Consider the following 115,343-nt stretch of genomic DNA (forward strand, 5'->3'; position numbering starts at 1 on the left):
TAAGACTCGCCCAAGTATTCCACGCCGAAGAGGTCACGAAGCGGATTGTCAGAATTTTGCCCTGCTTTTAAGGGATTAAGACTTCCTAAATTGTATAATAAATCGTCATCCTGTATTTTTCACGTCAGAATTTTGCCCTGCTTTTAAGGGATTAAGACACTTTTCGGTGCGCATGTCCGGCGCTATATTGTGTACGGGTCAGAATTTTGCCCTGCTTTTAAGGGATTAAGACAAATCTGCTTCCTTCATTCCGAACTCTTTTGCGAATTTGTCAGAATTTTGCCCTGCTTTTAAGGGATTAAACGGTTGCTGGGATGCTGTTTGTGTCCTAGCAATTTGCGTCTGGAAGCAACCGTTCGCGGCACGCACGTTGTGCGTACCTTTCCGTGGTGGAGAGGTTGGATTTGCGTTTGCGAGTGTGTGGAGGAAATTGCTGTTGACCTGCTTTTAAGGGATTAAGACTTCACCGTCGGAACAGGCTCTGGTGTCAACTTAGACAAGTCAGAATATTGCCCTGCTTTTAAGGGATTAAGACGAACTAAGAGTCTTTGCCATAGTCCTATCTCCTTGACAGTAAGGTCAGAATGTTGCCCTGCTTTTAAGGGATTAAGACCATGTAATCCGTGAAAATATGTCGGTGACCACAGGCAGATGTCAGAATGTTGCCCTGCTTTTAAGGGATTAAGACCATGTAATCCGTGAAAATATGTCGGTGACCACAGGCAGATGTCAGAATGTTGCCCTGCTTTTAAGGGATTGACGGTTGCTGGGATGCTTTTTGTGTCCTAGCAATTTGCTTTTTGGAAGCAACCGGTCACGGCACGCGCGAGGCGCGTACCTTTCCTGTTTTGGGAATGGGGTTTGCGTTTGCGAATGTGTGGATGCGTTGCGGATTGCCCTGCTTTTATTGTGAAAATGTTTTTTGAAACTGCTTGAAAATTTTTTCAGGCAGTTTTTTTACAGTTTGTCAATTTTTCATATGTGAATGGCTCAGCTATAAATGTAAGCGGCAAGAAAATAGAGTCGCAAAAATGAAACAAACCAAAGAACGCCGTAAATCGGCAAGGAGACAAAAAATGAGCAACATCACAATCGTCACGTCAGGTCCTGTCATCGTCGTGCCTTCTCCAAACTCACGCCCGCTTCCGCGTCCGAGACCCGCGCCGAGAATCTCGCGCGGCGGCAGGCGTTAGCGGCTTGGGCGCAGAGTGAAGGTCAAGAACGTCGGTTGGGCGAGGGGCTGCCCTGGATGAAAAACGCCCCAATTTTACAAGAAAAATGATTAAGCGGAAAATTGTGGCTAAAAAATAATAGCTATATGCAAGTTAGGAGGCAAATATGGCTAAAAAATCGAATTTCGCAAAGGGCGTCAAGAAAGCTCTAAAGGAACAGGGCGTAAGTCAGAAAGATTTCGCAAAGAAAATAAAAAAGACGCCGGTTACGGTGTCCAAATGGTTGAATGATGTAACAGAGCCGTCGTTGTCAGATGCAGCGGAAGTTGCAAAAACATTGAAGATAAAGCTAGATGATTTAACATAAAAATAGCTTCTAAATGTCAAAATGTTGCCCTGCTTTTTATTGTGGGAATGATTTTTTGGAACTGCTTGAAAATTTTTCAGGCAGTTTTTTTGCAATTTGTCAATTTTTTATATGCGAATCTCTCATATATAAATGCAAACGATAAGAAAATTGAGTTGCAAAATAGAAACAGTTCAAAAACGTCAATTTCTTTCGAGTACGGGCGTCTTTTGAATCTGCAAGATGAACGGAGGTAGATTATGGATGCAAAAAAGATTTGTGAATTTAGTGGAAAAATTTGCTATTCAAGGCGAAATTCCGGGGAAATCATCAATTCCCAAAAACGGCATCGCTATGGGGATCATCTTGGGCACAACAAGAAAATCATAAAACGTTGCTATTACTGTACGTTTTGCGGTTGCTATCATTTGACGCACGTTCCGTTTTTCAAAAAAGGCGATTTCAAGCGAATGATGAAATTCTACGAGGCTGATTTTTGAAAAGTTCCGAGGAGCCTTAATCGAAATCTTCAAAGAAAATTTGAAAAAAAAACTTTTTTTAGTCAATTTTTCTTTGAATTGTTAATCCTTTTTAATTGGTAAATAAAAAAACGGGCGCAAAGCCCAAGGAGACAAACTATGACAGAGACTCAGACAGAAAAATGCCACGCAATCATCCACTCTCATGCAGCCATTTGCTGTGGCGGAAATCTCGTTCCCATTCCTGGGGTTGGAATTGCGGCTGACTTGGTGACGATGACGACCATGGCGTGTGCCCTTGCCGGAGTGTTTGGCGGCAGCATCACTGAATCCGCCGGAAAAGCCATTGCCATCGCCGCAATCAAGCGCACCGTCCTCAAGCAGCCACTGAAAACCCTGACAAAAGAAGTCGCAAAGATTGTTCCGATTTTTGGGTGGATTGTGTCTGCTACCGTGAGCGCGTCGATGATTGAGGCTGCCGGTTGGGCGATGGCGAATGAGCTTGACGCTCGCTTCGGCGAAAAACGGATTGGCATCGCTTGACCCCTGATGGTCGTTCGCAGCCCATGCGGAATGGCATCCTGTGAGTCCAGTTTCGCATGAGGCTGACTAGTTGGAGCCACTGGGTCTCTGCGCCCTGTGGCGGTGGCAAAAAATGTTGCATTATGAATAAAGTGCAATAAAATAGAAGAATCTGAAAAAGAGGTTAATTATTATGAAGAAAATAGTATTCGCGACAATCCCAATGCAGAAAATAACTCCGCAGCATTATGTGTCGGAAGAAAACAAATCGATTGAATATGAGGGAAAAGTTCGCTTCCCTATAAACGCTGTGTTGGCGAAAACGCTCGCGAAGGATGACGAGGTAAAGGTCGTCAGAATCGTAACAAAATCAGAATTTGCCCAGGAAAATGTTGATTTTCAGAAAGAGGAACTTGACGGCATAAACGCGGCGATAGGCGCACACATCACATACGACGAGGTTCAGAACGAATTCAAGGAAACAAGCGACGTTGTGGAGTCCAGGTTCCGCCAGATTGTCGCGACCTTTGAGGAAGGCTGCCAGATATTCGCTGACATGACCTATGGTCCCAAGACTTTGGTGCCTGTGCTCTTCTTTGCTCTTGGTTTTGCAGAGCGTTTCTTCGATGCCGACATTTCTAATATCGTGTACGGTGCGATTGTCCATGACGAAAACAAGCAAGCTAAGGCGAATACCGCAGCTTTGTACGATGTGACGCCTCTCTTCTACCTCAACTCTCTTACTTCTGTCATGGAAGCCCCCGACGGAAAAACCGCAATCGAGCGGCTCAACAAGTTCTTCGAACTGTAGTTGGAGGCTGGCATGGCAGAAAATGTTGAAAAAAATGGAGACAACATCAATTCTCTCTGCAAGAAATACTTCACGCCAGAATTGCGTGCTGGTTTGAGCAGGAAAGATGAGCGTACGTTGCAGCTGAAATTAATAAGGCAGATGGAAGCTTTCGCAAACGACCTGTGGAAAAAAAGCAATTACAAGAAACTTAATCTTCCAAAAAATGAGAAAAATGATGTTGTGACAAAGGTTGAGGCAAAAGATAGCGCAATAGCTCTTTGTTTTTCTTCTTGGAAAAAGAATCCTCTGCAAAATACGAATGGATATGCGAAATTCTTTGAGACGACCTTTATCAATGAGCTTCACAAGTTTGTTGATGAAGACCTGAAGAATTTTACGTATGTACCAGAAAAAGTAACAGAGAATGATAGACTCTTGTGTGATAAATGCAAGAGCCGTGGTATAGCAAATGATGACTTGTCGGGACAAAAGAAGATTGCGCATGAAATTGGACTTTCTGACGATGAGTATGAGGCTGTACGAAAATGGCGTCTCTCAAAAAATCCTGGCTCTCTCGAAATTCCTATTGGAGAGAATGAAAAAGGGGAATTAAAAGACAATCTCGAAGACGAAAAGACACAATCTCCTGATAATAAATATATAGAAATAGAAACAGGAAAACGGATAGTCGAATTTATCAACAAAATATTCCGTATGAAAAAACGTGACGATTGGTGGAAATCTCTTGTAACAGGTATTTTCTACGATTTGCTGCATAGATACTTTGCTTTGTCAAACGATTCTCTGGATCGATATGTTTTTGTTGATAAATCTATCTATGATTTGTCGAGCAAACCGAGTCAAAAAGGAATTGCAAATATTCTTGGGAAGGATGAAGGGCAATTATCAAAAGCTACTGACAAGTTTTTGGCATTATGCATGGAGAATATGTCAGATTTCCAAGCATTCAAAGATGATTACGAATTGCAAGAATCGCTGAAAAAGTATTTGAAAGATATACAGGATAAGGGAAAGCACAAAAAGCGGGGTGAACAGTGATGCCGCTCTCCTACCTCCCCGTGCATTTCCATCTTCGTTTCGCCTCTCCTGCAATTGCTGACAATCCGCCGCTCTTCGTGCTCAGGAGCCTGATGGGAATGCATCTTCGCTCAATGAGTTGCGTGTCGCCCAATATGAAATGCCCGGACTGTATGTACAAAAGCACGTGTGCCTATGCATTCTTGTTCGAGACGATTCTGCAGTCTGAAAACGATGTGCTTCCGGGGCGGAATAGGGCGTCTCATCCGTTCTCGTTCACACAAGGCGATTTGTCTGTGGGCGCGAATATAAGCGAATATGACTTTACAATGACGCTTTTCGGCAAGGCGGTTGATTATCTTCCGTATATATACGCGGCATTCGTTCGGGCTGGCGAGTCGGGGATTTTCAAGAATCGGACACGTTTTTCTGTGGTGGACATGTCCGTCGGTGGAAAAAGCATCCTGATTGACGAGAACCATATAGAACCGAATGTCGAAGCAGAAGAGTTTTCGTTCAAAGCTGATGGAAGCGGAGACAGCCGGGGCGAGGTTCTTGTCGAACTGAAAAGTCCGCTCCGCTTCAAGGTGGGAGGAAAATATTCTCAGGATTTTTCGGCAACCGATTTTTTCTCGGCTTTGTACCGGCGGGCGACGACTCTCTTAAAAATGTATGGAGCGGCCGATGCTGAATTGGAGCGTCTGCCAAAATCGCTCTTGGCGATTGACGCACGCAATCTCCGCTGGAAAAAATTGGACCACTATTCGGCCCGTCAGAAGAAACTCGTCATTCTCTCTGGCGCGGTCGGCACCTTCTCCCTTTCGGGGGAATTCTCTTGCATGGAGAAAAAACTTTTGGAATTTGGCCGAATCGCGAACGCCGGCAAGAACACGAACTTCGGACTTGGCCAAATGGATTATTGGACAAAATGGGAGTAGAGAATAGAAGATATGAAATACTTTTCGTTGTTTTTTGAGGCACGAGGCATACAATCTTACATTTTTGAAAGCGGCAAAATGAAAGAGATGGTTGGTGCCAGCGAACTTGTAAAGGAATTGTGTGAGCGTGATTTGAATGTCGTCATTAAGCATCTCGAATTGAAAGAAATAATACCGAATTCCAAAGAAGATTCTAAAAAACTTGAATCCATGAGTGAAGAACAAGTATTCTTTTCAAGGCGGAGCGGTGGTGGTTTTACGGCATTGTTTGCTGACAAAGAAGTGCGTGACCGATTCCTTGCAGTATGGAGCATGCTCGTTTCTTCATTGGCTCCAGGTCTTGAGACTGTTCATGCGGTCTCTGAATCAGAAAATTTGCAGGAACTTATAAAAGAGACATACGACATTCTTGGCCACAATAGAAATTGTCCTCCTCCATTCTTGCCGGAAGCAACGCCTGAGCATGTGCTCGCCCCTAGAACGGGGAAGCCGGCTGTAGAGAACCGTTTCGATTCTGATGGAAAAAGGATTTGGACTGATGAAGCTAGCGTGAAAAAACTTGCCGCAGACAAGCAAGGTTTACATGCGTTGGCGGATGCATTTCTTCCATCGAAGCAAACAGAATTCAAATTTCCGAAAAATCTTGAATTTGAAGAAAATGGAAGTTGTGAATTTCCGTTCAAAAAAGATTCTCGTTATATTGGATTGATTCATGCTGACGGCAACGGACTCGGACAATCATTGATAGAAATTCGAGAAAGTTTTTCAGATGGAGCTGAATATGCCGTGATGTTAAGGTTATTTTCCGACCGGCTAGAAAAATCTACAAAAGAAGCTGCTCAGAAAGCAACTCTCAAACTCATAGAAAAATATGGTGCAGAATCAGGAATGCTCCCACTTCGCCCGCTCGTTCTCGGCGGCGATGACTTGACGGTTATTGTTCGGGCTGACTATGCAATGCAGTTCACAGAAGATTATTGTAAGTATTTTGAAGAAACAACAGAAAGCAATTTTAAATATTTGCATGAAGCCTCTGGTGGTAAAATCCCTAACAAACTTACGGCCTGTGCAGGAATTGCCTATATAAAAAATAATCAGCCGTTTATGGATTCTTTTGAACTGGCAGAATCTTTGTGTTCTGCTTCTAAGAAAGTTTCAAAAGATGTCAAGAAAAAAGAATCCAGAGAATATATTCCTGCAACAGTGACAAGCCTTGTTGTCACGAATTCATTTATTGAAAGTTATGAGGAATACAAGAAAAACGAACTTATTATAAAAAAAGGTGATAAAACGTATGTTGCGACATTAGATGCTTATGCCTTCGACGAAAATGAAAAATCAATTCCTACTTTAAGAGCTTTGAGAAATCTTTGTGAAGCTTTAAGAAAAGAAGGGGTCACTTCATCTTCTGCTAGACAATATGCAACGATGATATTCGGTGACGAAAACATTTCCCGTGAAAAATGGCGGCGGTGGATAGAAAACCTTCAAAAACGAAACTTATTTGAAGATTTTTCAAAATGCATGAAACTTTTCGGTGTGGAAAATGCAAAAGAATCACCTTGGACAAAAGACGGAAGAACACCTCTTTTTGATGCGCTTCAGTTTATGAGCATGGAAAACTAGGAGAAGGAATGATGCTTAGAACTACAATGGTTTTGAAAATGCAAGGATATTGGGCAGTTGGAAGCGGAAAAGGTGGCGGTAATGAAGTAGACAACCGTATTGACAGGGATGCTGACGGATTGCCTTATGTGCCTGGGAAAATGCTCAAAGGCCTTGTGAAAGACGCATGTCTGCGACTCAAAAATGCAGGAAACAAAAACTACTGTTTTGTTGATGAAATATTCGGCGCTGTTGATTTGAATGGAAACATGAACAGAACCATGAGCAAAGCCGGAAAAATTTATTTTTCCGATGCCCGTCTTCCTCCTCAATTGAGGTCTGTATTGTCGAAGAGCGAAACACAATCCGAAAGGGACAATCTGACACGGAACATATATTCCACGGCCATTGATGATGAAACAGGAACGGCCGATGACAGAAGTCTTCGGGGGTATGAAGTCGCGGTGCCAATGGATTTGTACGCAAGGATGGAATGCGATTGTGATAAAACAACATTCGATTGTATAAAAAAGGCTGCTGGAAAGCTTGTCCGTGCTGTCGGCTCCCATAAATCCCGGGGATTGGGAGAGGTTGTGATTGAATTCAAGGATGAGGCATAAAATGGGTGAATTATATTTCAAGGCTGAATTATTGGATGATGTCGTTCTAAGTCAAAAGACAGCTACGGTCGGAGACCATAAATCTTTGGATTATATTCCGGGTTCTGTGTTCTTAGGTATTGCGGCATCTCGTTTTTATTCTTCTATTGGTAAAGAGAACGCTTGGACTGTTTTTCATACTTCAAAAGTCCGTTTCTGCAATGCTTATCCGCTTGTTGATGGAAAGCGGTCTCTGCCAATGCCACTGTCTCTTCATTCGGAAAAGGTTCCTCGCACGGGAAAAGAGAATACTGTTTTGAATTTCGCTAATTGTGCTTCGGATATAAAGGAGGAAGGAATCCAATATAGGCAAAACAGAAGCGGTTATGTTTGCATTTCTGACGGTGCGAAAATCCGCATAAAAAATCCCTCAAAGACAAGTAGGATGCGCACTGCCATTAATGCGAAGACTGGTACGGCGGCAAAAACTCAGCTCTATGGTTATGAAAGCCTTGATGCTGGTCAAATTTTCATCGGAAAAATTGAATGGGATGATTCCGTAACAGATGTGATTCCTCAGATTGTCTCTTTATTTGAGACTGGCGAAATTGTCCATGCCGGCCGCTCAAAGACAGCTTCTTATGGGTGTGTGAAAATTTCAAAATACAATGCGTCATTCGAAAAAACGGAAGTTAGTTTGCCTGTCACAACTTCTTTTTCGATACTTGCGGTTTCTGATATCTGTATGAGGAATCCTGCCACAGGAACTCCGGATCTGAATGTCTCGCCAAGTTCTCTGGGGCTTAGCGATGAATGGGAATTGGACAGAAGCAAGAGCTTTGCCCGTCCTTCGTATCTATGTCAATACAACGCACATCGCCGTGAAATAGAGATGCAGAAGACGCTTATTTCGAAAGGCAGTGTTTTTACGTTCAAATCTAAATCAAATCGGAATCTGAATACGGAAGAAAAAGAATGCATAAAATCCGCAGTCACGCAGGGAATAGGAGAATCTAAAGGACAAGGTTTCGGAGAAATCGCTTTGTTTGAAATTGGCAAGGAATTCACAAAGGAAGATTTTGTTGAAGGAGTTCCAGATGTTAAGCCGGAGCTGACTTCTGATGAGAAAGCGTGGCTTGACTGGCTCAAACCTGTGTTTGTCAGTGGGAATGTTGAGAAAAAAGTAAAAGCTGCTCTTAAAGAATTTGTCGAACTTTGCAGAAAGATAAAAATATTCCACTCTTTTGGTGACGACGATGTTTTCTGGCCAGGAAACGCCCAGTGGGGAAGGATCCTTGAGGTTGCAAAGGAATGCAGGACGAAAGATGATTTGAATAATCGACTTAGTACTGTAATAAAACCTTTAACAGAATCGAAAACCGAGCGGAATGGTGATACGAAGGTTTCAAATCCAGATGAGGAATGGAATTATGAGTCTTATTCAAAAGGCAAGACCTTGCGCGATTGGCTTTTCGACTTTATCAAAGATACATCTTTGAATGACAAAGATGTAAAAATTGCCTTGCAAGAGCTTGTAAAACGATGCAAGGACAAAATCGCCGAAAAGAACTGGCTTAATGGAGATGAAAAATGAGCAGGCTTGATAAAAAATTTTATTATTGCGCAAAAATCACGATAGAAGCTCTTTCGCCATTGGTTCTGTCTTCCGGAAAAGGAGGAAACTTTTTTGATGTGGAACTTGTCCGTGATGCGAATGGACTTCCTGCAATTCCTGGAACAACTATTGCGGGGATTCTTCGCCATGCTGTCCAGAAAGAAAGGGGACTTGACTTTGTAAATGAGCTTTTTGGTTGTCAAAAAAGGGATGCCGGAAATTCATCGCTACTTGAAGTTTCTTGGGCGTATGTTCACGATTCAAAAAACACCGTCCATAAATCATTTTATCCGAAAGAAGCTATAGAAGCCGACGCAATACTGAAGGAGCTGTACATCACTGATAATCCCGATTTCAAAAGAGACCATGTTCGCCTTTCTGAAAGAGGAACAGCTTACGAGGCTGGAAAATTTGACAGGTATTTTGTTCCGACTGGCAGCCGTTTTACTTTTTCCATTGGAATGTGGTCGGATAGCGAGAGAGATGATGAAAAATGGAACTCTATTTTGAAGGTACTGTTTTCTCCGTTGTTCAGAATAGGTGCGGCAGGCAGGGACGGATACGGGAAAATAAAAATAAACGAAATAAAAGTTCCGTCAAAAAAATGCTTTGATTTGTCGAACGAAGAAGATTTGGAAGCCTTCAAAAACTGCCCAGCAACACTGGACCTTTCGTCATTCGATGACAAATTTGACAAGCTTGACCTAACATTGAGTTTTCCTTTCGGTTTTAGAATCGGAGGTGGCTCAAAATCGTTCCTGAAAAATGCTCATCCGGCTGATATGCTTCCATACAGCGAGCGGTGCATAAAATGGCTCGGAAATAAAGGCTCTTTTGAATCCGTGCCTAAAATAGCGATTCCAGGCTCTGCCTTGAAGGGAGCGTTGCGCCACAGGACAGCGTTTCATCTTGCGAGAATCACAAAGAATTGGAACATAGGCAAAAAAAATGAGGACGATGGGCTTTCGATGCTTTTTGGATTTGCATCAAACAATGGCGATTCAGAATCAAAGGGAATGTCTGGAAAACTCTGGTTTACCGATTTGTATCTTGAAGATGCCAAAACATATCAGCTTTCAAGAAACAGCATAGACCGTTTTACTGGCGGAACTCTTCCGGGCGCATTGTTCCAAGAAGAGAATGTCCGAGCAGAACAGACATTTGAAACGAGCATATATCTTGATAAATCGATTGATAAATCCAGCAATGAATACAAGGCATTCTCATGGGCTTTGGAAGATTTGAAATCCGGTCGTCTTGCATTAGGCGGCGGTTCAGGGCATGGACTCGGCTTCAATCATGCAGAGGAGAAAAACTGATTATGAATAAAGAAGATTTGGATTTTTTGAATTCCGAAAGCGGAGACAACTATTCAGAAACAAAAATTTGCATCCACTCAAAATCTCTGGATTCAAATTCTGATGCTGTAAGAGAGATAAAAAATTTTTCTCCTGCCGACGGCTGGATTTCATATCAGTCCACAACTGCAAAAAGAGTACGAGGCGCAGATTTCGAAGTCGAAGGAGAGCATATTCTTTCCGGGGAGTTTTACAACGTAAACGGAACGTCATTAGCCGTGCGTTTTGACGGAGAAAAGTGGAATTTTTTCACTTGTTCAGAATCTGATGATGGCGATTCTGTCTTGAAGAAAAATGTGAAGCAGCTTTCAAAAGAAGGAAACAATATTTACTTGAATTACGATGTCTACTATCGGTTTGATGAGAATTTTGGCTACAGGCCTTATTGCTCTGCATTTACAGGATTTTCGGAGGAAAAATAATGATAAAAGCTCCTTACAATTTTGTTCCGCTCGCACAGAAAGTCGTATTTCCAGAATGGGGTTCCCAGATTTCGATTGACAGCCCTTTTGAAGATGGGATTTCTGGAACAATAAGCGTCAGATATACTGCACAAACTCCTGTTTTTGTTGGAAACGGGAAAAACGATAATGGCAATATTGATAATTACAAAGCAGCAAACGGAAAATTCGCAATTCCTGGCTCAAGCCTCAGGGGAATGTTTCGCAATGTGATTGAGATTGCCTCGTTCGGAAAATTCAACCGAGTTTCGGACGCTGCTTTGAGCGTTAGGGATTTGACAAATGCTGCAAAAAAACTATATAGGAGTCATTTTACCAATAAAAGCATAAAAGGCGGCTGGCTTATTTTTGAAAATTCTGGATGGGTAGTCTATCCTGTCGAATACAAAAGAATTGAAGATTCTGATATTGAGAAATATTATGAATTGGAGTCTGGTGCCCTTACAAAACGAGAAGATTCTAAGGATAGAATAAATAAACTTCACAATGATGTAGCAGTTTTTTTCTCGGCAGGAGAAACAAAAGTTTCTAGAATTAAGAAAACGGAATATACGGGTTCCGTAAGTGGCTTTATTGTTCTGACAGGTAATCCAGGTGGAAAAAAACATCTAGATTTTGTTTTTGAAGACAAAGGAAAGCAAAAAATCATTGTTGATTATGCAACCATTCTCCAATTCAAGCAGACAAATGCGCCAAAAGCGGCCGATCAGAAAAAGGGGCTTGACTTGGCGAAAAAGCTAAACGACTGCAAGAATATCGGATATCCTGGAATCCCAGTCTTTTATCTGCCGGATTCAAACGGAAATCCTGAATCGCTTGGTCTTTCCATGATGTACCGACTTCCATATAAAAATTCCTTGCATGACGCTGTTAGGAATTCCTCTGAAGATAACTTCTCGGACAAGCTGGATTTTGCAGAATGTATGTTCGGAAAAATCGAAAATACAAAAACTGAGAAATCAGATTACAATTTTTCTTTGCGCGGAAGGGTTCAGCTTGAGGATGCCGTAACGAACAGCGTTGCTCTCGCACAAAAAGTCGATACAATCCTGAGTAATCCAAAACCATCTTTTTATCCGAACTATATTCAGCAAGATACCAGAAATCAGGAATACAAGACTTTGATGGATAATGATGTTCTGCTTCGTGGATGGAAACGCTACCCTGTAAGGAACAAAACAAATATTGTAAAGCCAAATCAGGATCAGGAAAAACAGACCTCTCATTTTTCCCCATTGCAGAAAGGAACTGTCTTTGAAGGGAAAATCCATTTCCATAACCTAAAGAAAGAAGAACTCGGCCTCCTGCTCTGGGCGATTGCATGGGGAAACGACAAAAATCTCTCCCACGCAGTCGGAATGGGAAAATCGTGTGGCTTCGGACAGATAAGGGCAGAGATATCTTCAATGTCATACTTGAACAATGATTCTTCAGATAACAAATATAGGACAGCCTCTGTAGATGAAATAAATTCTTGGATACGAATATTCGAGTCATACATGGAAGGCAAAGTTGTCGGTTGGAAAAACTGCCAGCAACTGAAAGAACTCAAAGCCATGGCTAATCCAAATAATGCGGAGCGACCGAAATGGGATTTGGCTCACATGGTATTGGATCTAAAAGGTAAGAATGAATTTGTCGAAGCGAAAAAAGGTTTATGTTTTTTGTCGGCTTATTCCGAGGAAAATCAGGAATCAAATCTTTCGCATGGGTTTGTAAGACAAAACAATCAAACTTCTTTTCAGAACAACCGCGGATATGGAAAGCCATCTCAGAACATTGCAAAAAAAATGCCACATTCAGAGGCTGGTGTGGCAAATGGTTCAATACAGGTTTGCGTTTTGCTGCAAGAAAAAACAAAAAAAGGCGGTTGGAAAGCCTGTGTAAAGGATACTCCAGAAATCTGCGGATCGATAATAAATACTGCTGATGTTCCAACTGATAAAAATGCTGGGGATGAAATAAAACTAAAAGTTGCTTCTGTAAAAGGCGACACTTCTTCGTTCCGATATGAAAAATAAAAAAACAACAGGAGTTCCCACAAAATGACCCTCTACCACGGCAGCAACATCAAAGTAAATTCTCCCAAATTGCTGAAAACACAGCGTTCGCTCGATTTCGGGAAGGGCTTTTATACAACGAGCGATTTTGAGCAGGCGAGAAAGTGGGCGGAGCGGACGGCTCGGATTCGTGAAAGCGGGGAGGGCGTTGTCTCCTGCTACGAATTTCCCGACAGCGCGTTTGAGTCACTTTCCGTGCTTCGTTTTGAAAAAGCTGACGCCGCTTGGCTAGAATACGTTACAAAGAACCGAAGGGGAAACGAAACTGTTAGTGACTACGATTTGGTAGTCGGTCCCGTCGCGAACGACCAGACCTTTCCCACGATTCTTTTGTATCTCGACGGTTACATCGACGCCCAAAGCGCGATTCGGCAGCTCCTTCCACAAAAACTCAAGGACCAGTACACGTTCAAAACTGAAAAATCGTTGTCGCTCCTGCGATTCGTTGAAGGAAGAAAAATATGAAGAAGAACGTCTATTTCGCCATCGACTATTACGACCGCAAAGTGATTCAGCTCATAATCGACAAGTACAATTTTGAGCCGATGGAGGCGGCGCGGAATTTCATCATGTCCAAGACTCATTCCTTGCTTGAGGATGCCGAGTACGGGCTTCTGGGCTTTTCTGAATTCGCCGTCTTCGACATGTGGGAAGCCGAGCGGATGACAGGCGACCTTCGCAACTCCGTGTATGTGAGAGGGGAATAGCATGACCGACGAACTGAAATTCTTCATTTTGCTGCTTGAAAAGTACGCATACGACAAAAACATTCCGACGGCAGATGTCCTTCGAGAATGGGAAGAAAAAAATCTTGTCCAGGAGATATACGATTACTACGAGGTGTACCACACTGAGCGCATCGAAAACGCCTACGAGGATGTGGAGCATCTGATGAAGACTGGAAAACATCTGTGGTAATTGAAAAACAAGACAATGGGAGAAAAACATGTCATACACATTGATTTCTATGGTTGGTACAGGAATGTACAAATCGGACAAGAATTTTGAGGGGTATCTAGAAACCGATTACACTCTTGGTGAGGACATGCATTTCAAGTCTCGCCTTTTCATGCAGGCATTGATTGAATGCAAGTACAAAGAAATCGACCAGCTTATTCTGCTCGGGACAGAAACTTCTTCCTGGGATGCGCTTGTTGACAAGGATAATGACGAGCAGGACGAAACGATTGAGCTGTGGAGCGATTTGTTCGACCAGTGCGAGTCAAAGGAAAGAGGCGTTTCTCCTGTTGGAGTGTCGAGAGAAAATCTTGATAAACTCGAAACATATCTTTCCGGGCGGTTCGGAATCAATGTCGTCATAAGAACCCACACACATAAAATCGACGGAGATGCAGTTGAGGAATTGTTCAGTTGTTATACAGACGTTACCTCGATTGTGAAAAAAGACAATGACATTCTTTTTGACATAACGCACGGTTTTCGTTCAATGCCCGTACTGCTGTATCAGTCGCTGCAGTATTCGCTTTCGCAGACAACAAACCGCTCTGTCGAAATCGTATATGGCGAACTTGACATGCACGACAGGAAAAAGGGGTATGCCAGAAATTTGAGCAAATACTGGCATTATTCCGAACTTTCCATTGCGCTGAATGTGTTCAACACAAAACTCGACGGTTTCAAGTTGGCTGAGCTGATAAATCCGTATTGGTCTGCCGGCAGCAAGGCGATAAAGCGTTTCTCCGAGATTGTCCAGACGAATTTTGCGCTTCAGATAGCGGATGTCGCCAAGCAGCTGAAGAATGCGCTTGCGCAGTGCAATGAAAATGTTCCTTCTTGGCTGATAAAAGAGGTCAATCCTATCCTGAAAGAAGTTTGCGCGCTCGTGGATGAAAACTCAATGGCGAAAACTTTGTATAACTATTCAAAGTTTCTCTATGACCATCATCTGCACGTTCAGGCTGTCATCACTCTCCAAGTTGCCGTGGAGACGAGCATAGTGGAGAAATTCGGCACGGAGGCCAATATCGGTGACTACGAATGGTGGCAGAAAGAAGGAAAAGACCATCTTTACAATCTGAAAGGCGGTAGTTGGAAAGAACTTTGCAAGCCACTGACGAACATCGAGGTGTTCAGAAATCAGATTGCGCACGGTGGAGGAAAAAACAAAGAAGGCAACTTCCCAATGGCTGCGAATATCCCGAACATATACAAAAGCGGAATACGTGGAATCGAGAATCTTTTTGCAGCACTCGAAAATATGGAGCAAGAGGAATAGCCGTTCGTTCTTCTGAATCTTGTCAATTTTTTTCTACTAAGCACTTCCTTTTTAAGAGTAAAAAGGAGGCTAGTATGAAGACATTGTTGTGCGCAGGCTGGAAGCAGAGTTCATGTGATGACGGTCCTGGAATCAGAAGCGTGTTTTTTCTTCAAGGCTGCAGCAGGCATTGTCCGGGGTGTCAGAATTCTTGCACTCATAATAAGGAGAACGGAATTGTAAAGACTGTTGATGAAATCACAAAGGAAATTGTCGCTAGGTGCAGAAACAGGAAGATAACAATTTCTGGCGGGGAACCATTGGAGCAGTTTTCGTCTCTGATTGTGCTTCTTGGAAAATTGAAGGACGCCGGCTTCAATGTGTGCCTTTACACGGGCTGGGATTATTCAAAAGTTCCTCAAATAATTTTCAAGTATCTGGATTATCTCAAGTGTGGGCACTTCGACATCAACAAGATGAGCCCCGATTTGATGTATGTCGGTTCGACAAATCAGGAGATGTACAGAAACATCGGCGGTAGAATGGAAAAAATGAATTTAGTTTATAGTGAGGCTTGTGCGTAAAATGAACAAACAATTGGCTAATTGTATTTCAAATGCTACCCAGTATGTTGTGAAAGTTGGAGAGGATACGATAAAAAATCACCTGCTGTCCGAGGTAATTCCCGAAAAAGCTGCGGAAAACCACAAAACAAGAGCAGTTCACATTCATGACTTTGAGTTCTATTCTATTTCTCACAATTGCATCGGGATAAAAACAAAAAGTCTTTTGGGTGATACACACTATTCTTTTCTAAAGGCTCTCCGCGCACTTGGCAGGCAGATAGTTTGGCTTACGAATCTACAGTCTGGCGGTATCGGCTTTCTTGATTTTGATAACGATATGGCGGAATATCTGGACGACATTTCCGACGAAGAGGCCGTAGATGGTCTAAGAGAGTTGTTCTTTGATTTGAACTCGTTCAGTCGTAAGGGGTGCGAAAAACCCTATGTCACTTTCAATTTTGGACTTGCTACATCTGAAAAGGGGAGAAGGTTCACCCGCCTTATTCTTGAGGCTTATTCAAAAGGCGACGAACATGGAAATCCGTTTGTTTTCCCAAATCTTGTATTCAAGCTAAAAAAGGAAATAAATTTTGACGCGAGTAGTCCGAATCACGACTTGTATCTAAAATCCTTGTCCGTAACATCGAAGAGAATGGTTCCTACTTACTTCAACTGTGATGCAGCTGGAAACTCAGACGCAAATCCTGATGGCATCGGAATTATGGGCTGCCGTACCCGTGTCGTTGCGAATATGTACGGAGAAGAATCAGGTCTCAATCGTGGCAATGTCGCTTGCGTGACGGTCAATCTTGTTCAGTTGGCTTTTAGAAGCGGTGGCGACTTTTGTAAGTTCTATGAGTTTCTTGATGAGAAAATGCAAGATAGTCGTGAGCTTCTCATTCATCGTCTGAATTATCTTGCTGAACATGGTGAGTTTACAGAGATTCGTTCTCACAATCTTTATCAGAGTAGTGAAAAGCCTGTAATCGAAATGCTGAAAACCGGAACTCTGTCCATTGGGTTCATCGGTCTTTGGGACGCGATTTCGGTCATGCACAGTGTGGACTTCCATGACATTGGGGAGATGTACAAATATCGCGATGAAGCCTTTTCGATAATAAAAAGGATGCGTGAGACTGTGGATTCGTATCGCGACAACGACAAATTAAATTTTTCGCTTCTCGCATCGGCTGCTGAAGGTGTTTCCGGCACATTTGCGGAATACGATTCGTTGAATCTCGGGAAAAATTCTCCAGTTTGTCAAAAAGGCTATTACACGAATTCGTTCCATGTCCCGGTTTTTGTGGACACTGACTATACACAGAAAATTGATTTTGAGGCTCCTTTTCATGCGTTATGCAACGGTGGGTGCATAACTTATGTCGAAATGGAGGAGATGCCCGGCAATAACGTGGAGGCAACGAGGGAAGTTGTTGAATATGCCCATGATTCTGGTTGCAACTACATTGGAATCAACTTTCCGTTGGACAACTGCAACGACTGCAGATTTATCGGACGCATCTCCGACAAGTGTCCAAAGTGCGGTTCATCGAATATCCGCCGCCTTAGACGTGTCTCCGGTTATCTTGCCGAAGAGAACCGATTTACGAACGGCAAACGCAAGGAAATGGAATTGCGAAAAGCACATTTGTAGTGTACAAAAATATAATAGGGGCATGGTAAAGTTCTTTTTAAAATAATCTAAAGAATGTTTGCGATTTTTTTAAGTGTTTATTATAGGAAGATACCCTAAAAAATCGTCATACTGAAACAGCTTTTCTTGCGAAAAACGTCAGCATGACGATTTTTTTCTGGGTTAATCATCTATGCAAAAAAAATCCCGAGGAATGCATCACTTTCGGGAATCGACGGCAAAGCAGAAAATCCGCCTCATCCATGTAAACAGTTCCGCAATCAGAAATGTTCCGCCCAGCGAAATCCAGTTAGAAAAGACGAATGACCAGTCAAGCTCGTCTTTTTTTATCGTCTTCAGCACGAATGCGAAAGCGAATACGACGGCGGCGGGAAGCGCCATGTGCATGAGAAAAAAAACGAGGACTTTGTAGGCTGTCCTCCCGATTTTTTTCAGACATTCGAGGTATCTGTACGCTTTCTCGCCAAACTCGGTATATTTTGAGTTGTCCTGAATTTTCCTGTTCGCTTCATCTCTTTGTTTTTTCAGAAGGTTTATCACGTCTTGATTTTTTTGCCGCTCTATTTCGTTCGATTCGAGGATTTGGTTCGCGGTTTTGTCGTTCAGCTCCTCGGCCCAGTCAATTGTTTCCGATGTTATGTCCTCGGGCTTGGAAGAAAACTGCTTGAGCGCGGCAATTACCTCGAATGTTTGTTCCTTAGTTAACGCCTTTTTCATGAAATCCGATTGCGCTTCCATGATTTTTTTCTTCTGCTCGTCTGCGACGATTCCTGCATAGATTTTTTTGCTCCGAAGAACGATGTCCAAAGAGTGGAGGTCTGTTAGCCCGAACCCCTTGTTCAGGTGGAACCACAGCGCCGTCACCATGTACTCTGGTGTTGGAGAAAGACCTATCGCGTGGGTGATATTCGTTCTTTCCTTCGATTTTTTCAGGATTTCGTCGGTTCTCGTTAGGAATATGAATCCGGTCTTGTCGATTGCCTTCGTCGTAATTCCGTTTCGCAGCTCCTCTATTTTGTCGAGGAAATCGTCGGAGAAATTCAGGAAGGCAAAATTCTTGTTGATATAGTTCTCCTGTTCCTCCCTTTTTTCGATGTCGGTTTCGTCGATGCGCGTCACCCTGTTGGTCTCGTCGCAAAGAATTCCGTATTTCTTGAGCTTCGCGTAGAACAATCCCTGTTTTTCCAACACGTCGGAAACGTCCGTGCATTTATTTAGAATGAACGTCATTCCGTTCGACTGGGAGAATATGGTTTTATTGCACAGAATTTTCTTTGCTGCGGAGAAGAACCTGTTGACTTCCGTCCTCGTAACGGAAAAATACCGGAGGTGGATGCAGTTCTTTTTGGCGTTGACCTCCTTCACGAGTTCGAGGAATTCTTCAATAGATTTTTTGTATGCTTCTCCATTGATTCCGTTCATGTCGAACAGAATGTCGGTGTTCAGATATATCGTCAGCTCGTTGCTCCATGAGCTGATTTCCGGTAAATCCATTGTAATTCCGCGGTAAATTATGCTTCCGTAATTCAAATCATCGATTAGTTCCTTGAGACTGGAATTCGAATTCTGGATTTTTATTATATACGCCGATATAACTCGGTTGCTTTCCTTTTTCACTATCGTGCCGTTGAAATAGTTGATAAAATCATCCCTTATCGTAATAAAATCAGCACCGCAACGGCTTGCGTATTTCAGGAAATCGTCAATCAACTCGTCGGTCGTGGTCTTGTAATCGTCAAGGACAAAAATGTCCTCGTCCTTAATTTTTCCCGCGTTCATTGTGTACCATCCGCCTTTTCCGATATGGCAGTCGAATTTTTCCACGAGTACGTTTTTTATCACTGCGTTTGGAATGCAGAATCCGTAAAACGAATTGAATTGGCTTGCGAAATCGTTTATCAGAAATGTTTTTTTCTTGAATTTCTGGACGTAGAATGTCGCGATAAAGCTTTTCAAGACGTCTTTCGTTGATTTCGCCGTGTTCGCTAAAACTCTGAACACAGAATATGCGGGCAATAGATTTCTGCTCATTTGGTCTCCTTTTTTTGTTTTTGTATGACCAAAATAATAAAATTTCGGCTATCCGAAAAATCAAAGCTGCCATTTCCGCCGGCATTTTACAATTTCTTTACAATTTCCCGTGCTGTTTCAGCTTTTCGCGTTTTTCTTTAAAATCGCGCTCATGGTTTGCGTTTTTACTGGCGGGGACGCGCCGGAGCCGGATTTGTGCGCGGAGTTTTTTTCGCGTGCGGAAAAGCCGGTCGCGGCGATTGCGGCGGATTCGGGGCTTGAGACGTTCGGGCGGTATCAGGATTTTTTCGGTTTTTTCGATTTGAAGGCGGCGATGGGGGATTGGGACAGCATTTCGGACACGGCTCTTCTGTCTTCCGTTTCCGGCGTGGTTGAGGAATTTCCGCGCGACAAGGATTTTACGGACACGGAGCTTGCCCTTTTTCGCGCCCGCTCCGTGGAATTCTCGCGCTTTGCGGACAAAATCGTCCTTGTCGGGGCGGGCGGCGGAAAGAGAATCGACCATCTTCTTGCGGTGTTCGACATTTTCTCCGACAAGTCCTTGCGCCCCGATGTGTGGATTTCCGGATTCCAGTTCCTTTACCTTCTTCCCGAGCATTCGTGGTGCGAGATTTTCGGGCTCGGGATTTCCGACGACGTTTCCGTTTTCAGGACGACGGCGTTCCGTTCCGGCGGGAAAATCGAGTCGTCGGGGCTTCAGTGGGAATCGGGGCTGTTCAGGCGCTCGGGCGTCCCGAGCATATCGAACAGAATTTCCTCCGGGCATCTTGGGCGCAATCTTCCCGTGTCGGTACGCGCGGACGAGGGCGATTTCGTCCTCGTCGTTCCGAATTCTGCACGCGTTGCGTTCTCTCACGGCGAAAATCCGTCGGAGAGCGCGTTCAGCACCGCCGACAAAACTCCCGTGGAAGACGCGAACGCGACGGAAAGCGTGAACGCGAGCGAATAGAAGACGAACAGCAGCTTGCGCTCCGTCGCGATGCAGATGATGCTTTCCAGAAAAGCGAATGCGCTCATGATGGCGAGCATTATCGCGTTTGCCGTCGCCAGCGAAAGTATGAGCTTCAGGTTCGAGTCGAGGAATTTCTGATGGTTCCCGATTATGAAGAACGTTATGAACGCGAGCAGCATGAGGAAAAGGAAGACGACGGAACGCCTCGTGAGGCGCATGAACATCGGAATCTTGGACTGGAGGCTGGTGTCGAAGAACCGCTCCGCGAAAATCTCCAGCTCCGAAGGCTCGTCGTCATCGAGCTTGAGCGCATCAATCTCGCTTCTGGTCATCAGCTCGAAGTCGTCGTCCGGCCCGCCGCCGTCGGCATTTTCGAGCGGCTCAAGCTCCTCGATTTCGCTTTCTTCCGTCTGCGGAAGGTTGTCTTTTCCGCGTCTGCGCAAATTCCATTCTCCCCGCCGTGATTGAATTGTCCCTTGGAAACGGCTATCATCAAAAACGGCTTGCCCTCGATTCGTCTCCGGAACTGTTTTCCGGAGCATGTCTATTATAGAAAAAGGGCGGTTCAATTGCCATGCCGGGGATGCCCGGGAGGAGTTTTTATGAGCAGAAGGCTTTTCGGGATTCGCGGCGCGACCGGCGCGGAGAACTCGAAGGAATCGATTCAGAAAAACGTCGTCGAGATGTGCCTTTCGATTTTCTCTTTGAACGGGATTTCCCCGGAAGATATCGTGTCGGTTCAGTTCACGCAGACGGGGGACCTTACCGCGATGAATCCGGCGGCGGCGCTCAGGCGCGGGCAGTCGGATTTCGACGTCTCGTCATGCGCGCTGTTCTGCAGCCAGGAGCCGGAAGTCGACGGCTCCCCCGAGAAGATGGTCAGGGTGCTTGTCACCTGCTACCTTGATGAAGGTGCGGAGCTCCATCACGTCTACATAAACGGCGGCGAACGCCTCCGCCCCGATTTTGCAAAAAAATAATTTTTTTTGCAAAAAGCATTGACATTTTTTGTTCTAAAATATATATTGTTTCTCGTTCCCGACGCTTGGTTGAGAACGAGAAAACGCCGCCTTAGCTCAGTTGGTAGAGCACGTGATTTGTAATCTCGGGGTCGTGGGTCCGAGTCCTACAGGCGGCTGATACGGGGAGTTCGCATAGCGGCAATTGCGGCGGACTGTAAATCCGCTCCCTTTCGGGTTCGGGGGTCCGAGTCCCTCACTCCCCATGAAAGAAAGGTCTTGAGATAATTGAAGGGTCTCAAGACCTTTTTTATTTGCCCGGCGTTTGTCGGAAGATTTTTTTGTATCGAGTAAAGAATGTTTTACGACGACGGTCTTGTTTTTTCATGCAACAGATGCTCGGACTGCTGCCGGCTTTCTCCCGGCATGGTCTATCTTTCCTATTCCGACCTTGCGCGTCTGTGCGAGCGGTTCGGCGTGAGCGAGGGGCGCTTTGTGGAGACGTATTGCAGGTGGGTTCAGTATTATGACAACACGCAGGTTCTGTGCCTCAAGGAGCGGAAGAACTACGACTGCATCCTCTGGAACAAGGACTGCGGGTGCAGCGCATATGACAGCCGTCCCGTCCAGTGCTCGACATATCCGTTCTGGTCGTGGATGCTCGAAAGCCGCGCCGAATGGGATTCCTGCGCCGCTGATTGTCCCGGAATAAATGCCGCGGGCGGCAGGGTGTGGACAAAAGAAGAGATTGAGGCGCAGCGCGCGGCGTACGATGCGAGTGAGCCGATACACAGGAACGAGTACATGGAGAGGCTTGCCTCGAAGAAGGCGGAGAGCGGAAACAAATCATGAAGCTGCCAGACATACTTCAGAATTGCGAAAACGAATCGAATCAATCTGACCTCAAGGATGGGGTCGACTATCATTTCACGGAGGAGGAGATTAAGTCGCTCGCAAAATTCATAAGGCGGAACCAGGACAGTCTCCCTGACGAGCTTTCCGCGTTCCGGAACCTTGTCGAATCGAGAATCTACAATTCAATGTCGATTCAGGAAGTGAAGCGGTTTTATTCGCAGCTGCAATGAAAGAGAAGAAAACGAAGAAGCCTTCAAAAAAATCCGGGCGGAAAATGTCCGTCCTTTCGAAAATCGCGCTTTTTCTCGTGTGTTTTGCCGTGCTGTCCACGGCTGCATGTGTTTCCGTCGTGCGCTATCTCATAACGCCCGTCGACCCAGGTTCCGTAGTCACGCAGAATTTCGTGACGATTCCGAGCGGGATGAGCGTGCGCGCAATCGGCGCGAAGCTTGAGGAGGAGCGGCTCATCCGCTCTGCCGACCTTTTCTATTTGATAGTCCGCTTCCCGAGAATACTGCTGAGGCGGAATTCCGCGGTCGTGATAAAGCACGGCGTCTTCGACATCACCCCGTCGATGTCCCTCCTCGAAATAATCACGGCGCTCGCCGACGACAAGCAGGCGTACATAAAGACGTCGATTCCCGAGGGGCTGACGACGAGCAAAATCGCGCGGATTCTGGACGAAAGCAAGGTCTGCCCGTTCGGCGAATTCATGGAAAGCGCGAAGAGCCGGAAAACACTCGAAAAAATCGCATCTTTTGGAGTCGAGGCGGCGAGCTGCGAGGGATTTCTTTTTCCCGACACGTATTTTTTCTACCCGAGCATGAGCGCGGACGAGGTGATTTCGATTATGGTCGAGAATTTTTTCGCGAACATTAAGAAAGCTGGGTTCGATTCAATCTCCTACGACAAGCTGATTCTCGCGTCGATTGTCGAGCGTGAATACCGCGTCGACGATGAGGCGCCCCTTATCGCGAGCGTGTTCTCTAACAGGATTGAGACGGGCGTCGGGCTTTATTCGTGCGCGACAATCGAATATATCATCACGGAAATTCAGGGGAAGCCGCATCCGGACGTCATCACGTATGACGACCTCAAGATAAACAGCCCGTACAATACGTACCGGTGGAAGTCCCTTCCGCCCACCCCGATTTCGAATCCGGGGATGGTCGCGATAAAGGCGGCGATGAATCCTCCGAAGACGGATTACTTCTATTTTACTCTCACCGATTCGGCGGCGGGTTCCCATACTTTCTCGACTTCGTTCAAGTCGCATATAAAGGCAGGGATGGAGTTCAAGACGAAGAAGGCAAACTGACATGCCGGGAAAAATAACGCGCGACTCCATCGATGCCGTCAGGATGAGGTCGGACATCCTCGCCGTCGTCGGTGAATACGTCCAGCTTGAGCGACGGGGAAGCTTGTGGTGGGGATGCTGCCCGTTCCACAACGAGAAGACTCCCTCTTTCTGCGTCACGCCTGACAGGGGAATTTACCATTGCTTCGGATGCAAAAAACACGGGAACGTTATTTCGTTCGTAGAGGAGATGGAAGGAATTCCGTTTCCGGAGGCTGTTGACCGACTCGCGAAACAGTTCAGCGTCGAGCTGAAATACGAGGAAGGCACGTTCGTTCCCGACGAGGGGGCGAACCTCAACAAGAAGTACATCGAGCTTTACACGCGCGTCGCGGGAACGTTCCATTATATGCTGACGAACACGGAGGCGGGGAAGTTCGCGCTCGACTATATAAAGGGGCGCGGGATTTCGGATGAGATAATCGAGCGGTTCAATTTGGGCTATTCGCCTGGGGACAGGTATTACTTGCGGAAATTCCTCCGCTCGAAGAATTTCAGCGACGAATTCCTCGACGGCTCGGGCCTTTTCAGCAGGAACTACAAGAACATCGCGTTTTTTTCCGACCGGCTGATGTTCCCCATCACCGACAAGAACGGGAACGTCGTCGCGTTCGGGGGACGGTTTCTGCGCGGGAACATGGAGCACACGGGAAAGTACATGAATTCCACCGACCTTCCGTGGTACCAGAAAGGCGAAATCCTCTATGGTTTCAGTTTCGCGCGGCAGGCGATACGGCAGAAGCGCAAGGTCATTTTCTGCGAGGGATATATGGACTGCATAGCGTACCATCAGTGCGGTGTCGATTATGCGGTCGCGCCTTTGGGGACGGCGCTGACTGAATCGCAGATTCGGCTCGTGAAGAATATCGTCGACGAGGTGATTCTGTCGTTCGATTCGGACGGGGCAGGGCAGGCGGCGACGAAACGGGCAATCCTCATGTGCCGCTCGCAGGGAATCCCCACGCGCGTCGTCCATCTCAACGGGGGAAAAGACCCCGCGGAAATAATGATACTTTTTGGCAAGGAGCATTTGACGGAGGCTGTCGAGTCTTCTATATTCGATTTCGAGCACCTTGTGATGACGCTCAAGCAGTCGTATCCGGTCGATACGCCGGAAGGGAAGGCGAGGATAGCGAAGGAGCTTTTCGATTATGTCGATGCGCTCCAGTCAGATATACAGAAAGAGTCGACGTTGGGAAAGATTGCGGTCGCAATCGGGCTTTCCACGGAGGCTGTGAGCAGGGATTTTTACAATCGTTCCGAGCTTAACAACAGGCTTGCATCGTACTCTGCGTTGAGGAGACAGAACGAAAAAGGAGAGCATCCGGACGGAGCGGCGCAGGTCAAGCCGGACGCCGAGCTGAGGACGCTTCTCGCTGTCATCGCAGACATGAATCTGTTCGAGACGATGAAGGCAGAGCTTGGCGAGGACGATTTCGAAAATCCGCTTGCCCGGAGATTGTTCACCGCGCTGAAGGAATGTCACGAGGAGGGTGACGTTTCGCTCGATGCGGTCGAAAGCCGGTGCCAGAACGATGTTATTTCCAATCTCGTGGAGGAATCCGTGATGAGCGGGGAATACTCGATGAACACCGAGCAGTCGGTAAAAGATGGGATACGGATGATGAAACGGAAAACGCTCATGAGGCGGCGGCAGCGGCTTCAGGACAGGCTTTCCGAGATTCAGTCGTCGGCCCATGACGGCGAGGAGCTTGTCACGCTCTTCGAGGAAATCATGGCGGTGGACAAAATGCTCCGCGACAATTCATTTTGAAAACTATTGAGAGGAAAGATATGGCTAACGAAAACGAAACGAAGATTCCGCCCGCAATCGCGAAACTGCTCGCATATGCGAAGGGGAAGCAGGTCATCACGTTCGACGAAATCAACGAGGTTCTCGGCCCCGATTTCACGAATCCGGAAAACGAGGAAACCGAATCGAAGAACGGCAACATGGACGATGTTCTCCGCATCCTGGCCGAGAACAAAATTCAGGTTATCGAGGAAGGCATCGATGATTTGAGCAGCCAGGAAGCCGAGATGGAGGAAGAGGACGAGGAAGAGGGAATCCTCGACGACGATGACGGCGAGGACGACGGTCAGAAGGACGGCTCGCAGGGCGAGGACGTTGCCAGCGCTATTGACGACTTTGACTCGCACAAGCTCGTCAACAGCGACAAGGAATCGAGCGTTGACGACCCGATCCGCCTTTATCTCCGCGAAATAGGAAAGGAAAAGCTCCTCACCGCCGAGCAGGAAGTCAAATATTCCAAGGAAATGGAAGACGGGGAGAACATCATAAAGGACGTCATAAAGCAGGCGGGAATGATGGTTCCCGAATTCTTCGAGATTTCGCAGAAGGCGTTCAAGAAAATCGACCCGCACGAGCCGGGAAAGCCGAGGAAGGAAATCAACGAGGCGCAGGCGGAGAAGCGCAGGCTCAAGACGTGCTACGGTGAATTCGTGAAACCGGTCAAAGAGGACATGAAGAAATACATGGCGCTCAAGAAGCAGCTGTTCAAAATCGAGCAGTCAAGCTCCATCTTCAGCGACCCGCAGCTCGTGGAGCTCCGCGCGAAAATTCAGCCGGCACTGCAGCAGATTGACATCCAGACGGAGGAAATCGAGCTTTTCAGCACGAAATTCAGCGAGGCGACGCGGAAAATCGACGATTTCTACAACACGCAGGAAAAGAAGATGAAGGAGCTCCGCGTGACGAATGCCGCCGAGCTCAGAAGCCTCGGGCGCAGGCTCGCAATCCACTCGGAGGCGGAGAAGCTTGAGATTGAGCTGGGGATGAGGAGCGACGAAATCCGCGACGTCTACACGCAGATTCAGAAAATCGACCGCGAGCTCCGCCGCATGGAGTACGAATTCGAGAACAGCGTCGAGGAAATCCTCACGATGGCGGGAAAAATCGAGCAGGGAAGGAAAAAGCTTGAGAAGGCGAAGAACCACCTCATCAACGCGAACCTCCGCCTTGTCGTTTCCATCGCAAAAAAATACACGAACCGCGGCCTCCAGTTCTTCGACCTCGTGCAGGAAGGAAACATCGGTCTCATAAAGGCGGTCGAGAAATTCGAGTACCGGAAGGGATACAAATTTTCGACATACGCGACATGGTGGATTCGCCAAGCGATTACGCGCTCTATTTCCGACCAGGCGCGCACAATCCGCGTTCCTGTCCACATGATTGAGCAGATTAACAAAGTCGTCCGCGAAAGCCGCCAGCTCATGCAGAAGCTCGGGCGCGAGCCGACCGACGAGGAAATCGCGCAGCAGCTCGGATGGCCGGCAAGCCGCGTCAAGCAGGTCAAGAACGTCGCGCGCGAGCCGATTTCCCTTGAGACGCCGATTGGAGAGGAGGAGGACAGCCAGCTCGGCGACTTCATCGAGGACAAGGACGTGGAGAATCCGGCGAACAAGACGGCGTACACAATCCTTCAGGAGCAGATTCGCTCCGTTCTCGACACGCTCCCGCAGCGCGAGCAGGAGGTTCTCAAGATGAGGTTCGGGCTTGACGACGGGTATTCGCTCACGCTTGAGGAAGTCGGCTTGTACTTCAACGTCACCCGCGAGAGAATCCGCCAGATTGAGGCGAAGGCATTGAGACGGCTCCGCCATCCGCGCCGTTCCAACGGTCTCCGCGATTTTGTCGAGACATGATTCCCTCTTTTGATTGAACCGTATTGCCCGGAAGTCTTTCCGGGCATTTTTTTGCCCTGTTCGCGGAATAGCGGATGCTGAAAAACGCGTTCGGCATGACAAAATTTTTAAATAGAGCGGAAATAACCTAAGACGCAACAAAACTTTTCACCTCTTCGCGTGGTAGTCTATAAAAAGATAAAAATACTCGTCTTACATGCAAGAGGTTTTGTATGAAAAAAATGCTTCAAAAAGTTTTTGGTGCGGTTTTTGCCATCTCGGCAGTTGCTGCGTTATCAGCCCAAAACCGTAAAATCGACGTGTGGGATTTTGGCGGCGTTCCAGAAAGCGGAGCGGTGAACCACATCTCACAGACCGACATTGACAACACGGCTCTCCTCGGCACTGGAGGAAAGTACGACAGCGCGGGAGACATTTCCTACGGCGACCTTACGCTGACCGTCGTGGCAAACGACCGAGCCTACTACGGAACGGAGTCGAATCCGGGAAAAAAGAATTACGGAACGCAGGGCTACGCCTCGTACACATTTGATGACGGCTACACCTCAAACGGAATTTACTACTGCAACGGTAGCGGCGGAGACAACAGGCGATGCCTTACGCTCAAAAACGTCCGCGCAGGCGATATCGTAACGTTCTACGCACGGCTCTCTGCCGCCGCAGACACAACGATTCACTTTTCAACAGTCGGAGAGGACGGCAAAGTTACAACCGTTCAGGACGAAACTGCCCCAATCAAAGCTGAATCGCAAATCTATTCGTACATTGCACTGACATCCGGCACTTACAGAATCTGGACGGACAAAAAAGCCGGAAAACCTGTTTTTTACAGAGTCGTAAGAAAACCAGCTGTCGAAGTGACCGGCTCGCTTTCAAATCTCAACGGAAAAGGCTCGCTCAAATTCGTTGTAAAAGGCACGAATCAGGAACTGAATGCGCAAGTCGCAGGAAACAGCTACAAAGCAAGCCTTCCTGCCGGAAAAACATTCACGGCAGTTCTTTCAGGCGTTCCTGGCTACGGAATCAATCCTGACACAAGAATCCTTGACCTCTCAAAAGTTGCCCCGGGAATCTCTCACACGGCAAACCTCGTCGTAGCGGAAGCAATTCTCTACAAGGCAAGCGGAAAACTCGCAGGAATCGATTCAAAATACGACACTTCAAAATTAAAGCTCGTTATGAATCCACCAAAAGGCAGCGTTTACCAGCCGGTTGAAGCAAAACTTTCGGGCGGAAACGGAACTTTTGACTACGAAGCAAAACTTGAACCGATGGTGCGCTACACGGCAAGCCTTGAAGGAGCAAATGACTACGAAATCACGAAGGGTGGCTCTTTTGAGCTTTCAAAGGATTTTTCTGAAAACATCGAAGTTTCCATCAAAAAAACTTACACTGTAAACGGAAAATTCTTTGGAGAAACAAAGCCACTTCCAAAATCACTTTCATTCAAAAATCTTGATGACGGCTACGTTTACAGCGGAAAAATCAGCAAGGATTCATATTCGGTAAATCTCCGCGACGGTCAGTACGAAGTTCTTGCGGAGACGGAAAACACAAAAACCGTAAATCACGTTGTAATTTCTGGAAGCGCACTTTCAAAAGACATCAAAATGTCGTTCAAGATTGCACCGGAAACAAAAATCAAGCTCAAAAAAGACCTGAAAGTCGGTCCAAAAGCAAAATACAAAACGGTGAACGCGGCTCTCAGAGCGGCAAAGGCAATGAACCCGCAGTCCGAGAAAGACCGAATCACGATTCACATTGCACCGGGAACTTACCGCGAGCAGGTTATCGTAAACGTTCCTTACGTGACCTTAAAAAACGACACGCCTTCAAAAGAAGTTAAGCTCACCTGGTACTACGGAATCGGCTACATGTACTACTCGGCCGACGAAAAAGGCTGGTACGACGAAGATTTGGCTTACGACAAATTCGCAAAGCATCCTGTGGCAAAATGGGGCGGCGCAACTTACGTTCAGCCAAGCGCAACGGCATTCCGCGCCGAAGGAATCACGTTTGAAACCTCGTTCAACAAATACATTACGGACGAAGAACTTGATGACGGCGTAAAATCCGACGGAAGCGTTCCTGAGCGAAAAATCAACTCGGACGTCCGCTCAAAACCACTTACGGAGCGGGCTGCGGCAATCTTAATTGAGGCATGCAGAACTGAATTCGTAAACTGCAAATTCTTGGGAAGCCAGGACACACTTTACACGGGATACAATTCGGAAGCGCAAAAATCAGAGGACAATCCGTACAAAAACGAAGTTCTCCGAAGCTACTTCAGGAACTGTTTTATTGAAGGAAACACGGATTTTATTTTTGGCGACGGTGATGTTGTTTTTGAAGACTGCGAAATCAGTTTTGCGGGCTACACCACGGAAGGCGCGGCAGGCGGATATTTGACTGCTGCGCGCACAACAAGCAAAAAAGGATATCTTTTCTACAATTGTCTTTTGAGCGCAAACCAGAATTATTTCGTCGGACAAGGATATTTGGGTCGTCCGTGGGGAAAAGACGCACGCGTTGCGTTCGTAAACTCAACAATCGGAACAGCGAACATTTTTAGCGTTCAGGGCTGGACGCAAATGAGCGGAAACAAGCCGGAAAAAGCAAATTTCCGCGAATTCGGCACAATCGAAGACGGAGAAAAAGCGGACCTCGACTACCGCACGGAAGGCACAGTCCTTTCAAAAATCGACGGTTTTGAGCCAAAAGATTTCTTGGGCGACTGGTCACCTGCGTTCAGAGCATTGCCTAAAAAATCAGGAGAAGCCGCATTCGCCAAAAAGCCGAGCTTTACGACTGACGACGACATAAACACTCCGTACCCAGGCCACACAATCACGCTTCACTACTCGCTTGGAAAAGCTGACGACGAAGATATTTCTTCTATTAAGTGGTACAGAATCAGCGGAAGCGAAGAAACTCTCATAAAAGAATCCAAGGGATTTGCGGACAAAACATATCTTTTGACGAAAGATGATTCAAATTCGTTCATCAAAGCGGTCGTAACGCCAAAACTCAGAAGCGGAAAAACAGGCGCTCCGGCAGAAGTAAAACTTGAAGCTCAAATAAAGGAAGGCTACGCAAGTCCGGCAAAAGCCGCCGCAGACAGACCACGCACGGCTGGCACCATAAACGTGTTCCTTGCAGGCGACTCAACAGTAACCGACTACAGCGCAAACGGAATCTGGATGGGCGGAAAAGTCCGCAGCGAAGGCTCATGGGGCGAATACATTCAGGCATTCTTCGGAAACTCTGTCGCAATACAGAACTACGCTCAGGGCGGACGCTCTTCACGAAACTTTATCAACGAAGGCTCCCTCCAAAAAATCCAGGAAAAAATCGGAAAAGGCGATTATCTTTTCATTCAGTTCGGGCACAACGACTGCCACAACGAAGCCGGCTACCTTGAAGACCGCTACGTTCCGCTGGGAAAAGCCGACTCAAACGGAATTTACCCCGTAACGGCCGGAAAGAAAATCAAGACTCCATCATCTTTGGTTTCAAAATACGGCGACGAATTCTACGGCTGGAAAGGCGGCACTTACAAATGGTACTTAAAACAGTACGTTGACGTTGCAAAAAAAGCCGGTGCGATTCCGGTTCTCGTAACTCCGGTGAGCCGACTTTACTTTAACGCAGACGGAACAATCCGTCCGCATCACGATTCTGGAGACAAATCCACAGAATCAATGGGCACGTTCCCGACCGAGAACAACGCGTATTGCGAAGCGGTAAAACAGCTTGCCGCCGAGGAAAAAGTTCTTTTAATCGACGGATTCGAGCTGACAAAAAAATTCTACGAGAACGCTTACAAATCGGCAGGAAGCGAAGAATATGCGCGAAAACTCATGTTCCCAGGCGACAGCACGCACAACAACAAGCTCGGAGGATTCATTCTTGCGGGTGAGTTCGCAAAAGAAATCAAGGCAAAGATTCCTTCGCTGGCAAAAAATCTCGTAAAACCGACAAAAGTCCTCGGAGAAAATGCCGACGGCGAAAATCAGTTTACGGTTGATTCAACAGGCAACTTTACTTGCAAGGAGGCGTACTGGACGGCATACGAACAAAAAGTAATGAATTCGCTCAAATAGCGAATAGGATTTTCTCGTCATCCCGAGCCCGTTCCGGCGAAATCCGCTCGGGATGATGCGAGAGACAATGCTGCCCGCCGAAAATACGTGGCAGCATTGATTTTTTCTGTATAGCCATTTATTATTTTGCGTATGGCAGGATTTATACGATTTTATCTTAATCGAACATTGAAAAATGGGGGGGGGGTACCTCCCCAACCGCGGATATGACCGCGTTATCCTGCCGTAAACCTTCCTTATATATACTTCTTTTTCTTGTATCATTATTTCTCTCGGTGCCGCTCGGGGCGCAGGATGTTCCAGAGTGGGTTGTTCATTACCGCCGCGTCTATCCCGATTCCCAGTATATTGCCCAGCGTGGAGGAGGAGAGTCCGCGGAGGATGCCCGGAACGACGCGCTTTCCGCGCTCGCCCGATACGTGAATCTGCGCGTCGAGTCCAGCGTAAAAACGGCGCGAAGCACGGAAATTCAGTCATTAAGTTCGGGAGATGCTTCCGTCGCCGTTTCTTATGAGAAGAGCGAGACTTCGCAGGAGACGACCGTGACAAGCGACATCGAGCTGCCCGGCGTCGAAATGACTGAGCCGTATTACTACGAGGCGGCCGGAAGCTGGTACTGCGTCGCATATCTGAACCGCGCCCGCGCCTATCTGCACCTCCAGCCGGAGATTGAGGACGCGCAGTCTGTTTTCATGTCTTTTATTGGGCGCGCAAAAAAAGAGAAGGACGCCGCGCTCCGCCGTTCGCTCTACAAAAAAGCGTGGGATGCCGGCGGAGATTTTCTTTCGAAGCTTGCCTTTGCGCGTCTGCTTTCCGATTCTGCCGACGAGGATTTTGCCGAAGGCCGGGAAACGCTTTTTGGGATTCCCGCCCTTATGAATGGGGAGGCGGAAAAACTCGCGGTTGCGATTTTCGTTGACGGCGACATCCGGAACATCATATCAGGTGCTGTCGGGGAAGCTTTCTCCGCGGCGGGGTTTCTCGTCACGTCGGACGGCGGAGAAAACTACGAGGCGCATGTTTCGGTGAGCGCGAATCCCGTCGGGGAGCGTCCTCTTGCTGTTTTTCCATCCGTCACCGTTGAGCTTCGTGCGGCTGACGGGAAACACGTCTTTTCGTATCAGGACAAAATCAGCCAGGAAACAATCTCGTACACGCTTGAGAAGGCGAAGCAAAAATCGTATCCGCTCCTTGCCGGAATCATCAAAGAGAATCTTTCCGCCGCGCTTTCTGAAAAGTTCGGCGGAAGCAAATAAACGTATTTTGGAGGAATCAAAATGAAAAAAACTGCGATTGCTGCGACCATTGCTGCCGCATCGTTTGCGCTTCTTGCAGGATGCGCGTCTGTCCCGGCGGGAACGGTTGCCGGTTCTACGTCAAGCGACACGAAGGCTGCCGCGGCTTCTGCCGTCGTCGCTCCCGCGAGCGAAGTTGACAAGTACGCTGTTGTCGACTGGTCAACGCGCGGTCTTGACGAGCCTGCCGCCCCGACATGGCTCAAGAACATGGTTCGCGGAAACAGCGACCTGTTCAAAAAAGAGACGGGAATGGACAATGGCCGCATCGTGAAATTCAGCTCCGCGCGCGGGCGCACAGAGGCTGAGGCGCAGGCATTCAGCCGCGCGGGATTCGCATACAGCCAGGCTGCCGAGCTGAATCAAAAAGTCATCGGCCGCGTTGGACAGGGGCTGAACGACGACGGTCAGCTTGAGGCGCTCTATCTTGCCGCAAGCGAGACGAAGGCTGACATGGCAGGGCTTCGCGAGGAGATGGGATTCTGGCAGAGAATCCGCACCGAGAATGTAAAAACGGGCGACTCGAACGAGTATTACATCTATTACACGATTTTCTCCATGGACAAGTCTACATGGGACAAAATAGTCGAGAACTACCTGCTTTCAATCATCCAGAACCCGAAAGTCGAGAGCGAGACGAAGCAGAAAGTCGGCGCGTTGTTCAGCGAGATGAAGGCTGACGCGGACAAGGTCGACGCGAAAAAAGCGGCAGACGAGGAGAAAGCGTACAAGGAGCAGATGGCGCGCCTTGAAGAAAGCCGTGCCCGCGCGAACGCGGATGCTGCGCAGGCAAAGGCTGCGGCCGCAGCTTCCAGCGCCGAGGCCGCGAAGGCTTCGCAGGCAGCGGCAGAGGCGGCTGTAGAAGGAAAGAGAATCGACGCGGAAGAGGCTGCCGCACGCCGCGCCGCTGAAGAAGCCCGCGAATTCTACATGTCGTACTTGCAGTAAGCGTTGTGAGGGTGCTGGAAATGAAGGTAAAAATCATGTGCTCGCTTTTCGGCCTCTGCGCGCTCACCGGAATTTTTGCGCAGGGCAGGAGCGGCTATTACATCGGCGACGGCGGAAAGGGGCAGAACATCCTGTTTTACAAAAGCGAGATGGAAGGCGCCAAAAACGACGAGCTCGTTACCTCCATGGTCAAGAAAAGCCTTATCAGCACCCTTACAAAGTATTCCCAGCTGAACGTAATCGACGGCGCCCAGCTGGAAATCGTGAAGAATTTGCAGCAGCAGTCCGAGGATTTTGAATACGACAAGTCCGACCCGGTCGAATTCGGAAAAATCAGCCAGGCGCGGACGTATATAACGGCGACGACGTCTGTCATCTCCGGAAAATACCGGCTCTCGTTCCTGATTACCGACATCGAGACCGGCGGCGTGACCGCAAGCTATGCTTCTCCATCGCTGTATGAGACGCAGGAAGAGTATTTGATGCGCTCCCCGCGCGAGGCTGGCGCAGAAATGCTCAGGCAGCTCGGCGTCGACCTGACTCCGTCCGCCCTGCGTACTCTTCTTCCCGACGACAACGGAAACAGCGACGCGAAAAAACTGCTTTCCGATACGCAGGAAAACCTTTCCGCGATAAAAGAGGAAATCGACAAACTGTATGAAGAGCAGAAAAAGTCGCTTACCGAGCAGTTCGCGGACCAGGCTTCCCGCACGAAAAAAGCCCGGCTTGAGCTTAAGGAGCAGCTTCTTCTTGAGCAGCAGAAACGCGAGGAGGCGAAGCTTGCCCGTTTGAGTTCCGACGCCGAGCGCCAGAAGCAGGAGGAGGCTGCCGACCGCGAACGGACGGAAGCTCTGCGCGCCGAGATAAAACGCTTCGGTGCCGACGTAGAGGCGAAGGTCGCCGCCGTTCACAAGAAACAGGCAGAGAACATGAGCGCCCTGCAGAAGATTATGGCGATTGAAAGCGAGAAGCAGCTTCTTGCCGACAACTGGAACGACATTGAGAGCGGCTCCCGCGATGCCCAGGCGAAACTTTCCGCGGAATGCCTTGCGGAGCAGGCGGAGCGGAAATCGCAGAAACCGCGCACTTTCGAGCTGAATCCTGACGGGACATTGAACGAGATGGCATCGCAGCTTCTGGAAAACGATTTGCAGCGGATACGCGAGAAATTCGACGGCCTGCAGAAAAACAACAAAGCCAACGAGAACAAACTCAAGGCTCTGCAGAACCCGCTCAAGAAGCGCATCGGCACCGACATCTCGAATCTCGTAAAAGGCTCGTACGCTGCCAACACGCTTGCGAACGAGGGGCTGTTCCTCCGCATGGGCGACTACGACGCGTCAAAGCTCGGCTGGCATTATACGCTCACGTTCACGATGAACGACCAGACGATTTTTTCGGAGGACGGTTTTTTCCCGTACAAGGACATTACGGGCGAGGAAATTCCGGCGATTCCGGACGCGCACGACAAAAAATACAAGACGAAGGTCGAGCTTTACCGCGCGTTCCTCGACAAGGTGGAAAGCATCGACAGTTTTTTCCGCATGAATGTTCCTTACGTGCAGGCAAAAATCGACTACAGCGCCGTTGACCTTTCGAGCATCGCTCCTTCCGTTTACGGCATCAGCGTGTCCGGCGTTCAGTTCATAAACATCCAGCGCGGCAAGGTTTTTAAGAAAGGCGCCCTCCAAAAAGAGAACATATTCGTCTGCACTCCCGCAATCACGAGCGAGCCGGTCGACGAGGTCGTAAAAGGCCGCCTTTCCCGCTCGAAAGCCGAAGCCCTCGGCGCGTGGCTCGAAAAACCGGCGGTCGGCGAAACCTTGAAAAGGCATGCGCTCGTTTCCGGCGTGTCGGTTCCCTCCGGCATCCGTCCGTCGCAATCCGGCGCGGAAAAATCCCTCGTGCTGGTTCCCGGCGGAAAAATCGGAAAAACGAGACTGGACGGATTCAGAATCAGCCCGACAGAAGTTACGCAGCAGCTTTTCGAGTCCGTGACCGGCTACAATCCGTCGCGCCATGTCGGCGCGCTCCTTCCCGTGGAGAACGTCGGCTGGGTCGACGCGGTCCTTTTCTGCAATCGCCTGAGCGAAAGCGTCGGGCTTGAGCCGTGCTACAGCGTGGACGGCACCACGGACACCGACGAATGGGGAAGCGGCTTCCCGCCTGACCGCGTTTCCTGCAATTTCTCCGCGACAGGCTACCGTCTTCCGACTGAGGCGGAATGGGAGTATGCCGCGCGCGACTCGGGTGATGAAACCGGGGACATCGCATGGACGGACGGGACGACGCACGAGGTCGCCTCGAAAAAATCGGCGGAAAGCGGGATTTTCGACATGCTCGGCAACGTCGCCGAATGGTGCAACGACGGAGACGGGAACGGCCGCGTCGTGAAGGGGGGAAGCTCCGCCGATAAGAACGCCTGCACGGTTCGGTCTAGGCGGCTGGTTGACGGATGGCCCGACGAGCGAATCGGATTCCGCTTCGTGTGCAGGCTCAGCGAAAAGGAGCTTGCGGCGGAGCGGAAGGAAGCCAAAAAGAAACTCTGCGATGCCGTTTCTGGAATGCAGGGGCTTGCCGACATTCCCGGCGGGACATTCCTGATGGGGAACGCGGCAGAAAATGCCGGCAGCGACGAAAAACCGGTTCATGAAGTGCGCGTCTCTGATTTCGCTATGTATGTCTCGGAGATTACGCAGAATCTGTACGAGCTTTTGATGGACGAGAATCCGTCGGCGACGAAAGGCGACATGTATCCCGTTGAGAACGTCAGCTGGATTGATGCCGTGAAATTCTGCAACAAGCTGAGCGAGGCGACTAACAGGAAATGCTGCTACACGATAAACGGTTCTTCCGATGTCGGAACGTGGGGCGACGTCGCTGACAGCAGCGCGGTTCTCTGCGACTGGAATGCAGACGGCTACCGTCTTCCGACAGAAGCGGAATGGGAATACGCCGCGCGTGGCGGAAAAAAACAGTTGTCGGGTCTTTACGCGGGAAGCGGCGGCATCGAAACAACCGTCTGGCACAGCGGGAACGCCGACACAATACAGCGCGTGGGGGGAAAGGCCAAGAACGCTTGCGGCCTCAACGACATGTGCGGAAACGTCGAGGAATGGTGCTGGGATTTTTACGCCGAGTCATACGATTCCGGCAAAGACGCCGCGAAAGCGCAGAAGAACCCGAAAGGAGCGGAGCGCGGAAGATACCGCGTGACCAGGGGCGGAAGCGTGTATCCGGAGCGGCGCGGGTGGGGATACTCGACACCGAGCGCAGCAAAATGCACCGTGTATTCCCGCACGGCGCGCGAGCCCGGCTTCCGGGGAAGGGGCGTGGGATTTCGCGTCGTCCGTGCTGAAAAATAACAGAAATGACGGGCACCAAACAGGTGCGATAAATCGACAATGCAATTTTGGAGGATTTCATGAAAAAAACATCAGTTGTGTGCGCGGCTGTCGCGCTTTGCGTCGCGTTTTCTTCATATGCCGCGAAGCAGAAGACAATCGGCGAGAAAGCATATATCGAAGTGACCGTGGACGGCGAGCGGCTTGAGCGGTGGGTGTCCCCCGTGGAGCTCTGCGAGTACGACAAGGGCGGGAACGTCGTCCACAAAAAGACCCCCGAAATGGAGGAGTGGTGGGAGTACGATGCGAACGGAAAAATCACCCGCTACAAAAACGACTACGGGGATGATAAAATCTATAAGTACGATTCGCGCGGCAACGAAATTTATTTCAAAGATACCGACGGAAGCGAGCTGTTCCACGAATATGACGGCAAAGGGAACCGCATCCGCACCAAGCATTCAGACGGAACCGTGGAGCTGTATACCTACGATTCGAAAGGAAACAAAATCCGCTACAAGAAAGATGGCGGACGCTGGTCGTACGAAAATGAGGAGAGTTTCTACGAATACAACAAGAACGGGAACGTCATCCGCGAAAAAGGCAACCGCTATGCCCATAACAGATTTGAATGTTGGAACGAGGAGTATGAAATCCTGTACGAGTATGACGGCAAGGGAAAATGCGTCCGCATAAAGGACGGCGACAAAGAGACGGCTATGGAATATGACAATTCCGGCCGTTTGTCCCACAAAAAGTCCGATTATGAAGAGTATTGGTGGGAATACGACGCGGCGGGGAATGTCACCGCGTACAAAAAGCACTGGACTGAGTTCAGGCCCCATGAGGATTGTTACGACGAAAATCTTGAGCAGACCGAAATCCGCAAATACGATGCCGGAAAACGCGTCGTCTTCTATAGTCTCGTCGTAAAAGGCCGCGACGGCCATCCGACAAGCTACGACAAAAACGAGAGCATCAGCTACGAATACGACGCGTCGGGAAAACTCGCTCACACAAAAACCGAAAGCGGCGAATTCTGGTTCGAATACACGCAGAACGGCGACATTACCGTGCGCACGCAGTACGTTTCGGACTGATTCGCTCCCGTTTGCCCCGTTCCGCATACTGAAATCGATGTACATCAGGTGTCGGCTTGAGCGTTGTCGAAGCCCGTTCATACAGGAACCGGTCATTTCGACAACGCTCTACGCAAAATACAAAGCTCTTGCAGAAAAACAGGACAAGGTCGTTTTCGGCGGCAGGCTCGGCATGTACCGCTACTTCGACATGGACGACACCATTGCCGCAGCGCTGGAGATGGCGGAAAAAATCCTCTAGAGTGCCGTGAACGGGTGGCGGTTCGCCGTTGCAATTGGATGAAAAATTATCTATACTTCTCAGACAGTTTTTATCGAGGATAATGCGAATATGGAAATGACAGAGGTTTTTGACAGCCTGAAGAAATTGCAGGGCGTTTTGGTCAGCAGGTACGAAATCGAGAAGCAGATTGAGTCCGCTCCGAAGCAGCTCGGCTCGCAGGAAGAGTTCCTTTGTACCCTTGAGAAGGAAATGAACGCAAAGGATGCTGAGTATCAGACTATCAAGGAAAATGTCGAGAAACTTAAGGTCGAGCTTGAGGATGCGGTGACTTCCCGAGAGAACGGCGAGAAAAATATGGACAACGTGACTACGCATCGCGAGTACGAGGCGCTCGACAAGCAGATTGCCGAGGCTTCAATCCGCGAGAAGGAAGTCCGCGCGAGCCTTCAGAAAGAGGAAAAGCGCCTTGAGGAGAGTCTCGCCTCGCTTGAGAACAGCAAGTCGCTTATCGACAGCCAGAAGGCGGAGCTTGATGAGGGGCGTTCCGTTCTCGACAAGCAGGTTGCCGAATTCAAGTCGCAGCTTGACGATTTGAAGAAGAGCGAGGATGAGATTTCATCCCGCCTCGACGAGAAATATCAGGAGACCGTGCACAAGTTCCACAGCATCATAAAAAGGAACAGCGAGGGAATCGTCGCGGTCAGGAACGGCGTCTGCATGGGATGTCATATGATTCTCCCTGCCCAGTTCGCCAATGAGGTGCGCGGCGGGGAAAAAATCCTTTTCTGCCCGTATTGCAGCAGGATTCTTTTCTACGAGGAGACCGGCGAGGAGGAGCAGGAGAACTTCCTTGACCTCGATGAGACCGGAAGCCTCGCTGATTTCCTCAGCGACGAGGAGGATGATTTCTCTGATGATTCCGAAGACGATTCATTCGCCGCGCAGGGCGAAGATGGGTACGATTCATCTTCCGACGACGGATTCAGCTCGTCTGGTGATGACGGAATCGTTGATGACGAGGACGACGAGGACGAGGGTGAGGATGAGCTTGATGACGACGGCGATTCCGAGTCCGACGCCGAGTAGGTTCCTCGCATAAAAATGGCGGCCTGCTCCGGAAAAATGTTTGTCGGGGGCGGTCTGCCTGAACTGCGATGCCCGGAAATGCCCCGGTTGGGCGTTTTTGGGCTAGTCTATTTGTTTGTAATCAGAAAAGACAGATGATCGCGCCTGGCCGGAATGATGAAATTCTTGCCGGGTGAGGAAAGTCCGGGCTCCGCCGGAAAAAATGCCGGGTAATAACCGGGCGCGCCTTTTGGCGTGACAGACAGCGCAACAGAAAACAAACTGCCCGCGCTTTTGTGCGGGTGATGGTGAAAAGGCGGGGTAAGAGCCCACCGGGAAACTGGCAACAGGTTCCGCATTGCAAGCCTCATTTGGAGCAAAGTCAAGTAGCAGCGATTTCCTTTTTCCGGAAGGGCGCTGCGGGTAGGCTGCTGAAGTTGTCTGGCGACAGGCAATTCGGATAGATGGTCATCCAATACAGAACCCGGCTTATTGTCTTTTCTGTTTTTTTTTGTGGGAAAACGATGTTTCAGAAGAATTCGCATGGCAGAAATGTAGTCGTAAAAGAGGGGAAGCTTTTGAAAAGGCTTCTCGTCGTCTTTTTATGTGCTGTCATCATTTCCGCTTTGGGATTCGGCATCGTAATGTTCATAAAATCGCGGACCAATTCGGGCGTGTCGCTTATTTCCCTGCGGGCGAAATGGCGCGACGGTGATTACGGCGGGGCATACGATATAAGCGGGCAGCTGCTTTACGACAGGCCTTTCAACCATACTGCGCTGCTTTTCCGCGGATATTCCTCATTCTATCTTGCCGCCGCTGAGAACGATACCGTCCAGGCGCAGGGGCTTATCGACGAGGCGATAGCGAGCCTTCGTCAGGCGCTGCTGTTCGAGAAGGATGGCGGCAAAAATCTTCCGAGAATCGAGTACATGCTCGGAAAATCGTATTTCTACAAGGACTTTCTTTCCGCATACCATTATTATGCAGACCTCTCCGTCAAGTATCTTCAGTCTGCGCTCTCGCACGGGTACAAGGCTGACGACATTCCGGAAATCCTCGGCCTGAATTATGCCGCGCTCGGCATGACGCTCGAAAGCATATCCTCCTTTTCGGAGGCGCTTCTTGTCAAGCAGTCCGACCTTCTTCTTTTGTCAATCGCGGAGCAGTACCACGCGGCTGGTCAGAATCAGGCGGCGGAGCAGTATCTCTACAGAATTTCGCAGGAATGCAAGGACGAGAAGATAACGCTCAAAAGCCGGTACCTTCTGGGGGATATATACCTCGAAGGTGAGCTTCTTGAGAACGCCGAGAAGGAATTCCGGTCCATTATCGACGAGTATGACGGCTCGGAGCACGCGGCAGACGCGTATTACGGGCTCGGGCTCGTCTTTGAAAAGCAGAACGAAATGGCGAAGGCTCGTTCCGAATGGCGGAAGGCATTGCGGATTCAGTCGAACCATGCGGGCGCGCTTGCCGCGCTCAAGAAAAGCTCCGAAAGGTGATTTGAAAATATAAATTGAAAAAAAAGGGAGGCAGCTCTTTATGGGTTTGTTCGAGCGTTTTTCTACTGACATTGGAATTGATCTTGGAACGTGCAACACACTGATATATGTCCGCGGAAAGGGAATCGTCGTTGACGAGCCGTCCGTCGTGGCGGTCGAGAAGGGAACAAAGCGCGTCGTTGCTGTCGGCGCGGAGGCGAAGAGGATGCTCTACAAGACGCCGGGTAACATCAGCGCTATCCGCCCGATGCGCGACGGCGTCATATCGGACATCGACAGCACGGAGAAGATGATTAAGTATTTCATCTCGAAAGTTATCTCGCGCCACCAGCTGTTCAAGTCGACGCGCATGAAAATCGGAATCCCGTCGTGCATAACGCAGGTCGAGCGCCGCGCCGTCATAGAGGCCGCGCTGAAAGCGGGAGCGAAAGAGGTCGACGTCATCGAGGAGTCGCTCGCGGCGGCAATCGGCGCGCAGATAAAGATTGACGAGCCTGCCGGTCACATGATTTGCGATATCGGCGGCGGAACGACGGAAGTCAGCGTCATCTCGCTCGGCGGCATGGTCGTAACGAAGGCAATCCGCGTCGGCGGCGATAAATTCGACGAGGCAATCGTCAACTTCATAAAGAAAACGCACAACCTCAAAATCGGACCGTACGCGGCGGAGCGGCTCAAAATCCAAATCGGGAATGCCGTCGCGGACAAGGACGGGACAATCGAGACGATGGAGGTCCGCGGAAACGACGCCATCACTGGTCTTCCGAAGCGTCAGGTCGTCGACAGCGTGGAAATCCGCGAGGCGCTGAAGGACGCAGTGAACCAGATTGTCGAGCTGATAAAGGTGACGCTTTCCGAGACGCCGCCGGAGCTTGCAGCTGATATCGTCGAGCGCGGAATCGTCATGTCCGGCGGAGGGAGCATGCTCAAGGGGTTGCCGAAGCTCATCGCCAAGGAGACGCAGGTTCCGGTCTTCCTCGTGGAGAAGCCGCTTGAGTGCGTCGCGCTCGGTGCCGGTCAGGCGTTCGAGCTTTTCAAGGACATGTCAACCGACCGCTCAGTCTACGACAACCTGAACGACTAGGCTGTTATGGAGTCACAGAAGAGCAGGTTCAGCCTGCATCTGCCGGAGCTTGTGCTCGTCGTCCTCGTCGTGATTTCGGGGACGATGCTCGCGCTGAGCTCCGGAGGCTTTATCCTCAACTTCAAGAACGTCGGTTTTACGGCGTTGTCTTCCGTGCAGAAGGGAATCGGAATCGTGACGAGCGGGATTACGGGAACGTTCAATGCCGTCCACGAGCTTGCCCGTCTCCGCGAGGAGAATGCGTTCCTTACGGAAAAGCTCAAGAACTACGAGTATTTTCAGCGCAACAACACGGAGATAACGAACGAGAACCTGCGCCTGCGCGAGCAGCTCGGGTTCTCGACGAAAATCGAGCAGCGGAATTTTCCGGCGCAGATAATCGGGCGCAATACCGACAACCTTTATTCCACTTTTACGATAAACAAGGGAAGCCGGGCGGGAATAAAGAAGAACATGCCGGTCATCGCAATCCAGAACGGCCAGGTAGGGCTTGTCGGGCGCGTGATTTCAGTCGGCGTCGAGACGAGCATGATTCTTCCAATTTTCGACGAGAAATGCACCGTATCCGCGCGCGTCCAGTCAACGCGCGACATCGGGCTCGTGAGCGGGCAGGGGAGCGCGTCCGGGATGCTTTCGATGCGCTACGTGAAAAAGCGGGTTCTCGACGAGCTCAATTACGGCGATTTGATTGTCACGTCCGGAGAGAACGAGAATTATCTCCGCGACATCACGATCGGCTCCATATCGAAGATAACCCCGCTCGACTACGACTCGACGCTCGACATCGAAGTCGTTCCCGTAATCGATTTTTCGAGGCTTGAGACGGTAATCGTTGCCGACCTCAAGGAGCTGAACCCGAATCTTGTCGTGAACCAGTAGATGAAGTCCGGGTTGCCGAAGCCCAAAAACGCGGGAAATGCGGTTTTGGGCTTATATGTTTTTCTGGTCATGCAGTTTTAAATCGGGCGGTTGGCGCGTCCAGTCCGCTCCGGAAAGGGAGGTTTTCCGTTTTATGATACGGGCATTCTTCACCGCGCTGGCGATACTCCTCTGTTTCGCCCTCTTCGAGAGTTCAATCCTTTCGAACATACAGCTTCTTCCGGCAGTCCCGGATTTTCTTCTGATATGCTCGCTTTATTTTTCCCTCAACAACGGGCGGACGTTCGGAGCAGTCGGAGGATTTTGCTCCGGGATTTTCCTTGATTTTCTTACGGCGGCTCCGTTCGGAATGCACAGCCTCGTCCGCACCATCATAGGATATTCGGGCGGCTGGTTCCTCAAAATACTCAACCTTGAGGGCGTTTTCATTCCCGCGCTTCTCGGTTTCAGCGCGACTGTCCTGAAGGCATTCCTCCTTTGGCTCGTCTCGCTTTTCTTCCCCGTGTCGGTCGCTCATTACGATATCCTTTCGGTCGTGTTCCTCTGCGAGCTTGCGATGAACACGATTATCTCTCCGATACTGTTCAGGTTCCTCCGTATTTTTGACGGCTCGCTCCTTTTCGGGCAGGAATCCGTTGCGTGATTTTGGGCGGGAGGAAATATGATTGTCGATGATGACGGAGATGAAATCGGCGCGAACAAGGCTTCGAGCCAGATTGAGCGCAACATGAAGGCGATGGCGATGCTTGTCGTCGTCATTCTCGTGATTGCCGCATACATAAGCCAGCTCTACAAGCTTCAGATTAAGAACGGGGACTACTACCGCGGAAAATCCCAGCGCGTGTCGAGCCACACGGACACGATTCCCGCGCAGCGCGGCGAGATTTTCGACAGGAACGCGACGCTTCCGATGGTCGTCAACTCTGATTCGTTCGTCGTCAGCCTCAATCCGGCGGAAATCCCGCGCGGATATTACGACACAGTGACTTCTCGGCTGTCGTCCATCCTCGGAATCGCCAAGCTCGAAATCGACAGGAAGATTCCGGAGAAATCGCGGAAAATCTACAAATCCATCGACATAAAGATGAACGTCCCGTTCAGCGTCATCTCGAACATCGCCGAGAACATCATCGACCTTCCCGGCGTTTCCTGGCAGCTCAAGCCCATACGGAGGTACGTCGAGACAGGCTCCATCTCCCACGTCGTCGGCTACGTCGGCGACATAACGAAGGAAGAGATAAACATGATGTACAACCAGGGCTACACGGAGAACATGGTCGTCGGGAAGATGGGAATCGAGAAGCAGTACGATTCGCTGCTCCAGGGAACGCCCGGCTCCGTGCGCAAGAACGTCGACGCGCGCGGCCGCGCCATCTCCAACGAGCTGATAACGACGCAGCCGCAGATGGGAAAAAGCCTCGTGCTCACAATCGACTCCCGCATACAGGAACTTGCGGAGAAGGCTTTGGGGAACAGGGTCGGGGCGGCGGTCGTCCTCAAGCCGGCGAGCGGCGAAATCCTCGCGATGGTTTCGTACCCGTACTACGACCAGAACATTTTCAGCAACGATGATGCGGCTGCCCAGTACAACAAGCTCGTGAAAAGCCCGAACAACCCGCTTCTCAACCGCGTCGTGAACGCGGTATATCCGCCGGCGTCCACGTTCAAGACGATAATGACGACGGCGGCTCTGTCGGAGCGCGTGATTCCCCCGTCTAAGAAAATCGAATGCTCGGGGAAAGTCATCTACGGAGACAGGACGTTCCGCTGCCATCAGCGCTGGGGACACGGTATGCTCGACATGCGGGGCGCGCTCGCCGAATCGTGCGACATCTATTATTGGGTTCTCGGGCGCGATTACCTTGGCGTCGACCGCATCGCATCCTACGCGAAGGAATTCGGGCTCGGGCAGAGCCTTGAGGTTGACCTTCCGTCGCAGGCGGCGGGATTCGTTCCGACGGCGCAATGGAAGGAAAGAAAATACCACGTCAAATGGCTCGGCGGAGACACGATGAACATGTCCATCGGTCAGGGATACACGCTCGTGACGCCGCTCCACATCGCGAACATGATGGCGATGGTCGCGAACGGCGGGAAGATTTACCGCCCGCACCTCCTCAAGGAAGTCCGCGACCCCGCGACGAACGAGGTAATCGAGACAATCGAGCCGAGCCTCCTCCACGAGTCGAACATCGAGCCGTCTGTGTGGCGCGCGGTCCAGAGCGATTTGCGCTACGTCATCTCGGACGGAACGCCGCAATGGCCGATGGAGAACAAAGTCGTCAAGGTCGCGGGAAAGACGGGAACGGCAGAAGTCGGGTTCGTGGACCACTGGCACGCGTGGATGGCGACGTTCGGTCCCTATGACGCGGCTCCGGAAGACCAGGTCGTCGTCGTCGTCCTCGTCGAGGCGGTCAACGACTGGGACTGGTGGTCGCCGTACGCCACGAACATCATCTATCAGGGTATATTCGCGAACCAGACGTACGAACAGGCAGTTCAGGCGCTCCCGAACGTCCGCTACTACATGGGAGAGCTTGCGCGCAAGGTCAAGACAAACGGAAGAAGGCAGGAGTAGGAGTTTTCATGGCAGGAATATTCAGCAGGCGCATACAGTTTCTGAAGCTGTTTGATTTCATGCTTTTTTTCTCGGTCGCGGCACTCGTGACTATCGGAATTCTGTTCATCTATTCGGCGGGATTCAACTCGGACGGAATAAACGTTTCCGGCGAGTACATAAAGCAGATTATCTGGGCGTTCATAGGGCTTTTCATGATGTTCTTCGTGATGCTCATCGATTACCGGGGGCTTGAGAAGCACGCGGGAAAGCTTTTCATCGCGCTGATTGTCGTCCTCGTCATAACGCGCCTTTTCGGAAAGAAAATCAACGGCGCGCGGAGCTGGCTGTCAATCGGGCCGCTCGGAATCCAGCCGTCGGAGTTCTGCAAAATCCTCTACATTCTGTATCTCGCGCGCTTCTTCCACCGCTCGGAGGGAATGCCCCCGCTCAGGCGTTTCATATATTCGCTTCTCATATTCATGGTTCCGTTCGCGCTCATAATGGCACAGCCCGATTTGGGAACGTCGAGCGTCTTCCTTCCCATTCTCCTGATGATGATGCTCTTCGGCGGGATTCCGCTGCGGCTCATATTCATGCTCCTTCTCGGGGGGTGCCTGACGGTCTATCTGACGGTTCTTCCGACGTGGCAGCAGGAAATAGCGCAGCGCGCCATCCCCGCGGTGACGCTCCTGACGAACATAAAGCTCCGCGGGATAATCGTCCTCGCGTCGGGCGCCATCTGCGTCATCGGGATAATCGGGATGATTCTCTACAAGGAGAACCGCTACTTCTACTGGATTGCCTACGCGTTCGGGATAATATGCGCGTCGCTCGTCATGTCGTACGGCGCGGGGAAATTCCTCAAGAGCTACCAGATTGAGCGCCTCATCATATTCATCAACCCCGAGGTCGATGAGCGCGGCGCGGGATGGCATATCATACAGTCGATGACGGCGGTCGGGAGCGGCGGGCTGTTCGGGGAGGGCTTCCTGCAGGGGAACCTGAGCCATCTGCGCTACCTTCCTGAGCAGAGCACGGACTTCATCTTCGGAATCCTTTCCGAGGAGACGGGGTTCGTCGGCGGGCTTGTCGTCTTCTTCCTTTATTTCGCCATCATGGCGCGCACGCTTTCCGTCATCAGGAACGCGACGAATTCATACGGAATGTACATCGCCTCGGGCGTTTTCGGGATGTTCCTCTGGCATTTCACGGTAAACGTCGGGATGGTCATCGGAAGCATGCCGATTACGGGAATCCCGCTCTTCTTCCTCTCCTACGGCGGCTCCTCCCTTCTCACGGCGATGACCGCGGTGGGGCTTCTTATGAGCGTGCGCTACAGGAAGCACGACTTCGACTGAAAACGCTTTATCTTTTTTGAATTTTGGAAAATCACTTATGGAAATGAAACTTGTGAACCCGACGGAGGCGTTCGGCGTCTCCCTGTGCTCCGTGCAGAATCCCTCCTCGTACATCGGAGGCGAGCTCGGCTCAATCGTGAAGAAGCACGACGACGGCGGCAGGATGCTGAATTTCGGGATAGCCTTTCCGGACGTCTACGGAATCGGGATGTCGAACCAGGCTGTCAAGATAATATACAACGGGCTGAACGCCCTCGGCTCGGTGCGGTGCGAGCGCGTGTTCGCCGTCGAGAAGGATTTCGAGGAGCTTCTGTCGCGCACCGGAGTCCCGCTCTACACGCTTGAGACGGGAATCCCGCTCCGCTCCCTCGACATGCTCGGCTTCTCTATCGGCTACGAGCTCGGGATAACGGGCGTCCTGTCGATGCTCGACCTCGGCGGAATCCCACTCCGCGCGTGCGACAGGGGCGAGGACGACCCGATTGTCATTGCGGGCGGCTGCGGAAGCACGAATCCCGCCCCGTTCTCCGACTTTTTCGACGCGTTCTTCATCGGCGAGGCGGAGGGCGGCATGTTCGAGCTTGTCGGGCGGATTGCAAATATGAAGCGTGACGGCGCGACAAGGGCCGAGATGCTTGCCGAATTCGCGCGCGACAGGCACGTCTGGACGCGCGGGATGTCGGCGGAGTCGTGCGGGCACCAGAAGGCGTTCCGCGCGGTGTGGTCGGAATTCGGGCGGGTTCCGAGCGTGGAGTCGTTCATGCCGCTTCCGAACATGAAGCCCGTCCAGGACCATGGTGTCGTCGAGATAATGCGCGGCTGCCCCAACGGATGCAGGTTCTGCCATGCGGGCGTCTATTACCGTCCCCAGCGCGCGAAGTCGAGGCAGCTCATCATCGACGAGGTGGAGAGGCTCGTGAGCGTGGGCGGCTACCGGGAAATCTCTCTCACGTCGCTGTCTTCGGCTGACTATCCCGACATCGAGGGACTTCTCGACTGCCTGAACGGCATGTACCGCAAGCAGAACGTCAGCTTCCAGCTTCCCTCGCTCAAGGTGAACAGCTTCTCGCTGCCGCTCCTCGAGAAACTTTCCGAGGTCAGGAAAAGCACGCTCACTTTCGCGGTGGAGACACCCGAGGAGGCGTGGCAGCTCATGCTCAACAAGGAAGTCTACGCGCAGCATCTCGTCGACATAATCCTCGACGCGAAGAAGCGCGGCTGGAGCAAGGCGAAGTTTTATTTCATGGTCGGGCTTCCGCTTCCGGAGACGGACGGCAAGACGGAGGAGAAGGCGATTGTCGATTTCCTCCTCGACCTTCAGGAGCGCACGCGCATACAGTGCAACGTCAACGTCGGGACGTTCATCCCAAAGCCGCACACCGCCTACCAGCGCATCAGGCAGATAAGTCCCGAGGAATCCGCGCGCAAGCTCGCGTACATCCGCGACAACCTTCCGCGCGGGAAATTCCATGTGGGGACGCACGACATAAACACGAGCTACATCGAGGGGCTTCTCTCCCGCGGGGACGAGCGCGCTGGCGCCGTAATCCTCTCCGCGTACAGGAAGGGCGCGCGGCTCGACGCGTGGGAGAACCATCTGCGCGAGAACCTTCCGTTCTGGAACGAGGCGTTCGACGAGGCGGGATGGGACGTGCGCGCGGAAATTCTCCGTGAGCGGGGCAAGGACGAAGCGCTCCCGTGGGACGGCGTCTCGCTAGGACCGTCGAAATCGTTCTTCGAGAAGGAATGGGAGCGGAGCTGCTCCGGCGTCCTGACCCCCAAATGTGCCCCGGACTGCGACCACAAATGCGGCGTCTGCGGCGACAGGACGAAGGTGTGCGCCTCCGACTCCGCCTCGGACGCTGTCGTTCCCCCCGCGAAGGAAGTCCGCGTGGCGAGGGACAACATCCCGCTCATGTACCGCGCGGTCTTCCAGTTCACCAAGTGCGACGGCGCGGAGTTCCTCTCGCACCTTTCGATGATAGAGATGTTCAACAGGGCAGTCCTGAGAAGCTCTCTGCCTGTCATCTACACGACGGGCTTCAACCCGATTCCCCGGCTCGAATTCGCGACGACGCTCTCTCTCGGCGTCAGCTCCGCGGCGGAAATCGGCTCGACGGTGCTTTTCGACCCCGTCGGGCCGGAAGACTTCATGCGCATGATGAACGGAAACCTGCCGAAGGGAATCAGGATAACGCGCTGCACGGTTTTCCCCGTGACGAACCAGCGGAGAAGGGAATCCCTTTCCGCCGCCCTCTGGGGAAGCGTGTACGAATACGCGCTGTCCGTTCCGCCCGAAAAAGTCCGCGAATTCCTCGCCTCCGAGGGTGCCACGCCGTTCACGGAAAGCGGCTCGCTCTGCTCGTTCGACACGTCCCGGCTCGACGGCGGGATTCTCGGCGCGACGCTCCTCTTCCAGAAGGACCGCCCGTTCAGGAACGCGCTCGAGTCGTTTTTCGGCAAGAGGATTTGGGAAATCGCCGCGATACGGAAGGTCCTGACGCTCGCGAAGCCGGACATAACGGGATGGACGCCCGAGGTGAACGAGGCGTACCAGAAAAGCCTTTTGGCGATGAAAAGCCGCGGGGAGATGTTCTCCATAAACGCCAGCTTCAAGTCGAGGACGCTCCACCCGTTCGAGAAAAGCGCCGGCGAGGAATTCACCGATTACTTCGAGCTTTACGCGCGCATCGCCCAGGTGAACGCCTCGCTCATAGAGCAGCGCGCGCGGATGGGGGCTGAATAGGATGAGGCGTTCAAGCGCGTTGTTCCGCTCCTCGTTGATGCTCCTGCTCGTCGACCCGCTCTTCTACGCGGCGGCGGTCGCGACAGTCCTTTTCTGCTCGTTCCGCTTTTTCCTCGCCGGGAAATTCTTCGTCGAGGGAGCCGGGACGACCGACCTCCGGCAGCTGTTCCAGTCCGTTCCGTTCATATCGATAGCGACGGTCCCGCTCATCGTGTTCAGGCTGCGGCGGTTCATCTGCGACGATTCGCTGCCCGTTGCGCCCGCGAAACGGTTCGCAGTCATCATCGCGGCGGCGCTCTCGGCGTTCTCCGTCCCCGTGCTCATGCTCGTGTCGGTTCCCGCCTGCGTCTCCTCGTTCGGCGACGTGGATGTCGGGCAGGCGGCGGCGGGATTCTCCGGCGTCATCCTCTATGGGCTTCTCGCGTCGTCGCTCTCCGTCTTCCTGTTCGCCGCGTTCCCGTCCGTCCCGGCAATCCCTCTGCTCGTGTCGATGGCGGTCCTCGCCGCGGTCGACTTCATCCATATCGTCCCTCTCTACGTCCCGCTCGGGAGCGCGCTCTCGTTCGCGATGAGGAAAATCAGCTTCGCGTGGCATTTCGACTCGTTCGGGAAGGGAATCGCCGACTCGCGCGACATATCGTTCTACCTGATATCGTCCGCGCTCTTCGTGGTGATGTCCGTCGTGGCGGAGCGGAGGCGCACCGGCCGTCGCGGGGGGAGGGCGGCGCTCCTCGTCGCGCTCGCGTCTCTTTCGCTGCTCGCGTTCTCGGCGGAGCGCTCGTATTTCCGCGCCGACATGACGGCCTCGCGGAGGCATTCGCCGAGCAAGGCGACGCGCTCTCTCGTCTCCCTCCTCGGCTCGCCGCTCAGGATAACGTATTACCGCTCGCGGGAGCTGTCCGAGCTGTATCCGCAGGCATCCGAGGTCGCCGATTTTCTCCTCGAATTCAGCTCGCTGTCGCCGCTCGTCACGCTCGAGGTCGTCGATGCCGACGCGGGAAGGCTTTCCGGGCTCGGCGTCCAGGGGCAGCAGCTTGAGCGCAACACGGGAACGAAAATCGAGCTGGTGACGGTCTATTCCGCCGTCGTCATGCAGCACCTCGACAGGCAGTCGATAATCCCCTACGTCCTTTCCACGGGCACGCTCGAGTACGACCTTGCACAGCGCGTCAAGCAGCTCGTCTCCGGCTCCGCGCGCAGGGTCGCGGTCTTCGTCGGAAACGGGAGGGACTGCGGAGAGTCGTATTCCTATGTCGCGCCGTTCCTCGCCTCGCGCGGGTTCATGCCCGAGATTGTGGGAGGCGTGGAAGCCGAGCGCGCGATATCGTCCCTCGGAAGCGGGGACAGCCTGCTCGTCCTCGGCTCGTCGGAGATGACGTTCGCGCAGGGGCAGGCTGTCGCGGGCGCGATAGGCCGCGGCGTCCCCTCGTTGATCGCGACGTCCCCGTATTCCGTCCCCGTCGAGACGGAATGGACCGTGTCGCGTGCCGATGACGACCCGCTTATCCCCGTGCTGAATTCGCTCGGGTTCGCGTTCGTCCCCGCGCTCGTCGAGGATTTGTCGTGCTTCCCGGTCTCCATGCAGAGCGGCGAGGGCAATTCCGCGGAATTCGTCACGCTGAACTATCCCTTGTGGCTCTCCCTCATGCCGCAGCCGGCGGCGGTGCGCGGCATGACGCTGTTCTGGGCAAGCCCGCTCGCGCTTTACGGCGGGGCGGTCCCGCTTCTCCGCTCGTCCCCGTATTCGTGGCTGCAGAGGGACGGCGCGCCCTTCGTCACCGACCCGTTCGCGCTTCAGGGCGCGTCTTCCGGCGGCGATTATGAGCAATACGTCGTCGCGGCGGAGAAGATGACCGAAACGGAGCGCGTGTGCGTAGTCGCCGACCAGCATTTCGTCTCGTCCCTCATGACGGGCTTCATCTCCGGCGAGAATTCCGTCGACTTCAGGAACTTCGATTTCCTCTGCACGCGCCTGCTCCGCCTGAACGGCGAGGACGCCCTAGCCGACATGCTCGACAGGACCCGTCCCGCGACGTCGCTGCACAAGATTTCCGATGCGGAAGAATTCGGCTCTGAGCGGCGGAGGACGCTTGCCATCCATTTCGTGTTCCTCCCGCTCGCCGCCGCGCTCCCGTTCGCCGCAATATGCGCAAAAAGAAGGAGAAAACAATGATGGGAAAACGTGCCGCCGTTTCTCCGGCGCTCATCGCCCTGTTCCTCGTGTCGCTCGCGCTTTTCGCCCTGTCGCTTTTGTTCCCGACGCGCTCCTCCGCCGTGCCGAAATCGTCGGAGAGCGCGATTCTGAACCCGAAATTCGAGGGCGCGGTCGATTCCGTCGCGATATCGGGCGGGGGGCAGTCCGTGAGGCTCGTCCGCACCTCGGGCGTGTGGTCCGTCTCCTCGGGCGGGGCAGAGTCGCTCGCGGACGCGCGCCTCGTCGCCTCCTTCCTGAAATCATGCGCGAAAATCCGGCGCGTGTTCGAAATCTCCTCCTCCGAAGGCGACAAGGACGCGCTTTCGCTGACGGAGGGAAAAGGAACGACGGTCGTCTTCTACTCGCTCGGGAACGAGGTGTCGCGCGTCGTTTTCGGGCGCAGCGACGCCATTTCCGGAAGAATACCGCTCTCTCCATCCGGCTCGCCGCTCTCGCTTGAGACGGAGGACGACCTCTCGCATTTCCTTTCCGGGGATGCCGATTACTGGACGGCGGGGGAGCTTTTCTGCGGGCTCGGGGAGATTGTCCAGGCGAGGATGTCGGTTGCGGACGGCTCGTTCTCCGCGTCGGCGGGGAAGGGGGACGACGGTTTCCCGGCATTGTCCTCTGCGCTCTCCTCAATCAGGCACGGGAAAATCGCCGGGAGGACCGGGGTCGCCGACGCGGGGCTTCCCGTCTTCGCCGCAATCGAGGCTCATGACGGGAACGGAAAATCAATCCGCGCGGAATTCATGAGGGGCGAAGGCGGGATTTTCGTCCGGAAGCGCGGGAACCCTTCCGTTCCGGACAACGCCGTCTACGGGATAAGCGACTGGACGTTCGGAAAGCTGGCGTCTGAGTTCGGCATGGAAAATATAGTCGATTAGCTTGAATTTTTTTATCTGCCCTGAATACCGAGTTTTAACGGATTTGTTCGCGATTACCATCGCTCGCTTTTAAAATGGTATGCTGCCCTAACGGCGCGGGTTGTCCGCGCATGATTTTATCCTTGACGGATAAAAAAACTGACCTTAGAATTTTTTCTTAATTTGTATTTCCGTCCGTGCTATCGAATAAGAGAGGAGAGAAGCCAGTATGAAGGGATTATTCAAAGGAAAGCTGAAAAAAATATCGACGAAATTCGGCATCACCGTCGGCATCGAAATCATGATTATGTTCGGCGTCTTCATGGTGCTCAGCGTGAACAAGATTTTCAAGTCGAGCAGTGACAGCGTCATCGCGTCGATGCAGGCTCTCACGAAGTCGTTCGCGACGAACCTGAACCAGCGGAACTCGAAGTTCATGCAGCAGATGAGGATGTACACCATGAGCGACATCGTTCGCGGGCACGATTTCTCCACCGAGAATGCCGTCGCGTGGCTGCTCGACCACGAGGACATACGGGGCAAGGATTTCAAGGAGATAATATACGTCGATTACGGGACGGGCAGGGCGTATTCGGACACAGGAAGGGAATTCGACGTCTCCGCCTCGGAGCATTTCGAAAGGATGAAGGGCGGTTCCCTCTCGCAGTACATCTCGAACCTTGAGGGGACGGGCGAGGATGACGCGGTCTACTGGGTCTGCAAGTCGGTCAGCAAGAGCAACGTCCGCGTCGGATATTTCGCGGGCTCCGTCACTTACGCGACGCTGGCTGCGGCATTGGACGAAAAATCGATTGCGGAGGAGGGAAAGACGCTTCTGATTGGGGAGGACGGAAGAATCCAGTTCTATTCCGACACGCACATCGCGATGAAAGCGAACGCGCTCGACTCGGACAGGCTCGGCGACACGCAGGGCATGTCCGACATGGTGAGGAAGATGATTCAGGGCGAGAGCGGGTTCGGCTGGATGAAATACAAGACCGGCAGCGATTTGCTCGTGTACACGCCGGTCAACGGGACAAAATGGAGCCTCGCGTTCTCCGTCCCGCACTCATACGTTTTCAGGGCGGCACGCGAAATCAAAAACTACATGATTGTCTTCGTCATAATAATCGAGATGATTCTCGTCGGAACGATTTTCATCGGCGTGAAAAAGGCGCTCAAGCCGCTTTCCGATTTGGAGGGAAGGATACACGAAATCGCATCGGGCACGGCAGACCTGACGGCGCGAATCAACGTGAAGACGGACGACGAGGTCGGCTCGGTCACGACGGGCTTCAACAGGTTCGTCGAAAAACTTCAGGTAATTATGCAGGGCATAAAGCATTCGCGGCAGACGCTGAACACGTCGGAGGGCAACCTCGGGACGGGCATAGAGGAATCGAACGGCAGCGTGTCGGAAATCGTCACGAGCCTCGAGAACGTGACGGAGCAGCTCGACAAGCAGACGAAGTGCGTGAACGCGACGGCGAGCGCGGTCAACGAAATCGCCTCGAACATCGACTCGCTCGAGAGGATGATTGACAGGCAGGTCGAAGGCGTGAACGAGGCGAGCTCCGCCATTTCCGGCATGTTCAGCACGATAAACGACGTCACGAATTCCGTTGAATCCATGGCAGGCTCGTTCGACTCTCTTGAGGAGCTGTCGCGCGCGGGGAACGAGAAGCAGGAGGAGATGAACAACAAAATCACGCAGATTGAAGGACAGAGCGAGATGCTCCTTCAGGCGAACAAGGTCATCGCGTCGATTGCGAGCCAGACGAACCTCCTTGCGATGAACGCGGCGATCGAGGCGGCACATGCAGGAGAGGCCGGCAGGGGATTCAGCGTCGTCGCGGACGAAATCAGGAAGCTGTCGGAAAATTCGGCGTCGCAGTCGCGGACAATCGGCGAGCAGCTCAAGAAGATAAACGACTCGATAAATTCCGTCGTGAAAGCCTCCGACGAGACGAGCAGGATGTTCTCCGAGGTTTCCGAAAAAATCAAGGAGACGGACGAAATCGTCAAGAACATCAAGGCGGCGATGGAAGCGCAGAAGAGCGGCAGCGTTCAAATCAACAAAGTCCTCAACACGATGGGCGACTCGAGCGAGGAAGTCATGCGCGCCTCGAAGGAAATGTCGAACGGGAACAAGGCGATTCTGGACGACGTGCGGCGGCTCAAGGACGCGACCGACCAGATGAACGAGAGCGTCCGCACGATGAGCTTCTGCACGACGCGCATGGCGGATACGGACACAAAACTGAAGCGGATCGTAAGCGACATGCGCTCTTCAATCTCGAAAATCGGCGAGCAAATCGACAATTTCGAGGTCTAGCCTTCCTGATGAAGCGCTGTTCGGAACGGCCGCCGCGTTTTTATTGCAAAGGGTCTTGACAGAATTCCTTCGGCATGATAATGTTTCGAACATTCGTTTATGACGTATGTCTCCTTCGTCTAGTGGTTAGGACATCGGGTTTTCATCCCGACAACAGCAGTTCAATTCTGCTAGGAGATGGAAAATCCCCGCGATTGCGGGGATTTTTTTTGTTCCGTCCGTCGGTACGAAAGCCTTACACTTGGGCGTAGTCCTTCGCCTCGTAGACCGCCTCGCTGTCCTTCGACTCTATCAGATACCCTTTTTGCCTGAGCACGTCCTCAATCTCCGAAAGTGCCTTCTCGTTGCGCGCCTCGACGGTGTGGTAATGGAAATTCCCCGTGATGTTCTTCAGCGGGGTCGAGACGCCGCTCCTCAGGTCGGAGAGGAAATTCTCAACGTCGCGCTTGCTCGCAATGTTGAGCGGGGCGGAAATCGTCCCGTAGACCTTGTGCTGGATGAACACGTCCAGCACGCGCCCGCCGCGCTCGACGATTGACGAAAGCTCGTCGAGAATCTGGTCGTCGGTGTGCGCGACCTTGAATATCTTCCGCGCGCCTTCCGTCCTCGCCGGAATCGTGTATCCCGCGCTCGTTGAGACGATGTCGTCCCTCCTCGCCCGAATGAGGGCGATGTCGGTGACGATTACCTGCCTGCTGACCCCGAGCGTCCGGGCGAGGGAGGAGCCTGACACGGGCGATTTCGATGAGGAGAGAATCCTGATGATTTCGCGGCGGCGCTCCTCGCCGCTTTGTTTCCTGGCGTTTTTTTCCATCAGACGGCGTGCAGGTTCTTGAGGGAAAGGTCGAGGATGGGGCTTGAGTGGGTGAGCGCGCCCGACGAGATGTAGTCCACGCCGAGGTCGACGAGGGCGGCGATGTTCTCCTTCGTCACGTTCCCGGAAACCTCGACCTCCGCGCGTCCCGCGATGATGCCGATTGCGCGCGCCATCGTCGCGTGGTCCATGTTGTCGAGCATGATGATGTCCGCGCCCGCATCGGCGGCCTCCGCCACCTGCTCGAGCGTCTCGACCTCGACCTCGATTTTCCGCACGAACGGCGCGTATGCCTTCGCCATGCGGACAGCCTCCGCGACGCCGCCCGCGGCCCCGATATGGTTGTCCTTGAGGAGGACGCCGTCGGAGAGGTTGTACCGGTGGTTGTTTCCGCCGCCAATCCTGACCGCGTACTTCTCGAATATGCGGTTGTTCGGCGTCGTCTTCCTCGTGTCGAGGAGCTTCGTGCGCGTCCCTTCGAGGAGGGAAGAGACCTGCCGCGTGTATGTCGCGATTCCGCTCATGCGCTGGAGGTAGTTGAGCGCCGTCCGCTCACCCGAAAGGAGGACGCGGATGTCGCCCCGGACGGTGCCGAGCCGCTGTCCTTTCTTCACCTCGTCCCCGTCGGAAGCCTCGAGCGCGACATCCGTGCTTTCGTCGAGAATCTTGAACACCTTCTCGAACACCGGAAGCCCCGCGACGACGCCGTCCTGCTTTGCAATCAGCTCGACCTCGCCGAGCCGCCTCTCCGGCATCACCGCGTTCGTCGAGACGTCCTCGCTCGAAATGTCCTCCCTGAGAGCGCTCAGTATGAGAGGCTCCGCGTTAAGCATCAATGTTATCCTGTCCATTTTTGTTTCCTCCAAAAGTAACCCGGCATCAGCCGTTCCGCGCCTTCTTCGCGCGCTCTATCTCCGCGAGAACCGCCGCCCTGTTCTCGTCCGCGAGCGACTTCTCGTCCATGTATGCGGACAAATCGCCGCCGTTCCATGAGGGGGCGTCGTCCGAGCCGATTCCCGACGCGATGCTGAGCGCCGCCCGCTTCGCGAATACGAGGCTTTCGAGCAGGGAATTCGACGCGAGCCTGTTCCGCCCGTGGACGCCGTTGCAGCTCGTCTCGCCGACGGCGTAGAGCCGCCCCTTCGACGTGAGGCTGTCCGAGTTTACGGCGACGCCGCCCATGAAATAGTGCTGCGCCGGAACGACGGGAATCGGCTCCTTCGTGCAGTCGAACCCCTCGTCGAGGCATCTCTCGTATATGTGCCTGAAGTGCGTCATGATGACGTCCTTCGGAATCCGCTCCATCGAGAGCCTGACGAACGGCGTCCCGTCCTTCTCCATCTGCCTGAAAATCGCGCCGCTCACGACGTCCCTCGGCTGGAGCTCGTCGGTGAACCGCTTGCCCTGCGCGTCGAGGAGGATTCCTCCCTCGCCCCGGACGCTCTCGCTGACGAGGAACGCGCGCCCCGGCTTCTTCGAGTAGAGCGTCGTCGGGTGAATCTGGATGTAGTCTACGTCCTTGAGATGGATTCCGCGCCTGAGCGATATGGCGAGCGCGTCGCCGGTGAGGTGCGGGTAGTTCGTCGAGTGTGCGAACAGGCCGCCGATTCCGCCGCACGCCCAGACCGTCCTCTTCGCCGTCACGGGGACGATGTGCCGCCCCTGGAAATTCCGCGCCGAGGCGGACTTCGCGAGCGGGGAGGAGCCTGTCGCCGAGACGATTATGCCGCCGCAGCTTCCGTCCTCTTTCTCGATTATGTCGAGCATGTCCGCGTTCTCGAAAATGCGCACGTTCCGGAGCTTCCTCACCGCCGAAAGGAGGTGTGACGTAATCTCGCGCCCAGTCACGTCCTCGTGGAAGAGAATCCGCGGGACGGAATGCGCGCCCTCACGCGTGAAGGCGAGGCTTCCGTCGGCCTCCTTCTCGAACTGCGTCCCGTACGACACGAGGTCCGAGATGACGTCCCTCGACGAGCGTATCATGATGTCGACGCTCTCCTTCGTGTTCTCCCAATGTCCCGCCCTCATCGTGTCCTCGAAGTACGAGTCGTAGTCCCCGTCGTCGCGGAGCATGCAGATTCCGCCCTGCGCGAGGTAGGAGTCGCATTCCTCGGCGGCAGCCTTGGTGAAAAGCGCGACCGACAGCGTCTCGGGAAGGTTCAGCGCGCAGTAGAGCCCGCCCACGCCCGTCCCGACTATCGCCACGTCGCAGGAGAAAAATCCGTCGCCGAAAACGAATCCAGCCATAAAATCCCCCTTCTTCCTTCTTCAGCGGGACGCGAGCTCAAGCATACGCTCGAGCGGGCGCGAGCTTGAGTCCCTGAGCTCCTCCGACACACGCGCGCGCGGGGCCATGCCGGCGAGGCAGTCCCTGACTTTCTCGAGGGTAATCTTCTTCATGTTCGGGCAGACCTGCCGCGCGCCGACGCTGAAGAACTGCTTGCCCGGCGAGCGCTTCCTCATCTCGTGGAGGACGCCGCTTTCCGTGCAGACGATGAACGAGCCGGCCCCGTCGCTTTCCGTGAACTCGATGAGCTCCTTCGTGCTTCCGATGAAGTCGGCCATGTCGCAGACCTCCTTCATGCACTCGGGGTGGGCGATTATCTTCGAGTCGGGGTGCTCCCTGAACGCGGTCTCGATGTCGCGCGCCGTTATGCTCGTGTGGACGTGGCAGAACCCGTCGTTGAGTATGAAATTCTTTTCCGGAACCTGCTCCGCTATGAACCGCCCGAGGTTGCCGTCGGGGATGAAGAATATGTTCTTGTTCTTGAGGGCGCGCACGACCTTGAGCGCGTTCGACGATGTGACGCAGACGTCCGAGAGCGATTTGAATTCAGCCGTCGAGTTTATGTAGCAGACGACGGCGAGGTCGTCGTATTTCTCCCGCATCGCCCGTATCTTTTCCGCGTCGACCATGAGCGCCATCGGGCAGACAGCCGACGTCTCCGGGATGAGGACGGTCTTGTCCGGGTTGAGGACGCACGCGCTCTCGCCCATGAACGTCACGCCGCAGAACACGACGGTCTTCCTCGGGTCGCCCCGTGCCGTCTTCGCGAGCGCGTATGAGTCCCCGACGAAATCGGCGACATCCTGCACGTCTCCGTCAACGTAATAATGCGCGAGGATGACGGCGTCCCGCTCCTGTGCGAGCCGCCGTATCTCCGCCTTGAGTTTTTCCTTGTCAATTTCAGCCATATTCCAGTACCTGTGAGAGAAGTTGCGTGCAGTGTAGCAGATGTTAATCCACCTGACAAGACAGCAGCCTTCACATCTGGAATGCCGCCGTCAGCCTCCCAGCGCCGCGGCTGCGGCGAGCGCCATCATGTTGTATGCCGCATGGGGGACGAGAGCGAACCATATCGACCTCGTGGCGGCGATTGTCCTTCTGAGCGCCGCCCCGCACACGAGCGCGTTGGCGACCCCGAGCGCCCCCTGGTAGGAATGCGCCGCCGCGAAAAGCAGGACGCCCGCGCATTCGGGAACCATCGCCGGGATTTTCCCGCCCGACGAGAGCAGCGACTTCAGCTCCTCGGGAAGGTACATCCTGTAAAGCACCTCCTCGTAGAACGCCGCGCATATGACCGCGCCTGCGGCTCCCAGCCACCCAGCAATGCCGCAGGGCGCGGAAAGACGCGCCGAGCCCGCCCCGGAAAGATGGCCCGCCAGCGCCGCGAGCGCTGACGACACGCACAGGGCGCCGAAGGCGGCGAGGCTCACGCCCGACAGCACGGCAATCCTCATGGCCGTCCACCTGCTCTGGAAGCGGATGAGGTGGACGTTCCTGTGCCGCGCGTAGAGGAGCGCCGCCGCGGTTGTGAGCGCGACGAGCCTCGCCGAAAAAGCGGGGGCGGGGAGCGTTCCCGCGCTGCCGTCCGCTCTCCCGGCTCCCGAGACGATGGGCGGTATTACGAGGAGCGCGATGACGAGCGCAAGCTCCGCCTTCTGCATGTTCCTGTCCAAATTGTTCTCCTTCCCGTCTCCGGGACAAAAAAAGCCGGCATGGTTTCCCCTGCCGGCTGATGCGTACGTTGCTGCCGCCTAGTACTTTGACTCGGCGTATCCTATCCAGCCCTCTTTCTCTATAAGGGCCTTCTCGAATCCCTCAAGCTTGAACGGATAGCTTTTTGAGAAGCTTCCCGCGATGAGCTTGACCTTCCAGGTGCCGTCCTCCTTCTCCTCTATCTTGCATTCCGTCTCCTTGTTGGCGAAATTCCGGAACATGTCCTCGACGTCCTTCTTCGGCATGTCGAGCGCGAGGAGCCCGCAGTTGTACATGTTCTGGCGGAAGATTCGCGCGAAGTTCGGGGCGATTACCGTGTAAATCTCGTTCACCTCAAGTGCCCACGGCGCGTGCTCGCGGCTGGAGCCGCATCCGAAGTTCTCCCTCGTGATGATGACCCTCTTGCCGGGAACGTCGCGCTTGGCGTCGAACCCGTCGAGCTTGAGATCCTCAAGGCAGTACGGCTTGAGCGCCTGCTTGGAGATTTCCGTCAGATACTTTGCGGGGATGATTTCGTCGGTGTTTATGTCCGAGCGATCGAGAAACAGAACGGGTCCACCAAATGCTTTCATAAGTCACTCCTTCTTATATTAGCCTTTATAAAGCTCTGAATTGGTTATCGTTCCCGCGATTGCGGTAGCGGCTGCGCTTGCCGGGCTCATGAGATGCACCATGCCGCCCTTGCCCATGCGCCCGTTGAAGTTGCGGTTCGTCGTCGACGCGCAGACCTCGCCCTCCGCGAGGACTCCGTTCGACATGCCGAGACACGCGCCGCAGGTCGGGTTCGTCACGCAGAATCCTGCCTCGAGGAACGTGTCAATGATTCCCTCCGCGACCGCCATCTTGTAGATTTTCGGCGTCGCCGGGCTGACGATTCCGCGCACGCCGTCGGCGAGGTGGTGTCCCTTGAGCACCGCCGCCGCTATCCTGAGGTCGGATATGCGACCGTTCGTGCAGGAGCCGATGTAGACCTGGTCAACCTTCGTTCCCTTCATCTCGGAGATTTTCTTTATCTGGTCCGGCTTGTAGTTTATCGTGCAGACGGGCTCGAGGTCGGAGAGGTCCTCCGTTATGACCTTCTCGTACTTCGCGTCGTCGTCGTCGCGCCATTTCGCGTAGTCGGCGAGGGCGGCCTCCTTCGTGCCGTACTCGTCCTTGATGAATTCCCAGAGGTAGTCGACCGTCTTTTCGTCGGGGAAGCAGATGCCGCTCGTTCCGCCGGCCTCGATCGCCATGTTGCAGAGCGTCATGCGCTCCTCCATTCCCATCGCGTCCACGACGGGCCCCGTGAATTCGACGACGCAGTTCGTTGCGCCGTTCACGCCGATTTTCCCGATGAGGTGGAGTATGACGTCCTTCGCGTACACGCCTTCCTTGAGCTTGCCGTTGAGAATGAACTTGACCGTCTTCGGCTCGCGGAACGAGCAGACGCCCTTGAGGATTCCGACCTCAAGGTCTGTCGTCCCGACGCCCGCGGCGAACGCCCCGAACGCGCCGTGCGTGCATGTGTGGCTGTCGCCCATTATGACGGTGTATCCCGGGCGGACGAAACCTTTCTCGGGGAAGATTGCATGGCAAACACCATTAGCTCCGATGTCGAAGAAATCCTTTACGTTGTTGCGCCGGGCCCAGTCCCGCAGGATTTTTCCCTGCGTCGCCGTCTTGCTGTCCTTCGCCGGCGTGACGTGATCGATGACCGCCTTGATTTTCGTCGGGTCGAAAACCCTGTCCATGTTGCGCTCCACGAGGTCGTTTATGGCGACTGGAGTTGTGATTTCGTGGCAGAAGACCCTGTCCAGCTTCAGAACGTACGTTCCGGAGAAAGGACTGTCTACCAAGTGCGACTCGAAAATTTTCTGAGCAATGGTCTTTCCCATTTTGCCTACTCCTAAAAATGTAATTGTTTAATTTTAATTGCAGAGTGGCAATTAGTCAAACATGGCGGGATTCGGGGGCGGGGGGAGGGGAAGGACGTCACCTTCCCATGTAGTATACGGAGAACGCTATCGAGAGCGCGAGCACGAGCAGCATCACGGGATATGTCCATCGGGGGAGCGAGCCGTCCTGAGCGCCGTTGCGCGCGTCTATCGCGGAAACGAGCCGCCTTCTGGCTGCCCTCGACGCGCCGTTCTTTTCCTTTATGTTCTTCATCGGGCTCCGTGCCGCGGAGTAGCCGCAGACGGGGCATCCGTTCCTGAATTTCTCGTTCGAGCCGGTCGCCCCGCATGACGGGCACCGCACCGACGCGAAGAACCTGCCGCACTTCCGGCAGAACTTCGCGTTTCCGGGAACCTCCGAGCCGCAGCTCTCGCAGAAGAATTTCGCGCTTGGTGACTTCTTCATCGCGGGGCGCTCATGCCGTTATCTTGAGGACGAGCCTTGAGGAGTCGTTGGAGACCACGAGCGCCGATACGGGGCGGATGTCGTCGCCGACCATAATCGTCGCCGCCTTTATCTCGGTCGCCTCGGGCAGGTTCGCGGCGAGGGACGGTATGTCGGGCGAGAACTCGAGCTTCGTCCCGTCATATCCGCGCGCGTCCCCCGAGACGAGGGCGAGCGTTATCGGGTTCGTGAAAACGAACGAGCACGGGCATTCCGCGCGCTCTCCGTCCGCTTCCTCGTCCCCCGCGCCGTTTTGCGCCCCTTCGCCCGCATTGTCCTCGTGCGGGGGCTCCTTCTTCGCGGCAGACGGTATGCCCGAGAGTATGTCCCTGAGCTCCCCGAAGCCGTTCTCGGATGAGAACGAGCCCGACACGTTCAGCGCGTCCGCCTTCTTCTGCTCGTCCTCGGAGAGCTTCGCCTGCGTGCTTCCGACGTACAGGATGAGCTTGGGCGGCACGCGCGAGTTCGACGCGGAGAACTGCGCGAGCGTCTTCCAGTGCCGCGGATAGTCCTCCGTGCTTATCACGATTATGTGCGGGGCTATCTCCTCGATGTTGTCGAGCGCCTTGAGAAGCCACCTGTAGACGATGACGTCGTAACCGAAATCCTCCAGTACCGACCCGATGTTGTCTATGACCTTCTCGTTGTCCGCTATTACAAGTGCCTTCATGTGCGCCTCCTTCGTTGGTTCACTCCGTTCCTAGGTTCGTCACGGTGTAGTCGTATATCTGCCAGATTCCGTCGCGCTGCCGCACCTTGTAGACGTACTTCTTCCTCTCGGTGAAATTCGGGTGCTTGAAGAATTCCTCGACGGTTACCGTCCCGTCCGTCTTCGAGTATGACGTCTTCTCGATCGAGAACTTGTTCGGGATGGCAACGATGTCGTGGTCTATCCTGCTCTGCGTGAGGTCCGTCTTGTACGAGTCGAGCATCCTCCGCCTCTCGTCCGCGGACGCCTTCGAGTACCTCCGCGCGGTCTCGCTCGTCCTGAGCATCATCGCCTCGAGGTCCATGTAGAGGAAATACTGGTCCCACAGGGATTTCTGCCGCGCGACAATCGTCTGCTCGACGACCTTGTCCGGCGGGATGACCTCGGGCTTGAGCAGCGACGCCGTCCCCGCCTGCACGGGGAGAACTGACGACGACGATGCCGAGGGCGCCGGGCGTATGTCGACGCTGAGCCTGTTCGAGGAGAGCTTGACCGACCTCGACTTGTAGAGCTCGGGGTAGAAGTCCATCTGTATGTAGTAGATTGACGGCTCGTCGAACGAGATGTAGTTCTTTACGTCCTCTATGAAGGAGTACGACTCCCCGGACTCTATCGTTATGTCCCTGTAGTAGACGTCGTTCTTTGAAGAGCGGTGGTCGATGAGGCTTGCGGTCTGGGGCAGCATCGTGTTCTTTATCGTGTTCGCCCTGAAGTCGAGGCTGAACATCCTCTCGTCGGCGAGCTTGAACCTGAGCGTGTCCGTCCCGTTGTTCACGATGGACACCTTGACGTAAATCGGGTTGTCCTGCGCCCCGCTGGGGTAGTAGAGGGTCCTGTCGTGGAACCCTATCACCACGGACGCCCCCGAGAAGTCTTCCGGGGCGCGCTGCCCGGTGGTGGCTGCCTGTGCCTGTGCAAAAAGAGCCAAAGAAGATATAATGGCGGTCAAAATTCGTTTCAAAACGTTCACTCCCAGGATGCGCATGTTTCATGGGCGCAAATCCATTTTTTATTATCGGAAAAAAATATGAAATCATTATTATCAAATTGCTCGATTTCGGTCACGGGGCGATGGGCTGAATTCGGCAGGTCGGCCCGCTCCTGCGCGTCCGGCGCCGGACGCGTCGACGTCGAGGGGCTTTCCGGCTCGTCCGCGGGATTCTTCGCGGCGGGCATAGTCGATTCCGTGAGGGATTCCGTCCTCGCGGCGTTCTCGCGTGGCTCCGTTCCGCCCGACCCGTCGTCCCTCGACTTCCTCGTCGTCGTCCCCTCGGAGCGCGACGTCCGCGACGTCCGCGTCGACATGGAGACGGCGCTCGGCTCCTCCGTGGAGTTCCACGAGCTGCCGTGGTGGAGCTCCGCCTCGTACAAGCCGCTTGCGAGGGGCGCGTCGGTCTTCGGGAGGCGGGCGGGCGTTCTCTCCCTCATGCTCGGGAGGAGGCCCGTCACGCAGTCTTCGCGGCCGCGCGTCTTCATATCGTGCCAGCGTGCCGTCGTGGCTCCGCTTCCGCCCGCGTCGTCGTTCTCGGGGCGCGAGGTCGTCCTTTCTGAAGGTCAGTCCGTCGATACGGTGCGGGTGGCGTCCCTCCTTTCCGGGATGGGCTACGTCCGCGTTCCGCGCGTCTGCGTCGCCGGCGAGTTCACGCTCCGGGGCGAGGTGCTCGACGTCTTTCCCCCGGAGCGAGAGAACCCAGTCCGCGTGAACTTCGATTTCGACGAAATCCGCTCGGTGAAGGAGTTCGACGCGGAGACGCAGGGGACGAGGATATCCGTGGGAAGCGTCCACGTCGGCCCGATGAAGGAGGTCGTCTGGGACGGGCAGGCGCTTTCCCGCGTGAGGGAGGCGTTCGCCGGCGCGCGCCTTTCCGGGGAGGCGGAGGCGAGGCTTGAGTCGATGCTCGGCGAGCTTTCTTCGTCCGGCGAGTGCGAGGGCGAGGAGCTCCTGTATCCCGCCATCTGGGACGAGCCGTCCACCGTAGTCGATTACATGGGGCGCGCGTCCACGGTGCTGCTGTTCGACTACGAGCGGCTCGACAACGCGCAGGAAAGCCTTTCGCGCGAGCTTGAGGGGATGTTCCGCAAGGTCAGGCCGTCGTTCCCCGCGCTTCCGCCCGGAATGATGGCGGCGGACTTCCGGGGCATCGTCGCCCGCGCGGAGGAGCGGCTGTCGCGGACCGTCGCGCTCCACGCCGTGCACGGCTCCGGCGCTGATTCCGGGTTCATCAGCATGGCGGTTGATGCGCCGCAGAGCTTCTTCGGGAATTTCGCGTTCATAAGGGAGCGGTTCGAGTCGCTGCAGGCGGATGGCTGGCGGATAATCATATTCGCGGACAACGCGAACCAGTGCGCGCGCCTTCAGGAGGTTTTCCGCGATTTCCGCGACGGCTCGGAGCAGGCCGCGGAAAAAATGCGGGCGAATTCCGCTCGCGGAGTCCCGTTCTATCCGGTCGAGATTCTCCCGGAGGCGATATCGGCGGGGTTCGGCATCCCGCAGGCGAAGGTCCTCGTCGTGCAGGAGAACGAGCTTTTCGGGCGGCGGAAGCAGGCGTCGCTCGTCTCGAGGCGCGTGAAGAGCGAGGCGATAGACACGTTCGTCGAGCTCGAGCCTGGGGATTACGTCGTCCACGTCAACTACGGAATCGGGCGCTTCAAGGGAATACAGCGGCTCGCCTCGTCGGAGTCCGAGCGCGATTTCATAAAAATCGAGTACGCGGGCGAGGAATTCCTCTATATACCGCTTGAGCAGCTGAACCTAGTGCAGCGCTATATCGGCAACGGCGGCGACTCGCCGCGGCTCGACACGATAGGCGGGAAAAGCTGGGAGAACAGGAAGGGGAAGGTCAAGAAGGCCGTCGAGGAGATGGCGGAGAAGCTCGTGACTTTGTACGGCAAGCGCAAGGTGAGCCGCGGGTTCGCGTTCGCTCGCTGGCCGGATTTGGAGGCGGAGTTCGACGCGGCGTTCCCCTACGAGGACACGCCCGACCAGTGCAGCGTCACGCGCGAGATAAAGGACGACATGGAGCGCCCCGTCCCGATGGACAGGCTTCTCTGCGGCGACGTGGGGTACGGTAAGACCGAGGTCGCGATGAGGGCGGCGTTCAAGGCTGTCCTGTCGAAGAAGCAGGTCGCGTTCCTCGCTCCGACGACGATTCTCGCCGAGCAGCATTTCGAGACGTGCGTGGAGCGGTTCGCGAACTTCCCCGTCGTGATAAAGCAGCTGTCGCGGTTCGTCGCGCCCAAGGAGCGGAAGGAGACGCTCGCCGCGCTCGCCGCCGGGCAGGTCGACATAATCGTCGGGACGCACCGGCTCCTCCAGAAGGACGTCGTTTTCCGCGACCTCGGGCTGATGATAATCGACGAGGAGCAGCGGTTCGGCGTCAAGGACAAGGAGCGGCTCAAGACGATGAGGACGAACATCGACTGCCTTTCGATGAGCGCGACGCCGATTCCGAGGACGCTCCACATGAGCCTCCTCAAAATCCGCGACATGAGCCTCCTGACGACGCCGCCCCAGACGCGGAAGCCCATAGAGACGTTCGTCGACGCATATGACGACGAGAAGGTCGCTCGGGCGATACGGAACGAGGTCGAGCGCGGCGGGCAGGTGTTCTTCCTCCACAACCGCGTCGAGACGCTGCAGGAGACGTGCCGCACCATCGAGCGCCTCGTCCCCGAGGTTCTCGTCGATTTCGCGCACGGGCAGATGTCCGCCGAGGAGCTCGACGACATTTTCCGCCGGTTCAAGATGGGCGGATTCCACGTGCTCGTCGCGACGACAATCATAGAGAACGGAATCGACATACCGAACGTCAACACGATAATAATCGACCGCGCCGACATGTACGGAATCAGCCAGCTCTACCAGCTCCGGGGCAGGGTGGGGCGGAGCGACAGGAAGGCGTTCGCGTACCTCCTCTATCCGGGAAACAAGGTGCTTTCCGAGGTCGCGATGAAGCGGCTCCAGGCGATTTCCGATTTCACCGAGCTCGGGAGCGGGTTCAAGATTGCGATGAAGGACATGGAAATCCGCGGCGCCGGAAACCTGCTCGGGCGGGACCAGAGCGGCGACGTCTATTCCGTCGGGTTCGACATGTACGTGCGCCTTCTGACGGACGCGATAAACAGGCTCACGAAGGAAGGGTACAAGGAGGAGCGCGACGTTCTCATCGAGCTCGAGTACTCCGGGTTCATTCCCGACACCTACGTCCACAGCGTGCAGACGAAGATGGAAATCTACAAGAAGGTTGCCGCCGTCCAGACGAAGGAGGAGCTTGCCGGACTTTGCCTCGAAATCGAGGACAGGTTCGGGCCGATCCCCGACGAGGTGTACAGCCTGATGAGCCTCGCCGAGGTGAGGATAATAGCGCGCCGGCTTTCCGTGGATTCGTTGAAGGAGAAGGGCGGGACGGTGCGCGTCTCCTTCCGGCAGGCGTCCGACATTCCCGTCGACAAATTCATGCGGCTCCTCGCAGGGAACCCCGCGCAGGTCAAGGCCGACTTCTCCGACCAGAAATCGTTCCTGCTCGTGTGCGGGAAAATCGGCCTGAAGGAGAAGGGCGAATTCATAAAGGAGAAGCTCGAGGCGCTCCTGTGACGCGTTTTCGGGAAGGACAGCTCCCATCAATTCGTTTTTTTGGCGGTTCGTTGTAGAAAAAATCGGAAATTTATCTGATAATGACGTCTCGCCGATAAAAACACGGGAAATAAAATATAAAACGAGGGTTATGAAAAAATGGTTTGCAGAAAAAGAACATCGCTGAAATTGTTCGGGGCGCTCGTCGTTGCGGGCTCCCTTCTGTTCGCATCGTGCTCCTCAACCCAGGTCACCGCGCTGACGGAGGAAATCGACAGCCAGAACAAAATGATAGAGAAGCTCGAAATCGAAAAGGACGAGCTCGAAATCGAGCGGGCAGGGCTGAAAGGTGAAATCGACTCGCTGAACGAGAAAATCGCAAAGAAGGACTCCGAGATTTCGTCACTCAACAAGCAGCTTGAGGAACTGGACGCGAAGGCGAAGGGGCAGTCGTCCGAGAACGACGCCCTCCGCAACCAGCTCAACGCGAAGACGTCCGAGGTTGCCGGGCTCAAGAAGGAGCTCGACGCGAAGACTGCGGAGCTCGCCTCGAAGAACAACGAGTTCGCGAGCCTGAAAAAGGAGATTGATGCCCAGAAGAAGGCTGCCGAATCCGCGAAGAAGGAGGCAGACTCCCAGAAAAAGCTCGTCGACACCGCGAAAAAAGACGCTGATGCCGCGAAGAAGCAGCTTGCCGACGCGAAAAAGTCATCCGACGCGCAGGCGAAAGAGATTGCTGACCTGAAGAAGCAGCTCGACGCCGAGAAGAAGTCTTCGTCAGCGAACGCCGACGCCGCAAAACAGCTTGCCGACGCGAAGAAGTCGTCCGACGCACAGGCGAAGGAGATTGCTGACCTGAAGAAGCAGCTCGACGCCGAGAAGAAGTCTTCGTCAGCGAACGCCGACGCCGCAAAGCAGCTTGCCGACGCGAAGAAGTCGTCCGACGCGCAGGCGAAGGAGATTGCCGATCTGAAGAAGCAGCTCGACGCCGCGAAGAAATCATCCGCAGCAAGCGCTGACGCGAAAAAAGCGGCTGATTCCCAGATAAAGGAAATCGCCGACCTGAAGAAGCAGCTCGACGCCGCGAAAAAAGCCGGTGCCGATTCCGAAAGCCAGGCGAAGAAGGCAGCTGCCGACCTTGCTTCGCTCAGGAGCGCCTACGACGAGCTCCGCAAAGCAAAACCGCTTCCCGAGCTTGATTTTCCGAATTTCCCGGTCAGCGAGAACGATTCGCATGTCGTCGTCACGAAAGTCGAGGGCGAATATGTTAGCATAGAATGGGACGAGGAAGGAAAAATCGTAATCATTCCTTATTGGTTCTGGCAGAAGCTCAACGATTATGACCACAGCGTTGTCGACGTGAAGACCGAGTACGGCAAACTCCTTGAACAGTCGCGCCGCGCGACCCCCGCAAAGGATGCCAAGTAAATAACAACAAACGGAAAAATCCCGTGAATATTTCGTTCACGGGATTTTTTTGTCAAAAAACAGTTTCTAAAAGAAAAATCGCGAGAACTCATCGTCAATAAAAGAGAGCCCCTGATTTTTATATTTCACACAATAACTGCCTATAATGCGTATTCTGTCTACTTTGTTCTATTTAATTTCTTGTATAATGTATATCTAATAAATATCAACTATTTTTCTGTATCAAAAATAAATAATGTTATTTTGCGATTTATAGGTATTTGACTAGTTGTTTTATATAGTATATATGGCCAATTTCATAATATTGCATAAAAGTCAATACGTGTAATTTGTAATAAATGCTTTGAAAATAAATTCTTGTAAAATGTATAGGTTTATAGGCATAAAAAAAGAGCATCGCGAAAACGATGCTCTTTTCATGAGAGATATGCGATTCGAACGCACCACCTTCAGCTCCGGAGGCTGACGCTCTATCCAAATGAGCTAATCTCTCGTAAAGTTGATGAAAGATTTATAAAAAATCGTGAAAAATGTCAACTGGAGGAACGCTGATTTTATGGAAAAACTCATTTTGGCTTCTAATTCCCCACGAAGAAAGGAGCTTCTTGGTGTGCTTGGCGTGCCGTTCGATGTCGTTGTGCCGGGGTGCGATGAGTCCTACCCCGCTGATACGGAGCCTCTTTCCGTTCCCGCTGTGATTGCGAGGAGAAAGGCGGAGGCGGTTTTGGGGTGCGTGCCCGCGGGAAGCGTTGTTGTCGCCGCCGACACGATGGTGCATTTTCGGGGGCGGCTTTTGGGAAAGCCTCGTGACGAAACTGAGGCGCGCGGTTTTATCAGCATGCTGCAGGGGAACGTGCACGATGTCGTGACGGGCGTCGCCGTGTCGCGCGGAAGGCGCTGCGATGTCGTCTCCGTCGTGACGAAGGTGGAATTCCGGAGCATGGACGAGGCCGATATCGAATGGAATCTGTCTCGCGGGGAATGGAAGGATGCCGCCGGCGCGTACAAAATCCAAGGGGCGGCCGCATGTTTTGTGGAGAGAATCGAAGGCTCCTACAGCAATGTCGTGGGCTTGCCCATTTCAGTCGTTTATGATATGTTGAAAAAACAGGGCTTTGATTTCCGTTGAGGACGATGTTCCTGTCGGTGCTTGTGATGGCTGTTCGCCGGAGCATGTGTCGAAATTTTCCGGGCTGCGTTTTTTTCCGCAGTTACGAGAAACAGAGTTTGGTGGAAGACCAAGGGTCTTCCTGTGAAGGAGATGGTTATGGCAGTTGTAACCATGAAGAGCTTGCTTGAGTCCGGAGTTCATTTCGGTCATCAGGTAAAACGTTGGGATCCGCGCATGAAGAAGTACATCTTCGCAGAGCGCAATGGAATTCATATCATCGATTTGCAGAAAACAATCGCGGCAATCAAAGACAGCTACGAGGCAGTCCGCAAGATTGTTTCTTCAGGAAAATCAGTTCTCTTCGTCGGAACGAAGAAACAGGCGCAGCAGGCAATCCAGAAAGAAGCTGAGCGCTGCGGGATGTATTATGTGAACAACCGCTGGCTCGGTGGTATGCTCACGAACTTCTCTACAATCAAGAAATCACTTCAGAGACTTAAGAAAATCGAGAAGATGGAAGTCGACGGAACGTTCGACAACCTCACGAAGAAGGAAGTTTCGTCTCTTCAGAAGGAAAAGGCAAAGCTCGAGAAGAACCTCGGCGGCGTCAAGGACATGAAGGAGCTTCCGGGAGTCATCTTCATCATCGATACGCACAAAGAGCAGAATGCCGTCGCAGAAGCTCTCAGGATGAAGATTCCTGTGGTCGCAGTCGTTGATACGAACTGCAACCCTGAGGGAATCACCTACCCCATCCCCGGAAACGACGACGCAATCCGCGCAATTTCGCTTTTCACATCTGTCATCGCGAACGCTGTTCTTGAGGCTGACAACGAGCAGGGACTCAAAATCATCGAGACTGTCGATGAGGAAGAGGTTGTTACCGACGCTTCCACAAAGGAAGACGATGAGGAAATCGACTACAGCAACTACACTCCTTCTGCGAACGACAAGAACGACAAGGAAGAGGATTCTGATTCCGATGTCGATTACGAAGAGAAATTCACGAAATAACATTGGGGTCTGAAAAAAATGGAAATAAAAGCTGCTGACGTAAAATCATTGCGCGACAAGACTGGCGCCGGAATGATGGAGTGCAAGAAGGCACTTATCGAGGCTAACGGGGACGCTTCTGAGGCTGAGAAAATCCTCAAGGAGAAAGGTCTCGCCGCTGTCGCAAAGCGCGCCGAGCGCGCAACGTCTGAGGGACGCATTTTCATCCGCCAGAACGGAAACAAGATTGCCGTCGCTGAAATCACCTGCGAGACTGATTTCGTCGCGAAGAATGCTGATTTCATCGCCCTCGGTGAGAAAGTGCTCGATGTCGCATGCGACAAGGGCTACACGAAAATCGAGAAAGAGCTTGAGGACCTCGTCCTTGAGCTTGCTACGAAAATCCGCGAGAACATGGCGCTCCGCAAGTTCGAGGTTGTCGATGTTCCGGCAGGCGCTTCTGCCGCTACATACGTCCACTCTGACTTCAAGACGGCGGCTGTCGTCGTCGTCGAGGGTTCTGATGCCGAAGCCGTGAAAGTGTTTGCGAAGGACTGCTGCTTGCACCTCGCCGCATTCACTCCTTCATACATCGAGCAGAAGGACGTTCCGCAGGCTTACATCGACGAGCAGAAGGAAATCTTCGCCGCACAGATGGCTCAGGACGAGAAGATGGCTTCAAAGCCCGATAATGTAAAGGCCGGAATCCTTCAGGGCAAAATCAACAAGCATCTCGCTGAGATTTGCTTCGTTGACCAGATGTTCGTAAAGGACGACAAAGTTTCGGTCGCGAAGAAACTCGAGCAGGTTTCAAAAGAGGCCGGTGCTAAGCTTTCGTTCGGAAAGATTTGCCTTTTCGTTCTCGGAAAGTAAGCCCGTTCTTAAAACAGCAAACTCGAAGGACAACTCTGTTGTAATTTGATAGAAGCGGTCGGAGTCTAATTTGAGGTTCTGGCCGCTTTTTTAGTTTGGCATGTGGGGATTCAATCCCGTTTTTCGGGCTGGAACCCATAAATTTTATTATATAAAGGAGTATATTATGGCTTTCGATGCATCGGCTCGTATGGAAAAGTCAATCGCATCCTTCAAGGATGCACTCAACACGATTCGCACAGGACGCGCTTCCGCTGCCATCTTCGACAAGGTTCGCGTTGACTATTACGGGAACAAGTCGCCCCTTAATCAGGTGGCGAACATTTCTATTCCCGACGCGCGCTCCGTCCTGATTGCTCCGTTCGACAAATCACTCATAACAGAAATCGAGAAGGCGATTCTCGTCGCTGACCTCGGGCTCAATCCCTCGAACGACGGAAAAGTCATCAGGATTGCGATTCCCGCGCTCACCGCTGACCGCCGCAAGGAGCTCGTCAAGCAGGCGAAGATGCTCGCTGAGCAGTACAAGACGGCCATCCGCAACGTTCGCCGCGACGGAAACGACGACCTCAAAAAACAGCAGAAGGCCGGCGAAATCACGGAGGATCAGCTCAAGAAGGATACCGACAGCCTCCAGAAACTGACGGACAAGAATATCGCCGAAATCGACAAGCTCGTCGATGCGAAAGAGAAAGAGATTCTCGCCTGATTCTTAAGCGATGGACATTGAAAAATTGAAATCCAACGGAGTTCCCCGTCATATTGGCATAATAATGGACGGGAACGGCCGTTGGGCGAAAAACCGCGGGCTTCCGCGGACCGCAGGGCATAAGGAAGGTCTTTCTTCCGCAAAAAGAATTGTCGCGGCGGCCGCCAGCCTCGGTATCGAATACGTCACCCTCTACACATTCTCGACGGAAAATTGGAAGCGCGCCCAGGAGGAGGTCGGATACCTCATGGGACTGATAAAAGGTCATCTGCGCGCCGAATTCGAATTCTACAAAAAAAACGGAATCAGGATAGACCATATCGGGGATATAGAAGGACTTCCCGAAGATGTCAGGAACGAGATTCTGAAAGCGAAGGACGACACGAAGGATTTTACCGGAACGACGTGCGTTCTCGCCATAAATTACGGAAGCCGCGACGAAATTGTCCGCGGCATAAGAAAAATCGCAAAAAACGCTGATATTTCAAGCGAAGACATAGATGAGGCATTCGTCTCGCGCGCCCTGGACATACCGGGGCTTCCCGACGTTGACCTCATGATACGGACCGGTGGCGAGAAAAGGCTGAGCAACTTCATGTTGTGGCAGTGCGCCTACGCGGAATTCATCTTCACGGACACGCTTTGGCCTGAGTATGGTGAGGAGGAATTCTTCTCCCATATAGGGCAATTCCAGGGAAGGAACAGGCGTTTCGGGGGAGTCCCCGGTCAGGAAGCAAGGAGCTAAAGAGATGAGGAAAATACTTCCAAGACTTTGTACGTTCGCAATCGGAACGCCGTTAGTTATAGGGCTTGTTTATCTGGATGTGATGCATCATCTTCCGCTGCACATACTACTCGCGGTCTGCTCCTTGCTTGGCGCGAACGAACTTCACCGCATATTCTCCAGCTCTTTCGCCACGCAGCCGAAGACGCTTGTCATTGCGATGAGCTTGCTCCCCACCCTGCTCGCTTCGGCATGCGCGATATTCGGGCTGAACGAATCGCTCATAAACTACGCGTTCATGGGCGCGATAATGGTCTGCATGGCGTGGGAGGTGATTGTCTCGAAGACATTCGAGAATTCGAACGGAAGCATGGTGACGTCGGTATTCACCGTACTCTACTGCGGATTTTTCGTCGCGTTCATCGCGCGGATGACGACCGTGGAGAATTCCCGGGTTATAATCGCCGTCTACCTTCTGATGGTTTTCATGTGCGACTCGATGGCGTGGTTCTTCGGAAATTTGTTCGGAAAAAACAACAAGGGATTCATAAAGGCAAGCCCGAACAAGAGCATCGCCGGATTTCTGGGCGGATTTTTCGGCTCGGTCTGCGTCGGGCTCGTGGCGCATTTCCTTCGGCCCGACGTTTTCGGCGGGAGGACTGTTTGCGTCGTCTTGCTCGGGCTTTTGACGGCGTTCGCTGCGATAATCGGAGACCTTGTCGAGTCCGTGCTCAAGCGCTCGAGCGGAATCAAGGACAGCGGGCATCTTATTCCCGGACGCGGGGGAATGCTCGATTCTCTCGACTCGATCGTGTTTGCCGCGCCTATTTTTTACCTTTCTTACAGGATGATTTTCTAGATGGTTGATACGAATAATGCGGAGGGACGGAAAAGGGTTCTCGTTTTAGGATGCACAGGTTCGATTGGCACGAGCACGCTCGACATAGCGCGGAACGAGCCGTCATATGCCGTTTGCGGGCTCACTGCGAACCGAAACGCGGAGAAGCTTGCGTTGCTCGGCGCCGAATTTTCGTGCCCCACCCTGCTGGCGTCGGCCGTCGCGCGCGACGGCTTGAAGGATGCGTTCGCGTCGTTCATCGCGGAGACGAGGCCCGATATAATCGTGAACGGAATTGCCGGAAGCGCGGGTCTCGTCCCGAGCATCGCGGCGCTTGAGGCGGGCGTCGATTTGGTTCTTGCAAACAAGGAATCCGTAGTCATGGCGGGCCCGCTCATATTCGCGCTCGCAAAGAAGAACAATTGCAGAATACTTCCCGTCGATTCCGAGCATTCGGCGATTTTCACGCTGCTTCGGCAGTGCGGGCGGGAGAATGTCGACAGGCTTGTCATAACGGCAAGCGGCGGCCCGTTCAGAACGTGGGAAAAAGAGCGCATCAAGAACGCGACGCTTGCCGATGCGCTGAAGCATCCGACATGGAGCATGGGGACAAAGATAACGGTGGATTCCGCGAGCCTCGGGAACAAAGGGCTTGAGGTAATCGAGGCGTGCCGTCTTTTCGGTTTTTCCGCCGATGACGTGCAGGTTGTCGTCCATCCTCAGAGCATCGTCCATTCACTTGTCAGGACGCGTGACGGCGCGATATACGCGCAGATGAGCGAGCCGGACATGAAGCACCCGATTATATCAGCATTGTCATATCCCGCCGTAAGGGAAAATTTCATGAAGCCGTTCGACCTGACGGATTTCGTCTGCGGCGAAACGGTTCGGACGCTCACGTTCGAGAAGCCGCGCACCGATGCGTTCCCGCTCCTTTCGATTGCGTTCGGAGCCGCGAGAACTGACGGATTCGCGCCGATTGCGTTCAATGCGGCGAACGAGGTCGCTGCGGGCGCCTTCATCGAAGGAAAAATCGGCTTCGGCAGGATTCCGGAGATTGTCGGAGCAACACTCGACGCGGAAAATTGGGCGGGCGATGTGCGCGACCTGAAGGACGTATTCGAAAGCGACCGACGCGCGCGGGAAATCGCCGCGGGTTTCATTTCCGGGAGCTGATTCGGATGGGGATTGTATACGGGCTCCTCGTTCTCGAAGCTATCGTTTTCCTCCACGAGCTCGGGCATTATGCCGTCGGGCGCCTGCTCGGGATGGATGTCGAGAGCTTTTCGCTCGGCTTCGGGCCGGTGATATTCCACAGGGAGGCGTTCGGCACCGACTGGAGGATTTCCCTTGTTCCGCTCGGGGGCTACTGCGCGTTCAGGGACGAGGTTTTCGACGAGTTCGCCGTGCAGAAGGAAGGCTCGTACGGCGCCGCCCGTCCGATTTTCCGTGCCGCAGTGAATTTTGCGGGTCCCCTCGTCAATTTCATCGTCGCGTTCATGGCGCTCGTCGTTGCCGCGATGTCGTGGAAAACGGCGTATTCGCAGGAGCCTGTTGTCGAAATCGCGTCGGAATCCGTTCATGGCGTGCATTCCGCCGCCGGAGACGCCGGCATTATGAGCGGGGACAGGATTGTCTCGATTGACGGCGAGCGCGTGGCGGCATTTTCGGATATAAGGCGGCTCGTCTCGGACCGTCCGGGCGAGGTTCTCGAAGTCGTTTTCGAGCGGAACGGGACTTCGGGCGCGGAGATGAAGAGCACGTCCGTGAAGGTCGGGCAGTCCGGGGATGCCGGGGTGCTGGGTGTCGTCGCGATGAAGGAGAAGATTCCGCCGGAGCCGTTTTTCCGCGCTGTCGCGTCGGGTTTTTCGGGCGCGCTGAAGATGGTCCGCCTTACGGTCGGGGTATTCTCCCCGTCGAATTTGAGGGCGGCATTCGGGGGGCGCGGTATCGTTGACGGGATATCGGAGAATGTCGCGGGTCCCGTGCAGATTATGTCGCTCATCGGCGACACCGCTTCGTCGGGGCTTCCCCCCTTCCTGTATTTCGTCGCGCTCGTGAACGTGTCTCTGTTCGTCCTGAACATGCTTCCGGTCGCGCCTTTTGACGGGTTCGGGATTGTCCTCGCGTTCGTTGAGATTTTTTTCAGGAGAAGACCATCGAAAAGGGTGCGCTCCGCCATCGGCATTTTCGGCACGGCGGTTATAGCGTCGCTTTTCTGCGTGGCCGTTCTAAGCGATTTCGTATACATTCAGGAGTTGTTGAAAAATGTTTGGAAATAACCCATTCGTCCGTTTCGGTGCTGCGGCATGTCTCGGATTCTTTTTCGGAGCTTTTGCGTCCGCGCGCGAGTCGGGGCAGGCGCACCAGAAATCAGTGTCCGTCGTGTCGGGAAATCAGTCCGGCTCTGTTTTCAGCGCGGGCGAGGACGGATTCCTCATAAAATGGCTTCCCGACGATATGGGCGAGCATTACCAGGTCAGCGAGCTTGCGGTGAAGAAAATCGCGCAGCATCCGAACGGGAACGATATCGCCGTGTACGAGACTGACGGCGCTTCCTACAACAGGGTCTGCATCTGGGACTGGAAGAACCAGCGCCGGAAGAACATATTCCGCTTCAACGACCCGATAACGAGCCTCTCCTACTCCGCGAAGGGAACGTACCTTGTCTGCAGCACGACGGCGATGGGCGGGGCGTACTTCATCAACTCGTCGACCGGTCGCATAGAGAAGAAGCTGAAGGAGACGTCGGCGGCATTCACCTTTGCGCAGACTGGCGACAGCGAGAAGAAAATCGTGATGTACCTTCCCACGGGAACAATCGCGTACCACGACCTCCACAGCGGCGAGCTCGTCGGGAAATTCGACACGGAGCCGGCGCTCGAGGATGTCTGCATGTTCGGCTCGTCGCGCTTCCTTGCCGGAAGGAAGGGACGGACGGTTTTCGTAATCCACGCGATGACGGGGCGGACGCTCGGGACGTTCAACGCGGGCGGCGCCGTCCTTATCGGCTCGAATTCGTCGGACAGCCTTTTCTACATATCGAACGAGAGCAGGCAGTTCAAGCTGTTCGAGGTGAAGTCGGAGAACGGGAAGTCCGTCGGCAATCCGGAGCTGCTCCGCACGTTCAGCGGGATACGGGACAGGGATTCCGTCGTTTCCGCGGCGATGTCGGGCGAGTCGATTTACGCGGGAACGAAAAGCGGCAACGTCTACAAATTCGATTACATTCAGGCGGAGCGCGTAGACGTCCTCCAGCCCATAACGGACGACAGTTTCGACACTGTTCTCGACATTTCGCCGTGCGGCGATAATTTCTACATACTTTCCCCCTCGTCCATCCACAAGGCGTTCTACAATGACGGGTACATCGACAGATTGTGCGGGAATCCCGGATATTCCGACATGATTGCATACGGCGACGATATAATCCTCTGGACGAAGGATTCGAGGAAGCCCGTCGTGAGAATCAATCCGGCGAGCGGCGAGACAAGCCAGATTTTCACGCCGGGCGGGGCGCTGCAGAACCTTAGGGTGTGGGGGGAGACGCTCCTTTCCGTCGAGTCGAATTCGACGGTTGCGCGGGTGGACATCGCGACGGGAAAACGCTCCGTCATTTACGAGGGCGCGGGAATTCAGGATGCCGTCGCCTGCAACGAGACGGATTTGTACATCGCAAAATCGAGCGCGACGAAGCCGAACGTCCCGCTGCTGTACGTCAACATCGGGACGAGGGAGACGGTTCCGCTTCCGCTAGATGGAACGTTCGCGTACGCGCTGAATTTCGACGACGCGAATTCGCGGAACGAGATATACGGAATCGTCATAAGCACGCAGGGCGGGAAGCAGACGACGTCCATATTCGCCTACGACACGGAACGGAAATCCGCGCGGACGTTCTTCCCGACGCAGGACGAGGATATCGGCGCGTTCATGAACCTCACCTGGCCGAACCTCTACACGAACGTGGGAAAAAGCGATGCGCGCTCGTACAACCTGAAGACGAAACGGGATTTCAAATACAAGAGGGACGAGTCGATGCCTCTCAAGGTCGTCAGAAACGGAAAACGCGTCGCAGTACTCAACAGGAACGGTTCTATCAGTTGGTACAATGCCGACCTCGCGAATATAATATCGAACTGGTATCTCAGCAGCGACGGTCAGTGGAACGAGCTCTGACGACTGGCGTCGCGGATTTTTTCAAGGAGGAAAATATGGCTGGAAAACGGCTTGCAGTTGTCGCGTCTTTTGTGATGTCTGCCTTTGCCCTTGCGTTTGCGAAGGAGAGCAAATCCGACAAGTTCTTCACGCTCGTCGAGTCTCCAACGACGACGGCCCGGGACATAAAGAAAGAAATTTCCGGCATGGAGGGCTTAACGCGCGGCGACGACAAGGAGACCCTTCTCATGGCGGCGCTGAAGGCAGACCGCGGCGTTGCCGTCATAACTGCCATCCTTGAGTCAGGCGTCGATGCCGACAAGAAAACGAAGCAGAAGAAAACGGCGGTCATGTACGCCTGCCAATATTCGAGCGATGCCGAGGTCGTGGACAAGGTGATATGCTACGGCACGCTCACGAAGGGCGCGCGGAAAAAGAGAATCCTCGCGAAGGACAAATCCGGCATGAATTCGTTCGCGTATCTGAAAAAGAACCAGAACGCCTCCTCGGTCGAGCACATCCTTGCCGTTCTCGCAAAATACGCCGATGTCCCGAAGGATTTTTCCGGCGCAAAAGCCGAGCCGGCGGCGGACATTCCCCCAAAGAATGAGGAACCTGTTCCCGTCCCCGTTCCGATTGAGGAGCCTGTCGCAAAAACGGAAAATGTTTCCGCGACGGACGAAGCCGTTCCCGATGCGAATCCCGCGCCCGTCGAAAGCGCACCCTCCCCTGCCGCGCAGGCGGAGGAATCGAAAATTCCCGTTGAGGAGGCTTTTTCCGCGCCTGTCGTGGAGGAGGCCGCAGTACCGGAACGGACGGAAGATGCGGGCGGAGCCGATGATAACGGCGGAAAAGAAGCCCGCAAGGAAATCTCGCCGTACCGCTCCGTTTATCTCTACGATTTTGCCGATGACGGCAGCGACGAGGGGCTTATCCCGATTGCGATTGAGATTGAGGGCGATTCGATGCGGAAGAGAATCGAGTCCGTGAACGAGCAGGATTCGGACGGGCGGACGAAGCTCATGATTGCGGCTCGCGACGGCAACATTCCGCTGATGAAGGATTTGATATATTCCGGAGCGTCAATCGACATGAGCGACAAGGACGGGTGGACCGCATTGATGTTTGCGGCGCGCCATCAGGGCGACAGGAAAACCGTCGATTTCCTTCTTTCGAACGGGGCGAATTTCAGGAAGAAGAACGGGTTCGGCGTGACGGCGCTCATGCTCGCGGCCGTGTACAATCCCGAGCCGTCCGTAACCGAGGCGCTTCTTGAAGGGCGTTCCGCGACGGAGAGCGACGTCCGGGGCGCGTTCGTGCAGGCGGTCGCGGCAGAATCCCCGCTTTCCGTCCTTTCGGTGTTCCTTGCCCGGGGAATATCGCTCAACACGCCGTTTGACGACAAAACTCCGCTGATGTACGCCGCCGAATCGAACAGGACGACCGCCGTAATCGGATGGCTTCTTTCAAACGGCGCGTCGAAGAATTACAGGACGATAGACGGAAAATCCGCGTTCGACTTTGCGGCGGAGAACAGAAAGCTTCCTCATGACGAGACGTATTGGGCGCTTTCTGTCAGAAAATGAGAAATTCGGAGGAATGAATGAGAATCACAGGGGGAAAACTCAAAGGGCATGTCGTGAAATGCCCCGACGGAATAATCAGGCCGGCGATGGACAGGATGCGCGAGTCCGTCTTTGCGATACTCGGCGACCTTTCAGGAAAATCGTGGCTCGACCTTTTTTCGGGGAGCGGGACGATTGCGATAGAGGCCGTCTCGCGCGGCGCGGCGCGCGTCCAGCTCTGCGAGAAGGACAAGATAAAGGTGAAGCAGGTGCTTGAGAACGTCGCCGTGACGGAGCGCATCTGCAACGTGAAAATCGGGTGCCATTTTCTTGCGGTCGAGCTTTTCCTGAAAAGATGCCGCGACACGTTCGACTACATTTTCCTCGACCCGCCGTTTCCGTACAAGTTCAGGACGGAGCTTCTGAAGACGATTTCTGAGCGGAGGCTTCTCAACCCGGAGAATCCCGACGCGATGGTCATGATTCACTTTCCGGAGGAGGACACGCCGCCGGACGAAATCGGCTCGCTTTTCGTATGCGACAAGCGCGTCTACGGGCGCTCAATCGTTCATTTTTACAAAATGAAGGGAATTCAGACCGAGACCGCGGAAAAATGACATCCATTCTTCCTTGACAATCGGTTTATTTATGATAGCATTAAGATTCGTATGAATGAAGAGGACATTAAGAAAACCATTTCAGAACACGAGATTCCGAACGGTTTCATAAAAGTCTCGGAGCAGCCGCTCGGCACGCTTTCCTCCGAACAGAAGGCCGTGCTGAACAGGAAAGGCAACGCTTTGTTCAATTCCGGCAAGATGGATGAGGCTTGCCGAATTTTTATGACGACGGGGTATTCGGACGGACTTACAAGAATCGGGGATTTTTACATGAAGAAGAACAAGGAGCTTCAGGCGCTGAAATTCTACGTTCTGGCGCACAACGGCCGAAAGGCGTCCCCCATATACGAGAAAATATCGACGATGCTTTCCGCGTTGCTGAAATAATCGTAAAAAACAAATCCAAAAAAGTGGGTAGGTAAAAAAATGAGTGACGAATTAATGGCGGAACCGGAGCTTCCGCAGCAGCAGGTCATCGACGTCAACCAGAATTCCGAGATTTCGGAGCTGTCGAAGACGGGGTATCAGGCGCTCAAGGAGAACAGGCTCCTTGACGCGGAACAGTCCTTCAAGAGAATTCTTTCGATTGAAGAGAACAACAACTACGCGCTTGTCGGACTCGGCGACTGTGAGCGCAAGCAGGGACGGTTCAATTCCGCCGTCTCGTATTATCAGTCCTGCCTCAACTATCATCCCGGAAACAATTACGCGCTGTTCGGGCTTGCCGACTGCTACAAGGCGCTGAACCAGTTCCCGCGGGCAATCCAAATCTGGGAGCAGTATCTTGTCCACGACGACAGGAACATAACCGTCCTCACGCGCGTCGCCGATGCATACAGAAAGACGAAGGATTTCCGGAAATCGAAGGAGCTTTACCTGAAGGTTCTCGACATGGAGCACGACAACGCGTACGCGCTCATCGGTTTGGGGCATCTTCATTACGATTTCAAGGAATACAAGGATGCCCTCTATTACTGGACGCGCATGCTCCAGCAGAACGAGGATTCCGTCGACATAAGGGTTCTTACGTCAATCGGAAACTGCCACAGGAAGCTGAAGACATTCGACCAGGGAATCCCGTATTTTGAGAAAGCGCTTGAGGGAAACCCGAACAATTTCTACGCGCTGTTCGGGCTTGCCGACTGCTACCGCGGCATGAACCAGCAGTTCCGCTCAATCGAGTACTGGAACCGCATCCTTGAGAACGACCCGAAAAACAAGGTAATTCTCACGCGCGCGGGGGATGCTTACCGCAACACCGGCGATTACAAGACGGCTACGGAATATTACAACAAGGCGATGGACATCGACTTCGACATATACGCCGCGCTGGGGCTTGCCCTCATCTGCAAAGGCGAGGGAAAATTTGACGAGGCGGTGGAGAGGCTCAGGACGCTCATAAACGGCGACCCGAAAAATTTCCGCCTGTACATCGACCTTGCCGACTGCTACGTGAAAATGGGAAGAAAGGACAAGGCGATCGACACGCTCAAGAATTTCGGGCGACAGGGAATACGGAATCAGGCTGTTGCGGAGATGCTCGCGCGCCTCGAGAGTTCCCTGTAATTCAGTCCGGAAATTTGGCTGTTGTGCCTGAAAATCGCGCCTTTTGGCGCGATTTTTAATTCATCGACATGCCCGAAAAAGAAACTGCCGTGCATGTCCAGCGAGAGGAAAATGGAAGATAGAATTGAGTTGGCGGGGCTTACCCCCGAGGAGATAAACGAGAAGCTCGGATTTTCGCAGAAATTCCGTGGAAGCCAGATTTTTCAGTGGATAGGCCGCGGCGCAGAGTCGTTCGATGAGATGACGAACCTGAGCGTTGCCTTGCGGCAGGAGCTTTCCGAGAAAGCCGTGCTTCGCTCGTCGTCGGTCTCGCAGGTGCTCCGCGACAGCGACGGAACGATAAAGCTGCAGATAACGCTCAAGGACGGGCTTGCCGTCGAGACCGTGCTCCTTACGGACAGGGAAGACAGGAAGACGGCATGCGTTTCGTGCCAGGTCGGCTGCGCGATGAACTGCGCGTTCTGCCAGACGGGGCATCTCGGGCTTGCGCGGAATCTTGATGCGGGCGAAATCGTCGAGCAGTTCCTCTTCCTCGAGAAGCATGCTGGACCGTTGGACAACATCGTTTTCATGGGAATGGGAGAGCCGATGATGAACCTTCCGAACGTGAGGAAGGCGATTTCTGTCCTCACCGATTCGCGCGGCAGGGCGCTTTCGGGGCGGCGGATAACGGTCTCGACTTCGGGCGTCATAAAAGGCATATACGACGTCGCCGACAACGGGCCTGCAATACGGCTCGCCGTGTCGCTCACGACGGCCGATCCCGAATTCCGCGAGAAGCTCATGCCGATAGGACGCACGAATCCCCTTTCCGAGCTCAGGAAGGCGATTTCCTATTTCACGGAAAAGACGGGCAAGCGCGTCACCCTTGAGGCAGCCCTCCTTCACGAGAAGAACACCGGCGAGGAAAGCGCGCGCAATATGGTTGAATTCGCGAAGGGGCTTGACGTCCACATAAACCTGATTCCGTGGAATCCCGTCGGGGGGCTTCCTTTCGAGGAGCCGACGTCCGCGGAATGCCGCTCCTTCGTGTCAATCCTCGAGCGCAACGGTCTGAACGTCACGCTCAGGACGCGCCGCGGCAGGGAAATCGGCGGCGCATGCGGCCAGCTCGGAAAGACGCTCGCGTCATCCCAGGGAAACGGGAAAAAACTCGAGTCGGAGTTCGACGAGGAGCCGTAAAAAACTCCATGCAATGGAGAAAATAGAGAGATTTGCCCGTATTGAGCCCGAAAAAAATCAATAAACTCATTGTGGAAATGTTCCGATATTGCTATTTCACTTTTTACGATTTATAATGCATTTGATTTTCATTCCACGTTTTATGGGGTTTTTTATGGAGAAAAAAATATACGTTGACGGAATGTTCGACGCGGACACTGCATCAAAAGTGCAGGCGGCAGTTTCAGCGGTTGCGGGCGTGAAAAGTTGTACCGCCGACCCGAACAAGTCGCAGGTTCATGTCGATTTCGACGGGGATGAGGGAGCAATCACCGCCGCTATCGCATCAGCGGGTGTTTCCGTCATCGGTTGATGATATTTATATAAGTTTTGGGAAAGCCATTCTTTGACGAATGGCTTTTTTCATGCCTGAACGGAAAACGAAATGATGGAGGAAGAAAATGAAGCTTGTCGTTCTTGACGGCCATGCGCTCAATCCCGGAGATGTGAGCTGGGACGGAATTTCCGCGCTTGCGGACGAATTTATGGTATACGACAGGACGCCGCCCGACCTCGTCGCCGAGCGGATTGGGAACGCGGACGCAATTCTGCTCAACAAAGTCCGCATAACGAAGGAAATCCTATCCGCCTGCCCGAACCTGCGGTACATCGGCGTTCTCGCGACCGGATACAACGTCGTCGATGTCGCATCCTGCGCCGAAGCCGGAATCGTCGTCACGAACATCCCGTCCTACAGCACCGATGCCGTCGCGCAGCACATATTCGCGCTCATTCTTCATTTTGCGAGCAGGGTCGGAGAGCATTCCGATTCTGTCGCGCGCGGGGACTGGATAAAATGCCCCGATTTCTGCTATTGGGTGTCACCGCTGTCGGAGATTTCTGGAAAGACGCTGGGAATTTTCGGATTCGGGAACATCGGAAGGAAAGTCGCGCAGATTGCGCATGCTTTCGGGATGAACGTGATAATCCACGTCCATTCGCCGTCATCATTCACGGGCGGGGAGAAGTCGGTTTCAGTGGATGAGCTTTTCTCGGAAAGCGATTATCTTGCCCTCGCCGCTCCGCTTACGCCCGAGACGGAGAAAATCGTCTCCGAAAGGACGCTTTCCCTGATGAAGAGGAGCGCCGTCCTCGTGAACACCGCGCGCGGCGGTCTCGTCGACGAGCGTGCCGTCCGCGCGGCGCTCGATTCGGGCGCGCTTTCGGGCTATGCGGCCGACGTCCTTCTTTCAGAGCCGATGGACGTCGCCTCCCCGCTTGCCGGAGCGCCACGGTGCGTGATAACCCCGCATGTCGCGTGGGCCGCGAAGGAGACGCGGGAGCGCCTTCTCGGAATTGCGAGGGAGAACATAAAGTCGTTCCTCGCCGGTTCCCCCGTGAACGTCGTCCGCTGATTTTCAGCGCGAGGTGAGTTTGAAGAACGCGTCCTCGAGCGTTCGCGTTCCCGTCCGCGCGATTATCTCGTCCGCGCTTCCGCTTTCGGCAAGCCTTCCGGCATTCATGACGAAAACCGTGTCGCAGAGCGCGTCGACTTCCTGCATGAGATGCGTCGAGAGTATAATCGTGCGCCCCTTCTTGAGAGAGCGGACAAGCTCCCTCATCCTCACAATCTGCGCGGGGTCAAGACCGCTTGCTGGCTCGTCGAGGACTAGCACGGGCGGGTCGTTGACGAGCGCCTGCGCGAAGTTGACCCTCTCGCGCTGCCCTTTCGAAAGCCTCCCGATTTTTTCGTTCCAGAATTCGGCAAGCGAGCATCGTTCCGCGGCATTCATGGCGGAATCGTTGCCCGCGCCGCGCAGTCCTGCGCACATCATGATGAATTCGCTGACGAGAAGCTCGTCCGGCATGTTCGGGGTCTCCTCGACGAATCCCGTGAGCGCGCGCACCTTCTCCGTGTCGCCCTCCGCGTCGAACCCGTTTACGCACACGCTTCCCGCCGTCGCAAAATGGCGCGCGCAGATTGCCTTGAGTATCGTCGTCTTTCCCGCGCCGTTCAGCCCTATTATTCCGGTGACGGTTCCTTCCCCGCAGCGCATCGAAACGTCGCTGACGGCAGTTTTTTTTCCGTATGATTTCGAGAAATGCTTGAGCTCGACCATATTTTCCCTCTAGTCGACGTAGGGGATGTCGAACACCATCCTGTCGCGCGTCAGCTCCGCCGCCGGGAAAACCTCGCGGGCCTGCTCGAGGAGGACGGGAAGCTCCCTGTCCGTGTAGCGCGGGCTGTAGTGTATCATAGCCATCCGCGCCGAATTCGAGTCCCGCGCAATCCTTGCCGCCTGCCTGCTCGTCATGTGCTTCTTCTCCTTTGCCTGCTCCGCGCACGAGTCGTCGAACATGCCCTCGCAGATGAGCAGGTCGCTCCCGCGTACCTCGTCGGCTATCGAAGGAATGTACTGCGTGTCCGTGACGAAGCTGAATTTCCGTCCGCTCCTGCGCTCACCCATCACGTCGCCCGGCTCCACTGTCCGCCCGTTTTCCAGCGTGACGCTTTCTCCGCGCTGGAGCCTTCCCCAAAGCGGTCCACGCGGGATTCCGAGCGACTCCGCCTTCTCCGGGTTGAATTCTCCGGGGCGGTCAAGCTCCTCTAGCGTGTATCCGACGCACGTCTTCGTGTGCTGTAGTGGGAACGCGCGTATGTAGAACCCGTCGCCCTCGTGCACGATGCAGGGAGCCGTTATCTCCTTGACGATGACCGGGTAGTTTATGTACATGTCGAGGACTTTCCGGCTCGACTCCACGTATTCGGCGACCTTCGGGGGGCCGTATATGTAGAGCGGCTCCGTCCTGTCCACCTGGGAGCTGAGCATCATGATTCCTGGCAGCCCCGTCACGTGGTCCGCATGCGTGTGGGAGATGAATATCGCGTCGATTTTTTTCCATTTCAGGTTGAGCCGTTTCAGCGAGACCTGCGTTCCTTCTCCGCAGTCGAAGAGGAACAAATCCCCGTCGCGGCGGAGAAGTACCGATGTCAAATGTCTGTAAGGCAGCGGCATCATTCCGCCGCAGCCGAGTACGAATGCTTCCATGTTCATGGACATGATTTTAGTGGATGAGGGGCATAAAAATCCACAGGCAAAAAAAATCCGCGCGACCGTTATGCCCGCGCGGATTCTCCCGGATGCGCCCGGGAAGCGTTTGCCGTGCCGCTATTTCTTCGCGTTCACGGCGACGATTGTCTCGAGCGCGAGCTTCATCATGTTCGTGAACGTCGTCTGCCGTTCCTCAGCCGTGGTCTGCCCGCCGAGGAGGATGTGGTCCGAGACGGTCATTATCGCCATCGCGTTGCGCTTGTGCTCCGCCGCGAGGGTGAACAGCTCCGCGCTTTCCATCTCGATTCCGAGAACGCCGTACTCGGCCCATTTCTTCCAGTTCTCGTTCTTGTCGTAGAAGAAATCGGACGAGGCGACCGAGCCGACCTGGTAGCGGATTCCCATCTTCTCCGCGATTGAGTCGGCCGTCTTCACGAGGGGGAAGCTCGCCGTGGGCGCGAAGTGGAGGGAGCCGAAGCGCTGGTTGAGGAGGCACGAGTCCGAGCATGCCGCGTTTACGATGATTGTGTCGCGAAGCTGCGTGTCAGCGCTTACCGCGCCGCACGTTCCGACGCGGATTGCGTTCTGGACGCCGTAAAAGCGGAACAGCTCCGTGACGTAGATGGAGAGTGACGGCTGTCCCATTCCCGTTCCCTGGACGCTCACGGGAACGCCCTTGTATGTTCCCGTGAAACCGAGCATCCCGCGGACCTCGTTGTAGCATTTCGCGTCCTCGAGGAAATTCTCCGCGATGAATTTCGCGCGGAGCGGATCTCCCGGAAGAAGGATGTTCGGTGCGATTGCGCCTTCGGGCGCGTTGATGTGTGTGCTCATGTTAAGCTCCTTTTGTTTCGTTGAATTTATTATTGTCCGCGGCGCGTTCTTCAGCAGAAAAGCACCCCGAACGCTCCTCCCGCCATCACTATGAAAACGGGATGGATTTTCGTTTTGAACAGCACGGCGAGCGCGACGAGATAGAAGACCGCGTTCGGTGCCTGTACGACGGCGTTCTTCCATGTGTGCATGTCGCTCCACGAGAAATCGCCCGCCATCGTTATGAGCGAAATCTGGATGACCTTGACGGCCGCGACCGCTATGACGCCGGAGACGGCGGGGCGCAGCGTGGAGAATGCCGCCTTCACGCCCTTCCTGTCGGCGAACGCCGCGAAGAAACGCGCGATTAGTATGATGCAGATAATCGACGGCATGACTTCACCGACCGTCGTCACGATTCCGCCGCCCGCCCCGTAGAGCTCCGTGCCGACGTATGTCGCCATGTTGATTCCGATGGGGCCCGGCGTGCTTTCCGATATCGCGACCATGTTGTAGAAGCTTTCCGTGGAAAGCAGGCGGAAGTTGTCCACGATGACCTGCTGGATTACCGTGAGCGAGACAAGCCCGCCCCCGACCGTTATCAGCCCCACGTAGAAGAAAACCGCCGTGAGGCACAGGAGTCCGAGCAGCGAATGCGACTGTATCTCCGTTATAATGAACTCCGTCATTCCGCTTTCTCCTTGCGGAATTCCCCGCGCGCGCCCGCGATTGCGACGCCGACAAGCGCGCTTCCGATTATAATCCATATCGTCCCGACGTTGAGCGCGAATATCAGAACGAACGCCGCCACAAGGAGCGCCGCGCCGAGGATTCCGCTCACCGCCTTGGACGCGAATTTCCACACCGCCTGCGTGAGGAGCGCCGCCACCGCGACGTTAATCCCCGTGAGAGCGCGCTGCACCCACGCGATTTCGGCGAAATTCGATATGAACTCGGCGATTATCGTTATGATGATTACCGACGGGCAGACCATCCCCGCCGTCGCGACAATTCCCCCGGGAATCCCCGCCCTCTTGTGCCCGACGAACGTCGAGACGTTGACGGCTATGATTCCGGGCGTGGACTGGCCTATCGCGAAATAGTCGAGAAGCTCGTCGGACGTCGTCCATCCGCGTTTCTCCGTCAGCTCCCGCTCGAGGATTGAGAGCATCGCGATTCCGCCCCCGAACGTGCACAGCCCGATTTTGAAGAACACCGTGAACAGCCCGAGAAGCCTTTTCCCGAGCGTCCCGTCATTTTGTTGCATTTTTTCCATGCACACTCCTGTAAAAAAAATTGCAGCAAGAGATATGCGTCTTATTTTCTGGCGTAAAGCTCGCCCATCTCATGAAGCCAGGCGGCCTTCTCCTCCGCGCGTTTCCCCTCGAAGAATTTCCGCTCCGCCCTCCATGCCCAGTTCGCGCCGGACGTCGACGGAAGGTTCATCCTGCCCTCGGAGCCGACTGCCCAGACGTCCTGCAGCGGGACGACGGCAAAATCGGCGATGGAGGCGAACACTTCCCGGACAAGCGACTCCGTGAGCTTTCCGGTGTCGCACAGCCGCAGCGCCTCCTTCTCACCGACAGACCTTCCCTCGACGTACGAGGCGACGAGCGCGACGAAATCCTCCGACATGGAGTTGAGGAACCCCTGCGTGGTGTCGTTGTCGTGCGTCCCCGTGTACGCGACGCAGTTCTTTGTCAGGAAGTTGTGCGGCAGGAACGAATTGACGAGCGCGCCCGCCTTCTTCTCGTCCTTGCTGAACGCGAACTGGAGGACCTTCATGCCAGGAAGCCCGCAGCTGTCCCTGAGCGAGGCGACCTCGTCCGTGATGATGCCGAGATCCTCCGCGATGAGCGGAAGCTCGCCGAGCGCCTTTTTGAGCGCGTCGAAGAATTTGATTCCCGGCCCTTTCTCCCATTTCCCGTTTATCGCGTTCGCGCTTCCGGCGGGGACAGCCCAATAGCTTTCGAACGCCCGGAAATGGTCGATGCGGACGAAATCGACGAGCTTGAGCATCCGCCTGACCCGTTCTATCCACCATGAGTACCCGTCGGCCTCGAGCGCGTTCCAGTCGTAGAGCGGGTTCCCCCACAGCTGCCCGATTGCCGAGAAGTAGTCCGGGGGAACGCCCGCGACGGACGAGAAGCCCCTGTCGGAGTTGAGCTGGAAGAATTTCTGGTTCGACCATACGTCGGCGCTGTCCGGGGCGACGAATATCGGGACATCCCCGATTATCTGGATTCCCTTCCCGTTCGCGTACGCCTTGAGCCTGTTCCACTGCACCGACGCGAAGAACTGAATCGCCTCGTGCATCAGGAAATCCTCCGGGTGGGAGTCGATCCACGCGTCAACCGCCTGTTTCTCGTGCCCCGCGAGGCTCTTCTCCCAGTACGTGTTCCACGTCCCCGGGACGCCCTCCGCCTGCGCCATCTCGTCGTAATGCGATTTTATGCTCATGAACGCGGCATAGTCCCTGAGCCAGAATTTGTTCTCCTGGCAGAAAAGATAGAACGCGACCTTCTTGTCGGAGAATCCCTTCACGCCCTGCTCCATCGGGTTCGTTATCGCCTCGACGAATTTCCGCGCGGCAACCTTGAGCGCGGCGTTCTTCCAGTATACGACGGCGCCGTAATCGACGTTTCCCGCCTTCCGGATGTACGGCGGAGTCCTCATGTCGGCCCTGCTTGCATACCCGTCGGCGACAAGGTCGTCGAAGTCGATGAGCAGCGGGTTCAGCGCGAAGGAGGAGAAGCTCTGGTAGGGGCTGTCCCCGTATCCCGTCGGCCCGAGCGGCAGCACCTGCCAAAGACCAATTCCCGCCTTTTCCAGCCAGTCCGCGAACGCGAACGCCGTGCGCCCTATCGTCCCGATTCCCGGCGTGAACGGGAGCGATGTCGGATGAAGAAGTATACCTGATTTCCTGCTCTGCATTTGTTTTTCCTCCTTTGAGCGGATATTCTACCATAAATAAGGGATTTTGTTTTCTCTGAAAATATTGCGTTTTTTCGCAAATAGTAGCAGACTGTCGAAATCTTTACGTAATATTTCAGGGGTTTTTATGTTCAAACCAGAGCTAATCAGCAGCTTGGGACGCTACAGCGGCAGGAAGTTCGCCAGCGATTTCGTGGCTGGAATCATCGTCGGAATAGTCGCGCTCCCGCTCGCCATCGCGTTCGCCATCGCGTCGGGCGTGGAGCCTGCCGCAGGGCTGTTCACGGCGATAATCGCGGGCTTCCTCATCTCCGCCCTGGGCGGGTCGACCGTGCAGATTGGAGGCCCGACAGGAGCCTTCACCGTCATCATATACGGCATCGTGTCGCAGTTCGGGCTTTCGGGGCTTGCGACGGCAACGGTGATGGCGGGAATACTGCTCATCCTGCTCGGCGCGTTCAAGATGGGCGGTCTCGTCAAGTTCATCCCGTACACGATTGTCACCGGCTTCACCGCGGGAATCGCCGTCACGATTGCGGGCGGCCAGCTGGGGAATTTCTTCGGGCTTACGCCAGACTTCTCGTCGCCCGTCGTGCTTTTGGGTGAGGAATACTCGAAGATGCCGGGCGATTTCCTTCCGAAGATGATGGCGTTCGCGCATTTCTTCGGCACGTTCGACCTGTATTCGTTCCTCGTGGCGGGAGTCTCGCTCGTCTTCCTTTTCGTGTGGGCGCGCTTTATAAAGAAGATTCCCGGCTCCATCGTCGTCATACTCGTCACGACAATCCTCACCGTCGTGCTCAGAAACAGGTGCGGGATGGAGATTTCGACAATCGGCGAGATTCCGACGAGCCTTCCCTCGCCGATGCTGCCCGATTTCTCTCTGAAGACCGTGACGACGCTTTTCCCGACGGCGGTCTCCATAGCCGTTCTCGCCGCCATCGAGTCGCTTCTGTCGGCCGCGGTCGCCGACGGTATGACGGGCGACAAGCACGACTCGAACACGGAGCTCATCGGCCAGGGAATCGCGAACATCGTGACGCCTCTTTTCGGGGGAATTCCCGCTACCGGCGCAATCGCGAGGACCGCGACGAACATCAAGAACGGGGGGCGGACCCCTGTCGCGGGAATCGTCCACGCGCTCACGCTGCTCGTAATCGTCCTCTTCGCGGGAAAGTATGCCGCGTGGATTCCGATGCCGGCATTGGCAGCCGTCCTCGTCAACGTCGCGTGGAACATGGCGGGGTTCCCCGCAATCCGCGCGCTTCTCCGCGGCCAGAAATCGGACATCTGCGTGTTCTCCGTCACGTTCCTCATCACCGTCTTCGTCGATTTGACCGTCGCGATTACGGTCGGTCTCGGGTTCGCGGCGTTCTTCTTCATAAAGAAGATGATAGACCTCTCGGAGGTGCAGAGCGGCGGCGGAATTTCCGGCGGAATCGGGAATTCTGTCAACACGATAGACATGCCGGAGGAGAAGCTCGACATCCCCGACGGCGCCATGGTCTATGAGATTGACGGCCCGCTTTTCTTCGGCACCGTGCGCAAATTCGAGGTCGCCGTCGAGAAGGCCGGAATCCAGTACAAGGTTCTGATTCTCCGCATGAGGAACACGTCGTACCTCGATGCCGGCGGAATCCGCGCGCTTGAGCAGGCGCTCGCCGCGCTGGGCAGGCGGAAGGTTACGCTCGTCCTTTCCGGCGTCCATGAGCAGCCTCGCCGCCTCCTCGAGAAGACCGGCATGGTCGAGCGTCTCGGCGCGGAGAACGTGTGCGACAACATCGCGCTTGCCCTCGCACGGACGCGCGCGATTCTCGCGTCGTGAGTTTTTTTTCCGCGTTTTAGAAAAAACGAAACGCCCCGGGCGTGCGGGATGCGGTCCTGCATCTCACTCGCTCCGGGGCGTTTTTGTTTTCGGCGCCATCTACCAGGCTTTCCGATAGATGTTCTCCATGTCTGCCCGCTCGAGCTTCCTCACCGCGCCGAGCGTCCGCTTTCCGTCGAACGACGCCTTCCTCGCAAGCTCGGCGACGACGTAGTCGCCCCATTTCAGGCTGACTCCCTCCTGCCGCGAAAGGTCCCTGATTCTTGTCGGCATCCCGATTTCCGCGAAGAACGATTCCATCGCCTCGATTCCCGAAACAGCGTTCTCCCTGTCGCCCGCGCCCGAAATACCGAAGACGCCGCCCGCAAGTTCCGCGAACCTGCTGATGTCGGAGGTGAAGACGTACCGCGCCCATGCCGGCCATATCGCCGTGAGCCCCGCCCCGTGCGTGACGTCGAACATGCCGCTGAGCTCGTGCTCAAGCTGGTGGGTCGCCCAGTCCCCGTTCGAGCGCATTCCCGTAAGGTCGTTGTGGCTGAGGCTTCCCGCCCACATTATCTCCGCGCGCGCGTCGTAGTCGCCTGGATTTTTCAGGAGAATCCTTGCCGAGGCAATGACTGTGCGTATGAGGGAGAACGCAATCGAGTCCGTGAGCATGGAATGGTCGCCGCTTTTCGTGAAGAACCGCTCCATCGTGTGCATTATGATGTCCGCGATGCCGCTGAACGTCTGCCATGACGGAAGCGTCATCGTAAGCTCCGGGTTGAGCACCGCGAATTTCGGCCTGTACGATTCGTTGTTGCATCCCCGCTTTATGTCGCCGTCCTCGTTCGTTATCACCGACGACGATGACATCTCGCTTCCTGCCGCCGCCAACGTGAGGACCGCCCCGACGGGAAGGCAGTCGCGGTTCGGCTCCGCCTTTCCGGAGTAGAAATCCCACACCGGCCTGTCCGCCCTCGTCCCCATGGCTATCGCCTTCGCGGAGTCGATTACAGAGCCGCCGCCAGCCGCAATCACCATGTCGATTTCCTTTTCGCGGCATATCGCGATTCCATCCTCTACTTTCGACAGCCGAGGGTTCGGGACGACGCCCCCGAGCGTCTCGAATTTTATTCCCGCATTTTCGAGCGACCGGCAGATTCTTCCGACAAGCCCCGACGCGAGCGCCGATTTCCCCCCGAAATGGACGAGCACGTTCGTTCCGCCGTTTTCCCGCGCAAGCTCCCCGACATGCTCCTCCGCACCGCGCCCGAACACGACTTTTGTCGGCGCGCTGTATATGAAATCCGTCATTCTTGACCTCCGAACGGCTCAGTATAGTAAATTACCGCGTGAATTGTCATTGACATTTTTCGGGGCTGATTTTTCGTTGCGAGTTATAGATTTTTGAATTAGAGTGTGTTTTTATGAGGGTGCATTTTATTTTTGCGGTTGCGTTCTCGGTTATTTCCGCTGCTTTCTTTTCCGGGAACGTTTCCGCCGCAGATTACCGCGAGCCGTGCAAGGTCGTCCGCGTCGGTTATTACAGGAACAGCGAGCCTTTTATGAACGGCGGGAGCGAGGACGAACCGAAGGGCGGGTATGCCTACGAATATCTGCAGACGCTTGCCGTTTATACGGGATGGAAATACGAGTACGTTTACGGCGATTTTACCGAGCTGTACGCGAAGCTCGTCTCCGGGGAGATAGACCTGCTCGGGGACATTTCCTTCCTCGAGGAAAGGCGCGCCGAGCTTGACTACCCCGATTTCCCGATGGGCACGGAGTCATACTACATATACGCGAGCCCTGCCGCCGCCGAGAGGATTATGCTCGACGACGACGCGGGCGTGCTTGACGGGATGTCGATATGCTGTGTCGGCGGGGAGTCCTTCCAGTACAGGCTTCTGCTCGACTGGCTCGAGGACAAGAACATCTCGCTCGATATCGTTTTCATGTCGTATGACGACGTGTCGTTCGACGACTTCAAGAACGGGAAATTCGACCTTCTCGTCCTGATGGATTCCGTCGCGGACATATCGTTCGAGCCGCTGTTCAGGCTTGGCGCGTCCGACATATACCTCGCCGTGTCGAAGATGCGCCCCGACATTCTCGCCGAGCTGAATTCCGCCCTCAACGAGATATTCGTGTCGAACCCGTATTTCAACCAGCAGCTTTGGGAGCGCTACTATTCGAACACGTCGTTCACGAGAAGGCTTTCGGCACGCGAGCGAAAATGGTTCGACGAGCACCCGCGTCTCCGCATCGGCTGCCTGAAGGACGGGATTCCCTTCTCTTTTTATGACGAGGGGTTGGAGCGGACGGAGGGAATCATCGTCTATCTGACCGAATGCCTGAAGAATGTGTTCGGCGTGGAGTCCGACATCGAATTCTCATTCTACGACCAGGTGAACGAGGCGGAGGTCGCGCTCAAGAACGGCGTCGTCGACGTGATTTTTCCGAGCGTCTACGATTTGGATTCCGCCGAGAAAAGCGGGAGCATGATGTCGAAGCCCGTCATGAATTCGGGATACAGCTACATATTCGGGAACAAGAAGCTCATGAATTCGATTGCCGTCGTGAAGAACAGCCAGTCGCTCAGCTACGTGTCCCGCTTCTTCCCGAACGCGAGTGTCATCGAGGCGGATTCGTTCAAGGAATGCCTCGATTTGGTGATGCGGGGAACGGTTTCCGGGGCAGTCGTCAGCAGCTTCAAGATTTCGCGCTACATCTCGCTCAGGAAGAAATACCGGTCGCTCAATGTGATGAACCTCCCGAACAGCGATTCCGTCTCGTTCAGCGTCATGCACGAGAATTATGTCCTTGTCTCCGCCCTGAACAAGCTCGTGAACTACGTCCGCAGCGCCGACCGCCTGAACGAAATCGTGATGAACCTTTCCCTCCGCGTCGGAAAATACACGATGCGCGATTTTTTCGACGATTATCTCGTGCTCATCATGACGTGGCTCGCCGTGTCGCTCGTCCTCCTGCTCTCGCTTTTCGTCGCGCTCGACAGGCTCAAGATGATGATAAACTACGACGTCCTGACGCACCTGATGAACAGGCGCAAGCTGACGCCCTATTTCGACACGGCGCTTTCACGCGCCATCCAGAAGGGCGAGCCGTTCTCGATTCTCATTTTCGACCTCGACGATTTCAAGCATGTCAACGACACATACGGGCATTCGGCGGGCGACGACGTGCTGAAGATGGCGTCGTCCACGATTCTCAAGGGAATCGACAGACACGACATGGCGTTCCGGTGGGGCGGCGAGGAATTCCTCGTCCTGATGCGCGCCGACCCGAAAATCGTCAGGCGTGCTGCCGAGCGCATCAGGGCAGCGATTTCCGCCCAGAAAGTCATGTATCGGGACAAGTCGATTTCGATAACGGCGACAATCGGCGTGTCGTCCTACGCTCCCGGCGCGACGCGGACGAGCATGTTCCAGGAGGCGGACAGAAATTTGTACGAGGGAAAGCGGAGCGGGAAGAACAAGGTCGTCACGAGCTGATTTTGCGTCTGCGCGAAATCGATATGCCGTCTCCGAGACTGATGAATTCCGTCGTGAATTCTTCGTTCGCCTTGAGGAATTCGACATAGCGGCGGATTTTTTTGACGAGCTGGAGCGTGCTGTGGTTCCGCGTCAGGCTCGGGTCTGCGACCATGCCGTGGAATTCGAGGTTGTCGCTTATAATCGCGCCGCCTTCCGAAAGGTTCGCCTTGTATTTTTCGAAGAACCGCTCGTATTGCGCCTTTGCCGCGTCGATGAAAATGACGTCGAATTTTCTGTCCCCGATTTCGTATTCGAGCGCGTCCGCGTGAATAATCTCGATTCTGCCGGAAAGCCCTGCCGCGTCGATGTTCTTCCGCGCGCTCTCGAACCGCTCATCGTCGATTTCAATCGTCGTGACGCGCGTTTCCGGGGCAGTCCGCGCGAATTTTATCGCCGAATATCCGATGGCGCTTCCGATTTCGAGGATTTCCCGAGCGCCCGTTTTCCGTATGAAGTCGCAGATGAAATCGGAGCCCTCGTCCTGCATTATCGGAACGTTGTTTTCCATCGCCGATTTCTGGATTTCCGTCGCGCCGTTTTCCGACGAAAGCAGGTCGATGAATTTTTCGACCTCGCTTGCCACCGCAAAAACCAAATCGGGCTTTTCCGCGAGAAGCTCCTCCCTTTTTCCGAGCCCGTCCCTGCACGCGATTGTCATGCATCCGAAGGATTTTCCGCATTTTATGTCGACGGCGCTGTCGCCAATCATCACGGTATTTTCCTTCCCGAATTTCGTCCCGCACGATTCGTTGATTTTCCGCACGGTCATTTCAAGCGCCCGCGGGTCAGGCTTCCGGAATCCGCTTTCCGGGCAGACAACAGCGCTGAAATATCCGGCAATTCCGAAAATATCGAGGATTTTTCGTGCGACGTGCTCAGGTTTGTTCGTGAGGAGCGCGCATTTCTTTCCTTTTTTTGAGAGAACCTTGAGCAGTTCCGGAATTCCCGCGTATGTTTTTGTCTTCGTCACGGGATGCTCGCCGTAATAGCTCAGGTACCACGCGAGGATTTCCTCTGTTTTCCGCTTCCCGCTTTCCGTCGTCTCGTCGAATTTTCCCCGCGTCGAGGATTTGAGCGCGCGGATGATGAGCGCCCGCGCCCCGTCACCAGTGAACGAGATAAGCTCCTGCGTCGGAATGTTGAAATACCCGAAATGCGAGAGCGTCGCGTTCACGCAGTCGGCGATGTCCTCCCCCGAATCGATGAGCGTTCCGTCCATGTCGAATACATACAAAGAAATCATTCAATCACCTCTTTTTCGCGCGCTATTCTATCTTTTTTTTCCGCGTGCCTCAAACAGCAAACCTGTTCTGCCCGCAAAAAGACCAACGCTCATTTTTGTGCTACAATGCCCGCCTATTTTTCTCATAACGGAACGTAAAAGCGTGAATCCATCATTTTATCTTTCAAAATTGAGGAACAGCGAGCCTCTTTCGTTCAGGCAGCAGGTCCTTCTCATCGTTTTTCTGAGCGTGCCGTCGATTATGGCGCAGCTTTCTTCGATTATCATGTCGTACATCGACGCGTCGATGGTCGGGCATTTGGGGGCTGCCGAGGCGGCGTCAATCGGGCTTGTCGCGTCGAGCACGTGGCTTTTTCTCGGCTTCACGTTCGCGGCGGCGATGGGATTTACGGTTCAGGCGGCGCAGCTTATCGGCGCGAACAAAGAAAAAGAGGCGCGGAACCTCCTGAAAATCGCGCTTGCCTCGACGATGTTTTTTTCCCTCGTTCTTATGGCGGCGGGAATTTCCGTGAGTTTTTTCCTTCCGGGGTGGCTCGGCGGAAGCGAGGAGATTTTCCGCGATTCGTGGGCGTATTTCTTCATTTTCTGCCTCTCGATTCCCGTGATACAGCTGAACGACCTCTGCGCGGAAATGCTCCAATGCTCCGGGGAGATGAAATTCCCGAGCATGATGCAGATTCTGATGGCAGTGCTGAACATAATCCTCAATTACATCCTGATTTTCGTCATGAAGATGGGCGTCGTCGGTGCCGCGCTTTCGACGCTTGTCTCGCGTACCGTCGTGACGGCGCTGCTTTTCGCCTTCCTGTTTTTCAAATCGCCCGTCTTGAGCGTGCGGAAGAACGAGCGCATGGTTTTCGACTGGAATGTCGTGAAGAACGCGCTGAAAATCGGGCTTCCGGTCGCGTTCGAGCAGGTAATCATGTCCGGCGGGCAGATTGCATACACGAGGATTGTCTCCCCGCTCGGGAACATTCCTCTCGCGGCAAATTCGTTCGGGATTACGGTCGAAAGCCTCTGCTACATGCCTGCCGCGGGAATTGGCGCCGCCGCGTCGACGTTGTGCGGGCAAAGTTTCGGAGCCGGGCGCCTCGATTTGACGTACCGGTTCGGCTGGCTTACGGCGGCGCTCGGGATGGCTCTCATGGTCGTCACGGGCGGGCTGATGTTCGTTTTTGCGCCGGAAATGATTGGGCTTCTCACGCCTGACGCCGAAATCCGCGCGCTCGGCTCGAAAATTCTTCGGATTGAGTCGTTCTGCGAGCCGTTTTACGGCGCTTCCCTCGTCATAAACGGGGCGTTGCGCGGAACGGGAGACACGCTTGTCCCGAGCATCTTCAAATTCGCGTCCGTCTGGTTCGTCAGGATTCCGCTCGCGCTCGTTCTTGCCGGGCGATACGGTCTTGAGGGAATTTGGTTCGCGATGAGCTTCGAGCTGTGCGTCCGCGGAATCCTTTTCCTTTTCAGGCTCTGGTCGTCTTCAAGGAAATCACGCTGATTTTGCCGATATAGCTTTTTTGTATTGGTCTGCCGCGTTTATTTTGGTTTTTCAAATTGAAGTTTTTTCTCATCTTCATTATTTTTTCTGTTCATGGAGGTGAAACCGTGGTGAAACTGAATGGAGAAATCGCGGAGAATGCGGCAGGAAAAATGCTCCGCGATTTTCTTTTGGAAAGCGGTTTTGATGTCGGTCGCATAGCCGTCGAGATTGACGGCTCAATCGTTCCGAAAAAATCGTGGGAGAGCACGCCAATCGCCGACGAATGCTCTATCGAAGTCGTGAGTTTTGTCGGGGGCGGCTGATTATGACGATTGAATTCAACGGGAAGAAAATCGAAACTGCATCGTCCGACATCGATTCTCTGCGCGCGGAATTGGGAATTGCGGAAAAAAGCGTCTGGATTCTTGACGGGTTTCAGATTGACGGAAACGCGCCCCTTCGCGAAGGATGCTCCGTCCATTTCATACGGAAGGGGGAATTTCCTCCGAGCGACGTCCTCGAGGGGATGATGGCGGCAAGGCACACTCCGGGCGTGCACAAAAAGCTCAAGGATGCGCATGTCGCCATTGCGGGGCTGGGCGGGCTCGGCTCGAACATCGCGGTCATGCTTGCGCGGGTCGGCGTCGGGCATCTCCATATCGTCGATTTCGATGTCGTTGAGCCGAGCAACCTCAACCGGCAGCAGTATTTCGTGTCGCATCTGGGGATGAAGAAAACCGAGGCGCTGAAGGATTTGCTCCGCCAGGTGAATCCCTACATCGAGGTCGTTGCCGACGATGTGCGCGTCTGTGCCGAAAACTGCGCGGAGCTTTTCCGAGGCGACTCCATAATATGCGAGGCGTTCGACAAGCCGGATGCGAAGGCGATGATTGCGGAGGGCGTCCTTTGCGAGCTTCCCGACGCCGTCCTCATTTCCGCGTCAGGAATGGCAGGATTCGGAGAAAGCAATCTCATAAAAACAGAGAAAATCGGCAGGAATTTCTACATCTGCGGCGACAGGGTGAACGGCGCGAAAGTCGGAATGGGGCTTATGGCTCCGCGCGTGACGATTTGCGCGGCCCATCAGGCGAATCTCGTCGTCGAGCTTCTTGCGGGAACATCCGGGCAGATTTAAAACCATAAAAAGTGCGAATAAAAAAACGGAGATAAAAAAAATGGAAAAAAAAGACACATGGAATCTCGGCGGGCACGAATTCTCGTCGCGGTTCATACTCGGTTCCGGAAAATACAATCTGAACCTGATAAAGGCCGCCGTCGAGAATGCGGGAGCGGAGATAATAACGCTCGCGTTGAGGCGCGCGAACACGCGCGACGGCGAAAATATCCTCGATTTCATTCCGAAGGGCGTGACACTTCTTCCGAACACTTCCGGCGCGCGGAATGCCGACGAAGCCGTCAGAATCGCGCTTCTCGCGCGCGAGATGGGGTGCGGCGATTTCGTGAAAATCGAGATAATGCGCGACACGAAATATCTTCTTCCCGACAACGCCGAGACTGTCCGCGCGACGGAAAAACTCGCGAAGGAAGGTTTCGTCGTCATGCCGTACATGTTTCCCGATTTGAATACGGCGCGCGACCTCGTGAATGCCGGGGCTTCCTGTGTCATGCCGCTTGCCTCCCCCATCGGCTCGAACAAGGGTCTTTCCGCAAAATCGTTCATCCAGATTCTCATCGATGAAATCGAGCTTCCAATAATCGTTGACGCCGGAATCGGAAAGCCGTCGCAGGCGTGCGAGGCAATGGAGATGGGCGCCGCAGCCGTTATGGCGAACACGGCAATCGCGACCGCGGGCGACATCCCGCTGATGGCGGAGGCGTTCAAAAATGCAATCGCCGCGGGAAGAAGCGCGTATCTTTCAGGGCTCGGCAGGGTCATCGAAAACGGGGCGAGCGCTTCCGACCCGCTCACCGGATTCCTGAGGTAATCGGAAATGGACAACGAATTCTTGATTGAGCGGAACGATTTGAGCGATGATGCGCGCAAACGGAAATTCCAGCTTGAGAACGACCCTTCATGCAGGACGAATCACATGGAATACATGGAGGGAATGGAACGGATAAAATCCGACGTCATGGAGCGCGTGATGGAGAACGTCCGCGCGTACGATGCCTCCTTGTACACGGAAATCGACGTGCGGAACGCGCTCTCGCACGAGACGTGCACAATCGATGACTTCAAGGCTCTGCTCTCTCCCGCGGCCCTTCCTTTCCTCGAGCAGATGGCTCATCGCGCGCAGATTGAGACGCGGCGCCATTTCGGAAAGTGCGTCTATCTTTTCACTCCGCTGTACATCGCGAATTATTGCGAGAATTACTGCGTCTACTGTGGTTTCAACTGCTACAACAACATCCATCGGAAAAAACTTTCCCCCGACGAAATCGAGCGGGAAATGAAAGTCATCTCGGAAAGCGGAATCGAGGAAATCCTGATGCTGACTGGCGAGTCGCGCGGAATGAGCGGAATCGAGTATATCGGCGAGGCTTGCCGGCGCGCCAGAAAGTATTTCCGCAACGTCGGCCTTGAAATATACCCCGTAAATTCGGACGAATACCGCTATCTTCACGAGTGCGGCGCCGATTACATAACGGTTTTTCAGGAAACGTACAATCCGGACAAATACGAGACGCTCCATCTCATGGGGCACAAGCGCGTCTGGCCGTACCGCTTCGAGTCGCAGGAACGCGCGCTGATGGGCGGAATGCGCGGAGTCGGTTTTTCGGCTCTTCTCGGGCTTGACGATTTCAGGAAGGATGCCCTCGCAACTGGGCTTCACGTCCATTTCCTTCAGCGAAAATATCCGCATGCGGAAATGTCGCTTTCATGTCCCCGCCTTCGTCCGATAGTCAACAACGACAAGATAAACCCGAAGGACGTCCACGAGCAGCAACTCTGCCAGATTCTGTGCGCGTACAGGATTTTCCTTCCGTTTGCCGGAATCACCGTTTCATCCCGCGAGGCTCCCCGTTTTCGCGACGGCATAATCAACATCGCCGCCACGAAAATTTCCGCCGGCGTCAGCACCGGAATCGGCGACCACGAGGAAAAATACAAGGGCAAGAAATCGGGCGATGCCGGAGACGAGCAGTTCGAAATCGCGGACACCAGAAGCTTCTCCGAAATTTACGATGCGATAAAAAAACAGGGGCTTCAGCCTGTCCTCAACGATTATATTTTTGTCTGAAAAGCCGCCGGGGCTCATTCCTCATGGTTCCCCGGCATTTTTGTCTTGCTCTGTCTGTTTCGGTATCTTATTACCGATTCTGAAATCCGTTCGGGATGACAACGCGTATGTGTCGAAACGATTTTCGGACAGAGCGTTTTTTCCGCGCTCAAAAAAGGAGGCTCCGATGAATTTCGGCGGAAACACAATTGTCGTCACGAACAGAAATCTGTGCGGGACGGATTTTCTCGCGAGAATAAGGGAAATCTGCATGGGCGACGCAATCGCGATTATCCTTCGCGAAAAAGACCTTCCCGAGGATGATTACGCGCGCCTTGCCCGTTCCGTCAATGGAATATGCGGAATATACGGAAAAAAATTCATCGCGCACAATTTTCCCGATGCCGCGCGCAGTCTCGGCATAAAAAGCATCCACCTTCCGCTGCCTGTTTTTCTCTCCGCAACAGAGAATCGTCGCCTTGATTTTTTCGACGAGATTGGAACTTCGGTTCATTCGGTCGAGGATGCCGTCGCCGCAGAAAAAGCCGGTGCTTCTTACATAACGGCGGGTCATATTTTCGACACTGACTGCAAAAAAGGAATCCCCGGGCGCGGGCTTCCTTTCCTTCGGGATGTGTGCGCTGCCGTGAGGATTCCTGTTTACGCAATCGGCGGAATAAAACCGCAGAACATCGGTTCCGTCATCGAATGCGGGGCGGCAGGCGGATGCGTAATGTCGCTCGCCATGTCGTGACGGATGTTTTTGTTTTCGTTACCTTCCGCGGATTTTCTTCAGGAGAACTTTGTGATACCACGCGCGGAAGTCCTCCGCTTTTGTGTAAAGGCGATAAAGGCAGGACAGAGGAACGTCAAAACTTCCCGGGCGGTGGATTTCTGCGCCGCCGAATCCCGTCTTGAAAAGGTACAGCCCGTGCATCGGGTGCTTTTCGTCGTCAGTCGGCGGAATTCCGTAGAAATCATAGACTTTCGAGCCGAATTTTCTGGCGTCGCAGATTGCCGTCCACTGCACCAGATACGCCGGCATCAAATTCCGCTTTACGTTTCCTGAACATCCGTAGAGGTAGACTGCCTCGTCTTTCTGAAACAGCGCGATTATCGCCGCCAAATCCTCCGATTTTCCGTCCTCCTCATGGCTTGCGATGTAAAGCACGATGTCGGTCGGGTTGTCGGACTGGCGGCTTTTCCATCCCCGTTCGAGCAAATCCGAATAATACGATTTCGGGTGGATTCCGATTCCGTCGCGCTCTGCCGTGACCTCGTAAAGGCTGTAGAACGAATTCAGCGATTTCTCGAAATCATTGTCCCCAAATCTGACCGCCCTAACTTTCACGCCGTGTTTCATCGCATAGCGGATGTTGTACCGCCATTTCGGTTTCATCGCGGCAAGAAGCTCATCCTCGCTTTTGTCGAGTTTGAGAACGACTGTGTCCGGCGGCTGTATATCGACCTTGTTCTTGTTGATTGTGCCGGAAATTTCCTTTGCGATACTTTTGCTGCGCCCGATAAATTCGTCGCGCTCCCCTACCGTTCCGAAATCTATCGGGAAATCGAACCGTATGCACAATGTGTTTTTCGGAAGCTTCGGCTTGACGAGTCCGGAAAACGCGACGACGTTCTCGATGTACTCTTTCTCCGTCTCGCCTTCCCTTTCCGGTGCCATGGGAACATACGCGAGCGCGACATTCGCCATTCCAAGCCTGAACAACCTGCACAGAATCGTCACTTTCTGCTTCTGCGCTCCGTATTCCGCGGAAATCTTTTCCCATCCGTGTCCGCATTTGAAATATGTCCAAAAATCAGTCTGCTGAAATCTCATGATGTTCATAATCGTTGCTTTTTTTGAGACAAACAACAACTATACATTTGTCCAAATTTTAAAAAATTTTTTTTCCGCTTCGCGGAACATACTGTTTTTCAGGGAAAGCAAAAACTTCTTCCGGGATTTCCGCTTCCTTGCCTGAACTATGCTTTTCCGTTCCGCGCCGCCACCTTCTCCCGTCATGACATATGGTGCCGGCAGTCCTACTCGGCCTGCCTGTCCCGCCCGCACCCCCGCGCCGATATTCTCCGTATGGAAGAAAAAAACGAACACACGGCCGCGCACTATTCTTTCGACACGGCGAAAATGGGGCGGAACGTCAAAAGGATACGGGACGCGTTCTCGGCATTCAGGGACGACTTCAGGATTGCGTATTCATTCAAGACGAACGCGTCCCTGCCCGTCATCAGCGAGGCGCTCAAGCTGGGTCTCGATGCCGAGGTCGTCTCCCCTTACGAATACGGCATCGCGAAAAAGGCCGGCTTTCCGACGGGACGGATAATCTACAACGGCGTGATAAAGGACGAGGCGACCATACGGGACTGCGCGCTCGGCGGAGGAATGGTGAACCTCGACAACGAGGAGGACGTGAAAATCGCGGCGAAGATAAGCGCGGAGACGGGACGACCGATTCCCGTCGGGCTTCGGCTCAATTTTCAAATCGGAAACGGAATACGCTCGCGGTTCGGTATCGACGTCGCCTCCCCCCTCTTCGACACCGCCCGGAAACTCGACGGGACGGGATTCGTCGTCACCGCCCTCCACTGCCATTTCACGGCAGGAAGGAAAATCGAGACATGGAAGAAGCGCGTTTCGGAGATGAAAAAATACGCCGCCCTTTTTCCGAACGCAAAAAGGCTCGACTTCGGCGGGAACATGGCGGAAATGGACGGAAACGACATGATGGAACAATACGCCGCCGTCATTTCGACTATAAAAAAGGAGCACGTGCCGGTGATAGAGCCAGGAACGCCGATAATATCGGATGCGGTCGACCTTGTCGCGCACGTGACGCACATAAAAGAAGGGTTCGTTTTCCTCGACTGCTCGGCATCCGACCTCGGGATGCACGCAGGAAGCGACTGGTGCCGGATAGAGATGCGCCGCTCCCCCGACGTAATGGACTCGACGCGCGTAAAGGTTGAGGGAGCGCGGCTTGTCGGCTATACATGCATGGAGCACGACGTGCTGAAAAAAAGCTTCTCCGCGACTATCGGCGTCGGAGATTCAGTCATATTCAGGAATATCGGCGCGTATTCATCCGCCTGGGCGAACGATTTCATCTGCCCGCCGCTTGAGACCATCGCGTCAGACGGGACATAAAAAAACACCCGGAATCCAGCGCGTGAATCCGGGTGGAAAATCATCAGCCGATTTCAGAATCGACAGCTTTCGCCATCGTTATCGCGCGGCCGTCGGCGAGAAGCTTCTTTCCCGCGACCTGAACGGTTCCGCCGACCGACTCAATCTTGACGGAAAAGAACTCGTCACCGGTAATCTCGGCTTTCTTCGCCGCGGAGACATCAGCTCCCTCAAGGACGACCTTCGTTCCGGGGTTTGCCCACGAAACGTCAATCACCTCGACCATCGCCTTTCCGTCCTCCGTGTAGTCGCCTGCGAGGAGCATTCCGCGGCTCTCGACGCCGCGCATCGTCCTGGGCGCGAGGTTTGACGCGATGATGACCGATTTTCCGAGCAGCTCCTGTTCCGTAAGGTACGCCCGAAGCCCGGACTGTATCGTTCTCGGAACGCCGCTTCCGTCGTCGAGCGTCTCGATGAAAAGCTTGTCGCTGTCCGGATTCGGCTTCACTTCCACGATTTTCGCCACCGTAAGCTCGATGTTCGCGTTGAAGAAATCAGCCTGCTGCCCGACAGGAAGAACCGAAGGCTCTTTTTTCTCCTTCTTTTCCTTCTTCTTGGATTTCTTCTCCTTTGAGGCATCCCCCGCGGAATCTCTGTCTGCCTGGTTTCCGGCGAATTTGTTGCGGAATGTCGAAGTCGCGTCATCGTCGAGGCGGCTGAAATAAATCTTCGTCTCCCCGATATCAGAAAGCCCGCCGAATTTCCCGAGGTCGTCCCACGTGAGCGCGCCATCCCCGTCGCTCTCGCCGTACTTGGCGCAGGCGATTGTCTTTCCGAGATACCCCGCGACGACCTGCGAATACTTCGGCATGTACGGCTGGATGAGAATCATAAGATCCTTTATCGCATAGACGAGATTGTAGAGGATGTCGTCCGCCGCCTGCTTGTTCTCCTTTATCGCCTTCCACGGCTCAGCATCCTGGAACGCCTTGTTGCAGATGTCCGAAATCTCGAAAATCTCGTGGAGCGCGTCCTTGAGCTCGGCCCATTCGAGAAGCTCCGTCACGCGACGCTCCTTCTCCTCGATTTTTGCCCAGAGCGCCTCGTCCTTTTTTCCGTCGGGAATCTTCCCGCCGTAGTTCTTCGCCGTAAAGGTGAGCGTCCTGTTGACGAGGTTTCCGAGGTTTCCTATAAGCTCCTTGTTGTATTTCTCCTGGAAATCGCTCCACGTGAACTGGTAGTCCTGCTTCTCGGGGCGGTTGAAATAGATGTAGAACCGCCACGCGTCGCTGGGAAGCCCTGACTCAACGGCATCTGAGCCGAAAACGCCGATTCCCTTCGACTTCGAGAATTTCCCCGACTCGTAGTTGAGGAATTCGGTTGACGACATGTGGAAAAGCTTCGTGAAATCCATCCCCGAGCCGATTTCCGAGCACGGGAAGACGACGGTATGGAACGGAATGTTGTCCTTCCCGATAAACTGGAAAAGCTGAATCTCCGCGCCGTCCTCGAATTTCTCGCTGCTTTCGGACGGGAGCCACCATTTTCTCCAGTCGAACGACTTCTTTCCCGCGGCGGCAAGCTCGTCCGCGAGCTGCTTCGTTATCGACATATATCCGATAGGCGCGTTGAACCAGACGTAGAAAACTTTGTTCTCATACCCTTCTTTCGGGACGGGAATTCCCCATTTGAGGTCGCGCGTAATCGCCCGCTCGTTCAGACCGTCGCGAATCCATGCCTTCGTCATCTGTATGGCGTTCTGGCTCCAGCGTCCTGAAACGCTTGCCGTCGCCATCCATTCCTCGAGTTTCGGTGCGATTGACGGAAGGTCGATGTACAGATGCTTCGTCTCGCGGACTTCCGGAGTCGAGCCGCAAGTGTGGCATCTCGGCTCCAGAAGCTGCGTCGGGTCGAGGAGCGTTCCGCACGAGTCGCACTGGTCCCCGCGCGCGTCTTTCGCGCCGCACTTGGGGCATGTTCCGTCAACATAGCGGTCGGCGAGGAACATCGAGCACTTCGTGCAGAAAAGCTGCTTCGTCACGTGCTCCTTTATGAACCCGTTCTCGTCGAGCTTCTTGAATATGAGCTGCGTTATCTCCGTGCATTCCTCGTTCGACGTGCGCCCGAATTTGTCGAACGCGATCCCGAACCATTCATAGATGTCCTTGTGTATTTTATAGAAGAAATCGCACAATTCGCGCGGAGTCTTGTTGTCCTGAAGGGCTTTCGTCTCCGTCGCCGTTCCGTATTCGTCCGTGCCGCAAACGTACATCGTCTCATACCCGCGCGAGCGGCAGAAACGCGCGAAAACGTCAGCGGAAAGCATCTGTATAAGGTTCCCGAGATGCGGGATGTTGTTCACATACGGCAATGCCGACGTGATTAATCTTTTAGTCTTTATGTTCTTCATATCTTTCATAGCGCGAAATTATACTTTTTTGCATGCCTTTGCACAATGAAATCAGAAATAATGAATACCCGCGTCTTGATTTTCAGCGTAAACACCTTCCGATTATTCCGCATGAAAGCCCGAGCTGTCGGTCTTCGCAATACGAAAAAAAACAGAAGCCTTTCCTAGCGGCGTTTTTTGGGAGTTATTATCGCGAAGTTGACGGTCTTCTCCATTTCAAGGCCGCCGGTCAAATCGACGTTCCAACAGAGAGACGCGACGAACGTCCCGTTCTGGCGGGAAATCGGCATGAATATGACGTCGCAGTTCTCGTTCGGCTCGTAGACGAAGGAGATGTCGTTGAACGTGTCCGTTATCTGCACGAACGAGACATCCGGAAGCGTGAACGATGGCTCGTCGCCGCCATCGGAAATCGTCATCTTCTCGGACGAGCAGTCGGAGCCGTGGATAGCCTCGACGGAATAGCTGTTCGACTCGGGATTTATGAAATCCATCTGCGTGAAATTCGACTCGACGACGAGACGCCCCTTCAGCGCGAACTGGCTCTCGTTCTTCACGATGAACTGGACCATGAAACCGTTCGAGTTCGCGACATATTTCTTTATTATCGAAACAGGCTGGACATTTCCGTCGTCATCGGTGAATTCGCCCATGCCCAAAAGCTTCGCCTCGTTTCTCTGCCCGTTGAAATCGACCTCATCGAACAGGCAGTTCGAAAAAACGCCGTCCGTCCTGCCCGATGCCGACCGGTACGCAAAAAATTCGGCGTCATTCATTATATAGCTGAGGAAAAATCCCCTGCCGTCATCGTTGTCGACATAGTTTCCCGAATTCTTCATCACATCGAACTCGAAAATTTGCGCGCCCCGGGGGGAAACGCAGGCGCAGAAATGCCCCATCGAGAAAATGTACTCGTCGTGCCCGTCGCCGTCGTAGTCATAGCGGGTCGTCGTATCGCGGTACAATCCGTCGCCGGAAGCGTCGCGAATCATCTTCTCCGCCTCGACGAGGTTCCTGTAGGCAAGCTGCCGCATCCGGGCAGAGCGCCCGAGATACGCCTCTCCGGACTGCGAGACCCAAAGGCTGTCGCGTGCGCTGTTCCTCCGCCCCTTGTCGCCGCGGCACTGCGAGAGAAGCATGCTTATATGGAGCATCCTGTTGTAGAGCGCCTTGCTTCTCTGGTGAGAGAGCAGGAAATCGAAAATATTTCCCGCGCCGTAGCCGACCGCCATTCCCGAGGGGACGTAGCACTGAACGAAATCGTCGCACTCGCTGAAAAAATCGACGGGGACGGTAACTTCAATCCTGTCGGAGAATTCGCCGCGCGCGAGGCTGAACATCTCCTGCATCCATCCGGAATCGAACATCGCGGGAAACTGCTCCTCGTCAATCTGAATCGAGGCGATGCGCTCGAATCCGTCACCGGGAAGCGAGCAGCTTTTTTTGAGGATGCGATCGAGAAAATCGCGGGGGCTTTCGCTTCCGTCGGGGACGAACGACTCGTCCTGGACGACAATCTTCACGGACGCGCCTTTCTCGTTCGATATGTACGGGAGGAACGGGTTCTTGTCGGGAACGAGCGAGCTGTTCACGAACGCGTACTCCATGCCGCAATTGTGGAGGGACGGGATGAGGGAATTGTCCCAAACGGAGGCGCAGAGCATGATTCCGCGCGGCCGCTTCCCGAAAATGCGTCGCAGCTCCGACGTGAGGAATTCTATCTGCCCGCTCCTGTCAATCGGAAAGACGGTCGGAAGCAGCGGCTCGTAAAAACCGCCGCCAAGCACCTCGACCTGCCGTTTCGCGACCATCTTCGTAAAAATCTTGGTGAATTCGGGATGCGCTCCCTCAAGCCACAGCAGAAGCTGTCCCGGAAAAAAAACGCTTGCCCGGCACGACGGGTTCTGATAAAAAAAGGCTGCAACGTTCTTGTAGACAGCCTGATATACCTTCTCCAAATCGGAAGGCTTCTGCAACGCGGAGTATTTGAATTTTAGGGATAGAGATACGTTCAGTTTTTTCGGTTTTTTCATATCCTGTTCTTCGCGGAGAAGAGTTTATAGCAACTTTTCCAAAATTTAAAGCCACGGTTTTCGACGGACGGCCTCGTCTCGCAGAACGAGATGAGGGAGACGGGACATGCATCGATGCATTTTCCGCACCCATCGCAGGCGGAATTGACGACGGCGACGCCATCGACTATGGAAATCGCATTCTGCGCGCATATCCGCTGGCAGTCTCCGAAACCGATGCACCTGTTCTCGCCCATGTATTGGGAACCGTAGACGGAAAAGAAAAGGCTGCAGCTCCTGTCGCCGTTATACGAAAGACGCACGTCGGGAACTTCCCCCGTACCCGAATCGATGCGCGCGTATCCACGGAACGTCCGTCCTGAAAGGCGGTCGTTTCTCGCGGCGGTGCTCTCGATTGAATCGTCGTTCAGGTACTCCTCCGCAGAAAGAAGCTCGTCTATGCCGTCGTAGCGGAGGCGTATCGCGGGAACGAAAAAACCGAAGAAAAAGAAAAGCATCCCGCTGCACCCGAGGACAATCAGAAAAAGAAAAACAAACGACACGACCATTTTTAACCTTCCTTATTTTAATTCGCCTTCCGAAAGAACCGCTCACAGAACGTTCAGCCACGATATGTTCCAGCCGCAAATCGCAATTATGACGGCGGCAAGGCTCACGAAAAGCACGGGATAAATCTTTATCCCGTTCGGGTTCGTGTAGAAGCTCACCCTGTTCCGTATCGCGTAGAAAATGAAAATCAGCAGGTAGAACGAAAACACGCACGACACCGATATGACGACGGCATGTCCGAGCGAGACGCCCTCGCCGAGCGCGAGAAGCGTGCTGAGTATCGTGACGGAGAATTCGGCGCTCGATTTTTTTATTCCGACACCGATGAAAATCTCGATGATAATCGAGAACACGAGGAATATTAGGAGCGTGACGAACGGATAAATCTCCGAGAACCCTATCGGGGCGAGAAGCCAGTCGTTCACGAGGTAGCCGACGGCCGTCGATGACGAGACGGTCGAAAGAGCCTTTATGAACGAGAGCATCATTTTCGACGAGTCGTCCTTCAGCGACATCGTGCGCCCGAGCCCGATTCCGTAGAAAAAAACCGCCGACGCAGATGCAATGTAATAGATAACAACGGAAATCATTTCTCATCCTCCCCATTTCCTGCGGCAAGGGCGCTGGCGACGATGCCGAGCTTCTGCCTGACGAATATGACGAGCAGCAGCGACACCGCGACGAGCGCAAGCGCGCCGGGAACCGTCGCGAGGAACACGCCCGCACCGGTCGGCTTCCCAAAAAACGGCAGGTGGAAAACGATGATTCCGCCGTTTCCCGGAACGGAGAACGTCGCGTACCCGACAAGCTCGCGGATGAGGAAATACACGAGCGAATACGCCGTAACGAGGACGCTCCTCGACATGCTCGCCGCAAGGTGCTCGCCAAGCCGGGAATCGTTCCGGTCGAAGAAAAACGATATCGCCACGGCCGACAGCGCGGGAAGATAAAGGCTGAACCCGAGCGCAAGCGCCGCGACTGGACAAATGACAATCAGCAGTTGCTTGTAGAGAACCGTGACGAATATAATCTCGAACGCGACGAGAATATTCCTGAAATTCTCGATGCGCATCCTGTTCACGAGATGGTAGAACAGCGTCACGCTCGCCATCTGTATATTGAAAAGGACAAGCACCAGAACGCCGTACGCGAACTGCCCCGGGACGGGGACGAGAATCGAAAGCATCGCCGCTATATGGAAATAAATGCTGCTTCTCTGCGCCTTTGTGTCGTTCATAAATCACCCTCCGCCGGAATTTTTGCCCGTGAAACAATCCGCGGAACCAACGAAATCCAGTAATTCATGATTCCGCGCGAAATCCTCGAGGACAGGACGGGAACGGTACGCCCGAAATCCCCGACGTATCCCTCGAACGAGACGCCGCTTCCGTCGCGCGCGCAGGTGAAGACGGCTGGGACGGGTCCGACAAGGGACGGAACCCTGACGACAAGCGCGAGCCTTCCGCCGGCATCCTTCCCATCAAGCTCGTAAAGGGCGCTGCTCGTCGATATCATCGAATCAAGCTCGACGAACCTGCCGACACGGACATCGCCGCCCGATTTTTCCAGGACGCCTTGAATCTCCGCCGCAAGCCCCTTTTTCCATGACGGGCGGGCACCCCAGACGGCGGCGAACATCGCGGCAAGCATCGCAAGCAGAATCCCGAAGAAACTGCCGTAAATCACAAGGTTTTTCTTAGTCTTCGCTTTCATTCGGCACCCCCTCGACTATCGATTCCGTATATTTCCGCTCAATCCTGTTCTCCATAACCTGTATGAGCGGCGAGAGGACGTTCATCACGAGGACGGTAAAGGCGATTCCCGCAGGGGACGTTCCCGCGCCGACGAGGAAGAACGCGACGCAGCCGGCAGCAATCCCGTAGAAAACGCGCCCGCGGTTCATCATCGGGACGGTCCCGCGCCACTGCAATATAAAAAGCGCGCCGAAAAGCGTCCCGCTCGAAAGATACGCGAGAATCACGTCCCCCTGAAGGAACGGTCCCGCGCACAGGAACGGGGCGACGACGCGGACGAGAAGCCCGTAAACGGCCATAAAGAGGCACGGAATGAGGACGGGATACACGTCGAACGCAAACAGCACTATCGAAGATATGAGCGTCAGGAAATTGAAGCGGAAAGCCGGAATCACCGATTTCGAGTCCCAGAACAGCGAGACGTACCCGTCCGGAATCGACACGCCGAGAACGCTGAAAACCTTCGCGTTCAGGAAATTCGTTATCCGGGCATCGAGCGGAACCATCGGGAACGCGCCGTTCTTTATGAGGGAAAGCGCGACGTTCCTCGACTGCAAATCCTCCGCAGTGATGGAAATCTGCGGAAAATAATCGGCGCCGACAATCCAGCACACGGCGACGGTCGCGGCGACAGGGTTAACCCACGAGCGCGCGAATCCCCCGAGAACGAGCTTGTTCACCAGAAGGACGCACAGCGACACGAAGAAAACGGCGACGAGCGGATACGTCGACGGAAGGAGAAGCCCTATCGAGATTCCCATCATCAAATCAAGCATCCACACGAAGGAATCCTTCGAGCGCGCGTCGGCATCGGCGAACTCCGAAAGGAAGGCGGCTGAAAGCGACGCGCAGATTACGAATATCGAGGGAAAACTTCCCGTGACGAAAAGCATAACGACCTGCAGGACGAGAGCCGCGACTATGAAGTACGTCTCCGTCGTGACGGAAGGCCTAAGATAACGGAACGGCCCGAGCTCGACACGCTCGAATCCGCGCGACTTCCGCGCCGTTTTTTTACTGAATCCCGAAAACAAACTCATTTCCTCCACACTTCCCTATATCGACTCTGATTTCGCAAGCGCAATCATCTGCTTGAGCGGCAGTCGCGACGGGCAGACCGAATTGCAGAGCCCGCACTCGATGCAGAGCCGAGCCGACTCAATGACGGTCTTGCTGTCGTCGAAATCGTGGATGTCGTCGTCCTCAACGTTCCTGAAAACGCGGTATATGTTCCCAGGCCACAAGTTGACCGGGCATATTTTCCGGCACTGCCCGCAACGCACGCAATTTTCGACGCTCTGGAAGCGGACTTCCGCGGACGGGATGAACTCGACTGACTTTACGAATTTCGAGACGGGAACATCGAGGCTTCCGACGCAGACGCCCGAGACGATTCCGTTCACGACTATCCGGGAAAGCTTCTTCTTGAAGCCGCCGCACTGCTCGGCAACCTCACCGAGCGTGGTCCCGATTTTGACGTTCAGTATCGCGGCGGAATTAAGACAGTCGCCCGTGACATGGACGAACCGCCCCATAACGGGAACCCTCTCGACTGCAGCCTCGAAGGCGGACAGGGCAGTCTGCGGGTCTATGAACAGCGCGGACGAATCGCGGAACCCGTCCGGCTCGAAGCATCCCGCGATATCGGGATTATCCTTGACGAGCGCTTTCGACGCCGAGCGCGACGCGAAAACCAAATCGAGCGCGGTGCCTGACGGATAGTGCTTCCCGTCGACGCCGACGCGCAGAACCGCGATGCCGGGAAAAAGCTCCTGGTCGGGGGAGCCGTCATCCTTCGAGACGCGGTATATCCTGCGTGATTCCGCGCTCTGCTTCTCGTACGCGAAAACGACGGCCGCAGCCCCGCACGCCCGAGCAATCACGGCAGTCCCCTCGATTACTTTCTCCGAGAAATTCTCCGCGACGAAGGAATCGACGACTCGGCTCGGGTCATCGTCGAAAAGCCTGACGAAAACGACCTTCCGCTCCTCCGTCGAAATCTCGTTGAAGAGCGTGGACATATCCTTGAACGTGTTGACGATTCCCGCCATCCTGATGACCTGAAGAAGAGAATCCCTTCCGAGCGCGCGCCAGTCGTGACGGGAGCGTTTTTTCCCGACGAAAGAGAATTTCCCGCCGAGCTTTATCCGTATCGCCTTTCCCTGCTTTCCGTTCGCGTACTGCTCGCCGCCGATTGCGCTGACAGTCCCAGGAACGGGCGAATGGACGTTCACGCCGCCGCCCACGGCGACAATCTGCCCCTCCGCGACGACATCGCCCACGGAGACGACAGGCTCGACGGGTATCTGCGACTTCTCCTCCTCGATGGGAACGATGGCGGTAGAAGGGAGGAAGGAGTTCAGCGAACGGCTGAACAGCCCCTTGTCCTCTGAATAGAAATTAGACGCTGAAACCATTTTTCAATCCTGATTTTTTTACAATCACAAAATGATACACGACAAAAGCCAGCGGTATCAACAAATAAAGCAAAGCGGACAGCAGACCGAACTGCTCGCCGCCGGACGCAGAATCGGCAGGAACGAACGCGAAGCCGCGCTCCCCCTGCGACAGAATCACTTTCTCGAGGGAATCGCCCGCCGCCATGACCTCGGCGGAAACGGACGACCTGAAATCATCATCATAGCTGAGGACAGTCCGCTCAACGGGAACGATAAGCCCCTCCGGCGACTCCTCGAAATCGACGACGGACACGAAATCCCCGTCCTCCGCCTTTTCGGAGCCGGAAGAGCCGAGCGCCGAAAGACGCCTGTACGGCCATGAAGCCTCGCTCCATCTCCACGCGAAAAAATCGTCCCGGCAAGGAAGTTCCGTTCCGGCCCCATCGGCGACGGGCGCGGGAATTTTTGGCGCAGAGGAAACTGACGGCGCGGAAATCCCGAACGAGAACCCGCCGAACCCCGAATCCATGCCGCCCGTGCAGGCGACGACGCAGACGAATGCGGCGGCAAGGAAGGCCGATGCCGCGAACCGCCCAGCCGCGACGGGGGCAAGCCTCCTTCTGCACGGGAAAAATCCGAGCGTCATGTCCCGAACGGAATCGAAAAGATAGAGGCAGGCAAGGGAATCCGCGACGGAAACAACATAAAGGACCGCGTTTCCGGCACCGGAAATCAAAAGGATGAGGAACGGCAAAAGCGCGGCAGACAACGCCGGCACAGAGCGGAACAGCGCGCCGGCAAAATCGAAACGGCGGAGCTTCCGCAAGACGGCAGCAGAGCAGATGATGGAGAACGCGCACGCAAGCGCGACCGACAGGAACGGCCGTGAAATCACGAGGGCGACGGGAAACGCCGACGCGGCAAGAAAAACCCTCCGCGGTCGAACGAACGGAAGCGCCCCCAGCACCGCGGCGAGGAGAATGACGACAGGAACTGCCGGATATCCCCCGTGCCCGCCGCCGTCCGTCCCCGCAGAAACGCCGTCTAGCGCGCACAACGCGGAAACAGCGACCGGAAGGCATGATTCATCGGAATCGGGAATGTAGAACAGCATGGCCCCGCCCTCCGCGTCGGAGAAAAAGGCGTTCCGGCGGACAGCATACCCGTCACCGAAATGGACGGGGACGAACGACGAAGAGCTGCTTACGACGGAAGCGCAGCCGGACTCCTCCAAAACGGAAAGCACGGCGGATTCGGACACGGGGCCGGAAACGTGGAGGACGCGATATCCGTCCCAAAGCCTGCCTCCGGAAGACGGCATCTTGCCCAAAAAGAAGAACAATGGAAATGAAAAGAGGCAGACTGCAGCGCAGGCCGCCCAAAAAAACAAAATTCTGAACCTAGACATCATTCATTCACTTGAGAACCGAGAAAGCCATCCCCACGAAAATGCCGAGAAGAACGCCGACGAACACCTCCAGCGGGGAATGGCCGTTCACCTCCTTCACCTGCTGGACGTCCTCGGGAAGCTCCTCCTCTTTCGGAAGTTCCTTCTCGACGCTCTTCTTCTCGAAGAAATTCAACACGGATATTATCTCGTTTATTCTCCTCGCATGGATTCCGTTCGCGCGGCGCACGCCGAGCGCATCGCGTATCGTTATGAAGAAAAGCACGAACGAAACGATGAACACGTCCGAGTCCAGTCCGGACCTCAGGCCGACACATGTCGCGACGCAGGAGACGACGGCGGAATGGGATGAAGGCATCCCGCCGGTACGCCAGAACATCAAATCAAAAAGCTCAATCAGACTGTGAACTTTTCCAGAAAATAGCTTGATAATCGTTTTTAGGAATTGCGCGCACACCCAACTGAACGCACACGCGAGAAACGTCGGGCTAACAAGCAAGGTGTGAATCTGC

The 115,343-nt window shown here is 54.0% G+C and carries 99 protein-coding genes, 4 tRNA genes and 1 other RNA gene (1 of these 104 running past the window's edge); 72 read left to right on the forward strand and 32 right to left on the reverse strand.

Annotation, left to right across the window (positions count from 1 at the left end):
- Positions 1 to 1,338 precede the first annotated feature (1,338 nt).
- From TRESADRAFT_RS09820 to TRESADRAFT_RS09905, 17 genes are all read left to right on the forward strand, one after another.
- Positions 1,339 to 1,539, forward strand: a complete 201-nt coding sequence (locus tag TRESADRAFT_RS09820) for a helix-turn-helix domain-containing protein (protein ID WP_002705282.1) — start codon at positions 1,339 to 1,341, stop codon at positions 1,537 to 1,539.
- 617 nt (positions 1,540 to 2,156) lie between these two features.
- The gene (locus TRESADRAFT_RS09830) at positions 2,157 to 2,540 is read left to right on the forward strand and encodes a hypothetical protein (RefSeq protein WP_002705284.1); all 384 of its coding nucleotides are present in this window, start codon (positions 2,157 to 2,159) and stop codon (positions 2,538 to 2,540) included.
- A gap of 172 nt (positions 2,541 to 2,712) precedes the next feature.
- Positions 2,713 to 3,330 (forward strand): TM1812 family CRISPR-associated protein, encoded by a 618-nt coding sequence (locus TRESADRAFT_RS09835; RefSeq protein WP_002705285.1) that lies wholly within the window; start codon positions 2,713 to 2,715, stop codon positions 3,328 to 3,330.
- A 12-nt stretch (positions 3,331 to 3,342) separates the two neighbouring features.
- On the forward strand, positions 3,343 to 4,371 hold the full coding sequence (locus TRESADRAFT_RS09840; RefSeq protein ID WP_002705286.1) for a sigma-70 domain-containing protein: 1,029 nt from the start codon (positions 3,343 to 3,345) through the stop codon (positions 4,369 to 4,371).
- Between the two features lie 419 nt (positions 4,372 to 4,790).
- Positions 4,791 to 5,288: a CRISPR system precrRNA processing endoribonuclease RAMP protein Cas6 gene (gene cas6 / locus TRESADRAFT_RS16625; protein WP_245534345.1), complete on the forward strand. Its 498-nt coding sequence runs from the start codon at positions 4,791 to 4,793 to the stop codon at positions 5,286 to 5,288.
- Between the two features lie 12 nt (positions 5,289 to 5,300).
- Complete coding sequence (locus TRESADRAFT_RS09850) at positions 5,301 to 6,914, forward strand: Cas10/Cmr2 second palm domain-containing protein (RefSeq protein WP_002705288.1); 1,614 nt, start codon at positions 5,301 to 5,303, stop codon at positions 6,912 to 6,914.
- 8 nt (positions 6,915 to 6,922) lie between these two features.
- Positions 6,923 to 7,513, forward strand: coding sequence for an RAMP superfamily CRISPR-associated protein (locus TRESADRAFT_RS09855; RefSeq protein WP_002705289.1), 591 nt, complete (start codon positions 6,923 to 6,925; stop codon positions 7,511 to 7,513).
- Position 7,514: 1 nt separating this feature from the next.
- Positions 7,515 to 9,086, forward strand: coding sequence for a hypothetical protein (locus TRESADRAFT_RS09860; protein ID WP_002705290.1), 1,572 nt, complete (start codon positions 7,515 to 7,517; stop codon positions 9,084 to 9,086).
- Positions 9,083 to 10,426 (forward strand): RAMP superfamily CRISPR-associated protein, encoded by a 1,344-nt coding sequence (locus TRESADRAFT_RS09865; protein WP_002705291.1) that lies wholly within the window; start codon positions 9,083 to 9,085, stop codon positions 10,424 to 10,426. Before TRESADRAFT_RS09860 ends, TRESADRAFT_RS09865 begins: the two co-directional genes overlap by 4 nt.
- Positions 10,427 to 10,428: 2 nt before the next feature.
- Positions 10,429 to 10,887, forward strand: coding sequence for a hypothetical protein (locus TRESADRAFT_RS09870; protein WP_002705292.1), 459 nt, complete (start codon positions 10,429 to 10,431; stop codon positions 10,885 to 10,887).
- Entirely contained in the window at positions 10,887 to 12,947 is a 2,061-nt protein-coding gene (locus tag TRESADRAFT_RS09875) for a TIGR03986 family type III CRISPR-associated RAMP protein (RefSeq protein ID WP_002705293.1), read from the forward strand. Before TRESADRAFT_RS09870 ends, TRESADRAFT_RS09875 begins: the two co-directional genes overlap by 1 nt.
- A 24-nt stretch (positions 12,948 to 12,971) precedes the next feature.
- A complete protein-coding gene (locus TRESADRAFT_RS09880; protein WP_002705294.1) occupies positions 12,972 to 13,451 on the forward strand; it encodes a DUF3990 domain-containing protein in 480 nt (159 codons plus the stop codon).
- Positions 13,448 to 13,693 carry a hypothetical protein gene (locus TRESADRAFT_RS09885; protein ID WP_002705295.1) on the forward strand — a complete coding sequence of 82 codons (246 nt, stop codon included), beginning with the start codon at positions 13,448 to 13,450 and terminating at the stop codon, positions 13,691 to 13,693. Before TRESADRAFT_RS09880 ends, TRESADRAFT_RS09885 begins: the two co-directional genes overlap by 4 nt.
- A 1-nt stretch (position 13,694) precedes the next feature.
- Positions 13,695 to 13,904, forward strand: a complete 210-nt coding sequence (locus TRESADRAFT_RS09890) for a DUF3791 domain-containing protein (protein ID WP_002705296.1) — start codon at positions 13,695 to 13,697, stop codon at positions 13,902 to 13,904.
- A gap of 28 nt (positions 13,905 to 13,932) precedes the next feature.
- Positions 13,933 to 15,222, forward strand: a complete 1,290-nt coding sequence (csx2, locus tag TRESADRAFT_RS09895) for a TIGR02221 family CRISPR-associated protein (protein WP_002705299.1) — start codon at positions 13,933 to 13,935, stop codon at positions 15,220 to 15,222.
- A 74-nt stretch (positions 15,223 to 15,296) separates the two neighbouring features.
- Positions 15,297 to 15,785 (forward strand): 4Fe-4S single cluster domain-containing protein, encoded by a 489-nt coding sequence (locus TRESADRAFT_RS09900; RefSeq protein ID WP_002705301.1) that lies wholly within the window; start codon positions 15,297 to 15,299, stop codon positions 15,783 to 15,785.
- A gap of 1 nt (position 15,786) precedes the next feature.
- Positions 15,787 to 17,421, forward strand: a complete 1,635-nt coding sequence (locus TRESADRAFT_RS09905) for an anaerobic ribonucleoside-triphosphate reductase (protein ID WP_002705303.1) — start codon at positions 15,787 to 15,789, stop codon at positions 17,419 to 17,421.
- A 198-nt stretch (positions 17,422 to 17,619) separates the two neighbouring features.
- On the opposite strand, the gene TRESADRAFT_RS09910 is transcribed toward TRESADRAFT_RS09905, so the two are convergent.
- Complete coding sequence (locus tag TRESADRAFT_RS09910) at positions 17,620 to 19,452, reverse strand: hypothetical protein (RefSeq protein ID WP_002705305.1); 1,833 nt, start codon at positions 19,450 to 19,452, stop codon at positions 17,620 to 17,622.
- Between the two features lie 151 nt (positions 19,453 to 19,603).
- On the opposite strand from TRESADRAFT_RS09910, the gene TRESADRAFT_RS15260 reads away from it, so the two are divergent.
- Entirely contained in the window at positions 19,604 to 20,401 is a 798-nt protein-coding gene (locus TRESADRAFT_RS15260) for a motility associated factor glycosyltransferase family protein (protein WP_002705308.1), read from the forward strand.
- Here TRESADRAFT_RS15260 and TRESADRAFT_RS15265 read toward each other — a convergent pair.
- A complete protein-coding gene (locus TRESADRAFT_RS15265; protein WP_002705309.1) occupies positions 20,305 to 20,847 on the reverse strand; it encodes a hypothetical protein in 543 nt (180 codons plus the stop codon). The two genes, TRESADRAFT_RS15260 and TRESADRAFT_RS15265, sit on opposite strands and share 97 nt — an antisense overlap.
- Before the next feature lie 159 nt (positions 20,848 to 21,006).
- Here TRESADRAFT_RS15265 and TRESADRAFT_RS09925 point away from each other — a divergent pair, with 159 nt between their 5' ends.
- The 27 genes from TRESADRAFT_RS09925 to TRESADRAFT_RS10050 all read left to right on the forward strand — a co-directional run bounded on the left by TRESADRAFT_RS09925 (position 21,007) and on the right by TRESADRAFT_RS10050 (position 55,026).
- Positions 21,007 to 21,384, forward strand: a complete 378-nt coding sequence (locus TRESADRAFT_RS09925) for a chorismate mutase (protein WP_002705311.1) — start codon at positions 21,007 to 21,009, stop codon at positions 21,382 to 21,384.
- Positions 21,385 to 21,469: 85 nt separating this feature from the next.
- Positions 21,470 to 21,542, forward strand: a tRNA-Thr gene (locus tag TRESADRAFT_RS09930).
- Positions 21,543 to 21,547: 5 nt separating this feature from the next.
- A tRNA-Tyr gene (locus TRESADRAFT_RS09935) sits at positions 21,548 to 21,629 on the forward strand.
- A 91-nt stretch (positions 21,630 to 21,720) separates the two neighbouring features.
- Complete coding sequence (locus tag TRESADRAFT_RS09940; RefSeq protein WP_002705313.1) at positions 21,721 to 22,215, forward strand: YkgJ family cysteine cluster protein; 495 nt, start codon at positions 21,721 to 21,723, stop codon at positions 22,213 to 22,215.
- Positions 22,212 to 22,448, forward strand: coding sequence for a radical SAM protein (locus tag TRESADRAFT_RS09945; RefSeq protein ID WP_002705315.1), 237 nt, complete (start codon positions 22,212 to 22,214; stop codon positions 22,446 to 22,448). Before TRESADRAFT_RS09940 ends, TRESADRAFT_RS09945 begins: the two co-directional genes overlap by 4 nt.
- Complete coding sequence (mltG, locus tag TRESADRAFT_RS09950; RefSeq protein ID WP_002705317.1) at positions 22,445 to 23,536, forward strand: endolytic transglycosylase MltG; 1,092 nt, start codon at positions 22,445 to 22,447, stop codon at positions 23,534 to 23,536. Before TRESADRAFT_RS09945 ends, mltG begins: the two co-directional genes overlap by 4 nt.
- Position 23,537: 1 nt before the next feature.
- Positions 23,538 to 25,349 carry a DNA primase gene (gene dnaG, locus TRESADRAFT_RS09955; protein ID WP_002705319.1) on the forward strand — a complete coding sequence of 604 codons (1,812 nt, stop codon included), beginning with the start codon at positions 23,538 to 23,540 and terminating at the stop codon, positions 25,347 to 25,349.
- A gap of 20 nt (positions 25,350 to 25,369) precedes the next feature.
- Positions 25,370 to 27,241 carry an RNA polymerase sigma factor RpoD gene (gene rpoD / locus TRESADRAFT_RS09960; protein ID WP_002705321.1) on the forward strand — a complete coding sequence of 624 codons (1,872 nt, stop codon included), beginning with the start codon at positions 25,370 to 25,372 and terminating at the stop codon, positions 27,239 to 27,241.
- A 212-nt stretch (positions 27,242 to 27,453) separates the two neighbouring features.
- A complete protein-coding gene (locus TRESADRAFT_RS09965; RefSeq protein ID WP_002705323.1) occupies positions 27,454 to 31,344 on the forward strand; it encodes a pectinesterase family protein in 3,891 nt (1,296 codons plus the stop codon).
- A 275-nt stretch (positions 31,345 to 31,619) separates the two neighbouring features.
- A complete protein-coding gene (locus TRESADRAFT_RS09970; protein ID WP_159100060.1) occupies positions 31,620 to 32,600 on the forward strand; it encodes an LPP20 family lipoprotein in 981 nt (326 codons plus the stop codon).
- A 21-nt stretch (positions 32,601 to 32,621) separates the two neighbouring features.
- Positions 32,622 to 33,587 carry a hypothetical protein gene (locus TRESADRAFT_RS16630; protein WP_002705331.1) on the forward strand — a complete coding sequence of 322 codons (966 nt, stop codon included), beginning with the start codon at positions 32,622 to 32,624 and terminating at the stop codon, positions 33,585 to 33,587.
- Between the two features lie 20 nt (positions 33,588 to 33,607).
- Complete coding sequence (locus tag TRESADRAFT_RS09980; protein WP_002705333.1) at positions 33,608 to 36,952, forward strand: SUMF1/EgtB/PvdO family nonheme iron enzyme; 3,345 nt, start codon at positions 33,608 to 33,610, stop codon at positions 36,950 to 36,952.
- A 59-nt stretch (positions 36,953 to 37,011) separates the two neighbouring features.
- A complete protein-coding gene (locus tag TRESADRAFT_RS09985; RefSeq protein ID WP_002705335.1) occupies positions 37,012 to 38,031 on the forward strand; it encodes an RHS repeat protein in 1,020 nt (339 codons plus the stop codon).
- 37 nt (positions 38,032 to 38,068) lie between these two features.
- Positions 38,069 to 38,272: a UDP-galactopyranose mutase gene (locus TRESADRAFT_RS16715; protein WP_002705337.1), complete on the forward strand. Its 204-nt coding sequence runs from the start codon at positions 38,069 to 38,071 to the stop codon at positions 38,270 to 38,272.
- Positions 38,273 to 38,362: 90 nt separating this feature from the next.
- On the forward strand, positions 38,363 to 39,340 hold the full coding sequence (locus tag TRESADRAFT_RS09995; protein ID WP_002705339.1) for a zinc ribbon domain-containing protein: 978 nt from the start codon (positions 38,363 to 38,365) through the stop codon (positions 39,338 to 39,340).
- A 122-nt stretch (positions 39,341 to 39,462) separates the two neighbouring features.
- Positions 39,463 to 39,827, forward strand: an RNA gene (gene rnpB, locus TRESADRAFT_RS15295) — RNase P RNA component class A.
- 70 nt (positions 39,828 to 39,897) lie between these two features.
- Positions 39,898 to 40,824 carry a tetratricopeptide repeat protein gene (locus tag TRESADRAFT_RS10000; RefSeq protein ID WP_141607329.1) on the forward strand — a complete coding sequence of 309 codons (927 nt, stop codon included), beginning with the start codon at positions 39,898 to 39,900 and terminating at the stop codon, positions 40,822 to 40,824.
- A 40-nt stretch (positions 40,825 to 40,864) separates the two neighbouring features.
- Complete coding sequence (locus TRESADRAFT_RS10005) at positions 40,865 to 41,908, forward strand: rod shape-determining protein (protein ID WP_002705342.1); 1,044 nt, start codon at positions 40,865 to 40,867, stop codon at positions 41,906 to 41,908.
- 6 nt (positions 41,909 to 41,914) lie between these two features.
- A complete protein-coding gene (mreC, locus tag TRESADRAFT_RS10010; RefSeq protein WP_002705344.1) occupies positions 41,915 to 42,787 on the forward strand; it encodes a rod shape-determining protein MreC in 873 nt (290 codons plus the stop codon).
- A 133-nt stretch (positions 42,788 to 42,920) separates the two neighbouring features.
- Complete coding sequence (gene mreD, locus TRESADRAFT_RS10015) at positions 42,921 to 43,430, forward strand: rod shape-determining protein MreD (RefSeq protein ID WP_002705346.1); 510 nt, start codon at positions 42,921 to 42,923, stop codon at positions 43,428 to 43,430.
- Positions 43,431 to 43,448: 18 nt separating this feature from the next.
- Positions 43,449 to 45,365 (forward strand): penicillin-binding protein 2, encoded by a 1,917-nt coding sequence (gene mrdA, locus TRESADRAFT_RS10020; RefSeq protein WP_002705347.1) that lies wholly within the window; start codon positions 43,449 to 43,451, stop codon positions 45,363 to 45,365.
- 8 nt (positions 45,366 to 45,373) lie between these two features.
- A complete protein-coding gene (rodA, locus tag TRESADRAFT_RS10025) occupies positions 45,374 to 46,705 on the forward strand; it encodes a rod shape-determining protein RodA (RefSeq protein WP_002705348.1) in 1,332 nt (443 codons plus the stop codon).
- Positions 46,706 to 46,742: 37 nt separating this feature from the next.
- Positions 46,743 to 49,451, forward strand: coding sequence for a TIGR03960 family B12-binding radical SAM protein (locus tag TRESADRAFT_RS10030; RefSeq protein ID WP_002705349.1), 2,709 nt, complete (start codon positions 46,743 to 46,745; stop codon positions 49,449 to 49,451).
- A 1-nt stretch (position 49,452) separates the two neighbouring features.
- The gene (locus tag TRESADRAFT_RS10035; protein WP_040842875.1) at positions 49,453 to 51,624 is read left to right on the forward strand and encodes a GldG family protein; all 2,172 of its coding nucleotides are present in this window, start codon (positions 49,453 to 49,455) and stop codon (positions 51,622 to 51,624) included.
- The gene (locus TRESADRAFT_RS10040; protein WP_002705351.1) at positions 51,621 to 52,532 is read left to right on the forward strand and encodes a hypothetical protein; all 912 of its coding nucleotides are present in this window, start codon (positions 51,621 to 51,623) and stop codon (positions 52,530 to 52,532) included. The genes TRESADRAFT_RS10035 and TRESADRAFT_RS10040 overlap by 4 nt, the downstream gene beginning before the upstream one ends.
- 208 nt (positions 52,533 to 52,740) lie before the next feature.
- The gene (locus TRESADRAFT_RS10045; protein ID WP_002705352.1) at positions 52,741 to 54,846 is read left to right on the forward strand and encodes a methyl-accepting chemotaxis protein; all 2,106 of its coding nucleotides are present in this window, start codon (positions 52,741 to 52,743) and stop codon (positions 54,844 to 54,846) included.
- A gap of 108 nt (positions 54,847 to 54,954) precedes the next feature.
- Positions 54,955 to 55,026 (forward strand) — tRNA-Glu (locus TRESADRAFT_RS10050).
- 55 nt (positions 55,027 to 55,081) lie between these two features.
- Here the strand turns inward: TRESADRAFT_RS10050 and TRESADRAFT_RS10055 are convergent.
- From TRESADRAFT_RS10055 to TRESADRAFT_RS10100, 10 genes are all read right to left on the reverse strand, one after another.
- A complete protein-coding gene (locus TRESADRAFT_RS10055) occupies positions 55,082 to 55,660 on the reverse strand; it encodes a 3H domain-containing protein (protein WP_002705353.1) in 579 nt (192 codons plus the stop codon).
- Positions 55,660 to 56,511 (reverse strand): carboxylating nicotinate-nucleotide diphosphorylase, encoded by an 852-nt coding sequence (nadC, locus tag TRESADRAFT_RS10060; protein WP_002705354.1) that lies wholly within the window; start codon positions 56,509 to 56,511, stop codon positions 55,660 to 55,662. The genes TRESADRAFT_RS10055 and nadC overlap by 1 nt, the downstream gene beginning before the upstream one ends.
- Positions 56,512 to 56,539: 28 nt before the next feature.
- On the reverse strand, positions 56,540 to 57,907 hold the full coding sequence (locus TRESADRAFT_RS10065; protein ID WP_002705355.1) for an L-aspartate oxidase: 1,368 nt from the start codon (positions 57,905 to 57,907) through the stop codon (positions 56,540 to 56,542).
- Between the two features lie 21 nt (positions 57,908 to 57,928).
- The gene (gene nadA / locus TRESADRAFT_RS10070; RefSeq protein ID WP_002705356.1) at positions 57,929 to 58,855 is read right to left on the reverse strand and encodes a quinolinate synthase NadA; all 927 of its coding nucleotides are present in this window, start codon (positions 58,853 to 58,855) and stop codon (positions 57,929 to 57,931) included.
- Between the two features lie 90 nt (positions 58,856 to 58,945).
- Positions 58,946 to 59,620, reverse strand: coding sequence for a CPBP family intramembrane glutamic endopeptidase (locus TRESADRAFT_RS10075; protein ID WP_040842878.1), 675 nt, complete (start codon positions 59,618 to 59,620; stop codon positions 58,946 to 58,948).
- Positions 59,621 to 59,698: 78 nt separating this feature from the next.
- Positions 59,699 to 60,232: a 3-isopropylmalate dehydratase small subunit gene (locus TRESADRAFT_RS10080; protein ID WP_002705358.1), complete on the reverse strand. Its 534-nt coding sequence runs from the start codon at positions 60,230 to 60,232 to the stop codon at positions 59,699 to 59,701.
- Positions 60,233 to 60,250: 18 nt separating this feature from the next.
- A complete protein-coding gene (locus TRESADRAFT_RS10085; protein ID WP_002705359.1) occupies positions 60,251 to 61,537 on the reverse strand; it encodes a 3-isopropylmalate dehydratase large subunit in 1,287 nt (428 codons plus the stop codon).
- A 97-nt stretch (positions 61,538 to 61,634) separates the two neighbouring features.
- Positions 61,635 to 62,003, reverse strand: a complete 369-nt coding sequence (locus tag TRESADRAFT_RS10090; protein WP_002705365.1) for a zinc ribbon domain-containing protein — start codon at positions 62,001 to 62,003, stop codon at positions 61,635 to 61,637.
- Positions 62,004 to 62,013: 10 nt separating this feature from the next.
- The gene (locus TRESADRAFT_RS10095) at positions 62,014 to 62,712 is read right to left on the reverse strand and encodes a type 1 glutamine amidotransferase family protein (protein WP_002705367.1); all 699 of its coding nucleotides are present in this window, start codon (positions 62,710 to 62,712) and stop codon (positions 62,014 to 62,016) included.
- Positions 62,713 to 62,731: 19 nt separating this feature from the next.
- A complete protein-coding gene (locus tag TRESADRAFT_RS10100) occupies positions 62,732 to 63,679 on the reverse strand; it encodes a hypothetical protein (RefSeq protein WP_245534347.1) in 948 nt (315 codons plus the stop codon).
- A gap of 99 nt (positions 63,680 to 63,778) precedes the next feature.
- On the opposite strand from TRESADRAFT_RS10100, the gene mfd reads away from it, so the two are divergent.
- Together mfd and TRESADRAFT_RS10110 are read left to right on the forward strand one after the other, a co-directional pair.
- On the forward strand, positions 63,779 to 67,345 hold the full coding sequence (gene mfd, locus TRESADRAFT_RS10105; RefSeq protein ID WP_002705371.1) for a transcription-repair coupling factor: 3,567 nt from the start codon (positions 63,779 to 63,781) through the stop codon (positions 67,343 to 67,345).
- Between the two features lie 138 nt (positions 67,346 to 67,483).
- Positions 67,484 to 68,752: a coiled-coil domain-containing protein gene (locus TRESADRAFT_RS10110; protein WP_002705373.1), complete on the forward strand. Its 1,269-nt coding sequence runs from the start codon at positions 67,484 to 67,486 to the stop codon at positions 68,750 to 68,752.
- 419 nt (positions 68,753 to 69,171) lie between these two features.
- Here the strand turns inward: TRESADRAFT_RS10110 and TRESADRAFT_RS10115 are convergent.
- Positions 69,172 to 69,245 (reverse strand) — tRNA-Arg (locus TRESADRAFT_RS10115).
- Positions 69,246 to 69,308: 63 nt separating this feature from the next.
- On the opposite strand from TRESADRAFT_RS10115, the gene TRESADRAFT_RS10120 reads away from it, so the two are divergent.
- The 16 genes from TRESADRAFT_RS10120 to TRESADRAFT_RS10195 all read left to right on the forward strand — a co-directional run bounded on the left by TRESADRAFT_RS10120 (position 69,309) and on the right by TRESADRAFT_RS10195 (position 84,485).
- The gene (locus tag TRESADRAFT_RS10120; protein WP_002705376.1) at positions 69,309 to 69,881 is read left to right on the forward strand and encodes a Maf family protein; all 573 of its coding nucleotides are present in this window, start codon (positions 69,309 to 69,311) and stop codon (positions 69,879 to 69,881) included.
- A gap of 138 nt (positions 69,882 to 70,019) precedes the next feature.
- A complete protein-coding gene (gene rpsB / locus TRESADRAFT_RS10125) occupies positions 70,020 to 70,877 on the forward strand; it encodes a 30S ribosomal protein S2 (protein WP_002705378.1) in 858 nt (285 codons plus the stop codon).
- Between the two features lie 18 nt (positions 70,878 to 70,895).
- Complete coding sequence (tsf, locus tag TRESADRAFT_RS10130) at positions 70,896 to 71,729, forward strand: translation elongation factor Ts (protein ID WP_002705380.1); 834 nt, start codon at positions 70,896 to 70,898, stop codon at positions 71,727 to 71,729.
- A 166-nt stretch (positions 71,730 to 71,895) separates the two neighbouring features.
- Positions 71,896 to 72,438: a ribosome recycling factor gene (gene frr / locus TRESADRAFT_RS10135; protein WP_002705382.1), complete on the forward strand. Its 543-nt coding sequence runs from the start codon at positions 71,896 to 71,898 to the stop codon at positions 72,436 to 72,438.
- Between the two features lie 10 nt (positions 72,439 to 72,448).
- Positions 72,449 to 73,183 carry a polyprenyl diphosphate synthase gene (uppS, locus tag TRESADRAFT_RS10140; protein ID WP_002705383.1) on the forward strand — a complete coding sequence of 245 codons (735 nt, stop codon included), beginning with the start codon at positions 72,449 to 72,451 and terminating at the stop codon, positions 73,181 to 73,183.
- Positions 73,184 to 73,187: 4 nt separating this feature from the next.
- Positions 73,188 to 74,021: a phosphatidate cytidylyltransferase gene (locus TRESADRAFT_RS10145; protein ID WP_002705384.1), complete on the forward strand. Its 834-nt coding sequence runs from the start codon at positions 73,188 to 73,190 to the stop codon at positions 74,019 to 74,021.
- Complete coding sequence (gene dxr / locus TRESADRAFT_RS10150; protein WP_002705385.1) at positions 74,022 to 75,176, forward strand: 1-deoxy-D-xylulose-5-phosphate reductoisomerase; 1,155 nt, start codon at positions 74,022 to 74,024, stop codon at positions 75,174 to 75,176.
- A 5-nt stretch (positions 75,177 to 75,181) separates the two neighbouring features.
- The gene (locus tag TRESADRAFT_RS10155; RefSeq protein WP_002705386.1) at positions 75,182 to 76,282 is read left to right on the forward strand and encodes a M50 family metallopeptidase; all 1,101 of its coding nucleotides are present in this window, start codon (positions 75,182 to 75,184) and stop codon (positions 76,280 to 76,282) included.
- Positions 76,269 to 78,179: a WD40 repeat domain-containing protein gene (locus TRESADRAFT_RS10160; protein ID WP_002705393.1), complete on the forward strand. Its 1,911-nt coding sequence runs from the start codon at positions 76,269 to 76,271 to the stop codon at positions 78,177 to 78,179. Before TRESADRAFT_RS10155 ends, TRESADRAFT_RS10160 begins: the two co-directional genes overlap by 14 nt.
- A gap of 35 nt (positions 78,180 to 78,214) precedes the next feature.
- Positions 78,215 to 79,744, forward strand: coding sequence for an ankyrin repeat domain-containing protein (locus tag TRESADRAFT_RS10165; RefSeq protein WP_002705395.1), 1,530 nt, complete (start codon positions 78,215 to 78,217; stop codon positions 79,742 to 79,744).
- A gap of 17 nt (positions 79,745 to 79,761) precedes the next feature.
- Positions 79,762 to 80,340, forward strand: a complete 579-nt coding sequence (locus TRESADRAFT_RS10170; protein WP_002705405.1) for an RsmD family RNA methyltransferase — start codon at positions 79,762 to 79,764, stop codon at positions 80,338 to 80,340.
- A 51-nt stretch (positions 80,341 to 80,391) separates the two neighbouring features.
- Positions 80,392 to 80,730, forward strand: coding sequence for a hypothetical protein (locus tag TRESADRAFT_RS10175; protein WP_002705409.1), 339 nt, complete (start codon positions 80,392 to 80,394; stop codon positions 80,728 to 80,730).
- Positions 80,731 to 80,769: 39 nt separating this feature from the next.
- Positions 80,770 to 81,909 (forward strand): tetratricopeptide repeat protein, encoded by a 1,140-nt coding sequence (locus TRESADRAFT_RS10180; RefSeq protein ID WP_002705411.1) that lies wholly within the window; start codon positions 80,770 to 80,772, stop codon positions 81,907 to 81,909.
- Positions 81,910 to 82,020: 111 nt separating this feature from the next.
- Positions 82,021 to 83,091, forward strand: coding sequence for a dual-specificity RNA methyltransferase RlmN (gene rlmN, locus TRESADRAFT_RS10185; protein WP_002705413.1), 1,071 nt, complete (start codon positions 82,021 to 82,023; stop codon positions 83,089 to 83,091).
- Positions 83,092 to 83,245: 154 nt separating this feature from the next.
- On the forward strand, positions 83,246 to 83,443 hold the full coding sequence (locus TRESADRAFT_RS10190; RefSeq protein ID WP_040842880.1) for a heavy-metal-associated domain-containing protein: 198 nt from the start codon (positions 83,246 to 83,248) through the stop codon (positions 83,441 to 83,443).
- 88 nt (positions 83,444 to 83,531) lie between these two features.
- The gene (locus tag TRESADRAFT_RS10195; protein ID WP_002705417.1) at positions 83,532 to 84,485 is read left to right on the forward strand and encodes a D-2-hydroxyacid dehydrogenase; all 954 of its coding nucleotides are present in this window, start codon (positions 83,532 to 83,534) and stop codon (positions 84,483 to 84,485) included.
- Positions 84,486 to 84,488: 3 nt separating this feature from the next.
- Here TRESADRAFT_RS10195 and TRESADRAFT_RS10200 read toward each other — a convergent pair whose 3' ends face one another.
- The 6 genes from TRESADRAFT_RS10200 to malQ form a co-directional block, all read right to left on the reverse strand.
- A complete protein-coding gene (locus TRESADRAFT_RS10200; protein WP_002705419.1) occupies positions 84,489 to 85,190 on the reverse strand; it encodes an ABC transporter ATP-binding protein in 702 nt (233 codons plus the stop codon).
- Positions 85,191 to 85,199: 9 nt separating this feature from the next.
- Complete coding sequence (locus TRESADRAFT_RS10205) at positions 85,200 to 86,126, reverse strand: ribonuclease Z (protein WP_040842881.1); 927 nt, start codon at positions 86,124 to 86,126, stop codon at positions 85,200 to 85,202.
- Positions 86,127 to 86,240: 114 nt separating this feature from the next.
- The gene (gene deoD / locus TRESADRAFT_RS10210) at positions 86,241 to 86,957 is read right to left on the reverse strand and encodes a purine-nucleoside phosphorylase (protein WP_002705423.1); all 717 of its coding nucleotides are present in this window, start codon (positions 86,955 to 86,957) and stop codon (positions 86,241 to 86,243) included.
- Between the two features lie 50 nt (positions 86,958 to 87,007).
- A complete protein-coding gene (locus TRESADRAFT_RS10215; protein ID WP_002705425.1) occupies positions 87,008 to 87,625 on the reverse strand; it encodes a chromate transporter in 618 nt (205 codons plus the stop codon).
- Entirely contained in the window at positions 87,622 to 88,212 is a 591-nt protein-coding gene (locus tag TRESADRAFT_RS10220; protein ID WP_002705427.1) for a chromate transporter, read from the reverse strand. The genes TRESADRAFT_RS10215 and TRESADRAFT_RS10220 overlap by 4 nt, the downstream gene beginning before the upstream one ends.
- Before the next feature lie 41 nt (positions 88,213 to 88,253).
- Positions 88,254 to 89,870, reverse strand: a complete 1,617-nt coding sequence (gene malQ, locus TRESADRAFT_RS10225; RefSeq protein ID WP_002705429.1) for a 4-alpha-glucanotransferase — start codon at positions 89,868 to 89,870, stop codon at positions 88,254 to 88,256.
- 127 nt (positions 89,871 to 89,997) lie between these two features.
- Between malQ and TRESADRAFT_RS10230 the strand changes: the two genes are divergently transcribed.
- Entirely contained in the window at positions 89,998 to 91,695 is a 1,698-nt protein-coding gene (locus TRESADRAFT_RS10230; protein ID WP_002705431.1) for a SulP family inorganic anion transporter, read from the forward strand.
- A 99-nt stretch (positions 91,696 to 91,794) separates the two neighbouring features.
- Here the strand turns inward: TRESADRAFT_RS10230 and TRESADRAFT_RS10235 are convergent, their stop codons facing one another.
- On the reverse strand, positions 91,795 to 92,991 hold the full coding sequence (locus TRESADRAFT_RS10235) for an iron-containing alcohol dehydrogenase (RefSeq protein WP_002705433.1): 1,197 nt from the start codon (positions 92,989 to 92,991) through the stop codon (positions 91,795 to 91,797).
- Between the two features lie 113 nt (positions 92,992 to 93,104).
- On the opposite strand from TRESADRAFT_RS10235, the gene TRESADRAFT_RS10240 reads away from it, so the two are divergent.
- The gene (locus TRESADRAFT_RS10240; RefSeq protein WP_002705435.1) at positions 93,105 to 95,189 is read left to right on the forward strand and encodes a transporter substrate-binding domain-containing diguanylate cyclase; all 2,085 of its coding nucleotides are present in this window, start codon (positions 93,105 to 93,107) and stop codon (positions 95,187 to 95,189) included.
- On the opposite strand, the gene TRESADRAFT_RS16300 is transcribed toward TRESADRAFT_RS10240, so the two are convergent.
- Positions 95,179 to 96,474: an HAD-IA family hydrolase gene (locus TRESADRAFT_RS16300; RefSeq protein WP_002705436.1), complete on the reverse strand. Its 1,296-nt coding sequence runs from the start codon at positions 96,472 to 96,474 to the stop codon at positions 95,179 to 95,181. The genes TRESADRAFT_RS10240 and TRESADRAFT_RS16300 overlap by 11 nt on opposite strands.
- Positions 96,475 to 96,643: 169 nt before the next feature.
- Here TRESADRAFT_RS16300 and TRESADRAFT_RS10250 point away from each other — a divergent pair, with 169 nt between their 5' ends.
- From TRESADRAFT_RS10250 to TRESADRAFT_RS10275, 6 genes are all read left to right on the forward strand, one after another.
- Entirely contained in the window at positions 96,644 to 97,972 is a 1,329-nt protein-coding gene (locus tag TRESADRAFT_RS10250) for an MATE family efflux transporter (RefSeq protein WP_217169713.1), read from the forward strand.
- Positions 97,973 to 98,079: 107 nt separating this feature from the next.
- Positions 98,080 to 98,277, forward strand: coding sequence for a sulfur carrier protein ThiS (gene thiS, locus TRESADRAFT_RS10255; RefSeq protein WP_002705438.1), 198 nt, complete (start codon positions 98,080 to 98,082; stop codon positions 98,275 to 98,277).
- Between the two features lie 2 nt (positions 98,278 to 98,279).
- The gene (gene thiF / locus TRESADRAFT_RS10260) at positions 98,280 to 99,089 is read left to right on the forward strand and encodes a sulfur carrier protein ThiS adenylyltransferase ThiF (RefSeq protein ID WP_002705439.1); all 810 of its coding nucleotides are present in this window, start codon (positions 98,280 to 98,282) and stop codon (positions 99,087 to 99,089) included.
- Between the two features lie 40 nt (positions 99,090 to 99,129).
- Positions 99,130 to 99,900 (forward strand): thiazole synthase, encoded by a 771-nt coding sequence (locus TRESADRAFT_RS10265; protein ID WP_002705440.1) that lies wholly within the window; start codon positions 99,130 to 99,132, stop codon positions 99,898 to 99,900.
- A 6-nt stretch (positions 99,901 to 99,906) separates the two neighbouring features.
- A complete protein-coding gene (gene thiH / locus TRESADRAFT_RS10270) occupies positions 99,907 to 101,157 on the forward strand; it encodes a 2-iminoacetate synthase ThiH (protein WP_002705442.1) in 1,251 nt (416 codons plus the stop codon).
- A 166-nt stretch (positions 101,158 to 101,323) separates the two neighbouring features.
- Positions 101,324 to 101,890, forward strand: a complete 567-nt coding sequence (locus tag TRESADRAFT_RS10275) for a thiamine phosphate synthase (protein ID WP_002705444.1) — start codon at positions 101,324 to 101,326, stop codon at positions 101,888 to 101,890.
- Positions 101,891 to 101,908: 18 nt separating this feature from the next.
- On the opposite strand, the gene TRESADRAFT_RS10280 is transcribed toward TRESADRAFT_RS10275, so the two are convergent.
- Positions 101,909 to 102,973 carry a lipid II:glycine glycyltransferase FemX gene (locus TRESADRAFT_RS10280; protein ID WP_159100061.1) on the reverse strand — a complete coding sequence of 355 codons (1,065 nt, stop codon included), beginning with the start codon at positions 102,971 to 102,973 and terminating at the stop codon, positions 101,909 to 101,911.
- A 255-nt stretch (positions 102,974 to 103,228) separates the two neighbouring features.
- On the opposite strand from TRESADRAFT_RS10280, the gene TRESADRAFT_RS10285 reads away from it, so the two are divergent.
- Positions 103,229 to 104,299 carry a type III PLP-dependent enzyme domain-containing protein gene (locus tag TRESADRAFT_RS10285; protein ID WP_002705448.1) on the forward strand — a complete coding sequence of 357 codons (1,071 nt, stop codon included), beginning with the start codon at positions 103,229 to 103,231 and terminating at the stop codon, positions 104,297 to 104,299.
- Positions 104,300 to 104,342: 43 nt separating this feature from the next.
- Here the strand turns inward: TRESADRAFT_RS10285 and metG are convergent, their stop codons facing one another.
- The 10 genes from metG to TRESADRAFT_RS10335 form a co-directional block, all read right to left on the reverse strand.
- Positions 104,343 to 106,697, reverse strand: a complete 2,355-nt coding sequence (gene metG, locus TRESADRAFT_RS10290; protein WP_002705450.1) for a methionine--tRNA ligase — start codon at positions 106,695 to 106,697, stop codon at positions 104,343 to 104,345.
- A 155-nt stretch (positions 106,698 to 106,852) separates the two neighbouring features.
- Positions 106,853 to 108,721 carry a DUF1926 domain-containing protein gene (locus TRESADRAFT_RS10295; protein WP_002705452.1) on the reverse strand — a complete coding sequence of 623 codons (1,869 nt, stop codon included), beginning with the start codon at positions 108,719 to 108,721 and terminating at the stop codon, positions 106,853 to 106,855.
- Positions 108,718 to 109,269, reverse strand: a complete 552-nt coding sequence (locus TRESADRAFT_RS10300) for a 4Fe-4S binding protein (protein ID WP_002705454.1) — start codon at positions 109,267 to 109,269, stop codon at positions 108,718 to 108,720. The genes TRESADRAFT_RS10295 and TRESADRAFT_RS10300 overlap by 4 nt, the downstream gene beginning before the upstream one ends.
- A gap of 42 nt (positions 109,270 to 109,311) precedes the next feature.
- Complete coding sequence (locus TRESADRAFT_RS10305; protein ID WP_002705455.1) at positions 109,312 to 109,860, reverse strand: hypothetical protein; 549 nt, start codon at positions 109,858 to 109,860, stop codon at positions 109,312 to 109,314.
- Positions 109,857 to 110,507 carry a hypothetical protein gene (locus tag TRESADRAFT_RS10310; protein ID WP_002705458.1) on the reverse strand — a complete coding sequence of 217 codons (651 nt, stop codon included), beginning with the start codon at positions 110,505 to 110,507 and terminating at the stop codon, positions 109,857 to 109,859. The genes TRESADRAFT_RS10305 and TRESADRAFT_RS10310 overlap by 4 nt, the downstream gene beginning before the upstream one ends.
- Positions 110,504 to 110,983, reverse strand: coding sequence for a hypothetical protein (locus TRESADRAFT_RS10315; protein WP_002705460.1), 480 nt, complete (start codon positions 110,981 to 110,983; stop codon positions 110,504 to 110,506). The genes TRESADRAFT_RS10310 and TRESADRAFT_RS10315 overlap by 4 nt, the downstream gene beginning before the upstream one ends.
- Entirely contained in the window at positions 110,967 to 112,064 is a 1,098-nt protein-coding gene (locus TRESADRAFT_RS10320; protein ID WP_002705462.1) for an RnfABCDGE type electron transport complex subunit D, read from the reverse strand. The genes TRESADRAFT_RS10315 and TRESADRAFT_RS10320 overlap by 17 nt, the downstream gene beginning before the upstream one ends.
- Before the next feature lie 15 nt (positions 112,065 to 112,079).
- Positions 112,080 to 113,441 (reverse strand): 4Fe-4S dicluster domain-containing protein, encoded by a 1,362-nt coding sequence (locus TRESADRAFT_RS10325; RefSeq protein WP_002705464.1) that lies wholly within the window; start codon positions 113,439 to 113,441, stop codon positions 112,080 to 112,082.
- On the reverse strand, positions 113,425 to 114,744 hold the full coding sequence (locus TRESADRAFT_RS10330; RefSeq protein WP_141607336.1) for a hypothetical protein: 1,320 nt from the start codon (positions 114,742 to 114,744) through the stop codon (positions 113,425 to 113,427). The genes TRESADRAFT_RS10325 and TRESADRAFT_RS10330 overlap by 17 nt, the downstream gene beginning before the upstream one ends.
- A 94-nt stretch (positions 114,745 to 114,838) precedes the next feature.
- Positions 114,839 to 115,343, reverse strand: partial view of a divergent PAP2 family protein gene (locus TRESADRAFT_RS10335; RefSeq protein WP_002705466.1) — the 3' portion only. Its footprint extends 20 nt past the window's final position; the window shows 505 of its 525 coding nt (coding positions 21–525); the start codon falls outside the window, past its right edge; it ends in the stop codon at positions 114,839 to 114,841.

The sequence above is a fragment of the Treponema saccharophilum DSM 2985 genome (genome assembly GCF_000255555.1).
GTDB lineage: Bacteria > Spirochaetota > Spirochaetia > Treponematales > Treponemataceae > Treponema_D > Treponema_D saccharophilum.

Coding starts and splice junctions, on each gene's coding strand:
- TRESADRAFT_RS09820 (WP_002705282.1), top strand. CDS start 1,339: ATGGCTAAAAAATCGAATTTCGCAAAGGGCGTCAAGAAAGCTCTAAAG.
- TRESADRAFT_RS09830 (WP_002705284.1), top strand. CDS start 2,157: ATGACAGAGACTCAGACAGAAAAATGCCACGCAATCATCCACTCTCAT.
- TRESADRAFT_RS09835 (WP_002705285.1), top strand. CDS start 2,713: ATGAAGAAAATAGTATTCGCGACAATCCCAATGCAGAAAATAACTCCG.
- TRESADRAFT_RS09840 (WP_002705286.1), top strand. CDS start 3,343: ATGGCAGAAAATGTTGAAAAAAATGGAGACAACATCAATTCTCTCTGC.
- cas6 (WP_245534345.1), top strand. CDS start 4,791: ATGTCCGTCGGTGGAAAAAGCATCCTGATTGACGAGAACCATATAGAA.
- TRESADRAFT_RS09850 (WP_002705288.1), top strand. CDS start 5,301: ATGAAATACTTTTCGTTGTTTTTTGAGGCACGAGGCATACAATCTTAC.
- TRESADRAFT_RS09855 (WP_002705289.1), top strand. CDS start 6,923: ATGATGCTTAGAACTACAATGGTTTTGAAAATGCAAGGATATTGGGCA.
- TRESADRAFT_RS09860 (WP_002705290.1), top strand. CDS start 7,515: ATGGGTGAATTATATTTCAAGGCTGAATTATTGGATGATGTCGTTCTA.
- TRESADRAFT_RS09865 (WP_002705291.1), top strand. CDS start 9,083: ATGAGCAGGCTTGATAAAAAATTTTATTATTGCGCAAAAATCACGATA.
- TRESADRAFT_RS09870 (WP_002705292.1), top strand. CDS start 10,429: ATGAATAAAGAAGATTTGGATTTTTTGAATTCCGAAAGCGGAGACAAC.
- TRESADRAFT_RS09875 (WP_002705293.1), top strand. CDS start 10,887: ATGATAAAAGCTCCTTACAATTTTGTTCCGCTCGCACAGAAAGTCGTA.
- TRESADRAFT_RS09880 (WP_002705294.1), top strand. CDS start 12,972: ATGACCCTCTACCACGGCAGCAACATCAAAGTAAATTCTCCCAAATTG.
- TRESADRAFT_RS09885 (WP_002705295.1), top strand. CDS start 13,448: ATGAAGAAGAACGTCTATTTCGCCATCGACTATTACGACCGCAAAGTG.
- TRESADRAFT_RS09890 (WP_002705296.1), top strand. CDS start 13,695: ATGACCGACGAACTGAAATTCTTCATTTTGCTGCTTGAAAAGTACGCA.
- csx2 (WP_002705299.1), top strand. CDS start 13,933: ATGTCATACACATTGATTTCTATGGTTGGTACAGGAATGTACAAATCG.
- TRESADRAFT_RS09900 (WP_002705301.1), top strand. CDS start 15,297: ATGAAGACATTGTTGTGCGCAGGCTGGAAGCAGAGTTCATGTGATGAC.
- TRESADRAFT_RS09905 (WP_002705303.1), top strand. CDS start 15,787: ATGAACAAACAATTGGCTAATTGTATTTCAAATGCTACCCAGTATGTT.
- TRESADRAFT_RS09910 (WP_002705305.1), bottom strand. CDS start 19,452: ATGAGCAGAAATCTATTGCCCGCATATTCTGTGTTCAGAGTTTTAGCG.
- TRESADRAFT_RS15260 (WP_002705308.1), top strand. CDS start 19,604: ATGGTTTGCGTTTTTACTGGCGGGGACGCGCCGGAGCCGGATTTGTGC.
- TRESADRAFT_RS09925 (WP_002705311.1), top strand. CDS start 21,007: ATGAGCAGAAGGCTTTTCGGGATTCGCGGCGCGACCGGCGCGGAGAAC.
- TRESADRAFT_RS09940 (WP_002705313.1), top strand. CDS start 21,721: ATGTTTTACGACGACGGTCTTGTTTTTTCATGCAACAGATGCTCGGAC.
- TRESADRAFT_RS09945 (WP_002705315.1), top strand. CDS start 22,212: ATGAAGCTGCCAGACATACTTCAGAATTGCGAAAACGAATCGAATCAA.
- mltG (WP_002705317.1), top strand. CDS start 22,445: ATGAAAGAGAAGAAAACGAAGAAGCCTTCAAAAAAATCCGGGCGGAAA.
- dnaG (WP_002705319.1), top strand. CDS start 23,538: ATGCCGGGAAAAATAACGCGCGACTCCATCGATGCCGTCAGGATGAGG.
- rpoD (WP_002705321.1), top strand. CDS start 25,370: ATGGCTAACGAAAACGAAACGAAGATTCCGCCCGCAATCGCGAAACTG.
- TRESADRAFT_RS09965 (WP_002705323.1), top strand. CDS start 27,454: ATGAAAAAAATGCTTCAAAAAGTTTTTGGTGCGGTTTTTGCCATCTCG.
- TRESADRAFT_RS16630 (WP_002705331.1), top strand. CDS start 32,622: ATGAAAAAAACTGCGATTGCTGCGACCATTGCTGCCGCATCGTTTGCG.
- TRESADRAFT_RS09980 (WP_002705333.1), top strand. CDS start 33,608: ATGAAGGTAAAAATCATGTGCTCGCTTTTCGGCCTCTGCGCGCTCACC.
- TRESADRAFT_RS09985 (WP_002705335.1), top strand. CDS start 37,012: ATGAAAAAAACATCAGTTGTGTGCGCGGCTGTCGCGCTTTGCGTCGCG.
- TRESADRAFT_RS16715 (WP_002705337.1), top strand. CDS start 38,069: ATGTACATCAGGTGTCGGCTTGAGCGTTGTCGAAGCCCGTTCATACAG.
- TRESADRAFT_RS09995 (WP_002705339.1), top strand. CDS start 38,363: ATGGAAATGACAGAGGTTTTTGACAGCCTGAAGAAATTGCAGGGCGTT.
- TRESADRAFT_RS10005 (WP_002705342.1), top strand. CDS start 40,865: ATGGGTTTGTTCGAGCGTTTTTCTACTGACATTGGAATTGATCTTGGA.
- mreC (WP_002705344.1), top strand. CDS start 41,915: ATGGAGTCACAGAAGAGCAGGTTCAGCCTGCATCTGCCGGAGCTTGTG.
- mreD (WP_002705346.1), top strand. CDS start 42,921: ATGATACGGGCATTCTTCACCGCGCTGGCGATACTCCTCTGTTTCGCC.
- mrdA (WP_002705347.1), top strand. CDS start 43,449: ATGATTGTCGATGATGACGGAGATGAAATCGGCGCGAACAAGGCTTCG.
- rodA (WP_002705348.1), top strand. CDS start 45,374: ATGGCAGGAATATTCAGCAGGCGCATACAGTTTCTGAAGCTGTTTGAT.
- TRESADRAFT_RS10030 (WP_002705349.1), top strand. CDS start 46,743: ATGGAAATGAAACTTGTGAACCCGACGGAGGCGTTCGGCGTCTCCCTG.
- TRESADRAFT_RS10035 (WP_040842875.1), top strand. CDS start 49,453: ATGAGGCGTTCAAGCGCGTTGTTCCGCTCCTCGTTGATGCTCCTGCTC.
- TRESADRAFT_RS10040 (WP_002705351.1), top strand. CDS start 51,621: ATGATGGGAAAACGTGCCGCCGTTTCTCCGGCGCTCATCGCCCTGTTC.
- TRESADRAFT_RS10045 (WP_002705352.1), top strand. CDS start 52,741: ATGAAGGGATTATTCAAAGGAAAGCTGAAAAAAATATCGACGAAATTC.
- TRESADRAFT_RS10055 (WP_002705353.1), bottom strand. CDS start 55,660: ATGGAAAAAAACGCCAGGAAACAAAGCGGCGAGGAGCGCCGCCGCGAA.
- nadC (WP_002705354.1), bottom strand. CDS start 56,511: ATGGACAGGATAACATTGATGCTTAACGCGGAGCCTCTCATACTGAGC.
- TRESADRAFT_RS10065 (WP_002705355.1), bottom strand. CDS start 57,907: ATGGCTGGATTCGTTTTCGGCGACGGATTTTTCTCCTGCGACGTGGCG.
- nadA (WP_002705356.1), bottom strand. CDS start 58,855: ATGGCTGAAATTGACAAGGAAAAACTCAAGGCGGAGATACGGCGGCTC.
- TRESADRAFT_RS10080 (WP_002705358.1), bottom strand. CDS start 60,232: ATGAAAGCATTTGGTGGACCCGTTCTGTTTCTCGATCGCTCGGACATA.
- TRESADRAFT_RS10085 (WP_002705359.1), bottom strand. CDS start 61,537: ATGGGAAAGACCATTGCTCAGAAAATTTTCGAGTCGCACTTGGTAGAC.
- TRESADRAFT_RS10090 (WP_002705365.1), bottom strand. CDS start 62,003: ATGAAGAAGTCACCAAGCGCGAAATTCTTCTGCGAGAGCTGCGGCTCG.
- TRESADRAFT_RS10095 (WP_002705367.1), bottom strand. CDS start 62,712: ATGAAGGCACTTGTAATAGCGGACAACGAGAAGGTCATAGACAACATC.
- mfd (WP_002705371.1), top strand. CDS start 63,779: ATGAAATCATTATTATCAAATTGCTCGATTTCGGTCACGGGGCGATGG.
- TRESADRAFT_RS10110 (WP_002705373.1), top strand. CDS start 67,484: ATGGTTTGCAGAAAAAGAACATCGCTGAAATTGTTCGGGGCGCTCGTC.
- TRESADRAFT_RS10120 (WP_002705376.1), top strand. CDS start 69,309: ATGGAAAAACTCATTTTGGCTTCTAATTCCCCACGAAGAAAGGAGCTT.
- rpsB (WP_002705378.1), top strand. CDS start 70,020: ATGGCAGTTGTAACCATGAAGAGCTTGCTTGAGTCCGGAGTTCATTTC.
- tsf (WP_002705380.1), top strand. CDS start 70,896: ATGGAAATAAAAGCTGCTGACGTAAAATCATTGCGCGACAAGACTGGC.
- frr (WP_002705382.1), top strand. CDS start 71,896: ATGGCTTTCGATGCATCGGCTCGTATGGAAAAGTCAATCGCATCCTTC.
- uppS (WP_002705383.1), top strand. CDS start 72,449: ATGGACATTGAAAAATTGAAATCCAACGGAGTTCCCCGTCATATTGGC.
- TRESADRAFT_RS10145 (WP_002705384.1), top strand. CDS start 73,188: ATGAGGAAAATACTTCCAAGACTTTGTACGTTCGCAATCGGAACGCCG.
- dxr (WP_002705385.1), top strand. CDS start 74,022: ATGGTTGATACGAATAATGCGGAGGGACGGAAAAGGGTTCTCGTTTTA.
- TRESADRAFT_RS10155 (WP_002705386.1), top strand. CDS start 75,182: ATGGGGATTGTATACGGGCTCCTCGTTCTCGAAGCTATCGTTTTCCTC.
- TRESADRAFT_RS10160 (WP_002705393.1), top strand. CDS start 76,269: ATGTTTGGAAATAACCCATTCGTCCGTTTCGGTGCTGCGGCATGTCTC.
- TRESADRAFT_RS10165 (WP_002705395.1), top strand. CDS start 78,215: ATGGCTGGAAAACGGCTTGCAGTTGTCGCGTCTTTTGTGATGTCTGCC.
- TRESADRAFT_RS10170 (WP_002705405.1), top strand. CDS start 79,762: ATGAGAATCACAGGGGGAAAACTCAAAGGGCATGTCGTGAAATGCCCC.
- TRESADRAFT_RS10175 (WP_002705409.1), top strand. CDS start 80,392: ATGAATGAAGAGGACATTAAGAAAACCATTTCAGAACACGAGATTCCG.
- TRESADRAFT_RS10180 (WP_002705411.1), top strand. CDS start 80,770: ATGAGTGACGAATTAATGGCGGAACCGGAGCTTCCGCAGCAGCAGGTC.
- rlmN (WP_002705413.1), top strand. CDS start 82,021: ATGGAAGATAGAATTGAGTTGGCGGGGCTTACCCCCGAGGAGATAAAC.
- TRESADRAFT_RS10190 (WP_040842880.1), top strand. CDS start 83,246: ATGGAGAAAAAAATATACGTTGACGGAATGTTCGACGCGGACACTGCA.
- TRESADRAFT_RS10195 (WP_002705417.1), top strand. CDS start 83,532: ATGAAGCTTGTCGTTCTTGACGGCCATGCGCTCAATCCCGGAGATGTG.
- TRESADRAFT_RS10200 (WP_002705419.1), bottom strand. CDS start 85,190: ATGGTCGAGCTCAAGCATTTCTCGAAATCATACGGAAAAAAAACTGCC.
- TRESADRAFT_RS10205 (WP_040842881.1), bottom strand. CDS start 86,126: ATGAACATGGAAGCATTCGTACTCGGCTGCGGCGGAATGATGCCGCTG.
- deoD (WP_002705423.1), bottom strand. CDS start 86,957: ATGAGCACACACATCAACGCGCCCGAAGGCGCAATCGCACCGAACATC.
- TRESADRAFT_RS10215 (WP_002705425.1), bottom strand. CDS start 87,625: ATGACGGAGTTCATTATAACGGAGATACAGTCGCATTCGCTGCTCGGA.
- TRESADRAFT_RS10220 (WP_002705427.1), bottom strand. CDS start 88,212: ATGGAAAAAATGCAACAAAATGACGGGACGCTCGGGAAAAGGCTTCTC.
- malQ (WP_002705429.1), bottom strand. CDS start 89,870: ATGCAGAGCAGGAAATCAGGTATACTTCTTCATCCGACATCGCTCCCG.
- TRESADRAFT_RS10230 (WP_002705431.1), top strand. CDS start 89,998: ATGTTCAAACCAGAGCTAATCAGCAGCTTGGGACGCTACAGCGGCAGG.
- TRESADRAFT_RS10235 (WP_002705433.1), bottom strand. CDS start 92,991: ATGACGGATTTCATATACAGCGCGCCGACAAAAGTCGTGTTCGGGCGC.
- TRESADRAFT_RS10240 (WP_002705435.1), top strand. CDS start 93,105: ATGAGGGTGCATTTTATTTTTGCGGTTGCGTTCTCGGTTATTTCCGCT.
- TRESADRAFT_RS16300 (WP_002705436.1), bottom strand. CDS start 96,474: ATGATTTCTTTGTATGTATTCGACATGGACGGAACGCTCATCGATTCG.
- thiF (WP_002705439.1), top strand. CDS start 98,280: ATGACGATTGAATTCAACGGGAAGAAAATCGAAACTGCATCGTCCGAC.
- TRESADRAFT_RS10265 (WP_002705440.1), top strand. CDS start 99,130: ATGGAAAAAAAAGACACATGGAATCTCGGCGGGCACGAATTCTCGTCG.
- thiH (WP_002705442.1), top strand. CDS start 99,907: ATGGACAACGAATTCTTGATTGAGCGGAACGATTTGAGCGATGATGCG.
- TRESADRAFT_RS10275 (WP_002705444.1), top strand. CDS start 101,324: ATGAATTTCGGCGGAAACACAATTGTCGTCACGAACAGAAATCTGTGC.
- TRESADRAFT_RS10280 (WP_159100061.1), bottom strand. CDS start 102,973: ATGAGATTTCAGCAGACTGATTTTTGGACATATTTCAAATGCGGACAC.
- TRESADRAFT_RS10285 (WP_002705448.1), top strand. CDS start 103,229: ATGGAAGAAAAAAACGAACACACGGCCGCGCACTATTCTTTCGACACG.
- metG (WP_002705450.1), bottom strand. CDS start 106,697: ATGAAAGATATGAAGAACATAAAGACTAAAAGATTAATCACGTCGGCA.
- TRESADRAFT_RS10295 (WP_002705452.1), bottom strand. CDS start 108,721: ATGAAAAAACCGAAAAAACTGAACGTATCTCTATCCCTAAAATTCAAA.
- TRESADRAFT_RS10300 (WP_002705454.1), bottom strand. CDS start 109,269: ATGGTCGTGTCGTTTGTTTTTCTTTTTCTGATTGTCCTCGGGTGCAGC.
- TRESADRAFT_RS10305 (WP_002705455.1), bottom strand. CDS start 109,860: ATGATTTCCGTTGTTATCTATTACATTGCATCTGCGTCGGCGGTTTTT.
- TRESADRAFT_RS10310 (WP_002705458.1), bottom strand. CDS start 110,507: ATGAACGACACAAAGGCGCAGAGAAGCAGCATTTATTTCCATATAGCG.
- TRESADRAFT_RS10315 (WP_002705460.1), bottom strand. CDS start 110,983: ATGAAAGCGAAGACTAAGAAAAACCTTGTGATTTACGGCAGTTTCTTC.
- TRESADRAFT_RS10320 (WP_002705462.1), bottom strand. CDS start 112,064: ATGAGTTTGTTTTCGGGATTCAGTAAAAAAACGGCGCGGAAGTCGCGC.
- TRESADRAFT_RS10325 (WP_002705464.1), bottom strand. CDS start 113,441: ATGGTTTCAGCGTCTAATTTCTATTCAGAGGACAAGGGGCTGTTCAGC.
- TRESADRAFT_RS10330 (WP_141607336.1), bottom strand. CDS start 114,744: ATGCCGTCTTCCGGAGGCAGGCTTTGGGACGGATATCGCGTCCTCCAC.